93 protein-coding genes and 2 tRNA genes (2 of these 95 only partly in view) are annotated in these 115,343 nt (G+C 36.5%); 53 read left to right on the top strand and 42 right to left on the bottom strand.

Annotated elements, in window-relative coordinates; all coding sequences use genetic code 11:
• From ACP6L2_RS06430 to ACP6L2_RS06415, 4 genes are all read right to left on the bottom strand, one after another.
• Positions 1-1,849, bottom strand: partial view of a SusC/RagA family TonB-linked outer membrane protein gene (locus ACP6L2_RS06430; protein ID WP_440508440.1) — the 5' portion only. 1,823 nt of this gene lie to the left of the window's left edge; the window shows 1,849 of its 3,672 coding nt (coding positions 1-1,849); its start codon is at positions 1,847-1,849; its stop codon lies beyond the left edge, outside the window.
• 125 nt (positions 1,850-1,974) lie between these two features.
• Complete coding sequence (locus ACP6L2_RS06425; RefSeq protein WP_440508439.1) at positions 1,975-3,213, bottom strand: FecR family protein; 1,239 nt, start codon at positions 3,211-3,213, stop codon at positions 1,975-1,977.
• 77 nt (positions 3,214-3,290) lie between these two features.
• On the bottom strand, positions 3,291-3,884 hold the full coding sequence (locus tag ACP6L2_RS06420; RefSeq protein ID WP_440508438.1) for an RNA polymerase sigma factor: 594 nt from the start codon (positions 3,882-3,884) through the stop codon (positions 3,291-3,293).
• A gap of 147 nt (positions 3,885-4,031) precedes the next feature.
• Complete coding sequence (locus tag ACP6L2_RS06415; RefSeq protein ID WP_440508437.1) at positions 4,032-4,856, bottom strand: glutaminyl-peptide cyclotransferase; 825 nt, start codon at positions 4,854-4,856, stop codon at positions 4,032-4,034.
• 1,480 nt (positions 4,857-6,336) lie between these two features.
• Here ACP6L2_RS06415 and rpe point away from each other — a divergent pair.
• Together rpe and ACP6L2_RS06405 are read left to right on the top strand one after the other, a co-directional pair.
• On the top strand, positions 6,337-7,017 hold the full coding sequence (gene rpe / locus ACP6L2_RS06410) for a ribulose-phosphate 3-epimerase (protein WP_344674025.1): 681 nt from the start codon (positions 6,337-6,339) through the stop codon (positions 7,015-7,017).
• 143 nt (positions 7,018-7,160) lie between these two features.
• On the top strand, positions 7,161-9,425 hold the full coding sequence (locus ACP6L2_RS06405; protein ID WP_440508436.1) for an aconitate hydratase: 2,265 nt from the start codon (positions 7,161-7,163) through the stop codon (positions 9,423-9,425).
• A gap of 95 nt (positions 9,426-9,520) precedes the next feature.
• Here the strand turns inward: ACP6L2_RS06405 and ACP6L2_RS06400 are convergent, their stop codons facing one another.
• Both ACP6L2_RS06400 and ACP6L2_RS06395 read right to left on the bottom strand, forming a co-directional pair.
• Complete coding sequence (locus ACP6L2_RS06400) at positions 9,521-9,757, bottom strand: hypothetical protein (protein WP_440508435.1); 237 nt, start codon at positions 9,755-9,757, stop codon at positions 9,521-9,523.
• A 1-nt stretch (position 9,758) separates the two neighbouring features.
• Complete coding sequence (locus tag ACP6L2_RS06395) at positions 9,759-10,607, bottom strand: universal stress protein (RefSeq protein ID WP_344674028.1); 849 nt, start codon at positions 10,605-10,607, stop codon at positions 9,759-9,761.
• 284 nt (positions 10,608-10,891) lie between these two features.
• On the opposite strand from ACP6L2_RS06395, the gene ACP6L2_RS06390 reads away from it, so the two are divergent.
• Entirely contained in the window at positions 10,892-11,428 is a 537-nt protein-coding gene (locus ACP6L2_RS06390; RefSeq protein WP_344674029.1) for an RNA polymerase sigma factor, read from the top strand.
• 11 nt (positions 11,429-11,439) lie between these two features.
• Positions 11,440-12,813, top strand: a complete 1,374-nt coding sequence (locus tag ACP6L2_RS06385; protein WP_440508434.1) for a hypothetical protein — start codon at positions 11,440-11,442, stop codon at positions 12,811-12,813.
• Here the strand turns inward: ACP6L2_RS06385 and ACP6L2_RS06380 are convergent, their stop codons facing one another.
• Positions 12,814-13,425, bottom strand: a complete 612-nt coding sequence (locus ACP6L2_RS06380) for an HAD family hydrolase (protein ID WP_440508433.1) — start codon at positions 13,423-13,425, stop codon at positions 12,814-12,816.
• A 49-nt stretch (positions 13,426-13,474) separates the two neighbouring features.
• Complete coding sequence (locus ACP6L2_RS06375) at positions 13,475-14,668, bottom strand: proline dehydrogenase family protein (protein WP_440508432.1); 1,194 nt, start codon at positions 14,666-14,668, stop codon at positions 13,475-13,477.
• A gap of 94 nt (positions 14,669-14,762) precedes the next feature.
• On the opposite strand from ACP6L2_RS06375, the gene ACP6L2_RS06370 reads away from it, so the two are divergent.
• The 12 genes from ACP6L2_RS06370 to ruvB all read left to right on the top strand — a co-directional run bounded on the left by ACP6L2_RS06370 (position 14,763) and on the right by ruvB (position 28,551).
• Entirely contained in the window at positions 14,763-14,969 is a 207-nt protein-coding gene (locus ACP6L2_RS06370) for an RNA-binding S4 domain-containing protein (RefSeq protein WP_344674033.1), read from the top strand.
• A gap of 117 nt (positions 14,970-15,086) precedes the next feature.
• A complete protein-coding gene (gene aroB, locus ACP6L2_RS06365) occupies positions 15,087-16,151 on the top strand; it encodes a 3-dehydroquinate synthase (protein ID WP_440508431.1) in 1,065 nt (354 codons plus the stop codon).
• Between the two features lie 14 nt (positions 16,152-16,165).
• The gene (locus ACP6L2_RS06360; RefSeq protein ID WP_440508430.1) at positions 16,166-16,891 is read left to right on the top strand and encodes a ThuA domain-containing protein; all 726 of its coding nucleotides are present in this window, start codon (positions 16,166-16,168) and stop codon (positions 16,889-16,891) included.
• A 175-nt stretch (positions 16,892-17,066) separates the two neighbouring features.
• Positions 17,067-18,362: a D-alanyl-D-alanine carboxypeptidase/D-alanyl-D-alanine-endopeptidase gene (locus tag ACP6L2_RS06355; protein ID WP_440508429.1), complete on the top strand. Its 1,296-nt coding sequence runs from the start codon at positions 17,067-17,069 to the stop codon at positions 18,360-18,362.
• A gap of 41 nt (positions 18,363-18,403) precedes the next feature.
• Positions 18,404-19,723 carry an MFS transporter gene (locus ACP6L2_RS06350; protein ID WP_440508428.1) on the top strand — a complete coding sequence of 440 codons (1,320 nt, stop codon included), beginning with the start codon at positions 18,404-18,406 and terminating at the stop codon, positions 19,721-19,723.
• Complete coding sequence (locus ACP6L2_RS06345; protein WP_344674038.1) at positions 19,723-20,454, top strand: (Fe-S)-binding protein; 732 nt, start codon at positions 19,723-19,725, stop codon at positions 20,452-20,454. Before ACP6L2_RS06350 ends, ACP6L2_RS06345 begins: the two co-directional genes overlap by 1 nt.
• A 20-nt stretch (positions 20,455-20,474) precedes the next feature.
• Positions 20,475-21,353 (top strand): sugar phosphate isomerase/epimerase family protein, encoded by an 879-nt coding sequence (locus tag ACP6L2_RS06340; protein WP_440508427.1) that lies wholly within the window; start codon positions 20,475-20,477, stop codon positions 21,351-21,353.
• Positions 21,354-21,644: 291 nt separating this feature from the next.
• On the top strand, positions 21,645-23,222 hold the full coding sequence (locus ACP6L2_RS06335; protein ID WP_440508426.1) for a peptide MFS transporter: 1,578 nt from the start codon (positions 21,645-21,647) through the stop codon (positions 23,220-23,222).
• Between the two features lie 125 nt (positions 23,223-23,347).
• The gene (locus ACP6L2_RS06330; RefSeq protein WP_440508425.1) at positions 23,348-25,138 is read left to right on the top strand and encodes a peptide MFS transporter; all 1,791 of its coding nucleotides are present in this window, start codon (positions 23,348-23,350) and stop codon (positions 25,136-25,138) included.
• A gap of 22 nt (positions 25,139-25,160) precedes the next feature.
• The gene (locus ACP6L2_RS06325; RefSeq protein ID WP_440508424.1) at positions 25,161-26,693 is read left to right on the top strand and encodes a peptide MFS transporter; all 1,533 of its coding nucleotides are present in this window, start codon (positions 25,161-25,163) and stop codon (positions 26,691-26,693) included.
• A gap of 65 nt (positions 26,694-26,758) precedes the next feature.
• Positions 26,759-27,493 carry a polyprenol monophosphomannose synthase gene (locus ACP6L2_RS06320; protein ID WP_344674043.1) on the top strand — a complete coding sequence of 245 codons (735 nt, stop codon included), beginning with the start codon at positions 26,759-26,761 and terminating at the stop codon, positions 27,491-27,493.
• Between the two features lie 35 nt (positions 27,494-27,528).
• A complete protein-coding gene (ruvB, locus tag ACP6L2_RS06315) occupies positions 27,529-28,551 on the top strand; it encodes a Holliday junction branch migration DNA helicase RuvB (protein WP_344674044.1) in 1,023 nt (340 codons plus the stop codon).
• Here ruvB and ACP6L2_RS06310 read toward each other — a convergent pair.
• From ACP6L2_RS06310 to ACP6L2_RS06300, 3 genes are all read right to left on the bottom strand, one after another.
• Positions 28,548-29,108 carry a hypothetical protein gene (locus ACP6L2_RS06310; RefSeq protein ID WP_440508423.1) on the bottom strand — a complete coding sequence of 187 codons (561 nt, stop codon included), beginning with the start codon at positions 29,106-29,108 and terminating at the stop codon, positions 28,548-28,550. The genes ruvB and ACP6L2_RS06310 overlap by 4 nt on opposite strands.
• Position 29,109: 1 nt before the next feature.
• Positions 29,110-31,599 carry a prolyl oligopeptidase family serine peptidase gene (locus ACP6L2_RS06305; RefSeq protein ID WP_440508422.1) on the bottom strand — a complete coding sequence of 830 codons (2,490 nt, stop codon included), beginning with the start codon at positions 31,597-31,599 and terminating at the stop codon, positions 29,110-29,112.
• 87 nt (positions 31,600-31,686) lie between these two features.
• Positions 31,687-33,111, bottom strand: a complete 1,425-nt coding sequence (locus ACP6L2_RS06300) for an ATP-dependent DNA helicase (RefSeq protein WP_440508421.1) — start codon at positions 33,109-33,111, stop codon at positions 31,687-31,689.
• Between the two features lie 73 nt (positions 33,112-33,184).
• Between ACP6L2_RS06300 and ACP6L2_RS06295 the strand changes: the two genes are divergently transcribed.
• Genes ACP6L2_RS06295 through coaD form a run of 3 tightly spaced genes read left to right on the top strand, consistent with a single transcriptional unit; the run spans position 33,185 to position 34,970 of the window.
• Positions 33,185-33,973: a DUF3822 family protein gene (locus ACP6L2_RS06295; protein ID WP_440508420.1), complete on the top strand. Its 789-nt coding sequence runs from the start codon at positions 33,185-33,187 to the stop codon at positions 33,971-33,973.
• Positions 33,961-34,500: a 16S rRNA (guanine(966)-N(2))-methyltransferase RsmD gene (gene rsmD, locus ACP6L2_RS06290; RefSeq protein ID WP_440508419.1), complete on the top strand. Its 540-nt coding sequence runs from the start codon at positions 33,961-33,963 to the stop codon at positions 34,498-34,500. Before ACP6L2_RS06295 ends, rsmD begins: the two co-directional genes overlap by 13 nt.
• Complete coding sequence (gene coaD, locus ACP6L2_RS06285) at positions 34,497-34,970, top strand: pantetheine-phosphate adenylyltransferase (protein ID WP_440508418.1); 474 nt, start codon at positions 34,497-34,499, stop codon at positions 34,968-34,970. Before rsmD ends, coaD begins: the two co-directional genes overlap by 4 nt.
• 484 nt (positions 34,971-35,454) lie before the next feature.
• Here the strand turns inward: coaD and ACP6L2_RS06280 are convergent, their stop codons facing one another.
• Positions 35,455-36,765 (bottom strand): DEAD/DEAH box helicase, encoded by a 1,311-nt coding sequence (locus tag ACP6L2_RS06280; RefSeq protein WP_440508417.1) that lies wholly within the window; start codon positions 36,763-36,765, stop codon positions 35,455-35,457.
• A 414-nt stretch (positions 36,766-37,179) separates the two neighbouring features.
• On the opposite strand from ACP6L2_RS06280, the gene ACP6L2_RS06275 reads away from it, so the two are divergent.
• From ACP6L2_RS06275 to ACP6L2_RS06225, 11 genes are all read left to right on the top strand, one after another.
• Positions 37,180-38,061: an OmpA family protein gene (locus ACP6L2_RS06275; RefSeq protein ID WP_440508416.1), complete on the top strand. Its 882-nt coding sequence runs from the start codon at positions 37,180-37,182 to the stop codon at positions 38,059-38,061.
• A 162-nt stretch (positions 38,062-38,223) separates the two neighbouring features.
• Positions 38,224-39,573, top strand: coding sequence for a sigma-54-dependent transcriptional regulator (locus ACP6L2_RS06270; RefSeq protein WP_440508415.1), 1,350 nt, complete (start codon positions 38,224-38,226; stop codon positions 39,571-39,573).
• A gap of 136 nt (positions 39,574-39,709) precedes the next feature.
• On the top strand, positions 39,710-40,126 hold the full coding sequence (locus ACP6L2_RS06265) for a DUF7674 family protein (RefSeq protein ID WP_440508414.1): 417 nt from the start codon (positions 39,710-39,712) through the stop codon (positions 40,124-40,126).
• A gap of 88 nt (positions 40,127-40,214) precedes the next feature.
• Positions 40,215-40,550, top strand: coding sequence for a DUF7674 family protein (locus tag ACP6L2_RS06260; protein ID WP_440508413.1), 336 nt, complete (start codon positions 40,215-40,217; stop codon positions 40,548-40,550).
• A gap of 2 nt (positions 40,551-40,552) precedes the next feature.
• A complete protein-coding gene (locus ACP6L2_RS06255) occupies positions 40,553-40,633 on the top strand; it encodes a potassium-transporting ATPase subunit F (RefSeq protein WP_440508681.1) in 81 nt (26 codons plus the stop codon).
• A 15-nt stretch (positions 40,634-40,648) separates the two neighbouring features.
• Positions 40,649-42,337, top strand: coding sequence for a potassium-transporting ATPase subunit KdpA (gene kdpA, locus ACP6L2_RS06250; RefSeq protein WP_440508680.1), 1,689 nt, complete (start codon positions 40,649-40,651; stop codon positions 42,335-42,337).
• A gap of 15 nt (positions 42,338-42,352) precedes the next feature.
• Positions 42,353-44,362, top strand: a complete 2,010-nt coding sequence (gene kdpB, locus ACP6L2_RS06245; protein ID WP_440508412.1) for a potassium-transporting ATPase subunit KdpB — start codon at positions 42,353-42,355, stop codon at positions 44,360-44,362.
• 9 nt (positions 44,363-44,371) lie between these two features.
• Complete coding sequence (kdpC, locus tag ACP6L2_RS06240; protein ID WP_440508411.1) at positions 44,372-44,956, top strand: potassium-transporting ATPase subunit KdpC; 585 nt, start codon at positions 44,372-44,374, stop codon at positions 44,954-44,956.
• Positions 44,949-46,025 carry a porin gene (locus ACP6L2_RS06235; protein WP_440508410.1) on the top strand — a complete coding sequence of 359 codons (1,077 nt, stop codon included), beginning with the start codon at positions 44,949-44,951 and terminating at the stop codon, positions 46,023-46,025. Before kdpC ends, ACP6L2_RS06235 begins: the two co-directional genes overlap by 8 nt.
• Positions 46,026-46,035: 10 nt before the next feature.
• Positions 46,036-47,160 (top strand): sensor protein KdpD, encoded by a 1,125-nt coding sequence (locus ACP6L2_RS06230; RefSeq protein ID WP_440508409.1) that lies wholly within the window; start codon positions 46,036-46,038, stop codon positions 47,158-47,160.
• Entirely contained in the window at positions 47,157-48,893 is a 1,737-nt protein-coding gene (locus ACP6L2_RS06225; protein WP_440508408.1) for an ATP-binding protein, read from the top strand. The genes ACP6L2_RS06230 and ACP6L2_RS06225 overlap by 4 nt, the downstream gene beginning before the upstream one ends.
• Positions 48,894-48,958: 65 nt before the next feature.
• On the opposite strand, the gene ACP6L2_RS06220 is transcribed toward ACP6L2_RS06225, so the two are convergent.
• From ACP6L2_RS06220 to ACP6L2_RS06195, 6 genes are all read right to left on the bottom strand, one after another.
• Positions 48,959-49,552, bottom strand: coding sequence for a hypothetical protein (locus tag ACP6L2_RS06220; RefSeq protein WP_440508407.1), 594 nt, complete (start codon positions 49,550-49,552; stop codon positions 48,959-48,961).
• Complete coding sequence (locus tag ACP6L2_RS06215) at positions 49,542-50,012, bottom strand: RNA polymerase sigma factor (protein ID WP_440508406.1); 471 nt, start codon at positions 50,010-50,012, stop codon at positions 49,542-49,544. Before ACP6L2_RS06215 ends, ACP6L2_RS06220 begins: the two co-directional genes overlap by 11 nt.
• Entirely contained in the window at positions 50,012-50,857 is an 846-nt protein-coding gene (locus ACP6L2_RS06210; protein ID WP_440508405.1) for an alpha/beta fold hydrolase, read from the bottom strand. The genes ACP6L2_RS06215 and ACP6L2_RS06210 overlap by 1 nt, the downstream gene beginning before the upstream one ends.
• A gap of 504 nt (positions 50,858-51,361) precedes the next feature.
• Positions 51,362-51,805 carry a PepSY-like domain-containing protein gene (locus ACP6L2_RS06205; protein ID WP_440508404.1) on the bottom strand — a complete coding sequence of 148 codons (444 nt, stop codon included), beginning with the start codon at positions 51,803-51,805 and terminating at the stop codon, positions 51,362-51,364.
• A gap of 77 nt (positions 51,806-51,882) precedes the next feature.
• Positions 51,883-53,166: a type IX secretion system histidine kinase PorY gene (locus ACP6L2_RS06200; protein ID WP_440508403.1), complete on the bottom strand. Its 1,284-nt coding sequence runs from the start codon at positions 53,164-53,166 to the stop codon at positions 51,883-51,885.
• Complete coding sequence (locus ACP6L2_RS06195) at positions 53,166-53,837, bottom strand: response regulator transcription factor (RefSeq protein ID WP_440508402.1); 672 nt, start codon at positions 53,835-53,837, stop codon at positions 53,166-53,168. The genes ACP6L2_RS06200 and ACP6L2_RS06195 overlap by 1 nt, the downstream gene beginning before the upstream one ends.
• A 142-nt stretch (positions 53,838-53,979) precedes the next feature.
• Here ACP6L2_RS06195 and ACP6L2_RS06190 point away from each other — a divergent pair, with 142 nt between their 5' ends.
• Both ACP6L2_RS06190 and ACP6L2_RS06185 read left to right on the top strand, forming a co-directional pair.
• Positions 53,980-54,501: an O-acetyl-ADP-ribose deacetylase gene (locus ACP6L2_RS06190; protein WP_440508401.1), complete on the top strand. Its 522-nt coding sequence runs from the start codon at positions 53,980-53,982 to the stop codon at positions 54,499-54,501.
• A 216-nt stretch (positions 54,502-54,717) separates the two neighbouring features.
• Positions 54,718-55,236 (top strand): hypothetical protein, encoded by a 519-nt coding sequence (locus tag ACP6L2_RS06185; protein WP_440508400.1) that lies wholly within the window; start codon positions 54,718-54,720, stop codon positions 55,234-55,236.
• A gap of 555 nt (positions 55,237-55,791) precedes the next feature.
• On the opposite strand, the gene ACP6L2_RS06180 is transcribed toward ACP6L2_RS06185, so the two are convergent.
• A complete protein-coding gene (locus ACP6L2_RS06180) occupies positions 55,792-56,412 on the bottom strand; it encodes a hypothetical protein (protein WP_440508399.1) in 621 nt (206 codons plus the stop codon).
• Between the two features lie 113 nt (positions 56,413-56,525).
• Positions 56,526-57,485 carry a hypothetical protein gene (locus ACP6L2_RS06175; RefSeq protein WP_440508398.1) on the bottom strand — a complete coding sequence of 320 codons (960 nt, stop codon included), beginning with the start codon at positions 57,483-57,485 and terminating at the stop codon, positions 56,526-56,528.
• A 180-nt stretch (positions 57,486-57,665) separates the two neighbouring features.
• Between ACP6L2_RS06175 and ACP6L2_RS06170 the strand changes: the two genes are divergently transcribed.
• The 3 genes from ACP6L2_RS06170 (at position 57,666) to ACP6L2_RS06160 (ending at position 60,754) form a co-directional block, all read left to right on the top strand.
• On the top strand, positions 57,666-58,310 hold the full coding sequence (locus ACP6L2_RS06170; RefSeq protein WP_440508397.1) for a hypothetical protein: 645 nt from the start codon (positions 57,666-57,668) through the stop codon (positions 58,308-58,310).
• Positions 58,311-58,643: 333 nt separating this feature from the next.
• Positions 58,644-59,528 (top strand): DUF3078 domain-containing protein, encoded by an 885-nt coding sequence (locus ACP6L2_RS06165; RefSeq protein ID WP_440508396.1) that lies wholly within the window; start codon positions 58,644-58,646, stop codon positions 59,526-59,528.
• Between the two features lie 143 nt (positions 59,529-59,671).
• A complete protein-coding gene (locus tag ACP6L2_RS06160; protein ID WP_440508395.1) occupies positions 59,672-60,754 on the top strand; it encodes a hypothetical protein in 1,083 nt (360 codons plus the stop codon).
• Positions 60,755-60,808: 54 nt separating this feature from the next.
• Here ACP6L2_RS06160 and ACP6L2_RS06155 read toward each other — a convergent pair whose 3' ends face one another.
• The 4 genes from ACP6L2_RS06155 to ACP6L2_RS06140 all read right to left on the bottom strand — a co-directional run bounded on the left by ACP6L2_RS06155 (position 60,809) and on the right by ACP6L2_RS06140 (position 65,434).
• Positions 60,809-61,054, bottom strand: a complete 246-nt coding sequence (locus tag ACP6L2_RS06155; protein ID WP_440508394.1) for a hypothetical protein — start codon at positions 61,052-61,054, stop codon at positions 60,809-60,811.
• 167 nt (positions 61,055-61,221) lie between these two features.
• Entirely contained in the window at positions 61,222-62,721 is a 1,500-nt protein-coding gene (locus ACP6L2_RS06150; protein WP_440508393.1) for a sulfatase-like hydrolase/transferase, read from the bottom strand.
• A gap of 11 nt (positions 62,722-62,732) precedes the next feature.
• Complete coding sequence (locus ACP6L2_RS06145) at positions 62,733-64,127, bottom strand: alpha-L-fucosidase (RefSeq protein ID WP_440508392.1); 1,395 nt, start codon at positions 64,125-64,127, stop codon at positions 62,733-62,735.
• 632 nt (positions 64,128-64,759) lie between these two features.
• On the bottom strand, positions 64,760-65,434 hold the full coding sequence (locus ACP6L2_RS06140) for an agenet domain-containing protein (RefSeq protein ID WP_440508391.1): 675 nt from the start codon (positions 65,432-65,434) through the stop codon (positions 64,760-64,762).
• Between the two features lie 353 nt (positions 65,435-65,787).
• Between ACP6L2_RS06140 and ACP6L2_RS06135 the strand changes: the two genes are divergently transcribed.
• On the top strand, positions 65,788-66,219 hold the full coding sequence (locus ACP6L2_RS06135; protein WP_344674083.1) for a cold-shock protein: 432 nt from the start codon (positions 65,788-65,790) through the stop codon (positions 66,217-66,219).
• A gap of 292 nt (positions 66,220-66,511) precedes the next feature.
• On the opposite strand, the gene ACP6L2_RS06130 is transcribed toward ACP6L2_RS06135, so the two are convergent.
• The gene (locus ACP6L2_RS06130; RefSeq protein WP_440508390.1) at positions 66,512-66,895 is read right to left on the bottom strand and encodes a hypothetical protein; all 384 of its coding nucleotides are present in this window, start codon (positions 66,893-66,895) and stop codon (positions 66,512-66,514) included.
• Positions 66,896-67,252: 357 nt separating this feature from the next.
• Here ACP6L2_RS06130 and ACP6L2_RS06125 point away from each other — a divergent pair, with 357 nt between their 5' ends.
• Entirely contained in the window at positions 67,253-68,773 is a 1,521-nt protein-coding gene (locus ACP6L2_RS06125) for an NAD(P)H-dependent oxidoreductase (RefSeq protein WP_440508389.1), read from the top strand.
• 73 nt (positions 68,774-68,846) lie between these two features.
• Here ACP6L2_RS06125 and ACP6L2_RS06120 read toward each other — a convergent pair whose 3' ends face one another.
• Genes ACP6L2_RS06120 through ACP6L2_RS06100 form a run of 5 tightly spaced genes read right to left on the bottom strand, consistent with a single transcriptional unit; the run spans position 68,847 to position 77,112 of the window.
• Positions 68,847-70,769 carry a TlpA family protein disulfide reductase gene (locus ACP6L2_RS06120; protein WP_440508388.1) on the bottom strand — a complete coding sequence of 641 codons (1,923 nt, stop codon included), beginning with the start codon at positions 70,767-70,769 and terminating at the stop codon, positions 68,847-68,849.
• Entirely contained in the window at positions 70,759-72,138 is a 1,380-nt protein-coding gene (locus tag ACP6L2_RS06115; protein WP_440508387.1) for a RagB/SusD family nutrient uptake outer membrane protein, read from the bottom strand. Before ACP6L2_RS06115 ends, ACP6L2_RS06120 begins: the two co-directional genes overlap by 11 nt.
• Before the next feature lie 28 nt (positions 72,139-72,166).
• Positions 72,167-75,409 carry a TonB-dependent receptor gene (locus ACP6L2_RS06110; RefSeq protein WP_440508386.1) on the bottom strand — a complete coding sequence of 1,081 codons (3,243 nt, stop codon included), beginning with the start codon at positions 75,407-75,409 and terminating at the stop codon, positions 72,167-72,169.
• A gap of 28 nt (positions 75,410-75,437) precedes the next feature.
• Positions 75,438-76,538 carry a FecR family protein gene (locus ACP6L2_RS06105; RefSeq protein WP_440508385.1) on the bottom strand — a complete coding sequence of 367 codons (1,101 nt, stop codon included), beginning with the start codon at positions 76,536-76,538 and terminating at the stop codon, positions 75,438-75,440.
• A 43-nt stretch (positions 76,539-76,581) separates the two neighbouring features.
• The gene (locus tag ACP6L2_RS06100; protein WP_440508384.1) at positions 76,582-77,112 is read right to left on the bottom strand and encodes an RNA polymerase sigma-70 factor; all 531 of its coding nucleotides are present in this window, start codon (positions 77,110-77,112) and stop codon (positions 76,582-76,584) included.
• A 207-nt stretch (positions 77,113-77,319) separates the two neighbouring features.
• Between ACP6L2_RS06100 and ACP6L2_RS06095 the strand changes: the two genes are divergently transcribed.
• Positions 77,320-78,645 (top strand): MutS-related protein, encoded by a 1,326-nt coding sequence (locus tag ACP6L2_RS06095; RefSeq protein ID WP_440508383.1) that lies wholly within the window; start codon positions 77,320-77,322, stop codon positions 78,643-78,645.
• On the opposite strand, the gene ACP6L2_RS06090 is transcribed toward ACP6L2_RS06095, so the two are convergent.
• Together ACP6L2_RS06090 and ACP6L2_RS06085 are read right to left on the bottom strand one after the other, a co-directional pair.
• Positions 78,642-79,904 carry a sensor histidine kinase gene (locus ACP6L2_RS06090; RefSeq protein ID WP_440508382.1) on the bottom strand — a complete coding sequence of 421 codons (1,263 nt, stop codon included), beginning with the start codon at positions 79,902-79,904 and terminating at the stop codon, positions 78,642-78,644. The genes ACP6L2_RS06095 and ACP6L2_RS06090 overlap by 4 nt on opposite strands.
• A gap of 288 nt (positions 79,905-80,192) precedes the next feature.
• Positions 80,193-82,367, bottom strand: coding sequence for a DPP IV N-terminal domain-containing protein (locus ACP6L2_RS06085; RefSeq protein ID WP_440508381.1), 2,175 nt, complete (start codon positions 82,365-82,367; stop codon positions 80,193-80,195).
• Between the two features lie 326 nt (positions 82,368-82,693).
• Here ACP6L2_RS06085 and ACP6L2_RS06080 point away from each other — a divergent pair, with 326 nt between their 5' ends.
• The 7 genes from ACP6L2_RS06080 (at position 82,694) to ACP6L2_RS06050 (ending at position 93,389) form a co-directional block, all read left to right on the top strand.
• Positions 82,694-83,293, top strand: coding sequence for an RNA polymerase sigma factor (locus tag ACP6L2_RS06080; protein WP_440508380.1), 600 nt, complete (start codon positions 82,694-82,696; stop codon positions 83,291-83,293).
• An 82-nt stretch (positions 83,294-83,375) separates the two neighbouring features.
• Entirely contained in the window at positions 83,376-84,572 is a 1,197-nt protein-coding gene (locus ACP6L2_RS06075) for a FecR family protein (RefSeq protein WP_440508379.1), read from the top strand.
• 96 nt (positions 84,573-84,668) lie between these two features.
• The gene (locus tag ACP6L2_RS06070) at positions 84,669-88,103 is read left to right on the top strand and encodes a TonB-dependent receptor (protein WP_440508378.1); all 3,435 of its coding nucleotides are present in this window, start codon (positions 84,669-84,671) and stop codon (positions 88,101-88,103) included.
• A gap of 19 nt (positions 88,104-88,122) precedes the next feature.
• Positions 88,123-89,628: a RagB/SusD family nutrient uptake outer membrane protein gene (locus ACP6L2_RS06065; RefSeq protein WP_440508377.1), complete on the top strand. Its 1,506-nt coding sequence runs from the start codon at positions 88,123-88,125 to the stop codon at positions 89,626-89,628.
• 36 nt (positions 89,629-89,664) lie between these two features.
• The gene (locus tag ACP6L2_RS06060) at positions 89,665-91,668 is read left to right on the top strand and encodes a DUF5689 domain-containing protein (protein WP_440508376.1); all 2,004 of its coding nucleotides are present in this window, start codon (positions 89,665-89,667) and stop codon (positions 91,666-91,668) included.
• Between the two features lie 26 nt (positions 91,669-91,694).
• Positions 91,695-92,558: an endonuclease/exonuclease/phosphatase family protein gene (locus tag ACP6L2_RS06055; protein WP_440508375.1), complete on the top strand. Its 864-nt coding sequence runs from the start codon at positions 91,695-91,697 to the stop codon at positions 92,556-92,558.
• Positions 92,559-92,576: 18 nt separating this feature from the next.
• On the top strand, positions 92,577-93,389 hold the full coding sequence (locus ACP6L2_RS06050) for an endonuclease/exonuclease/phosphatase family protein (RefSeq protein WP_440508374.1): 813 nt from the start codon (positions 92,577-92,579) through the stop codon (positions 93,387-93,389).
• Between the two features lie 171 nt (positions 93,390-93,560).
• Here the strand turns inward: ACP6L2_RS06050 and ACP6L2_RS06045 are convergent, their stop codons facing one another.
• Both ACP6L2_RS06045 and ACP6L2_RS06040 read right to left on the bottom strand, forming a co-directional pair.
• The gene (locus ACP6L2_RS06045) at positions 93,561-95,060 is read right to left on the bottom strand and encodes a SusD/RagB family nutrient-binding outer membrane lipoprotein (RefSeq protein ID WP_440508373.1); all 1,500 of its coding nucleotides are present in this window, start codon (positions 95,058-95,060) and stop codon (positions 93,561-93,563) included.
• Positions 95,061-95,076: 16 nt separating this feature from the next.
• The gene (locus ACP6L2_RS06040; protein ID WP_440508372.1) at positions 95,077-98,211 is read right to left on the bottom strand and encodes a SusC/RagA family TonB-linked outer membrane protein; all 3,135 of its coding nucleotides are present in this window, start codon (positions 98,209-98,211) and stop codon (positions 95,077-95,079) included.
• Between the two features lie 535 nt (positions 98,212-98,746).
• On the opposite strand from ACP6L2_RS06040, the gene ACP6L2_RS06035 reads away from it, so the two are divergent.
• Complete coding sequence (locus ACP6L2_RS06035) at positions 98,747-99,289, top strand: biliverdin-producing heme oxygenase (protein ID WP_440508371.1); 543 nt, start codon at positions 98,747-98,749, stop codon at positions 99,287-99,289.
• 62 nt (positions 99,290-99,351) lie between these two features.
• On the opposite strand, the gene ACP6L2_RS06030 is transcribed toward ACP6L2_RS06035, so the two are convergent.
• The 4 genes from ACP6L2_RS06030 to ACP6L2_RS06015 form a co-directional block, all read right to left on the bottom strand.
• Positions 99,352-101,568: an ATP-binding protein gene (locus ACP6L2_RS06030; protein ID WP_440508370.1), complete on the bottom strand. Its 2,217-nt coding sequence runs from the start codon at positions 101,566-101,568 to the stop codon at positions 99,352-99,354.
• Between the two features lie 153 nt (positions 101,569-101,721).
• Positions 101,722-102,228, bottom strand: a complete 507-nt coding sequence (locus ACP6L2_RS06025) for a pyridoxamine 5'-phosphate oxidase family protein (protein ID WP_440508369.1) — start codon at positions 102,226-102,228, stop codon at positions 101,722-101,724.
• 109 nt (positions 102,229-102,337) lie between these two features.
• Positions 102,338-103,921, bottom strand: coding sequence for an ATP-dependent DNA ligase (locus tag ACP6L2_RS06020; RefSeq protein WP_440508368.1), 1,584 nt, complete (start codon positions 103,919-103,921; stop codon positions 102,338-102,340).
• A gap of 1 nt (position 103,922) precedes the next feature.
• Positions 103,923-104,924, bottom strand: a complete 1,002-nt coding sequence (locus ACP6L2_RS06015; protein ID WP_440508367.1) for a ligase-associated DNA damage response exonuclease — start codon at positions 104,922-104,924, stop codon at positions 103,923-103,925.
• Positions 104,925-105,218: 294 nt separating this feature from the next.
• On the opposite strand from ACP6L2_RS06015, the gene ACP6L2_RS06010 reads away from it, so the two are divergent.
• Positions 105,219-107,756, top strand: coding sequence for a tetratricopeptide repeat protein (locus tag ACP6L2_RS06010; RefSeq protein WP_440508366.1), 2,538 nt, complete (start codon positions 105,219-105,221; stop codon positions 107,754-107,756).
• Between the two features lie 271 nt (positions 107,757-108,027).
• On the opposite strand, the gene ACP6L2_RS06005 is transcribed toward ACP6L2_RS06010, so the two are convergent.
• Positions 108,028-108,177 carry a hypothetical protein gene (locus ACP6L2_RS06005; protein ID WP_440508365.1) on the bottom strand — a complete coding sequence of 50 codons (150 nt, stop codon included), beginning with the start codon at positions 108,175-108,177 and terminating at the stop codon, positions 108,028-108,030.
• A 34-nt stretch (positions 108,178-108,211) separates the two neighbouring features.
• Here ACP6L2_RS06005 and ACP6L2_RS06000 point away from each other — a divergent pair, with 34 nt between their 5' ends.
• The 3 genes from ACP6L2_RS06000 (at position 108,212) to ACP6L2_RS05990 (ending at position 112,637) form a co-directional block, all read left to right on the top strand.
• Positions 108,212-108,973 carry a GLPGLI family protein gene (locus ACP6L2_RS06000; RefSeq protein WP_440508364.1) on the top strand — a complete coding sequence of 254 codons (762 nt, stop codon included), beginning with the start codon at positions 108,212-108,214 and terminating at the stop codon, positions 108,971-108,973.
• A 6-nt stretch (positions 108,974-108,979) separates the two neighbouring features.
• Positions 108,980-111,604 (top strand): carboxypeptidase-like regulatory domain-containing protein, encoded by a 2,625-nt coding sequence (locus tag ACP6L2_RS05995; protein ID WP_440508363.1) that lies wholly within the window; start codon positions 108,980-108,982, stop codon positions 111,602-111,604.
• 259 nt (positions 111,605-111,863) lie between these two features.
• Positions 111,864-112,637: a hypothetical protein gene (locus tag ACP6L2_RS05990; RefSeq protein WP_440508362.1), complete on the top strand. Its 774-nt coding sequence runs from the start codon at positions 111,864-111,866 to the stop codon at positions 112,635-112,637.
• 356 nt (positions 112,638-112,993) lie between these two features.
• On the opposite strand, the gene ACP6L2_RS05985 is transcribed toward ACP6L2_RS05990, so the two are convergent.
• A complete protein-coding gene (locus tag ACP6L2_RS05985) occupies positions 112,994-113,527 on the bottom strand; it encodes a DUF4304 domain-containing protein (RefSeq protein WP_440508361.1) in 534 nt (177 codons plus the stop codon).
• Positions 113,528-113,749: 222 nt separating this feature from the next.
• A tRNA-Ile gene (locus ACP6L2_RS05980) sits at positions 113,750-113,823 on the bottom strand.
• Positions 113,824-113,912: 89 nt separating this feature from the next.
• On the opposite strand from ACP6L2_RS05980, the gene ACP6L2_RS05975 reads away from it, so the two are divergent.
• From ACP6L2_RS05975 to ACP6L2_RS05965, 3 genes are all read left to right on the top strand, one after another.
• Positions 113,913-114,548: an HAD family hydrolase gene (locus tag ACP6L2_RS05975; RefSeq protein WP_440508360.1), complete on the top strand. Its 636-nt coding sequence runs from the start codon at positions 113,913-113,915 to the stop codon at positions 114,546-114,548.
• Between the two features lie 76 nt (positions 114,549-114,624).
• The gene (gene rpsU, locus ACP6L2_RS05970; RefSeq protein ID WP_344674104.1) at positions 114,625-114,816 is read left to right on the top strand and encodes a 30S ribosomal protein S21; all 192 of its coding nucleotides are present in this window, start codon (positions 114,625-114,627) and stop codon (positions 114,814-114,816) included.
• Positions 114,817-115,066: 250 nt separating this feature from the next.
• A tRNA-Arg gene (locus ACP6L2_RS05965) sits at positions 115,067-115,138 on the top strand.
• Positions 115,139-115,216: 78 nt separating this feature from the next.
• Here ACP6L2_RS05965 and ACP6L2_RS05960 read toward each other — a convergent pair.
• On the bottom strand, positions 115,217-115,343 hold the 3' end of the coding sequence (locus tag ACP6L2_RS05960) for a hypothetical protein (RefSeq protein ID WP_344674105.1). 512 nt of this gene lie beyond the right edge of the window; 127 of the gene's 639 nt are visible here — the last part of the coding sequence; its start codon lies beyond the right edge, outside the window; the stop codon is at positions 115,217-115,219.

Raw genomic sequence — 115,343 nt, 5'->3', positions numbered from 1 at the left:
TCTTATACCTCAACTCACCCTGCAACTTGAAATCTGTTCCTTTGATATCCAAATAATTGTTTTCCAATTCCTCTTGGATATTGAATTTGGCGTAGTTATTTCGAACGTAAAAGAGACTTCCGTCTTCATTGTACAATGGAACCGTTCTGGCGGTATTTAAGGCGTAATTAAAAGGATTAATATCGAACTCTCGATTAAATCCTCCTTCGTTTTTAGTAGAGCGTTGTAGCGTTCCTGGAGCATTCTGATCACGGATGTAAGCAGTAGCAATAAATCCATAAGTTAATTTATCATTCGGTACAAAGGAAGTACGAATGTTGGCAGTTAACCTTTTAGCTTGGTTTCCTTTAGCCCATCCTTCATCTTGAAGGAAACTGGTAGAAGCGTAGGTTTGATTCTTTTCGCTACCACCACTGATGGAAATTGCATGCTCTTGACGCAAGGAGTTATTGAACAATTGATCAAACCAATTGGTGTTGATTTGCGCAAAACGACTTAAGTACTTTGATTTTGCATCCGGGTCGTTTAATAATGGGAAAGTTCCTGTTTTTTCATCATAACCCAATTCCTTTGCCATCGTACCGTATACACCATAGCGGCTTTGGGTTAAGATCTTAGTATAGGTCAACCAGCCCTTCATTTCCATTTCATTGAAGATTTTCATTTGGTTGTAAGAGTCCAAGATATCGAATGAATTATAACTTGGCTTTAATGATGTTGTAAAGTTCCCTGTGTAGGATGTAATCAATTTTCCAGCCTTACCTTTCTTTGTGGTAATAACTACCACACCATTCATGGCACGAGCACCATATAAAGAGGTGGCAGCGGCATCTTTTAAGATCTCAAAGGTTTCAATATCATCCGGATTTATACCTGCTACTGCCGAACCCAATAAGGTGCTAGGGTCTCCTGTTGACAATTGCTCATTCGAGATGTTTACTACATCTTCCAACACGATACCATCCACTACCCACAAAGGTTTGTTTTCTCCGGTAATGGATGTCGCACCACGAACACGAATTTTAGGTGCAGCTCCAAATGTTCCTGATACGTTTTGAACCGTCACACCAGCAACTTGGCCTTCTAACATCCTACTGACATCGGCAACCCCGTCCCGACGAATATCCTCCGCCTTTAGTGTTGTGGATGCCCCAGTAAAATTACGCTTTCGGATAGTTTGGTAACCTGTAATAACTACCTCCTCAATATTCTGATCGGAGGAGACTAAGGTAATGCTTAAATCGTTTCCACGAAAAGTAATATCCTTGGACTCAAAACCAATTGCCGATATATGTAGTACCGCATTTGAACTTTTAACAGGTATGGAAAACCTACCGTTATTATCGGTTGCAATTTTGTTTGTACCTGCTTTTTCCTGGACAGTTGCGCCGACTATGGCCTTGCCATTTTCATCACGAACAATTCCTGAAGCTTGAATTTGCTGAACGGTTGCTGTTTTTGCTGGTTTAGGAGCTTCTGTAATCGTAATAACGTTTTGACTGAATTGATAGGATAGGGGCTGATCTTTAAAAATCTCATCTAATACCGTTTTTATATCAGCATTTTTAACATTTATAGTGACTAGTTTCGAAATTCTAAAATACTGCTCCTTTGCCAATACATTGCAGGAACTCTGTTTTTGAATGTTCTCCAAAACTGATTTCAGGCTTGCCTGGCGAACATTTAATGTTATTTCTTGGCCTATGGCAAAACCTAGACTTGGTAAATAAAGACACAAAAAGAACAGTATTATCAACTTTGGACGTAAAAGCTTACTTCGCTTTTCTCCACGTTTTTTTACATACCTCTTGCCCTTAAATTGATGGGTATCAATTTTTTTAGTTATCATAATTTGTTTTTGGTTATTAGTAATTGACTGGCCATGTAGACCAGCCAAATCCTACAGGTTATATAAAGTGTGAAAATATATAGTTGTTGTTTATATCAAACTTTGGATAAAGTTTTTCTTCTACATTAAGGATTCACATAGACCCTCCTTTTTACAATAGAAAACTTCGTTTGTGTACCTACTGAAAGTGCATTCAAGATAGCGGATAGGTCCAGATCCCTAGATAGGTTGGCATAATAACCTTGCTTCCCGATCTCCTCATTAGGAAGGACAAACTCGACGCCATACCAACGCTCCAAATCCTTAATCAATAGGTTCAAAGGCTTATTATCAAAGATAAATCTATTGGAAAGCCATGCCATCACTTCCTTACTATCTACCGTTTTCTTAATTAACTCAGCATTTATTAAGGTAATTTGTTCACCTGGACTCAAGTATTGAGCTTGTGGTGAACTTCCTTTGGATATTACTTTGACTTTTCCTTCTACCAAAGTAGTTTGCTTCATCGCCTCATCCGCATAATCTCTTACGTTGAAATGTGTTCCCAATACTTCAATAGTTTGGCTGCTAGTCTGTACCTGAAAAACAGCATTTGGATTTTTTGCAACCTCGAAATATCCTTCTCCATCTAAGTAAACCACACGCTTATCCGAAGCAAACTGTGTCGGAAATCGCAAAGATGATTCACTACTTAACCAGACTTTAGATCCATCAGGCAATTTAAAGGATGTGAATCCGCCTGTGGAAGTCTTTATACTGCTAAAGGCTATTTCCTCAGTTGCCGCGGTCTTATCTTTTAGTTCAAATACAATTTCATTATTGTCTCCCTTGCTTACTATATAGGTCTCATCATGATATAAAAGTCCATTTTTATCATCTTCAATCACGATACTTTTACCATTTGGAAGTGTCAATGTGGATTGGTTCTCCATTGGCTCAACCAAAGCTAGTGTAGGATTCTCCGTGCTTGTAATTTCTTTTTCAGGACGATTGTACCAGGTAATACCAAAAATGATGAGTATAGCTGCAGCAACTGATGCCCATGAAATGTATTTCTTCCAAGGATTGATGTGCTTCACGTTATCAGACTCCTCTTGACTTATAGATAGGCTAGTTTGAGCATGCTCCTCTAATTTATTCCAAATGGAGCCAATTTTCTCGTTTAATCCTTCTACATGTATATGTTCATCCATGGACGTCATGCCCAATTCTGGATTAGATGCTTGAATTTCTTGGAGACATTGGATAATCTCTTCGTCAGTGAAATCTTCTAACAAGACAAAGAGTCGTTTAAACTCAGTCTCTGATATGGAATTCCGTAAGTATTTCTCAAAAAGAGATTTTAATTCAAAGGCTAACGGCATGTTTATTTTTGGTTATATACGCTAATACGAAGGAAGAGCTATAAACACACTAGTCTAAAATGAATATTTTTTCTTTTTTATAGTAAACCTTTGATAATGAATAAAATAAAAAGTAGTGTGTCTTTGTTTTTATCGAGTAATTCTCGAATTGTTTTCACTGCTGCGGTTAGGTGATTAGATACAGTAGAGGGGGAGATTTGTAGGGCTTCTGCCGCTTCGGCATAGGAGTAGCCTTCTAATTTACAAAGTCGAAAAACTTGTTCTTGTTGCTTTGGAAGTTGGGAAATCAATTGATTGACTAATGCTGACTTTTCCTTTAAAATAAATTCTTCTTCAACCGATAGGCCCATTTGTTCACTATAGTGCCATAATTCGGACTGTTTTTGCTGATCCTTTGCAACCTGTCTTAAGTAATCTATGGCTAGATTATTGGAAATATGGTATATAAATGCTTGAAAGGATTTCTCTATGTTAACCGATTCTCGTTTATTCCAGATCTTAATAAAAGTCATCTGAACAATATCCAAGGCTTGTTCTTCGTTTTTGGTCAACTTCAGAATATAGCGAAATAACGGGTCGGCATACCGTCTATAGATACGTTCAAATGAACGAATGTCCCCTTGGATTAACCCTTGGACATCTTGACCTATTTCATTGGTATTCGTTAGCATAATAATCCTATTTCCCTATAAAGTTAGAATGAAGTAAAAATAGAAATTTTATTTTTTTAAGTAAATATCGAATTGGACTCCTGAAAGGGTCTAAATTTTACTAAAATGTTTTAGTGAGTACAATATAACAATAAAAAGCTCAATTTATTATTGATTTAACTTGATTTTAAAAGTTAATGGCCAATTCTTGCCGGTAATAAATAATACTTGCTGTCCTGGATCATAGGCAATGCCATTTAAAACATTGTCTTCATCTGCTATGAAATTCTTGTCATATTGCTGAATAATCCCTTCAAAACTTATTTTGCCAACGATATTTCCAGAATTTGGATCGATCTTGTAGATAAATTCGGTGCCCCATCTGTTGGCGAAAATAAAACCATCAATATATTCCAGCTCATTAATGCGATCAACTTCACCAGTATTATCCTTGACGATCAATTCCTTGCTTACCTGCATGCTTTGAGGATCTACAAAATAGATTTTGGAGCTCCCGTCTCCAAAGATCAATGAGGTGCCATCATTTGTCGCTCCCCAACCTTCTTTTGGCCAATTATGAGTAGCAATTGGTTTTTTTAGGTTAGCTAGATCATACACGTAAATCAAGTTATTTTTATAAGTCAATTGATACAGCTTGTCGTTCAAAATGGTAATTCCTTCTCCAAAGATTTTATCATCGAAAGCATCATTCAATACCTGCGATTTACCACTTGCCGTATCGGTTTTGATGAGCTTAGTCATTTTCTCCAATCCGGTTCCTTCGTACAGGTCTTTGCCATGAATTAGAAAACCTTCTGTGAAGGACTGCGTGTCATGAGGTATAGTTCCTAAAATCTGATAAGTAATTAAGCTTGGCGCAGGAATACTTGCTGTGGTCTCCGTGTTATTGGTTTCGGTGCTTTGTTGCTGCGGATTTTGGCAAGCTGTTAAACAAGTAAAAAGGATTCCCGTGCTAATGATTAATTTTCTCATGACTTATTTTTCTATTTCTCCGGTAAATATAATGCTTGAAACATAAAATCCCTATACTCAGAATGTATAATAATAGGGGCTGATAGTAAATGAAAGAAAATGATGCTTAATAAAAGGAATTGAAATGGTAAGAGGTACAATAGGAGAGACCGCTTCGCTGCTAGATGTGAGATAGGAGATCGCTCCGCTGTTAGATAGGAAATGTGCGAAATAATGTGAGATTTATTTCACAGTAGTTTGTAGGGGCGATGCATGCATCGCCCGCCTCTTTTCACCTACCTTCCCCTTACAACTCAGAGCGAAGCGAAGAGTCTTTGTTTCCTCACTACAAGACCACGTCATCCTACATCGAAGATGTAGGAACTCCGAACTATGCATATCAGTAATAATTAATTAATTCGATGTTTAATGTTGGATTCTGGATTTTGGATACCGGTCGAAGCATGCTTCGACCCTACAGGGAGGGACATTTTAGGCTGAATTTTCCACGTTATCCGTAGGGTCGATGCATGCATCGACCGCTTAACATTAATTCTTTTAAACTTAGCAGGTCTTGGTTGATGTCTTTTTTGTGATATCTGATGTCTCCAATTACATTAAACGGGCGGACATTCCGTTCATTCTCGTCGGGAAATAAATTCCCTTTCCTCAAACTCACTCAGTACCGCCCCTTCCAAACGTGCTACCTAATAATCTTGCTATTTGGCGGTTTATAGCTCGTCACGCGTAAGGGCAGCACTGAGCGCAGCGGAATTTCTGTCCGATTTAAAAAAGTATGTTTAGTAATAAAGTATAATTAGAATTAATGTCTCACATCTAATAGCGAAGCGGTCTTATATCTCACCTCTATCTCCAATCTATTTCTGGCGTCTTTCGTCTGTAGTCTTATCGTCTATCCTTAGGGTTTGCTAGGGGTTTCATTAGAGTTTCATTAGGGTTGGATTCGAGACTCTAACGGATCTCCTTCGGAACTTGTTCGGATCTTGTTCGGATCCAAGGAAAATCCGTAGCATTCTCGAAGCAAACTCCTGTCAAACCCAAGCTTGTATAGAGCCTAATAGCAAGGATAATGGAGGATTTCTTACAAAGTAGGAGAGGTCAAGATGATTTAAGACCTCAATATTTCTATAATGTTAAATTAAGGTAAGGGTTGCAATCTTAGGTATGATCGTATAAGGTCGTATTAATATGACCTGAGAGTGGTTATTGTTAAAATATGTTAATCCGACTTAGGAAATATAACATCGGCATTGCAATTGCGTTTTAGTATTAAAGAAAGCAAAAGAGTAATAAGAGTAAAAAAATTTCATAATTTAGGTTAATAATTGGTTTGGTAAAATCCTGAGGTTCCCCACCTCAGGATTTTTTTGTTTTATAAAAAAGAGTAAGAATTGTAAGGATAGTGTAGCAATCCACGATTAAAAGCCTATTATGTCGAATAAAATGTTTATACTTATTATCTTTGCAAAAAAACATAAACATGTCCTCACAAAAACATTTAATCGCACCTTCCATTCTGGCTGCTGATTTTGCAGATTTAAAGAAAGATATTCAAATGGTCAATGAGAGCGAAGCTGATTGGTTTCACATTGATATTATGGATGGTGTCTTTGTACCGAACATTTCTTTTGGTTTTCCTGTTATGCAAGCGATCGCTAAGCATGCAAAGAAACCTTTGGATGTACATTTGATGATTGTAGATCCAGATCGCTATTTGCAAATCTGTAAAGATAGTGGTGCAGAGATTATAACAGTTCATTATGAGGCGTGTACACACTTACACCGTACTTTGGCAGCTATTAAAGAATTAGGTTGTAAGGCAGGTGTTGCTTTAAATCCACATACACCGGTTAGCTTGTTGAAAGATATCATTCAAGATATTGATTTGGTATGTTTGATGTCAGTGAATCCAGGTTTTGGAGGACAGAAATTCATTGAGCGTACCTATTCTAAAATCAAGGAGTTACGCGCATTAGCAGCGGACCAAAACACCGATTTATTGATTGAGATTGATGGGGGAGTAGGCACCAGCAATGCTGGCAAATTATTGGCTGCAGGAGCAGATGTATTGGTGGCCGGAAGTTTTGTGTTTACATCGGCAAATCCAATGGAAACAGTGAAAGAATTAAAGGCGGTTAATCCTAATTTACAGGCAGTTTAAGCTGTTTGTTTAGAATATTTCCAAATTAGGAGCAGTTGGCAGAAATGCAACATTAGCGATGTTTTTTTTGTATTTTTGCGTAGCACATCCTAAGCTGGATGCCGGATTTGTAATAAAATAGAAATCAAATTAAACAAATAATAATGGCTTTTGATATAGACATGATTAAGAAGGTTTATTCACAGTATGATGAGCGCATTACTGCTGCTCGTCAGATTGTAAACAAACCTTTGACATTATCAGAGAAAATTTTGTATGCTCACCTTTGGGACGGAAATGCGACTGAGGCGTATGAGCGTGGTAAATCGTATGTAGATTTTGCACCGGACCGTGTTGCGATGCAGGATGCTACAGCGCAAATGGCTTTATTGCAATTTATGCAGGCGGGACGTCCAAAGGTAGCTGTACCTTCGACGGTTCACTGTGATCACTTGATTCAAGCACGTGATGGTGCTGAGCAAGATTTAAATCGTGCAAAACAAGAGAGTTCAGAAGTATTCAACTTCTTAAGTTCTGTTTCAAATAAATATGGTATCGGATTCTGGAAGCCAGGTGCTGGTATTATTCACCAAGTAGTATTGGAGAATTATGCTTTCCCAGGTGGTATGATGATCGGTACTGACTCCCACACCGTGAATGCGGGTGGATTAGGAATGGTTGCTATTGGTGTAGGTGGTGCGGATGCATGTGATGTCATGGCAGGCTTACCATGGGAGCTTAAATTCCCGAAATTAATCGGTGTTAAATTAACAGGTAAATTATCTGGTTGGGCTGCACCAAAAGACGTTATCTTGAAAGTCGCTGGTATCCTTACTGTAAAAGGTGGTACAGGTGCTATCGTAGAATACTTCGGTGAAGGTGCTGAATCTTTATCATGTACTGGTAAAGGAACAATCTGTAACATGGGTGCTGAGATTGGTGCTACAACATCAACTTTTGGTTATGATGAATCTATGGAGCGTTACTTACGCGCTACAGACCGTGCAGAAGTTGCTGATGCTGCTAACGCAATCAAAGGTCACTTGACTGCTGATGCGGAAGTATATGCTAATCCAGAGCAATATTTCGATCAATTAATTGAGATCAATCTTTCGGAATTAGAACCATCTTTGAATGGTCCTTTCACTCCGGATTTATATACGCCAATTTCTCGTATGCGTGAGGAAGCTGGTAAAAACGGTTGGCCTACTAAAGTAGAGTGGGGATTAATCGGTTCTTGTACGAACTCTTCTTACGAAGATTTATCGCGTGCGGCATCGATTGCTCGTCAAGCTGTTGAAAAAGGGTTAGTTACAAAAGCTGAATTTGGTATCAACCCAGGTTCTGAGCAAGTACGTTTTACTGCTGATCGTGATGGTTTATTGAAAACTTTCGAGGAATTGAACGCTACTATCTTTACCAATGCATGTGGTCCATGTATCGGTATGTGGGATCGTGCTGGAGCGGATAAACAAGAGAAAAACACCATCGTTCACTCGTTCAACCGTAACTTCGCTAAACGTGCTGATGGTAACCCGAATACTTATGCATTCGTAACATCTCCTGAAATGGTTGCTGCAATCGCTATCTCTGGTGATTTAGGTTTCAACCCATTAACAGATACTTTAGTAAACAAAGATGGTGAGCAAGTGAAATTAGATCCTCCTACTGGTGATGAATTACCAGAAAAAGGATTTGCAGTTGATGATCCAGGGTACCAAGCACCAGCGGCTGACGGTTCTAATGTTGTTGTAGAAGTTTCTCCAACATCTGATCGTCTTCAACTTCTTGAGCCATTCTCTCCTTGGGAAGGTACTGATCTTAAAGGATTGAAATTGTTAATCAAAGCAAAAGGTAAATGTACTACTGACCACATTTCGATGGCAGGTCCTTGGTTGAAATACCGTGGTCACTTAGACAATATCTCCAACAATATGTTGATCGGTGCAGTTAACTACTTCAACGATAAAACGGATAGCGTTAAAAACCAATTGACAGGTGAGTATGGTGCAGTACCAGCTACTCAACGTGATTATAAAGCACAAGGAATTGGTTCAATCGTAGTTGGTGATGAAAACTATGGTGAAGGTTCTTCACGTGAGCACGCTGCTATGGAGCCTCGTCACTTAGGTGTTCGTGCAGTTCTTGTAAAATCATTTGCTCGTATCCACGAAACAAACTTGAAAAAACAAGGTATGCTTGGTTTGACTTTTGCAAACAAAGAAGACTACGATAAAATTCAAGAAAACGATATCATCGATATCAACGGTTTAATAGAGTTCGCTCCAAACACACCATTGACTATCGTATTACACCACCAAGATGGAACTTCTGAAGAAATCTTGGCAAACCATACTTACAATAAACAACAAATTGAATGGTTTAAAGCAGGTGGTGCATTGAATATCATTCGTGCAAATCAGAAATAAGATCTTATTTCATATATTTAAAAAGAGCCTTTCCAAACGGAAGGGCTCTTTTTATATGACTTGATAGAAATACTAATTAATCTTTATTATTTCGGTTATCGCAATAACATCGCCTCTTTATGGTTGAGGATCTGCTTAAAAGTTGGAATACCTTTATCCAGTAATTCCCGGTGAAAGGGTGCAGGTATTAAAACCTTTACCTCGTATTTATCCAAAGGAATGAAAAACAATACACCATGAATGGTCAAGTTTTCATCCGTAATTTCGGTGTACTTTTCCACCATTTGATTGATTTTCCCCAGGGATTCCAGTTTTTTGATAACCTGTTGCATACTATTTTTCTTCGTGGAAGACTAAGATAGGTACTTTAGAGTGAAATGCGAGGTTATTACTCACACTGTTGCTAAACATCCGATCAAAGAAATTCCGATTCCGTTTTACAACAGCCAATATGTCTACATTGTTTTCCAAAAGATAGGTGGTGATCGTATTTTCTATGCTTTCCACTTCTTCCAGTAAAACATATTCGATTTGCTCATTGGGGAATTCATGACGCCAATTTTCAGTTTGCAGGAGAACATCTGCTACTTTTTCGTTCTTTAAGATATGCAAGCAGCTGATTTTTGCACCAACGGCATTGGCCATTAATAACATTTCCTTCAATGCAGATTTGTCTTTATCACGGAATAGGGTAGTAAATACCGCTCTTTTGATTCCTTGGTATTTTGCATGTGGAGGAACGGCGAGAACAGGGTTTTGAATGGAACGAATGACATTGACGGTATTGGTTCCAATCACTTTGGATAGGAAACCAGATTCTCCATGAGTTCCCATAACCACTAAATGTATTTTCTCGCGATCGGTAATCTTCTTGACCACAGCTGCGACTGGACCTTCTTCGAATAAGAATACCAGCTCTACATCTGACAAGTTATGTTCTTGTGCAATATCGCGTAAGGCTTGTGTTTTCTTTTTGTAGATTTCAAATTGATTCAGTTCAATGGTTTGATAAACTTCACCAATGAGCTCGGGTTGTCCAGCATGAGTAGCCGACAAAACAGGTTCTAAATAGGTATAAAGCACATAAATTTTAGCGTCAATAGATTTCGCTATATTTAAGGCGTACAGAAAGGCATTACTAGCAATTTCTGAAAAATCGGTTGGAAATAATATTGCTCTCATGGTCATTCATTTAGTGTTTCCTTAAATTTACCAAATAAAGTGCAATTGCTTAATGATAGAAGTCATTATTTTCAATTGAATTGTAGCATATTAAGATGAATAATCGTATAAATCATACAAACAAATAGGAGGAAAGTTCAAATGCGTCAAAACTTTAATCCAGTTAGATGATTTATTAGCTAAAATATATACTGGATAACGTAAGGACATAGGTGGGAATTATACAGAAATACCTTAGTAAAAGTACGCCATTGAGTCTTCGGACTGCTTTGGAACAGTGCGCTATGTCCGGAAGTGAAAAAAGCAAAGCTTTTCTTTATAAGAAGTACTATGGTTATATCATGGCCATTGTGATACGTTATATGAAGCATGAAATGGAGTCGGAAGAGATTGCCAATGAGTGTTTTGTTAAAGTATTTAATAAGATTTCCAGTTTCTCTATTCATGAAGATTCAGAGATATTGGAAAAGACTTTCCGTTCATGGATGGGAAAGATTGCCGTGAATACTGCTATAGACGCATTACGCGTACGAAAGCAAATGCTTATGTTGGATGACCTTAATGGTTCAGACACCTTGCATTATGCGGTGGACAATGGTAGTAAGTTGGAGTATCAAGACATCTTGCTTTTAATCCAACAATTGCCAGAAATCCAACGTACGATCTTCAATCTGTATGAGATTGAAGGATACTCCCATGAGGAGATAGGTAAGAAGTTGGATATTCCGGACAGTACGTCTAGAACCTACCTTACCCGGGCAAAACAAAAGCTGAGAAAGCTTTACGCCCAACAGTTTAATTTGATAAATATACAATCCTGATTCGTAGAAAGATGGAAAAGCGTAATAAACAAGATATCGTTGATCAGATCATTGAGCAGTTGAAAGCTGCTGAGGATCTTCCCTATAAGGAAGGTGCTTGGGAGAAATTTCAAGAAACTCATAACCCTTCGGCTATTAAGAAGAATAGGGCCTACTATTGGGCTGCTTCGGCTGCAGCTGTACTTCTTGTGGGTGCTTTTGCTATTCAGCAATATAGCAAGGATAAACTGCCTACAAATGATCCAAATCAAACAATTGTGATGCAAGATCCTGCAAATTCATCTTCCACTCAACAAAATACGAATGAAGGCATTGAACAGAATTCAATAACAGAAGAGGTACCTACTTCTTTAAATTCTGATGTTATAACTAATGGTAATGAACAGCAGGTAATTGCTCAGGTGAATGCTATGAATCAAGGAATAATTGCAAATCAGTCTTCAACTAGTTCAAATGGAATGTTTGAAGCGCAAACTGGTATGCATGCCATTACATCGAATGTAGCGAATCCAAAATATATTGAATTAAAGAATCCGGTAATATCTACTCAAATCAGTAGCTTAAAAAATGATAATGAATTGAAACCAATAGGGGATTCTCGGATCGTTTCTACCTTGGCTTCTAGCAATCAACAATTAGGTAATTCTGCAATTTCAGGTCAAGAACCGCAGTTCCAAAATAAGCGATTTAATTTTGGTGAGCGTTTTGATTTAGGGGTATTTGTATCTCCGAACTCCACTAACGATAAGTTTAATTTTGGAGGTGGGGTATTGGTAGCCTACAATGTCACGAAGAACATTGCTGTTCGTACTGGTCTTGCTTTTAATCGTTATGAAGCGGGAGCAATGCGTGATCCAATTGCAAATCAAGATATACCAGTAGCAGCAAGTAAAGAAAGTATTCAAAAATACAACCAAAACAGCTTTTTACAGGCTAATGTAAGCAACGCTGTTATCCTACCGAATATTAATGCGATTTCCGGTGCTGTTCAAGCAATTGAGATTCCTGTTGATGTGAAATTGAAAACTAATTCTGGGTTTTATGCTTCTACAGGTTTAACCTATTCGGCTGTGACCAAACAAGAGCGTTTTACGCACTATATTGAGAATAGTAATTCGGAAGTTTTTCCTAACGGGATGCCGGCTGATGATAAGGGTGTAGAGAAAGCTGTAAAACAAGTTTCTAAATCTATTAAGACAGAAGAGCCCAACGTGAGTACCAATGGCTTTGGCGGTTTTATGAACTTATCTATCGGTAAAGAAGTGAAAATGAAAAAGAGTTTCTCGATTTCAGTTGAGCCTTATTTGAAATTGCCTGTAGGTAACTTCAAACGTGCTGATATGAATTACACCAATGGAGGCTTGCGTATTATTACGAATTTCTAATTAAATCTGGTCAATTCTAACCCAAGCCATTCCTGCAGCAATAGCTCCTTGTACACCTGGATCTCCATCTTCAAAGACAAGGCAATCAGCAGGGTCTACATTTAATTGTTCAGCAGCCAATAGGAAAGGCTGGGGAGATGGTTTCCCTTTAGGAGTATCACCAGCACAAACTAAGGTTTCAAATTTACCAGCAACCTCAATTACGTCTAGGGTTATGGTTAGGGTAGAACGCGATCCTCCAGATACAATACCAATCTTATGACTTCCTATCTTGTCCAATAGAACCTGACGTACATAGTCCACAGGTTTGGTTGCTTGGATAAAACGCTCTATAAAGATGGCAGATTTACGTTTGGCGAATACTTCAAAATCCAATTCTACCTGATACCTTTTTGATATTTCATCGGCAACAGCAATGGTTGGCCATCCTGCAGTTTCATCGATTAGATCGGGATTTAAGTTAATACCATATTCCAATGCGGTAGCTACATAGGCAGCTTTATGGGCGTCTATGTTGTCGGCAAGGGTGCCATCGACATCAAATAATAAAGCTTTATAGGAATCAGCAAGCGAACTTAAGGTAAGGTATTTCTGGTATGCAATCTCGTTCATGCTGCAAAAATAAGAAAGTCTCCTTATTTGGGAGACTTTCTATAAGTTATTATTTCTTTGAAGCTTTCCTTCTTTTCAATTCTTTCATGATCAGACTTAATTCGCGTCCTGTTTGACCACCTACAGAGGTGTTCTCTTGAGCACGACGGAATAAGTATGGCATTACTGCTTTCACTGGTCCATAAGGCATGTATTTAGCTACATTGTAACCAGCAGCTCCAAGGTTAAAGGAAAGGTTATCTGACATACCCAATAATTGCGCGAAGAATACATTCGGTAAATTATGTGGGATATTTCTACGTTCCATTTCCTCAGCTAGGATTCGGCAACTTTCTTCATTATGCGTTCCGGCCATTAATCCGATTTGATCAATATTATCCAAGATAAAATAGATAGCATCGTTGTAATCGGTATCTGAAGCTTTTTTGTTAGGTTGGATTGGTGATGGGTAGCCATTTTCTTTAGCTCTTTCACGCTCAATTTCCATATAAGCTCCACGAACGATTTTAGCACCTAAATGGAAGTTCTGTGTTTTTGCATACGCAAAATCAGCTTTTAGAGACGCTAATTTATCAGCACGGTACAATTGATAGGTGTTGTAGACAATAGGTTTTTCCTGATTGTATTTCTCCATCATTTCGCGAGCGATATCGTCAATGGTATCTTGAATCCACGAGTGCTCTGCATCAATTAATACACGGATACCTGCAGCATGGCATGCTTGACAGATTTGATCACATCTGTTCCATAGACGTTGATACTCCGCTTGCTCCTCAGTAGTTAAAGCTTGTTTTGCATCGATTTTAGCCAAAAGATCAAATCTTCCTAATCCGGTAGGTTTAAATACACAGAAAGAAATCAAGGAATTTTGTTTGGCGCTTTCTACCGTACGTAAGATTTCATTACATGTGGCATCAAAGCTTTCTTCCGATTCTTCACCTTCTACGGAATAGTCTAAGATAGTGGTCACATTTCCATGTCCTAATTCAGAAATGGCACGAGAACAATCTTCGATGCTTTCACCACCACAGAATTGTCTATAGATCGTATTTCTGATGATTCCTTGGATTGGTAATCCAATATTAAGGGAGAAGTTGGTGATCGGAGTACCGATTTTAATCAATGCATTGCTGGCTACCATTTTGAATAACCAGTACGCTTTATTGAGGTCTTTGTCACTTTTACCTTTAAAGGCAATTTCCGTATTATTAAAGTCTAGCTTTAAGGGGGAAATAGTATCCATATTCAATTAGTTTTAATCCCACAAACTTACTTATTAATTGCAAATAAAATCAACATTACATTGTAAATCATTAACAATAAATTTACTTTTGGTTATGCAAACGTTTACATTAGAGGGAGAGTACATTCAACTCATCCAATTATTGAAAGTGATGAACTGGGTTGAACACGGCGCTATGGCCCAATGGGTAGTAGAAGAGGGCTTAGTAAAGTACAATGGCGCGGTGGATTACCGCAAGCGACTAAAAGTTCGAGTAGGGGATTTGGTGGAGTTTGACGGTAATAAAGTTAAAGTAATATAAATTGAATATTAATAATCAATTGTGCTTCAAGAGTTAACCTAAAAAAATCTGAATCTGCTAATCACACATAGTGAAAGAGATTCGGAAAAATGCCTATCTTTAAGCTGAATTATTATTATGAAAAGAATCAAGAGTTTAGGATACGATGTCGTATTTGATAATGAACTAGATGAGTTACAATCTTTCCTTATTGATCATGACTATTCCCAGTTGCTAATATTAGTCGATCGAAATACCAATGACCATTGTTTACCCATTTTACAGTCCTTTATTCCGGATATTGTAGACTACGATATTATTGAAGTGGATCCAGGTGAGGAGAACAAGAATATCGATTTCTGTATAGGTGTATGGAAAACAATGTTGGACTTTGGTGCAGATCGTAAGGCTTTAATGCTGAACCTTGGCGGGGGAGTGGTAACGGATATGGGTGGCTTTGCAGCATCAACCTATAAGAGAGGGATTGACTTTATTCATATTCCGACCACCTTATTATCCCAAGTGGATGCTTCGGTAGGTGGCAAAACAGGAATTGATTTGGATAATGTCAAAAACATCATCGGTACATTTACCCAACCTCAAGCGGTTTTTATTTCTACTAAATTTTTAGAGACTTTAGATGATCGTCAGATCCGTTCTGGATTTGCTGAAATTATCAAGCATGGTCTTATTCAAGATAAAGCTCTTTTTGAACGTTGTATGCAAGTAAGCTTGCCAAACATTCCTGAGGAGATGGTATACGATTCTGTACAGATTAAGAACAAAGTTGTCCTAGAAGATCCTACCGAAAAAGGATTGCGTAAGATATTAAACTTTGGACATACTGTAGGACATGCGGTGGAAGGGTATTCTCTTTATCACGATCAAAATCCTTTATTGCACGGTGAAGCGATTGCCATAGGTATGATCTGTGAGGCTTATATTTCACATAAGGAGAACAACCTGTCTGAATCAGCATTGGATACAATTGTCAATTATTTTAAGGGAATTTACCCTGCATATGCTATTCCTTCTGAGATCTTCCCTGATCTTATTGAGCTCATGCGCAACGACAAAAAGAATGAAAGTAATAAATTAGGATTTGCTTTACTGAAAGATATCGGTAATTGTGAATATAATAAGTATGTCGAAGAGGATTTAATCACAGCGAGTTTGGCTTATTATAACGAAGTCATCAAATAAATAATATAATTCGGATGAAATCCCTTGTTTATATATTGCTTATTACCTTGTTCTTGCCATTTGTACCATCAAGTGCAAAGGCTCAACAGAAGAAGGTTTTAATCTTTACTAAAACAACGGGATTTCGACATGATAATATTCCCAAGGGAGTGGCTGTCATGAAGAAATTGTTTGCTGAAGCTAATATTACAGCATCCCATACAGAGGATGCGAATGTATTCTTAGCAGATTCTTTGGCAAATTTCCAAGCCGTTATTTTCTTCAGTACCACCGGTACCATATTGGATGATGCACAAAAAGCCGCCTTTCAGAAATTTATCGAATCTGGTAAAGGCTTTATGGGAATTCATGCTGCAGCGGATACGGAGTATGAATGGCCTTGGTATGCACAGTTAGTAGGCGCTTATTTTGCTAGCCATCCACCCGTACAAGAAGCAAAAATTGATGTGGTAAATAGAAAGCATCCGGCTACGAAGCACTTGCAGAAGATATGGATGCACAAAGATGAATGGTATGATTTTAAAGATGTCAAACCAGGGATCAATGTATTGATGCTATTGGATGAAACATCCTATAAAAATGGCCGAATGGGGAAATTCCACCCAATAGCTTGGTTCCAAGAGTATAAGAACTACCGCATGTTCTATACTGGTTTAGGCCATACCAAGGAGTCTTTTGATGAGGCTAATTTTCAAAAACATATTTTAGGAGGCCTAAAGTATGTGATGAAATTGCAATAATGTCCTTACACAGTAAAGACGATTAGATTTATTTAGTAGATAAGCTCAATTATTTGCTATCTATTTTATCAAGTCGCCTATTCCTCCTCAAAAAACGAAGCGGTCTTCTATCTATCTCCTCTCATCAACAAAATTTTACATTAAATTTCCTTAACAATTCTTAAGTTTACAACTTATGAAAAGCATCCTAACCTTCCTATGTCTCCTAATATGGCAGTTTGCAGCTGCTCAGGACTATACACGATTAGAGCAACTCCTACAACAGTCTACCGTACTTAATAAGCATTATTATGGCGTTTCATTATATGATTTAGATTCTGCTAGGTTTGTTTTGGATCATCAGGCGGATAAGCATTTTACGCCAGCGAGCAATACCAAGGTGTTTACTTTATTTGCTTCTCTAAAACTAATAGGAGATTCTATCCCAGGTTTGGCTTATGTGGAGCGTGGAGATTCCTTAATCTTTTGGGGAACGGGAGATCCTACTTTTTTACATGTCAAATTAGACAATGGCCGTGTTTTTCAATTCTTAAAGAATAGCAACAAGAAGTTATACTATAGTAAGTCTAAACCGCAGGAAACAGTTTATCGTAATGGCTGGAGTATGGAGGATTACGAATTCTATTATCAGCCAGAGATTACGCCTTTTCCGATTTATGGAAATGTGGTACAGTTTAGGGAACGTGGAAAAAAGTTAAGGATGTTCCCAAGTTATTTTGAATCTCAGGCGCAATTATTAGCCGATACAGTTACCAAATACCGCATTCATAGACCCTTGGTTAATAACCATTTTGAGGTGAATACCTTTCCTTTACCTGCAAATTACATCAATGAGAAACCTTTCAAAACAAGTGATACCTTGTTGATCAGATTACTTCAGGATACTTTACAGAAGACAGTTGGATTAATTGACGAGCCGCTTCCAGCAGATGCCAAAGTCTATTTTTCAACCCCAACTCGGGAAGTCTTAAGGGAAATGATGTTGCCAAGTGATAATTTCTTAGCTGAACAATTGAATATGATCGCTTCCTTTATGAAGTATCGCAAGTTCCAAACGGAGGAATTGCGTAATTACATGAAGACAACGTATTATAATCTCTTTCAAGATAAAATTGATTTAATGGATGGGAGTGGATTATCCACTTACAATAAGATTACACCTAGAAGTATGGTGGAACTTCTGTTAATGGTCAGCAACGTGGTTCGAGATGATGCTGCCAAGCACTATTTGTTTCCAGCAGGAGGCTTAGAAGGTACGTTGAAAGGTGTTTATAAAACTCCGGGAGGAGTTCCATTTGTATGGGCAAAGACCGGTACCATCAATAGTGTACACTGTCAAAGTGGTTTTATCAAAACCCGGACCGGTAAAAGATATGCTTTCTCCTTCTTGAATAACAACTACTTAGGAAGTTCAAGTCCAGTAAGAAAAGAGATGGTAAAATTCGTGACTTATATCTATGAAAATTTTTAATCTAGGTTAAAATCTATTGGGTATATTAGCGGTAGCATATTATGAAAATCTTCAAAAAGAACGATAAGCGCCTCATCAGGTCATGGTCCATGTTTGACTGGGCTAATTCAGCTTATAACTTAGTCATTAATTCGACTATTTTTCCAGTTTATTATACGACGATCACAAAAAATGCAGAAACGGGTAGTACAACCGTTTCTTTTTTTGGTTTTGAGTTTGTCAATACCGCACTTTCTAATTTTGCGCTTTCTATCGCTTATTTAATAATGGCTGTTGGATTGCCTTTTATTTCGGCATATTCTGATGCAGCTGGAAAGCGTAAGTTCTTTATGAAAATGTTCACTTACTTGGGAGCCTTCGCCTGTATGGGTTTGTTCTTCTTTAAGTTGGATACCTTAGAATGGGGGATAATATGTTTTGCATTGGCTGCTATGGGCTACATAGGTGGGGTGGCATTCAATAATTCCTATTTGCCTATTATTGCTACACCTGACCAACAGGATCGTGTTAGTGCGCAAGGCTTTGCCTATGGTTATGTAGGCTGTGTTATCTTACAGCTTATCTGTTTCGTGTTTATATTTAAACCAGAATGGTTTGGGATTACTGATCCATCCTTACCGGCCAGACTTTCCTTCTTGTTAGTCGGAATATGGTGGGTATCATTCTCGCAGATTCCTTTTCGATTCTTGCCTAGAAATAGACCTTCCAAAGGAAAAGAAGCTATGCCTTTCTTTCAAAAGGTTAAATCAGAGTTTACTACTGTCCTAGGTCAAATCAAGCAAATTGAAGCTATCAAACGCTTTTTGCCAGCCTATTTCTTTTATGCCATGGGTATTCAAACCCTTGTCATCGTAGCTGCTGCATTTGGTCAGAAGGAGCTTAACCTTGGCGCTGATAAATTAATTGCTTCCATCTTGTTAATTCAGATCGTAGCCATAGGGGGAGCTTATTTAATGTCCTTGTTAGCCAAGCGATTTGGTAATATCAAAGTTTTAATGGTCGTGGTTTTCTTATGGATTATGATCTGTGGAGCATCTTATTTCATGGCTAATGAGTACCATTTTTACATGATGGCCTTTATGGTTGGGCTTTTAATGGGAGGTATTCAGTCCCTATCCAGATCGACTTATTCTAAGCTTATACCTACGCATATTGAAGATACCACATCCTTTTTTAGCTTTTATGACGTTACTGAAAAGTTAGCAATTGTAATAGGATTGTTTAGCTTTGGAATCATTGAACAAGTAACCAATAATATCCGTTATTCGGCATTATCTTTAGGGATATTTTTTCTGATCGGATTTTTATTGTTGTTTCCTGTTTTAAAATTTAATAAATTACAGATTATTCAAAACAATTAATGAATAAGGTAGAGCTTTTTATACCCTGTTTTATAGATCAACTATACCCAGAAACAGCATTTAATACAGTAAAACTTTTAGAGAAGGCGGGCTGTGAGGTTATTTATAATGCTGAGCAAACTTGCTGCGGCCAACCTGCTTATAATGCGGGCTTTTGGGATGATGCCAAAATAATCGGTCAAAAATTCTTAAAAGACTTTCAAGAGGAGTATCCCATTGTATCGCCATCGGCATCTTGTACCGGCATGGTCAGAAATGGATATGATGACTTGTTTACCAATACCATGGAGCATAACCGTTGTCGCTCCATTCAACGCAATATATTTGAGATTTCTGATTTCCTGGTGAATGTATTGAAGAAAGAATACTTTGGTGCAGAACTCATAGGTACTGCGGTATATCACGACTCCTGTTCAGGTCTTCGCGAGTGTCAGATCAAAGAAGAACCTCGTCGACTGTTAAGTCATGTGGGAGGGTTGGAAATCATAGAAATGCGCGATCAAGAAACCTGTTGCGGTTTCGGAGGTACATTCTCCGTTAAGTTTGAGGCCATTTCTACCGCTATGGCTGAACAGAAAGTTCAAAATGCCTTAGCCGTAAAAGCGGAATATATTATTTCAACAGATTCGTCCTGTCTATTACAACTACAAGCCTATATAGAAAAAAATCAACTGCCTATCAAAACCTTACATCTCGTTGATGTGCTCACATCCGGATGGGCTAACATTTAAATTATCATTATTAAAAGACTATGAATTCAAGAAGAGAATTTTTAAAGAATCTAGGATTGGCAACTGCAGGTATTACTCTTGCACCTTCCTTAGATTTATTCGCAGCGAAAAAAGATTGGTTTAAGATTTCCTTAGCCGAATGGTCCTTACACAAGAAATTATTCAAAGGTGATTTGAAAAATATCGATTTCCCAGAATACACAGCCAAGAACTTTGGTATTTATGGAGTTGAATATGTCAATCAGTTCTTTAAGGATAAAGCCAAGGATATGACTTACTTAAAAGATCTAAATAACCGCGCAAAAGATAATGGTGTTACCAATGTTTTGATCATGATTGATGGTGAAGGTAATTTAGGAGACCGTGATGAAGCGAAGCGTTTAGCGGCAGTAGAGAATCATTATAAATGGATTGATGCGGCTAATTTCTTAGGCTGTCATGCCATCCGCGTAAATGCAGCAGGACAAGGAACAAAAGAAGAAGTTAAAGACCAAGTCGTAAAAAGTCTTTCCACTTTAGCTGACTACGGTAAAAAAGGAAAAATTGCGGTGGTGGTTGAAAACCATGGTGGTATTTCTTCTCATGGTGATTGGTTATCTGATGTTTTAAAAACAGTAGGTAAGAAGAACTGCGGAAGTCTTCCGGATTTTGGAAACTTCTATGAGTACGATCGTTATAAAGGAGTTACCGAATTAATGCCATATGCGCATGGCGTAAGTGCAAAATCGCATGATTTTGATGCACAAGGCAATGACACCAAGGTTGACTATCAGAAGATGATGGAAATTGTGAAGAATGCGAAATATAAAGGTTGGGTTGGGATTGAATATGAAGGAAGCAACCTTTCAGAAGATGAAGGAATCAAAAAAACTAAAGCACTTTTAGAGCGCTTTAAATAATACAAAAAAGGCAACTTTTCTCTCAAAAAAGTTGCCTTTTTTCTGAAAACACCATTATAATACTGATAGCTTATTAAGGTTTTTATTATAGGAATTTAAGTTTTTGCAATTGTTTGTTTAAACTTTGGGATTTTTTTATCGTCCTAAGTAAAAATACCATTACATCATGAACTAGTCTTGAACAGTTCAAGACATGAATAGTAGCGAATTTGAATAAAAATTTGTTTATTTGTTACTCGCATGAAATTTAATTCTAATATAAATCTAATAATAACACAAATAATTTAAGAAATGAATCAAGAGAACGATGTAGCATTGGTCAAGCACCTTGCCAAGCAAGGAGTTGATGACAAAATGGTAATGGGTCATCCGGCCAGTCTATTTGTCCTGTTCTTCACTGAGATGTGGGAGCGTTTTAGCTACTACGGTATGCGGGCGTTATTAACGGTATTTTTAATTACCGAGCTTGCTAAAGGTGGTTGGGGCTGGGATAATGAAAAAGCCATGAACCTCTATGCCTGGTACACTGGATTAGTTTATCTAACCCCATTAATCGGTGGTATGATCGCTGATAAATTAACCGGTTATCGGAAAGCAATCTTAATCGGAGCTCTAATTATGACCCTAGGACATGCTTCTATGGCCTTTGAGCACATCTCTGGTAATTTCTTTTATATTGGTTTAGTCCTAATGATTCTTGGTAATGGTATGTTCAAACCGAATATTTCTTCTATGGTTGGACAGCTATACCCGAATAACAGTACTAAGAAAGATGCTGGTTATACTATTTTCTATATGGGTATTAACTCTGGTGCATTTTTAGGTATGTTATTATGTGGTTATATCGGTGAAAAAGTAGGTTGGCATTACGGCTTTGGTCTTGCTGGTGTATTTATGTTCTTCGGTATGATACAGTTTTACTTTGCACAGAAGATTTTTGGTATCATCGGAGAGAAACCAAATACCGTTCATACACCTGCAGAACATGTAGAACCTGAAGAAGATGAAGCACCTAAAAATGTGGTTCGTGACAGATTAGTTGTTGTAGCCGTATTAATGATTGCCAGTATCTTCTTTTTCTTTGCCTTTGAGCAAGCGGGAGGATCGATGACCATCTTTGCGAAGGATTATACACAAAGGGTATTGACCGGTGGAGCAGGTGAGACCTTTAAGTGGGTAGATGCTGCATTGACCATATTCCCGATTATCATTGTCACCTACGTACTCTTTAAATTATCACAACAGATATTTTCGAAATACCCAATGACGGTTATTGCAACGGCCATTTCCTTTGCGATTATCTGGGTATTAGGTATTTGGAAAGTAAACCGTGAATTTAGTTTAGACCAAACTGAAGTTACGGTATCTTGGTTCCAGATCTTAAATTCATTCTTCATCATTACCTTGGCTTCCTCATTCTCCAAATTATGGGAAAAAGTATGGAACCCTTCAGGTCCCGTGAAATTTGCTTTCGGATTAATCTTGGTAGCTGTTGGATTCTTAGCCTTGGCATATGGTTCAATGACTATCCCTCAGGGAGCTAAAACCGCTTCTGTGAGTATGATTTGGTTAATCTTGGCTTATTTCTTCCATACCACCGGTGAATTGTGTTTATCACCAGTAGGGTTATCCTATGTAAGTAAGCTATCTCCTAAGAAATTTGCAGGACTATTGTTCGGCTTGTGGTTTACCGCTTCGGCCATTGCAAACTTCATTGCTGGTAAAACAGGATCATATATCGATAAAATTACAGAAGCCTATTCGATGACTGTGTTTTTCTTGATTATTGCCGCATTACCTATCGCAGTGGCGCTATTGTTACTGTTATTCAATGGAAAATTGAAGAAAATGATGCATGGTATCCACTAATAGATACATAATTTTAACAAAAAAATAATATTTAAATAGTTAATAAATGCCGAATTGTTTTACAGTTCGGCTTTTTGTTTAATTTTACGGTTCGAAAAATTAGCATTAAGCAGAAAAATACATTTATGAGTCAAATTTCAGAAGCTTCGTTTTCAGAAGAATTGGAGAAACAGGGGATAGACGGACACTTAGTCTTGGGCCATCCATCTGGATTATTCGTTTTATTCTTTACGGAAATGTGGGAGCGGTTTTCTTTTTATGGGATGCGCGTTCTCCTAATCAACTTTTTAACCAGTGCCATTCTAGTCGGAAGTCCTTTTTCTGGTTGGGGATGGGATCCAGTTCAGGCAGGAGCATTATATGGTACTTATGCCATGTTGCTTTATATCACACCAATATTTGGAGGTATTCTAGCCGATAAATTCTTAGGTTATCGGTATGCTGTAGTAATAGGTGCTGCCATTATGACCCTTGGTCACTTGTTTATGGCATTTGATACACCATTGTTCTTGTACTTAGGTCTTGGTGCATTGGTCATTGGTACAGGTTTCTTTAAACCCAATATGACCTCTATTCTTTCGGAAATGTACAAGAAGTTCCCACAGAAGAAAGATGGTGCTTATACCATTTTCTATATGGGGGTAAACGCCGGTGCATTCTTCGGAATGATGCTGTGTGGTTATTTAGCTGAAAAAGTAGGTTGGCATTGGGGATTCGGATTAGCCGGTATCTTCATGTTTTTAGGAACATTGCAATTCTGGTTTGCTAAGCCAATCTTTGGTAAAGTAGGCGATCCTCCGACTGCTGAGCAAGCAGAAGAGAAAGCTGCAGCAATGAAAGCAGAGAACCCTGATGATAAACCTAATCCATTTACAAATCTGGATACCTTCTTAATTATTATCATGACCTTATTGGGATTAGCTTATGCTTTTAATGATCCACTTTCTAAGATTGCCAATGTTGATATTTTATCAGGCCTTCAAATAGGCACTATGGCTGGTCAGAACGTGGCGATTATTTCGGCTTTAGTCTTGTTCTTGTTTGTGGTTATTTCCCGTTTATCGCGTTATACCAAAGTCGTTAGACAACGATTAATTGCGGTAATTATCTTCGCATTCTTTGTAATCTTCTTTTGGATGTCCTTTGAACAAGGCGCTTCTTCTTTGGTCATCTTTGCTCGCGATAGTGTAGATCGTTCTTTATCGGGTAATTCCTTAATTATCTTCAATATTGTAAACACACTCTTAACCGTAGTTCCATTAATCTTGATTACCTATGTAGTCGCCAAATTAACCAAACAAACCTTTGGTAAAGCACCATTGTCCAATGTTGTTCAATTTGTCTGTTTTGCCGGCGTTTGGGGAATTGCTATATGGATGTTATATCGTGAGTTTACTGCAGAATCCTCTGAAATTACCGTTTCTTGGTTCTCCATCATGAACTCCTTCTTCATTATTACTTTTGCCAACTTTGTTTCTAAAATCTGGGATTCTAAGTTCAATCCACCAGCTGCAGTAAAATACGGTATGGGATTGATCATTATGGCTATTGGTTTTGGATTATTGGCATTTGGTGCTCATGGACTTCAAGCCGGTATTAAAGTATCCATGGTATGGTTGATTTTAGCTTATTTATTCCACACCTTAGGTGAGCTCTGTTTATCTCCAGTTGGTTTGTCCTATGTATCTAAACTTGTTCCGGCACGTATGATCGGATTTATGTTTGGTATGTGGTACTTAGCCATTGCGATTGGAAATAAGCTTGCTGCTATATTAGGTGGTCAAATTGAAAATATCACCAAGGAATACTCTTTAAGTACGTTCTTCTTGATCTTCACCATTGTTCCAATCGTTGCAGGTCTTATTGTAATGTCATTACATCCAATGTTGAAGAAATTAATGCACGGCGTAAAATAAGCAGACCCTATTTAGATTAACAATGACTACAGAGGAACACAAATCACTCGCCGAAGTACAGAATTTCGAGGGTAAGTATCCTAAACAAATATGGCGTTTATTCTTCTCCGAGATGTGGGAGCGATTCTGCTTCTATGGTATGCGCGGGATGTTGGTTTTCTTTATGATTACCCAACTGAACTTCGGCGAGAAAGAAGCCAATCTACAATATGGGGCAACCCAGGCATTCGTTTATGCATTTACATTTATAGGAGGTCTTTTTGCTGATAAGATCTTAGGTTTCCGTAAGTCCTTATTTTTCGGTGGAATTCTCATGATCGTAGGTTCAGTATTATTATCGATCGATACCCATCAGTTTTTCTTTTTCGGATTAGCTTTTATCATCATCGGAACAGGTTTCTTCAAGCCAAATATCTCCACGATGGTGGGTGAATTGTATAAAGATGGTGATAACCGTCGTGATGCAGGTTTTTCCTTATTCTATGCAGGTATTAACTTAGGTGCTTTCTTAGGTGGTTATATCTGTGTGGCTATTGGAAAAGGCTATATGTTGAGCTCGGTAATTGATGAAGCACATCGTTGGAATGTAGCTTTTGGACTTGCAGCATTAGGTATGTTGATTAGTTTGATCAATTTCCAATTTACCAAACATGAGTTAGGACCAATTGGATTGCAACCTGGCCATCCAGATGCTATCGTTAAAACGAAGCCACTTCCGAAATGGGTGGAATATGCCGTTTATATCGGAACATTGCTTTTAGTGCCATTGATTCAAATCATGGTGTCTAAAACCGAGTATACCGATTATTTCATGTACACTATTGGTCCATTGACTTTAATCTACCTTTTCTATGAAATGTCCAAGGTAGAATCAAAAGAACGTCATAAACTCATTGCCGCATTGATTTTCATATTATTCTCCATTGTATTTTGGGGTATTTATGAGCAAAGTGGTGGATCCCTAAGTATTTTCGCTGCTCATAACCTGAATGATTCAGTTATGGGAGGAGCATTTCGCTTAGACCCTAATGGGGTTAACAATTCAGGTGGAGCATTCTTTATTATTCTTTTAGCACCATTATTTGGCCTTTTATGGCTTTGGTTAGCGAAAAGAAAAATGGAACCCAATACGATTATTAAATTCGGATTAGGATTTATTTTCTTAGGATTAGGGTTTTATGTGCTATATGCTACCCGCTTTTTTGCAGTAGAAGGTATGACCTCTTTGGATATATTCACAACAGCGCTTTTGGTTATTACTATTGGTGAGTTGTGTCTTTCTCCAATCGGGTTATCCATCATGACCAAATTATCTCCGGCTAAATTGCAGGGGATAATGATGGGAATGTGGTTCCTGGCAAGTGCTTATGGGCAATATGTAGCCGGATTGATTGGTGCAGGTATGGCTGAAGCCAGAGAAGGCGATTCCTTAATGGATAAGCTAATCACCTATACGGACGGATATAAACAATTAGGGCTATATGCCCTTATAGCAGGAGTAGTGTTAATACTGCTCTCGCCAATGATAAAGAAATTGATGCACGGTGTCAATTAGCAAAAAAGCCGAATAGTTTATCTATTCGGCTTTTTGTTTAACTTTACGCCATCAAAAATTAGATAGTGTCAGATAGCATAGTAATCATTCCTACCTATAACGAGAAGGAAAACATAGAACGCATTATTCGCAAGGTATTTTCCCTTGAAGTAGACTTCCATATTTTAATTGTAGACGATGGTTCTCCAGACGGAACAGCAGAGATTGTCCGCCAATTGCAACAGCAGGAGTTTGCAGGTCGTCTCTTTATGGAAGAACGCAAAGGAAAGCTGGGATTGGGTACTGCCTATATCCATGGATTCAAATGGTCATTAGCTCATTCTTATGAGTTTATCTTTGAGATGGATGCCGACTTTAGCCATAATCCTGATGATTTAATTCGTCTTCGCGATACCTGTTTGAATGGAGGTGCAGATATGGCTATTGGTTCTCGTTACATCAAAGGGGTGAATGTGGTCAACTGGCCAATGAACCGCGTATTAATGTCCTATTTTGCTTCGGCTTATGTACGGATGATTACACGAATTACCATACAAGATGCTACAGCTGGTTTTGTTTGTTTTCGAAGAAAAGTATTGGAAACCATTCCATTAGATAAAGTCAAGTTTGTGGGCTATGCCTTCCAAATTGAAATGAAGTTTACAGCTATTAAATATGGTTTTAATGTCGTGGAAATTCCTATTATCTTTACAGATCGTACCTTAGGTACCTCAAAAATGAGTACCAAGATATTTAAGGAAGCTTTCTTTGGGGTAATCCAAATGAAAATCAATAGTTTCTTTAAAGACTACAAGAAATAGTATTTTTATAGCAAAGAGTAGGAGCGTACAGCGTCATGAATGAAAATCTAGATCCAAATCCCGATCGTTTAAGTCCAACAGATAAAGATATCGAGCGTGTATTACGCCCGCAGACTTTTGATGATTTTACAGGACAGGCTAAGATCTTGGAAAATCTAAACATCTTTGTGAAGGCGGCGAAACTACGTGGAGAAGCCTTAGATCACGTGTTGTTGCATGGCCCTCCAGGATTGGGTAAAACGACCTTGTCCCATATCATTGCCAACGAAATGGGTGTTGGAATTAAGATTACCTCTGGACCTGTATTAGACAAGCCAGGTGATCTTGCAGGTCTTCTTACTGGCCTTGATGAGGGAGATATCCTTTTCATTGACGAGATACACCGTTTAAGCCCGCTGGTGGAAGAGTATCTGTACTCTGCCATGGAAGACTTCAAAATTGACATCATGCTGGAGACGGGGCCTAATGCACGCTCTGTACAAATTTCCCTTAATCCTTTTACCCTAGTTGGTGCTACTACGCGTTCCGGACTGCTTACAGCCCCATTACGTGCGCGCTTTGGTATCAATTCCAGACTACAATATTACGATTCCAAATTACTGACCGACATCGTTATGCGTTCGGCCTATATCCTAAAAGTACCTATCTCTGAAGAAGGAGCTTTTGAAATAGCACGCCGTAGTCGTGGTACGCCTCGTATTGCCAATGCTCTATTGCGTAGAACACGTGATTTTGCTCAGATCAAAGGTAATGGTTCCATAGATAAGGCGATTGCACAATTCGCATTGAATGCCCTAAATGTCGATGAGCATGGTCTTGATGAGATGGATAACCGAATTTTGAGCACCATTATCGATAAATTTAAAGGTGGGCCAGTAGGTTTAAAAACCATTGCAACTGCCGTAGGGGAAGATGAGGGAACTATTGAGGAAGTGTATGAGCCTTTCTTGATTCAAGAAGGTTATTTAATGCGTACTTCCCGAGGTAGGGAGTGTACTGAATTGGCATTCCGTCATTTGGGAAAAACCAATTACCCAAAAGGCAATACCTTATTTTAGTCTGTAATTTTCACTCGACTTAATTTCTTGAATAATCGTTTTGCTCGGCTAATCAGTGCCGCACTAGCTTCTTTTTCTAAACTGAGTTCCAGCTGCAAGCGCAATTCTTGAGCTACCCAAGGATGATTGGGAACCAAGTACATCAATATATCATAGGCATTGACCAAAACTGCCACAGGGCAATCACTATCCTCTATAATCGCAAAGGTCTTTTCTAATAATTGTTCCTCTTGATCGGTATTGATCTTATAAGTCGTATTCTTTTCGGATAGTATCCACATCCAAAGCTTCGTATAGCTCCTTAGGCTGCTCCAATTATCGGTGAAGGTGTAATTGCTCAACAAAGTAGGAATAATGCCCTTAAAGAGCTCCGTATGCTTTAGAAGGATATGTTCTAATGCCCAAGATGCCCGGAAAGCAACACGAGCTTGTTTTGGATCTACACTTAATTCCAATAAATCCTGAAGGCTACAATGCTTCAAGATGTCTATAGACAAATCAGAGGCACCATATGTCAATAGTGCCTCTGAAATGTTTTGCTGTTTATTTTCAGCCATATTATCTGCTAAGCGGTTTATCTCTGTTCATTTCAACCATATCTACCTGGTCAAATTTGGATTCCCCTAGCAAGTGCTCGCTAAAGTAATCGGCCATCTTCCAGAAGAAATATTCTGTCATATCGCCAAAACCATGACGCTGACCTGGTAATAACAAGAAATCGAAACGCTTATTTGCTTTGATTAAAGCATCTACCATACGGATGGAGTTAGCTGGGTGCACATTATTGTCAATATCACCTGTTACGATTAATAATTTACCTTTTAGGTTTTTAGCTAAATCAGAGTTTTTCTCAATTTGGTAATTGAAAGAAGTATCACCTTTGCTGCTTACTTTCTCGGTAATACCGTGGTGACGCTCGCTCCACCAACGGTTGTAAATGTTGTTTTCATGGTTACCAGCACCTGAAACAGCTACTTTGAAGAAATCCGGGTAAACCAACATCGCTGCAGTAGACATAAATCCACCACCCGAGTGACCGGTAATACCCACGCGATTAATGTCAATGAAGGAATATTTGTTGGCCAATTGTTCCGCTACAACTTTCTTATCTTCCAATCCATAATCCCTAAGGTTTCCATATCCATAAGTATGGTACCATTTAGAACGGGATGGGTGACCACCACGATTACCCACAGAAACTACGATAAAGCCCATTTGCGCTAAACGATCAATGCGATCCATGCTGCGACCAAAGCTTTTATTTACAGCCTCTGTTTGTGGTCCTGGATAAACGTATTCAATGATCGGATATGTTTTAGTGGAATCAAAATCAAAAGGCTTATACATTACACCATAAAGATCAGTGATGCCATCACCAGCTTTAACCTTAAATGGCTCAGGGAATTTATAACCAGCTGCAAAAAGTTGAGAAAGGTCAGCTTCCTCTAATTTCATGATCAATTGACCATTTGCATTGTATAAATTACTTACAGGAGCGGTATTAACACGAGAGAAGTTATCGACAAAGTAGTTTCCACTCTCAGGTGTAAGTACCACGTGATCGAAGTTGCCTGGTGTTAATAACTTAATAGCACCTCCATTTTTATTTACCGAGTAATATTGGGTATAGTAAGGATCTAATTTTTTATCAACGCCGTTAGCCTTGAAATAAAGGTTTCCAGTGCCTTCATTGTAGTTACTCAACTCATCACAATGGTATTCACCTTTAGTAATCTGGTGCAATAATTTACCTTGTTTGTCATATAGGTAAAAATGTCCCCAGCCATCACGTTGTGACCAGTGAATGAATTGATTTCCATTATTTACGAAATAAGGTTTTTTGATGTCCATGTAAACATTTGAACGCTCTTCTACCAAAGTACGGGTATTGCCATTCACATTTACAGCTACTACATCAATGCGTTTTAGGTCACGACTAGAACGAGCAATGTAAAACTCTTCGTTGTTTCCTAACCAATAACTGATATAATGCTTGCCTTTGTAATTTTCTTTGCTGCGGTCTTTTCCCCAAATACTCAAGGTTTGATTTTTAAATGCTGCAACATTAATTTGTCTTGGTTTTAGACTGGAGGCATCAAAAATGTATAGATGTTGCTCGGTAGAATCTACTTCGCCTGGCATCAAATACTTGTAAGTTTCTAATGTAGGGCGCTTTCCACCTACATTATTGATAACCCAAAGGGCATTTAAGTTGCGGTTATCCTTACGAGATAAAATGAAATGACGGCCATCAGGTGACCAATTTAACCAAACTGGCTTGCGCTTTTTCTTTTCCTCATCCTCTGACTTCTTATCGCCATTGGTTACACTGTATTCATCACCACCCCAAGCATAGTATTGAACCCCATCTGTAGTAAACTGATGTTCTACAATGGTGCTGTCCTTTTCATCTTTTAAGGCTTTTTTATAATTGGCATAGTCCATCCAATATAGGTTGTAGTCCTTGGCGTAGAATACCTTACTGGTGTCTGGATTGAAATTAGCCCAGAATAACCTGTTCTTTTCCTTGGTTGTATCACTAAGTTCTCTCAGGTTTTTACTGTTGATATCATACTCAAAATAAAAAAGCTTTTTCTTGATGGTATCGCTCTTATTGGTCAGCTTTTTAATCTCTTCTTTGGATTTCACGGTATCCTTTGTGCTCTGTACTTCGAAACGGATTAAGTTCTCGTTCTTTTCCATAAAGCGCAGGTTGCGAATATCTAAATGTTGTGCATCGAAAGGATTTCTTACGATAGAAGTAATCTTTGCTGCCATTTCTGCAGGATCAAAAAGTTCTTGCTTGCGTTTTGCAGCAGGGTCTACTAAGTAGTAGCGCTTACCGGCAGAACTACGGTATTCATACCAAAATTTATCACCAAAATTAATCCAGTTGGGGTTGACCTCTGTGGAATAAATCATCGTACTTAGACGAGATGGGGAAAATTTTGCCGCTAAAGCATAGTTTGGCTTTGCGAGGGTGCTTTTTTCTTGTCCTATTGCCCAGAGCGAGCAAAACATAAACAAGCCAAGTAATGTTTGTTTCATTATGTAATATTGGAAAATTTGGTTGAAGCGAAAATATTGCTTTCCCAACCAATAAGGAAAGAAAGTCTGTATTATTTTTGATGGATTCTAGCTTTCGTAGAACTTCTCATTGAAATTGACCAAAAACAATTCCTTGGTTGCTCGAGTAAGTGCAGTATAGAGCCAACGCATAAACTCGGTCGTTAACATTTCATCTGTCATGTAACCTTGATCAACAAAGACCAATGGCCACTGACCGCCCTGTGCCTTATGGCAGGTTATGGCGTAAGCAAATTTGATTTGTAGGGCATTATAATAAGGGTCCTTCTTAATGGCCTCCATTCGATACTTCTTGACTGGAATATCTTCATAATCTTTGGAAATGCTTTCGTAAAGTTGCTTCTGCTGTTCATACGGAAGACTAGGAGCATCGGCATACAAGGAGTCCAATAAAACCCGGCATCGAATGGCATCGCCTTCATTATTGTCCATAAACTCTAAGTAGAGGTCAGCAAACCTAAAGCCGTGCATTTCATGCACATTACTTACCTTTTTGATGACTGCCATGTCACCATTGGCAATAAAACCCTGACTCTTTTCATCGTTGTCCTGTAGCCAAAAATAATTGTTGCGAACCACCATAATCTGGTCTCCACCGGTTATTTCTTCGTCTCGAAATAGAATCTGGTTGCGGATATGCTGATTATATAAATTGGCTGATTTATTGGAGCGACAAATCACCATACATTGGTCGATCCCAAATTTGTCGTAAGCATAATGTAAGCCTTCGATTAATCGATCGCCGTTCATTCGAAAAATATCCTTGAAGGATTTGGTGACAAACTGCGGGTAGTTGTATTCTACAAATTCTTCATCCAGACGGATGTCATTCCTGATTTTGGTGGCATTGAATAAAATTCCGGAATTTTTGTCCTGACGTACCACATCCGTCAGTTCATAGGTAAAGATACCCAAGCCGAATTCTCCATTCATATAGGCAGGGTTCAATGCAGGGCTTTCTTCCAGTCCAACTGGTGGCAATTGAGCGGTATCACCAACGAGCATCAAGCAACAGTTTTCGCCCGATTGCACATATTGGATCAGATCATGAAGCAGGCCTGATGAAAACATACTTATTCCTTCGTTACTAATCATAGATGCTTCATCCACAATGAATAAGGTGTTTTCATGTGGATTATCACCTAATCCAAAATTCATCTCTATACTTGCCGCATTTTTCTTGCGGTAAATCTTTTTGTGGATGGTTAAAGCATTTCTACCTGAGTAACTACTCATCACTTTTGCTGCTCGCCCAGTAGGAGCTAACAAGACCGATCGTTTCAGCAATTTGGGCAAAGTGCGTACAAGAGCTGAAATAATGGAAGTCTTTCCCGTACCAGCATATCCCTTCAGTATAAAACAACTGTCAGTAGAAAAAGTATGCAAGAATTCAGCTAATAAGCCAAAGACTTCTTCCTGTTGTTGGGTAGCTTGGTGATGGAATTGTTGAAGGAGTATATTTTTGACTTGCACGTTTCAAAGTTATTTAAAAGGTTGGTCAATCCAATTTTTAAAACTATTTTTGTGATTAAAGCATCTGCAAAGCATGATTTATACGGCATCACAATTTCACTTACAATACATCGCTAAATATCAACTTATCGTCAAGGCAAATTACATTCATGATGTAATATATGTTGTTGATGCCGAGGGTAATTTGTTGGTGTATATGAAGTATGAAAGCAATAGCCCTACTGAGGAGGCATTAAAACTATTAAGCCTTCCATTCCAACACGTGTATGTTAGCATTCCGCATTCCAACCTGACTTTTATCCCTAATGATCTATACGATATGGAGGATACGGAGAATTATCAGGAATTCATGGACAACCCTATGAGACCTGCGGAAAATGTTTCATTAACATATTTACAAACACAAGCCTATTTCCAATACGATGTATTGTTGGAACAACGCTGGAAGTCCATTTTCCCGGACGCTAAATTCGTTCCTGAATTCAAATTGAATCTGGAGCAGGCAAGACCGCATATTCCTTTGCAAGGAGAGGTCTTAGGGCTAGTTTTCAATGAAACAGCAGTAGATTTATTCTTGTTCATCAATGGACATTTTAAATTCTATAATACCTTTGAAGTTAAAACCGAGGAGGATTTGAATTACTATGTGTTGAACCTTTTCCAGGTTTTTGGCTTGCAAGCAAAGATTTCTAAAGCTGTTTATAGCAGTTTGAATAACGAGAATCCACTAATCGCTAGACTTTCTAATTTTGCAAAGCATATCGTCGAATTGAAAGCTACTCAACCTTTATTGGTATCCGATGAAGAGGTAGCAAGATTAGCGAAGGATTACATTACAGAACTACCAACATGCGCATTATAGGAGGAAAGGCTGCCGGATTAAGATTAAGTCCACCTCAGAACCTTCCGGTAAGACCAACAACAGATTTAGCAAAAGAAGCTTTATTCAATATTTTGAACAACAAATTGGATTTTGATGATTTGACCTGTTTGGACTTGTTTGCTGGAACCGGTAATATCTCATTTGAATTGGCATCCAGAGGTGTAAAATCCGTTGATTCCATCGACTTACATGGCAAATGTGTGCTTTACATTACGGAAACAGCCAAAAAATTAAAACTTGATCAAATTAAAGCGCGTAAAGCGGATGTCTTTAAGTTTATCAAGTCGGCAAAGTCCACTTATGACCTTATTTTTGCTGATCCACCATACGATATTGGTCAATTGCCTATGCTTCCAAGCTATGTTTTTGAAAACAATTTGTTAAATTCAAATGGTTTATTGATTGTTGAGCATCCAACAAGTCGTAAGATGGCAGACCATCCGAATTTTGTTGAGCAAAGACAATATGGCAATTCATCATTTAGTTTCTATTCCAACAGCATATGAAAATAGCGGTTTTTCCAGGTTCCTTTGATCCTTATACCATTGCTCACCATGACCTCATAGAGCGTGCTCTAGGGCTTTTTGACAAGATTTATGTGGCTATTGGTATCAATAGTTCAAAAGTCGGTATGATGGACGTAGAGAGCCGCAAAACAGCTATTAATAACTTGTATGCCAATAACCCTAAAATCGAGGTGACCTTTTATCAAGGATTAACCATAGACTTTTGCCATCAAGTAGGGGCAACAGTCATTCTCCGTGGATTAAGAAATGGTACTGATCTGGATTATGAAAATATCATTGCTCAAAATAACCTTATCCTAGCTCCTGAAATCGAAAGTTATTTTTTGGTTAGCCGATCCGGAAAAGCACATATCTCCTCAACCATAGTGCGGGACATCTGGAAGAATAATGGTGATATCGAAGGATTAGTTCCCGATGAAGTTCTTGAGGTGATCAAGAAATTGAAGTAAAATCTCCATTCATATTCTTAACTTATTTATATCAAGTGAATTCCATCAAATTGTCTTGAAACAATCCTGTCGAATTACAATAGTCCTTTTTACTGTTTATAATTTGCCCCTTCGTGTTTTTCTTGGTTGTGAAGTGAAAGACTTCTTTCCTGCAATATCTGTTGTCTTTTGTCTAGTGTCTAATCGTCTCTCACAGGGGTTGGATTTGATACTCTAACGGATCTCCTTCGGAACTTGTTCGGATCTCCTTCGGATCTCGTTCGGTTCCTACCGAACGAGATCCGAAGGAGATCCATATCAGATCCACAGAAATTCCTTTCCAATATCAAAGAAAACTGGAGCTAGATAGCTCTTAAATACATTGGAAAATTATCGAATTTAGGGTGCGATTAACGGCAGATGAGTTGTCGAACATTAAAAAAAGAGGCATGATTTCAGTTTTAAGTTGAAATCATGCCTCATTTCAGCATTTATGTGTTTTGTCTTAAATTAAGTTCAATCGAACCTTTTGGTTTTTGATTCTTCCTTGATTACCCAATTTGATAACTTCTCTAGCAATGCTACGATCAACTGCTACATAAGATTCATTTGGTTTTACATCGATTAATCCAATATCTTCTTTCTTAAAGTCGCCTAGATTTAGGATAAATCCGACAATATCAATTTTATTTACTTTTTGGCGTTTACCTGCGGTAATACGTATGGTTTGATATTTCGGTTGATCTGGAATTGGATAGAATTCATCAAGTTCCATCGTTGGAACTTCGGCAAAATAAGTTGGAATTCTTTCATCAACTGTAAGTACACCATAAATATGTCCTTCTTGCTTATTTCTTCCTGCACGACCATTTCTATGGATGAAATCTTCCTCCTTAGGAGGGAATTGATAATGGATAACATGGTTCATGTCAGGGATATCCAATCCTCGGGAGGCAAGGTCTGTAGTTACTAAGATTAACTGGCTGCCATTCTTTATTTTAAGGATAGCGAGTTCACGGAAAAATTGATCTAATCCACCATGGTAAGGAATGCTGTCTATGCCTTTGTTTTCTAATAATTCAGAGATATGTTCTGCTGCTTCACGGTGGTTACAGAACACCAAAATACGTTCTGTTCCAATCTTACAGATTAACTTAAAAAGACCTTCCAATTTCATTTTACTAGAAACTTCGACACGGTGGTAATCCAAGTTTGGCAATAATGCTTCCTTGTTTAGGAAGTCTAATTTGATAGGATCATTCAGTTGGATGGTATTGGGGCTTTCAGTCACATCAGTTGCCGAAGTCATAACTTGATGTTTGATATTGCGGCAGCTATTGATAATGTAGGAGATTTGGTCAGCAAAGCCTAATTCCAATGATTTATCAAATTCATCAAGAATTAAGGTATGGCAGTTTTCCAATAAAGCTGGCATACGTTCGAGGTGATAAATCAAACGACCAGGAGTTGCTACGATTAGTGTAGGGCCCTCTTTCAACTTATTGCGTTCAAGGCGATTGTCATTACCGCCATAAAGGCAGACCAATGACAAGGTATTGTCCATTTTTCGAATCACTGACTCGATTTGGAGTGCCAATTCACGCGTAGGAACGACGATCAATGCTGAAGAAGCTTGGATTTTGTAGCTTTTTAGCAATTGCATGAGGATTAAGGAAAAGGCCAATGTTTTGCCTGAACCAGTTGGTGAAAGGAGAATAAAATCCCTTGACTTGTCAAATTGGCTGATAACAGCTTCTTGCATGGGGTTTAATTTCTCAATTCCCAGTCTTTCTATGTACGATTGTTCCTGTTGCATGGCGCAAAAATATTCATAATTTATGGACTGCACACATTTGAATGTTAAATAATGTTAAGGCATGGCACTAAGGCAAATTTTTGGTATGCGATTTGAAATAGTATTAGCATTCATAATTTAGGTTAATAATTGGTTAGTTAAAACTCCTGTAGTTCCCCGCTTCAGGAGTTTTTTTTGTTTTTTCTTATTCCATAACTTGCGGTACCCTTAATCAGAATCATCAATATTTGAAGTATTAAATTTTGCGGGCTTTAATAAACCTATTTTGTCAAATCAAGATTTATATATCATACGATTTATCCACTTTATAAAAGGGGAAAAGTAGGTTTTACACCCTGATTTACTATAAAATAGGCATTGCTTTTGCTAAAGGTAGGTGAACTATGGTAAGTAAATAAATATAAAACACGTATTATGATTAAAAAAATAGGTTTTCCCTTGTTGTTAATTTCCACGGTGCTTATTAGTTCCTGTGGGGTAAGCAAGAAGACGTATCAAGCATTAGATGCCCAGTACAAGGATCTTAGTACCCAATATCAACAAAGCCAAGTAGAGCTTGCTGAAAGTAAAGCACGCAGCAAGAGCTTAGAGGAACAGTTGGAAAATGAGCGTAAAACAAATGCCGGATTACGTGAAGCACTAGCAAGATTACAAGGTACTCTTGACAACAGTATTAATCAGAACACACAAGGAAACGTGAATATTTCCAAATTAGTGGACGAGATTAATGCTTCTAACCGCTATATCCAACATTTAGTGAATACCAAAAATAAGAGTGACTCTTTGAATATGGTATTAACCAACAACTTAACTCGCTCTTTGAGTCGTGAAGAGATGCGCGATGTGGATGTGCAAGTGTTAAAAGGTGTTGTTTATATCTCCCTATCGGATAATATGTTGTATAAATCAGGTAGTTATGAGATTTCTGATCGAGCAGGAGAGACCTTGTCTAAAATTGCGAAGATCATTCAGGACTATAAAGAATACGATGTGTTAATCGAAGGTAACACGGATAATGTGCCGATCTCGAAAACAAATATTCGTAACAATTGGGATTTAAGTACATTACGTGCTTCATCGGTTGTTCAAGCATTGCAGAATACCTATGGAGTAGATCCTAAACGATTAACTGCAGGTGGACGTGGTGAATACAACCCGGTTGCGAATAATGGTACAGAAGATGGTAAAGCTAAAAACCGTAGAACGCAGATTATCATTACACCTAAGTTAGATCAGTTTATGGAATTAATTGATCAAGCCCCTGAAACTTCAGAAGCAGATACAACTGCTAACTAAGCTTAGAAATAAAAATACTATTATAATAGCCCTTGAGTATTTGCTCAAGGGCTTTTTTGGTTCTTATTCGACAGGACTGGTCGAATTTATTCTATTTAATAATTGGCTTGAATGTTTAACTTAGTTGCCATAAATACCTAGTAATAGAAGAAAAGGATAGACATGACTAAAAAGTTATTGCTAATAGATGATGAGGAAAAGCTACGTCAGCTTTTGGCCCGAATAATACAATTGGAATGGGATGATATTGAGATATCACAAGCTTCTAATTTGAAGGCCGGATTGCAGATATTAAAGCAAAAGGAGATTGATGTTATTATTTGCGATGTAAAACTACCGGATGGAAATGGGGTAGAATTTGTTTTGGAAGCAAAGAAACAGCAACCTCTAGCCGAAATATTATTGATGACCGCCTATGGGCAAATAGCTGATGGGGTTCAAGCGATTAAAAATGGGGCCTTTGATTACATGACCAAAGGAGATGATAACAATAAGATTATCCCGTTGCTTTACAAGGCCATGGAAAAGGTGGATTTAGCAAAAAAGGTACATCGTTTAGAACAACAAGTAGGTAAGAAATATGCCTTTGAACAAGTAATTGGTGAGTCAAAGGAATTAAAAGAGGCGATAAGTTTAGGAAAGAAGGTGGCACATACCGACTCTACCGTTCTTTTATTAGGTGAAACCGGTACTGGTAAGGAAGTCTTCGCGCAGGCGATTCACTATGAGAGTGATCGAAAGGGAAAAGCTTTTGTGGCAGTCAACTGTTCGGCAATTAGTAAGGAAATTTTAGAATCCGAATTGTTTGGACATTTGGCAGGATCATTTACTGGTGCTCTTAAGGATAAAAAAGGATTGTTTGAAGAAGCCAATGGAGGGACCATCTTTTTGGATGAGATGGGCGAGATGCCATTGGAATTGCAGGCAAAAATGCTTCGAGTATTGGAAACAGGTGAGTTTTTAAAGGTCGGCGACAGTAAGGTTACCCGCGTGAATGTTCGTGTAATTGCAGCAACCAATAGGGAGCTGGAGAAAGAAGCAGAGGAAGGACATTTTCGTTCTGACTTGTTCTATCGTTTGTCCGTGTTCTCGATTAAACTTCCTTCTCTAAAGGAACGAACAGGCGATATTCCTTTGTTAGTGAGGCATTTTGTTGGAATTCAAGCGGCGAAGATGAATAGAAAAGTACCAAAAATTTCGGAAGATTATATTTCGGCATTGGATGGACGGTTATGGAAAGGAAATGTGCGGGAACTTAAAAACATCATTGAACGAAGTTTGATATTAATGGAAGGGGATACATTGGAACTGGACTCTTTACCATATGATATTCAACAAGGTGCGCAATTGGACCAGCCCAATAGCGGATTGTCCCTTAGTGAGGTGGAAAAAAGACATATTCAAAAGGTTTTGGTTCATAGCAAAGGGAATAAAGCAGAAGCCGCCAGACTTCTTGAAATTGGCATCGCCACCCTATATCGCAAACTCGACGAATATAAATTGAATAATTAGATCCACTTGACTTTTGGTACGAGTGGTAGTATAGACCCTATCAAAACGATAAAGACCCTATCATTTTGATAGGGTTTTCTGTTTTAAAATCATCTCAAAAATTTTATAAGTAGCTGTTTTATTGACTGTTGCGCTGTTGTGGTCTTACTTGGAATATATTTTGGCATTAGGGGATCAAACAAAATATATAACAATGGAAAACATAGCATCTCAAGAGATGATCAGTTTTGTAAGCAGGCGCATACGCAAGCTTTCAACAACGCTAAAGGCACTGCAGCCGACAAGCCAAGTGGCATCGGTACTGCAAGTGATGGTTAGCTATCTGAGGGAATTATGCCAGAAACGGAGATTTAAAAACGTGCAACATGTGTTGGACGTAGTTGGACAACTTTATGAAAAGGGTGACCGTGAGATTCGACAGGGCATCGAATACCTTTTCTTGCACTGTTTATCGCGGATGGACCATCTGTGTGATCAGAAGCAATGGCACTTGGTTATTAATCACCTTCCGCTGAAGTTAAGGGAGGTTTACATCTTACAACATATCAAATAGCATGTTAACATTGATTTTAGCATTAGCAGGGCTAATCTGCTTTATCATCTTCTTTAGATCTATTGATTTTTTTGATAAAATCTAAGTCATGGAAAATAAAATTATTACAACGGTAAAAGCTTGGATTCCTCAATGTTTGGAATCTGCGGATGAAGTTTCAGAATACATGGTGCTTAAACAAGTGGCCAATTATTGTTTAAAGAACTTCGAAGGCTCTGATGAGGAGCAGCTTATGGCTAAAGAAGCCATGAATGTGATTGGTTTATTGTACTACAATGGGTCATTGCATGTTAAAAATGCCATTGAAAATGAATTTTTAGAACGAATGGCTGTTTGCGAGTCTCCTGCGAGTTTGAGGAAGCACATCGCTTACCTGCCAAAGGATTTAAGACCTATTTATTTAAAAACAATTTTAGAGAATTAGTTATGATGATTGTATTGTTGGTGGTAGCCATAATCGTGTTTTTATACAGCTTTTATGTGCTTTTATTCCCAGAGAAATTTTAAAAAACTATAAAAATGATGAATACTGAATTTTGGGGTGTTGTCTTTATGTTCGTGCTTACGGTACTCGTGGCAATCCCTTTAGGTAAATATATTGCTCGGGTCTATGCCGGTGAACGAACCTTTTTAGATGGGATCATGGGCCCTCTGGAACGCGGGATGTTTAAATTGTCAGGCATTGACGGCAACAGGGAAATGACTTGGAAGGAGCACATGGTAGCACTTTTAACCATAAATGCGGTCTGGTTTTTCCTAGGGATGCTGCTATTAATGAATCAAGGTATACTCCCACTAAATCCGGATGGCAACCCGAGCATGTCTGCAGATTTGGCTTTTAATACCACCATTTCCTTTTTAGTGAACTGTAATTTACAACACTATTCAGGAGAATCTGGATTAAGTTATTTAGGACAATTCTATTTGATGTTCTTACAGTTTGTTTCTGCTGCAGTAGGATTGGCAGCTGCAGTGGTGTTATTTCGTGCTTTCCGCGACAAAACAACGGATCAATTAGGAAACTTCTATACCTATTTTTTAAAATCCTGTACCCGCATATTGATGCCTATCTGTTTGGTTATTGCGTCTATTTTGATTTTTCAAGGTACACCGATGACATTCGAAGGCAAGGATACGATGATTAATATGCAAGGCGATACGGTTGAGGTTAGTCGTGGACCTGCAGCAGCATTTATTGCGATCAAGCATTTGGGAACCAATGGTGGTGGTTTCTATGGTGTAAACTCCATTCACCCCCTTGAGAATCCAACATATTTGACCAATGTAACGGAGATGTTTGCACAAATGGTCATTCCATTAGCAATGGTATTTGCTATGGGTATTTTTATCCGTCGCCGGAAACTGTCGCTGGTGATATTCTCGGTCATGACTGTTGGATTTTTAGCATTAGCAATCCCCAATGTATTGATGGAGAGTGCCGGAAGCCCTACGATTGCTCAATTGGGTGTCAATCAGGATTTAGGTGCCATGGAGGGTAAAGAAGTTCGCTTAGGTGCGGCGGCCTCAGGTTACTGGTCTATCGTGACTACAGTTATTTCGACCGGTTCAATTAATGCCATGCAGGATAGCTCAATGCCACTTTCTGGAATGAATGAATTGCTGGCCATGATGATCAACTGTTTCTACGGTGGTTGTGGTGTAGGGATATTGAACTTTTTCATCTTTATCGTACTGACCGTGTTTATTTCGGGGCTGATGGTAGGAAGAACACCGGAGTTTTTGGGTAAGAAAGTGGAGGCAAGGGAAATGAAAATTGCTATGATCGTTGCCTTAATCCATCCATTCCTCATTCTAGTAGGAACGGCTTTGGCATCTGCATTTCCAACTATTGGTGCTGCAACAACGAATGATCCTGGTTTCCATGGATTCTCTGAAATGTTGTATGAGTACACCTCAGCAGCGGCAAATAATGGTTCTGGATTTGAAGGTTTAGGCGATAATACACTTTGGTGGAATATCAGTACCGGCTTTGTATTGTTATTCGGTAGGTTTATTCCAATCATTGGTCCGGTAGCTATTGCAGGTATCATGGGTTCTAAACGTTTTATCCCAGAGAGTGCCGGAACATTAAAAACAGACACATTTACTTTTGGATTTATGGTATTGGCAGTGATTCTAATTGTTGCTGCGCTATCATTTTTCCCTGCATTGACATTGGGTCCAATTGCAGAATATTTTTCAATTCGATAATAAAGGACTATAAACATGAATGCTAGAAATTCATTTTTTGATAAAGAATTAATGAAGGTTGCTTTAAGTCAATCCTTCGTGAAATTGAACCCGAAGAGCATGGTCCGTAATCCGGTGATGTTCTTGGTAGAAGTTACGACAGCAATTATGGCTGTGGTATGTATAGCGGTATTGATGGGCGATAATTCCCAAGGATCATTCGCTTATAATTTTATTGTTTTCTTGGTTTTACTGTTGACATTGTTGTTTGCCAATTTTGCAGAGTCCATTGCTGAGGCAAGGGGTAAGGCACAGGCGGACAGCCTACGGAAAACAAGGGAAGAAACACCTGCCACCTTAGTGGATGGCAGGGTAGTTTCCTCCTCACAACTTAAGAAAGAAGACGTATTTGTGTGTAAAGCTGGTGACATCATCCCTACTGATGGCGAGATCATTAAAGGTCTGGCAACCATTGATGAAAGCGCCATCACGGGTGAGTCAGCACCAGTAATTCGTGAAGCTGGGGGTGACCGTAGTTCCGTTACTGGGGGTACCAAAGTATTGTCTGATGAGATTACAGTCGTGGTTACAGCCACTCCAGGCGAAAGTTTCTTAGACAAGATGATTGCGCTTGTAGAAGGTGCTAAACGTCAGAAAACTCCTAACGAGATAGCATTGACAATCCTTTTAGCTGGTTTTACCTTAGTTTTCACTTTAGTAGTAGTCTGCTTAAAACCATTTTCGGATTATGCTGGAGTAAATGTTAGTATAGCAGCATTTGTTTCCCTATTTGTATGTTTAATTCCAACAACTATTGGTGGTTTACTATCGGCAATAGGTATTGCAGGGATGGATCGAGCATTGCGCGCCAATGTGATGACCAAATCTGGTAAAGCGGTTGAGACTGCTGGGGATATTGATGTATTGCTATTGGACAAAACAGGTACAATTACCATCGGTAACCGTAAAGCGACACAATTTCATGCAGCTGAAGGTGTACAACAGGAACATTTAGTTCGTGCAGCTGCCTTGAGTTCCTTGTACGATGAAACACCGGAAGGTAAGTCCATTGTGGAGTTGGCTGGCTTAGATTTGAATCAAGGTAACCAGGAGCAAGGTAAGTTTATAAAATTCACTGCAGAAACACGTTGTTCAGGAATTGATATAGCGAATGCACGTATTCGTAAAGGAGCAACTGATTCCATCAAGAATTTGGTGGAACAGGCCGGACATAAATTCCCTAACTCGGTGATGGATACAGTTAAGCAGATATCGCAGAATGGAGGAACGCCATTGGTAGTTTCAGAAAATGAGGAAGTATTAGGTGTTGTGGAACTTCAGGATATTATCAAACCGGGTATTAAAGAGCGTTTCGATCGTCTTCGCAAGATGGGTATCAAAACAGTTATGGTGACAGGTGATAACCCATTGACAGCTGCATTTATTGCAGGTAAAGCAGGGGTAGATGATTTCATTGCTGAAGCTAAGCCTGAGGATAAAATGAACTACATCCGCAAGGAGCAACAGGATGGGAAATTAGTTGCCATGATGGGAGATGGTACAAATGATGCTCCTGCGTTAGCACAGGCAGATGTGGGTGTAGCGATGAACAGTGGTACCCAAGCTGCTAAAGAGGCTGGTAATATGGTGGATTTGGATAATGATCCAACCAAGCTGATCGAGATCGTGGAAATTGGTAAGCAACTGTTAATGACACGTGGTACTTTGACCACCTTCAGTATTGCCAATGACGTAGCAAAGTATTTTGCCATTATTCCTGCCTTGTTTATTGTGGCCATACCAGCATTGGCACCTTTAAATATCATGCGTTTGCATAGCCCTGAATCGGCCATTCTATCTGCGGTAATATTCAACGCCGTATTGATTCCGATGTTGATTCCTTTGGCTTTGAAAGGTGTAGCCTATAAACCATTAGGTGCAACCGCATTGTTGAGACAAAATGTATTAATCTATGGATTAGGTGGCTTGATAGCTCCATTTATAGGTATTAAAATTATTGATATGGTTTTATCCATATTCTTCTAAGTGAAAATCATGAAAAAGCACATTCTTCCAGCATTAAAGCTGACATTTTTTAGTCTTTTGGTATTGACCGTTTTATACCCGCTTATGTTATGGGCCGTCGCACAGATGTCCCCAAATAAAGGGAAAGGCGTATTGATTGGTGAAGGCAATCAAAAATACTATAAGCAAATCGGCCAGGCATTCAGCACGGATGACTATTTCTGGTCTCGGCCTTCTGTAGTTGATTATGATGCAGCAGGCTCTGGAGCAAGTAATTTATCGACTACCAATCCGGAGTATTTAAAGACTGTACAGGAGCGTATAGATCACTTTATGGCGCACAATCCTGGTATTAATAAAGCAGATATACCAGCTGATTTGGTAACAGCAAGTGGTAGTGGTTTGGATCCACACTTATCCGTTAAAGCGGCAGAAATCCAAGTGAAACGAGTGGCAAATGAGCGTCAATTGCCTGAAACAGAAGTAGCAGAATTAGTAAGTAAACATGTTGAGCAACCATTGTGGGGAATGTTTGGTCCTAAAAAAATCAATGTATTGGAGCTTAATATGGCATTAGATAAATTGAGTAAAGAGAAAGGATTGAACAATGAATAAAAATTGGTGCTTGGCAATAAGTATGTTATTTGCAGGACAGTTAGTGATGGGACAAGAGCAAGATGCCGACAAAGGTGGTCTTAAGTTAACCGGATATATTGAGAGTTATTATCAATTCAATCCGGATAAACCAAAGGATCATATCAAAGCACCTTTTTTCTATAGCCATGGACAGGTTAATGAAATTGCGGTTAACTTGGCTATGCTGAAAGTGAACTATGAAAAGGATATCGTACGTAGTACCATAGCTTTAGGCGTAGGGTCCTATATGAACTCCAACTATGCAGGTGAAAAGGGGATGTGGCAGCATGTAGTAGAAGCAAATGTTGGGGTTAAATTGGCGAAATCAGCTAATCTATGGTTAGATGCTGGTGTATTGCCATCACATATAGGTCCGGAGAGTGCCATTGGATCAGATAATATCAGTCTGACAAGAAGTTTAGCTGCTGAGAATTCACCTTATTTTGAAACAGGGGCAAGACTTTCTTATACAACAGATGATGAAAAATGGTATTTAGCGGCAGTAGCCTTGAATGGTTGGCAGCGAATTCAGTTAACAGAGGATCAGCAGGGTCTTTCTGTTGGTCATCAGATAACTTATAAGCCTGTTTCAAACCTAATACTGAACAGCAGTTCCTATTTAGGTGAGGAAGGTAAAGATAGATTAAGATTCTTTCATGATTTCTATGTGCAATGGCAATCCAATATTGGGCTTGAGCTATTGGGAAGTTTTGATTATGGACAACAGCATAGACCAGAGGAGGATGATTTGGGGAAATGGTGGAACACTGGTCTACAGGCCCGTTATTGGCTTAGCCCTACTATAAGTGTGCAAGCCCGGGGGGAATATTTCCACGATAAGGATGGGATGATCTTTGGATCCGATGAGCCAAGTGCACAGGAGATTTGGGGTAGTTCGGCTGGCTTAGATATTTCCCCCATATCGGGTCTTGTATGGCGTTTAGAATATCGCTATTTGGATTCCAAAGGCGATGTTTTCAAAACGCATAATGGAAGTTTTAAACCGACTAATCATGGTATTACAACCAGTTTAGCTTGGAAATTTTAGTTGAATAGACATGGAAGAGCAACGAAAATCGGCAGAACATTTCTTAGAACTGATTAAGCAATCAAGACGTGGTAAGTTTAAGATTTACTTAGGAATGAGTGCAGGGGTAGGAAAAACTTACCGCATGTTGCAGGAAGCTCACAATTTATTGAGAAATGGCATTGACGTTCAGGTGGCATATATAGAAACTCATGGAAGAGAAGAAACAGATGCTATGCTGGTCGGTCTGCCGGTGTTGCCAAGGAAACAACTATACTACAAAGGGAACGAGTTGGAGGATCTAGATGTTGACCTGGTCCTTCAACTGCATCCTGAGGTTGTGCTAGTGGATGAATTAGCGCATACCAATGTCCCTGGGAGTAAGAATAATAAACGATGGCAAGATGTGATGGAGATATTGGATGCAGGGATCAATGTGATCTCTGCAGTCAATATCCAACATGTTGAAGGATTACAGGCTGAGATTGGTGATCTTTTATCTGTAGATGTCCATGAACGAATTCCTGACCGGGTGTTGCAATCCGCTGATGAATTGTTGTTTGTGGATATTTCCGTTGAGGACTTATTGACCAGGTTGAAAGAAGGGAAGATTTATAAACAGGATAAGATTGAGCGTGCCTTAAAGAACTTCTTTAGATCGGACCAGTTGCTGTTATTGCGCGAATTGGCACTGAAGGAATTGGCTGGACATGCCATTATGAAGCATGAACGGGAGCATAGTCAAGAGAAGAAACGCAGGATGGAACGCTTTATGGTCTGTATAGGTACAGATGAAAAGAAGGCTAAGAATTTGATAAGGCGAACTTCTAGATTAGCAAGTTATTATCAGGCAGATTGGTATGTTCTGTATGTACAAACTCCGAAGGAAGGTCCAAATAAGATTCCTCTAGATAAGCAGAGATTCTTGATTAATAATTTTAAATTGGCAACAGAATTAGGTGGTCAGGTTTTACAAGTGTTAGGCAGAGATGTTCCCGCTTGTATACTGGAACAAGTACTTAAAATGGAAATCACCACCTTGTGTATAGGGACACCAAGATGGCCTTTTTTTAGGATATTATGGACGATGGGGATCTTCAGAAGTTTAATGAAGAAATTAGAGAAGGTTAAGGTAGATTTAATAATACTATCATGAAAATCAAGACTAAATTGTATAGCGGCATAGGATTATTATTTTTTATGATCCTGTTGTTAGCGACTATTAGTACGCTTTATGTAAGCGCATTAAAGAAGGACACAGAAAATGTATTATCAGCAAATTACAATTCCGTGGAATATTGTCGGAATATCTTATCAGCGGCTGATAAACTGCAGACTGATCCAAATGCTTTTGCTGAGATAGAGGAAAATCTGAAATACCAGTCCAATAATGTTACGGAGAAAGGTGAAGGTGCTTTGACACAGGAACTATTAGATAACATTACGAAGCTTAAACAAGATCCTTTGAATCAAAGTTTGGCTAAGGAAATGCGTACGGATTTATTGCAACTAATGACAGTAAACATGGATGCAATCGAGGCCAAGAGTGATCATGCTCAACAAATGGCAAAAGAAGCTTTCATTTGGATATCTGTTGTTGGCTCCTTATGTTTCCTAGTTGGTTTTGTGTTGTTGGTGAATATGCCAAGCAATATTGCTAACCCAATCAAGCAACTAACAAAAAGTATTCGTGAGATTGCTCAACAGAATTATGGTCAGCGTCTCCATTTTGAAGGTAATTCTGAGTTCTCGGAATTGGCAAGTTCTTTTAACAGTATGGCTGAAAAGCTTACGGAATACTCCAATAGTAAATTAGATAAGATTCTAGAAGAAAAGAAACGAATAGAAACACTAATAAATAGTATGCATGATCCTGTTATTGGATTGGATGAAAACAGGAGGATAATATTTATTAATGATGAAGCATTGCAAGTTGCTGGTATAAGACGTGCTGATTTACTGCATAAGCCTATTGATGAGCTTGCTAAACAAAATGACTTGATTAGAAATGTTTTGGATGATTCCAGGAAGTCAAATCCTACCTTAAAAATCTTTACGAACGATAAGGAAAGCTATTTCGAAAAAGAAGCGATTCCAATTGATATCATTCCAACTGGTGAGCAATATAGTCAACGAGTAGGAGAGGTGATTGTGTTGAAGAACATCACCAGCTTCAAGGAATTAGATGTTGCGAAGACGAACTTTATAGCCACCGTATCTCATGAATTGAGAACGCCTATTGCTTCAATTCAAATGAGTACAGAAGTGTTAAAACACCCGAGAACAGGTTCTCTTACGGAAGAACAACAACAGTTGTTATTGGGTATTGAAGAAGACAGCATTCGTCTATTAAAGATAACCAGCGAATTGCTGAATGTATCGCAAGTAGAAACTGGCAATATCAAGTTGTTCAGTCAGTTTGTAGATCCATTGCCTATTGTTAATTATGCGATCAATGCTACCCGTATGCAAGCCGAACAAAAGCATATTCAAATTAATACGGATATCGCTGTAGAATTGCCTAGGATCTTTGTGGATGAAGAAAAAACAGCTTGGGTTTTAACGAACTTCATCACCAACGCCATTCGGTATTCGCCGATAAATTCGGAAATATGGATACGTGTTAAACAGGAGGGTAGATATCTGCAGTTTTCTGTTCAAGATCATGGTAAGGGTATTGATAGCTCTTATAAAAACAGAGTCTTTGATCGATATTTTCAAGTGCCAGGAAGTGGAAGGACAGGTACCGGACTAGGACTGTCTATCAGTAAGGATTTTATCGAGAACCAAGGAGGTAAGATCGGTGTAGAAAGCGAATTGGGTGTAGGAAGTAAATTCTTCTTTTCTATTCCCATTGAAAATAAAACAATTGATTTATATACAACGTGAGAATTGATTTGAGCTAATGACGGAAAGGCTGGGGATTAAATACCCCGGCTTTTCTTTTTATGGGGCTATATTTCAACTTGGTTGATTTGAGATTGAACTTGTTCAATTAACGCGTTGAGTTTAGCCTCTTGTTTTTTAGTTATCCTTGGTCGAAGATAGAACCATACAAATCCAATCCAAAGAAAGGTTGCTAAATAAATGAGAACCCCATTCCAAGTTCCCAATAGAACAGCGAATTGCCATAAGTAAATAGCTAATCCTATTCCGAGGATAATAAAATAGGTGTTAATAAACTTATGCTGTAAGTTTTTTTGCTCAACTTCAATCTGCAGCAGTTTTTGTAAATAGGTGTTACTATCAGTTCCTTCATCTAATTTGTTGAATTTTCTATAGAATTTATTGAACTTAAATAGAGAAATACAAATAGCCAGAATGATTAAGGAAAGGCCTAACTTACTTGACCACTTCAATTGATCTAAATTCACCCAAATAAGAACTAATACTGTAAGCGTAATGATTAAGTTTATATTGGCAAATATTTGCTTGCGAACATTCTCCTTCTTGTATTTGGCAATTTTGAGTTGAAGGTCTTTAATATCAGGCTTAGTGGTTTGCTGTGCATGCCACAGTTTTGCAAAATCAAGTTCCTTATTTTCCATGGCTTTTAAATTTTTGGGTTAACTTCTCTTTGATGCGGTGAATTTTCACCCTTACATTTCCTTCTTTGATACCAACTACTTGAGCAATGTCGGCTTGTTTTATCCCTTCTAATTCGAGGGAAATGATAATTCTGTCGAGTTCAGGTAATTCAGATATAAAGCGATAGAGTAGTTGAATTTCTTGTTCAATGCTTTGTACTTCAGGTTCGGGAATTTGAACTGGAAAGTCTACTTTGGGCATTCGATTGTCTATCTGTATTTGACGAAGGCAAGTATTACTGGCAATACGATATAACCAAGTTCCTATACTTGCCTCATGCCGAAAATTATCCAGTTGTTTCCAAGCTGCAATAAACGTTTCCTGGGCTAAATCTTTCGCTTGGTCCGGGTTATTTAGATATCCCAAACACAAGCGATAGATTTTATCCCAATAGTTAGCATATAAATCCTCAAATTGCATTACTTAATAAAGTTACGTAATTGCGTTAAATACCAATCTTTAGCATCATACATGAGGAAATGGGTTGGAGTAGGAGCATATTGAATGTCTTTATTTGCATAAGCAGCATATTGACTGTTGATGCCTTCTTTCATTTGTCCAAATCTGCTGTTTAGCAGGATTAATGCAGGCACTTTGGCTTTAGCCAATTGAGCTCGAAGATCGGTATTATTAAACTCACAAAAGATCTTGGCTGAGGCTTTACGGTCAGACTTTAAAGACCAGTCCACAATTTCCTTCTGTTTTTCTGGGATGGCACTCATGGAACTTGCAGTTTGTTCCTGCATGGCTTTGAATTGTTCATCAGTTAATCCAGTGAACTGATTAATAATGCCGGTACAGTCTAAATTCTCTTGGACTTTAAAGTTTGGATTAAATGCTGCGGATAGACTTGGTAATGCATCAACAACAACAATAGATTGCATAAGATCCGGATAGGTACTAGCGAGATCTAAAGCCATGACACCACCTAAACTATGACCGATGATAATCGGGTTTTTTATTTTCTCTTTTTGAATGTAGTTGGCTAAACTAGCCTTCCAATTACTAAGACTAGGCTCTCCTTGAGCAGGTTGACCTGCAAATCCATCAAACTGAATAGCATAGCATTTGTAGTTAGAAGACAATTCACTAATTGTTTCATTCCATACATCTATTGATGACATAAAGCCTGGAATAAAAATTAGGTTTTTAGCTCCATTCCCTGAGATCTTAACTTTAAATGGATAGTTGTTGCTTTGAGCCGAGCAAACTCCAAAAGCTAATAATATCATCAATAAACTCCATACCAAATTTTTCGTTTTCATAGCACTTGATTTTAAATGTGCTATTTAGACAATGGTATTGGTAAAATGTTACAGGATATTTAAAAAATCTGTATTGAGTATATTGAAAGACATCAGAATCAATTAATTAGCTGAAAAAAGTTTTGTATGTTCATTTCCTTTTGGAATGAATGAAAAACCACTAAAAGTAAAAGAAATAGCAAAAAGGCTGTCCATAAAATACAAAGACTACGACCATATGTCAGGTCGTCTGAAAGGTACCATTGAAATACTAGCGCAGCAGAAATAGGAAGTAGAATAATTATAGAGAAGATAATGAAACCAAATGTAACCATGAGTATTGTTTAATAATATTTGTTTGTAAATGAATTTCTACAAATTTAATAAATATATATTATTTTAACTATTAATTACCTATTAAGATAAAGTAGGATGCTTTAAAAATTTCTATAGCTTGAAACAAAAAAAAGAGACTTATTGTTGAATAAGCCTCTTTGTGTTATTAGATGATTGTTGTCTATTTGATTAATCATCAATTTTTAAAAATTTACCTTTAGAATCAAATTTAAGGTCAATTCCACTTGTCAATTCGACCTCATAACCTTTTTTCTTTTTCTTTATTTCGACAATTTCATTGTTAGGAAAGCTTTTGTTTACATGGGCTTTAATAGCAGCCGGTACGATAGCAGCTGGCACAGCATTTCTTTTTCCATCAATCTCTGTCCAATTTCCCTGCTCATCAAATTCGATTTCTGTTCCATCTTGCAATACAACTTTGTATTCCATAGGTGATAATGTTTCTTTTTCCGATTTAACTAGTGAAACAGGGCTTTTAGCATAGTGTGAGCTAATGAAAGATTGTGCAGTTTTAGGTAATTGATTTACCGTGATTACTTTTTCTTGTGCAGTTGCTGCGAAGGCTGTTCCTAAGAATGCAATTAGCATCCATGTTTGAATTTGCTTTTTCATATCTTCTTGTTTTTATTTACATCTAAGGTCGTACTCAATTTGGGAAAGAATTAGGAATAGTATGGAATAGTTTGAATTTATTTCACTTTTCTTAAAATAAATTGATGATTCCCCTGCTCAAAGGCATATGCAATTGTTAAATCATTTGTTTTCTCAACAATAGATTTAACGATGGATAAACCTAATCCATTGGAATGACTATCCTGACTGCCTTTATGAAATCTTTCAAATATATAATTTGGATTTAGTGCCTCATTTAATCCGGTATTGGAAATAATTAATCTTTCTGAATAAGTAAGGATTGTTATCTCGCCATCTCCCTTATTGTATTTAATCGCATTTCTAAGCAGATTGGAAATTAATATAGTCGCTAAATCTGGGTTCATAGAAAGTAGAAATGTCCCTTCTTCCAGCATATTGACTTTTAGATTTTTATAAGTGTATAGCTCTTTAAACTCTTCCAACAGCATTTTCAAGAGCTCATTGAAATTCACTTCTTCCTCTTTATTGTATTGATTATTGTCAATTCTTGAAAGCATTAATAAGGACTTATTTAAAGCTACCATTCGATGTAAGGATTGCTTAGCTTCAGATAATTTGATTAATTGTGCTTCTGATAAGTCAGCGTCCTGCAGTAACAATTCCATCTTCCCAATACTGATAGCTAAAGGAGTTTGAAGTTCATGAGAGGCATTTTCCAAGAATCGTTTCTGGTCATTAAAGACTTGCTCATTTCGATCTATCATTCGATTAATTTGAAGATTTAACTCTTCAAATTCTTTTACTTGACTTTTAATCGGATTGAAACTCTTATCGTCAGCAAATCGATACTGATTTAAATTAACTAAAGTATCTTTAAATGGTCGCCAAGCTTTTCGTAATACAAAATGATTAATCAATAGGATACTGATAACAATGACCAGATATAAAACAGATAAAGAAATCGCTAAGTTGATTAAAAAGTCATCTTCTTCAACTGTCGAGGTTCTGATCTCCAGTAAATAAGCCTGTCCATCCTTGCCATAAAATCCAGTAGTCAGGATACGATAAGGTTCTTCTTCCTCATCATAAGGCATGTAGATCAACTTTCTTGAGAATTTGTTTTTATCTAAATCTTCACTAGGAGTTGTGTTACTTATTCTAAATTGATTAATGCCGAACTCTTTGCTATTATTAATTAATGCAGGATCATTGAATGCCTCCCGGATAATTTCTATTTTCTGATTTTTAAGACCATCATCGATATTATCATAGACTTCATCCATAAGAAGAGCATAGAATAGGAGCGCCCAGACTGCCATGATGATTAAGATGGCAAACGCTAAGTATCGGTTAGTATAGTTTCTTACGGAAATAGCCATTATACGAGTTTATAGCCAACACCATAAACAGCTTGAATGTCTGCTCTGGCAGAAGCATCTTTCAGTTTACGACGTATGTTTTTAATTTGTGAGTAAATGAAGTCTAAATTATCAGCTTGGTCGACATGATCACCCCAGACTGCTTCTGCTAGGGTTGTCTTCTCTAATAGCCGCTCAGGACGCAATAAGAAATAATAAAGTAAATCAAACTCTTTGCGGTTTAAGTTAAGCGGAGTGGAATCTACTAAAACAACTCGATTATCTGGATCTAATTGTATGTTTTGATAGGAAATCTGTCGTGAACCTTCTTGCGAATTACGACGGATAATGGATTTAATACGAGCTAATAACTCAGTGAAATGAAAAGGTTTAGCTAGATAATCATCTGCACCAATCTCTAACCCCAATACTTTATCTTCAACAGAATCCTTGGCAGAGAGAATCAATACGGCATGCTTTTTACCAGTTTTTTGAAGTTCCCGCAGGATATCCAAACCATTTCCTCCAGGTAGCATAATATCGAGTAGAATACAATCATAACTGTAGTTCATAGCCTTATCCAATGCAGTTGGAAAATCAACCGCAGTTTCTACCAGGTATTGCTCAGATTCCAAGAATTCCTTAATATTCTCTAACAGAGCTAATTCATCTTCGATAATAAGAATCTTCATGTTGTTTAAAATTACGATAATAAGCTATAAATCTGGAAAGATTTGGGAATTAAGCTGTTTTAGGTAAGGTTCTTGCATAAGAATAGTTGAGAAGAACATATTGTAAACCAAATATAAATCAATTTAGAAAGGGGAGTGCCGAATGGGAACCAAGATTAAAGTGCTATTAGGGGATATTACCAAGGTGCATGTAGATGCTATTGTGAATGCGGCTAATACTTCGCTTCTGGGCGGAGGAGGAGTAGATGGAGCCATTCATCGACTTGGAGGAGAGCTAATATTGGAAGATTGTCGTAAAATTATCGCCAAACAAGGAGGCTGTCGAGTAGGAGAGGCTGTTTATACTACTGCGGGAAATTTACCTGCAAAGTATGTAATTCATACCGTAGGACCTTTCTGGAAAAATGGGGAGATGCAGGAATGCTATTTCTTAACGAAATGTTATCAAAATTCCCTTAAACTAGCAGACGAATTGGGATGCAAGACCATTGCTTTTCCTAGTATTAGCACTGGTGTTTATAGGTTTCCTAAAGAATTGGCTGCTCAAATAGCCATTAAGGCAATCACCGACTATGTGGCTTCTCATTCTGCAATCGAAGAGGTTATCTTAGTTGCCTTTGAGAAAGAGGATCAGGAGATTCTAAACAATGCTTTTATAACATAATTGATCTAAGTACTCAATCCATATACATTCTACTTTGCTAAGTCCGAATGTTAAATTATTGATGTTTAGCCATTTATTGGCTGTTTTATGTTTTGTTAATTAAATTTGTTGTTTTTCACGTAATATTAAGGAGTAATGTGTTAAATTTGCATAACTTTATTGTGAATTTTTAATAAAGCAAAGACATTCTGACCGAATCTTAACAGAAATAATAACATGCAACGGAATCGTTTTATTCCAAAACTTGAAATACTTCTTCAAAAATTATTGATACCAGCAATGATCATTACGCTTTTGAATTTTCTTCTTTACGAGATAACGATCATTCCTTTGTACATTATTATCCTGTTATATGTGTTTGCCATGCTTAGTTATTTTCTATTAAATAGAAGTACTCGGCAGCGATTAGGGAGTTCACTGGAGGTATGGACCTCCATGACTGTCATTATAGGAGCTTTCTTAACTTTTACATTATTAGGATTCAATTATCTGTTTTCTAACACAGAGACACATGCACAATCCTGTAAAATAAAACAACAATTCCCACTTCGATTAATGAACCAGGAGGAGTCTGAAATGACTGCTATTGCTTATGCAGAGATTACCAAAGGTCAACATAAGCGATTATTAATTCTGAATGAAAGACTAAATAGTAAGAAGGAGGTAGACTCTGTCAAGTTTAGATTATCTCATGGATTCTTGAATTTTCCGATTATCCGGAAAATCACCCTTTAATCAATAGAAATCACAACATTTACTTATTTTCCATTATGAACCTAATAAAGGTTTGAGGTATGGTTATAAAAAAAACTCCTAAAGCGGGGAGCTCTAGGAGTTTTAACTAACCAATTATTAACCTAAATTATGAAATTTGATAAGTAATGTTCAATGTTTATGCCGAAAATAAGTTGCATTTTCTTTTTAACGAATTTTTAACATATTATTATCGATTCTCAATATATAAATAGAAATTGGGCTTAAATGTCTTCTTTAAAGGCAACAGCAATTTTTGTCAAAGTGTACTTTCTGTCACCTGACATCTGTATATTTTGAAAAATTCTGTAACCAACTTGATTCTTATCTTTGAAATTATTTCCATAAAAAAAACTCCTAAAGCGGGGAGCTCTAGGAGTTTTTAACTAACCAATTATTAACCTAAATTATGAAATTTAGAAAGTAATATTCAATTAGTATGCCAAAAATGGTCTTGTTATAACAATTCTTAAAAATCCATATTATCTGGGTTGATTTTGTAGCAATTAAGCCACAATACTTAGCAGATAATCTACTCTATACGATCAGATTACCTTTACCAAAACTGTAATCTTCTATTTTTATTGGACATTTCTGATATAATTGTTGACTATCAATTGTGGAATAATTGTCCTTATCTAAGGTGCATTTCAATTGAAAATTGTCGTTATTCTCTGTACACGCATAAACATAATTTCCTGGTCCTTCTTCCTTAGGGATATAGACCATGATTTTTTGATCAATAAGGTGTTCATTGAGCCAATATTCACAATCAGGGTTAGATAACCAACCCGTAGTGATCCCTTTATTTGAAAGTTTATTTACAAATCTTAAATAGTTAATCAAATAACAGTAATGTTTAAACGTAATATCGTAGGGGAAGGTCAGAAGGTTCGTTTCAGGGTTTATACGAATAAGATTAATTATTACTTGAAATTTATGTTTATTAAATTCCTGACAAAATTCTTCACAAGCCTTTCTTACATCATTATTTATTGGTCCATTTATTAGAATTACCTTATCGTTATTTTTAGTTTTAAAGTCTTCTTCATCGAATCTGAGGCCGGTTTTTTTAGAATTTATTGGTTTTAAAGTTCTTACAATAGTAAAAACTACGATTAGTACTATAAGGATGGTAACAGCGCTAAATAAGGACATAAAAATGGTAAATGATTAGATTTTTCGAATACAATATTCTTGCTTTTCGGTCGTAAATCTATATATTTTATTCCTTTTTTTTAGTTCTTTTTCTTAAAATTTCATTTATTTATTTAATTGATTAATTCCATGATTATCAAGTCATTAGTTTTGTTAGTTTCTTCTGCTGAGGTAGATTCTATTATTCGATTAAATTCAATTCTTTTGAAATTTCCAGATTGATAATCAAAATTCATAATAGACTTATCCAGTAAACTAAATCCAATCGAATCTTTATCCATGGTTTCACCATCCATAACTTTAGCAAGTTCTTGGATAGATGTTATAAATTCATTTAATGATTCTTGATCAAACATAGCCTCTTGTTTAATAAGGATCGATTGCTTGCTTGTGTCTATGCTGTCTATCCAAGTTTTGGTATTGATGACTATTCTATTGTCTGGTAAAGAATTAAAGTTCTTTTTTTCAGACCTGCTTTGAGGAATGCCAACCTGATAAGATGAGCCATATAAGGAATGAAATAGTCCAACCTCTTGAAAAGCAAGGGCTTCTATCATTTCCTTACTCTTGAAAAATTGTATGATACCTTTGAACATTTCATCATTTATCTCAATAGAATTTGGGTTTTCCTTGTCTGCTATTTGGAGAATTTTTTGAATTTGTTTCTCAATCGTATTCCCCACTTCCTGCCAATTCTCAATAGCTTTAAATCCTCCATAAGAGTCCGTCAAATAGATTAAGTCAAGGCTATCCATTTCTTGCATTGGATCTTTAAAACTTTCCAATATACCTAAGCTTTTAAAGTTGAATTTATAGGACCATTTTAAACGATAGCCATCATTTAAGCTGTCCAAAACAGAAAGTGTCACGGTATAATCGCTTTTTATCTCGTTTTCTAGACTATCATTCAAATAGTTTGATCGGGATTTTTTGATTTTATATTTCACCACATCTCCAACCTTCCATTTTGGAAAGATATCGTATTCCTGACCTTCTTGTGCAAAGCCAAATATTGGAATGAGCGCTATCAAAAGAATACTGCAGGAGGCGTGAAGGAGGATTTTTTTTAACATATAGTTCTGATAAATGCTTTCCACAATGATAGAAACAATTTTCAATTTAAGGATTATAAAACGCCAAATTTCATAAAATTACTCGAAAAGAAATTTGAAAAATACCCTATTTGCGGTATTTACATGAAAGGTATTGCTTTATAACTTTGGATTACATTATTAACTTAATTAGTTTGTTTTATGAAAAATTATTTATTGCCCTTGCTGTTGTGTTTTTTTACGGTGCTGGCAAATGGTCAAACAAGACCTGGAAAGAAGTACTTAAATGTTGGATATTCTTCTCAAACCCTAAGGTTGGAGGAAGATACAGAAGGTTTATTTGAATTGAAAAGTAAAATTGGAGCCACCTTTAATGCTGGTCGTACCTATTTTCTTACCAAAGCCCCTGTTGCTAAGTTGCTTAACTTTGGCATTGATTGGACTTTTATGGATCTAAATTATACCCAATTCAAACCATTCAATGATGATTTTGATGAAGAGGAATCTTCTAAAGTACAAAAGGCAGAGGTAGGTATGCAGGTAGGGCCTTCTGTCCATCTTTCTATTCAAGGCGGTTTTTCAGTTTCTGCTTATTTACGTTATGCGCCAAGTTATTCTTTAATGTATGCTGATGAAGAGTTTTCAAGTGGATATGCCGGTTTAATGGTTGCAGGATTATCCGCAAATTATACCGCATTTGGTTTTGGGATTGAAAAACGTTGGGGATCTGCTAGTCATAATTTTAAACTAAATGAAGAAACTATCACTGGTGAAGGTGAAGAGGAAACAGTTGCACAGAAATATAAATTAAATGGACCACGTGTGTTCCTATCATTTAGATTTTAGTCAATCATAAAATACCTTGTGAATTAAATACGCCCTCTATTAGTAGTAATAGGGGGCTTCTTTTATAAAGATTCCTAATTTTGAATTTTAATAATTTCAAGTTTATTAGTGAATTGTTACATTAAGTTTCTGTTAATAATTCAGGGTTTAAAGATTTTCTTGATCCATAAATAGATATTATACAGTTGTTTAAACAATGATTTGTCCGAAAGTTTTATGCTAAAATATCTAAGTGAGAAGTATTGAGGTACGTAGTATTTACTATTACATCTTGTTTTTTAATAGTTTTGAAGAATTTATTTCACAACAATTAATAGTAAATTTTCAAAACGTATGAAAGCTTTAAAAGTAATTTTATTATCTGCTACCACATTATTCAGTGGTTCTTTGTTCGCCCAAGAACAAGAGACTGCTGATACTACAAAAACTTGGACGATAAAGGGTGAGAACAGTTTTCTAATCAATCAGAGCTCCTTTTCCAATTGGGCAGCAGGTGGTGTAAACTCCTTAGCAGGCAATTTAATCTTCAATTATGATTTCAACTACAAAAAAGATAAATGGAGTTGGGATAATAAACTTTTGGCTGCTTATGGACAAACACATCAAAAGGAAACAGGATGGAGAAAGAATGATGACCGATTTGCCTTGAACAGTTTAGTTGGTTTAGAAGCAAGCAAAAAATGGTTATATACTTTTTTCTTAAATTTTAATACGCAGTTCACCGATGGTTTTGAGTACAAAGACAATGCTCGTGGAAATAAAATATCGGGTGCTTTTGCACCTGCATTCCTTAGCTTCGGTCCGGGTATCGCTTATAAAGAGTCTGATAATTTTAAAGTTAATCTTTCGCCTATTTCTGCCAGATTTATTATGGTAGGTGATGAAAGTTTAAGAAGCCGCTATTCTGTTGATCTTGATAAATTCTCAAGAAATGAATTGGGAGCTTCCTTAGATGCTTACTACAAAGTAAACGTTATGGAGAATATCTCTTTAGAGAATATCTTGAAATTATATTCTAACTATTTGCAGGATCCGCAAAATGTAGACGTGGATTACCTGGCAAATTTAGTGATGCAAGTCAATAAATTCATCAGTGTAAATGCTGCTGCTCAATTAATTTATGACGATAACATCGATGTGCCTAAGAGCAATGGTACACAAGGTCCAGGTCTTCAAGTACGTCAAGTATTAGGTGCCGGAGTTACCTATAAATTTTAACCCTATATCACTGAATTATAAGCCATGTTAATCTTTAACATGGCTTTTTTTATTTGTTTTATATAATTCAAGCATAGCATAATTAGTATAGATCATTAGATAGACTGATATTTGAGTATATCATCAAAACCTCGCTTTATACTATGAAAAGGATATTATTAGGATTTTTAGCATTATCGTTAATACTTTCAATTACCTCTTGTAAGAAGGATAAAGATCCCGAAGTAGAACCTGAATATGATGCGGCATATGATGGATTGGAGGTATACCTAAGTGGTTACATTCAACCAGAAAATGCAAGTATGCGTGCAACGATTTGGAAAAATGGAAAACCTTCATTCCCTGCTGACCCAAACCATCCAAGTTGGGCCTATGATGTCCATGTACAAGGATCTGACGTATATGCTGTTGGATATGTATGGCGTGAAAATGAAACCAATAACCAGCAAAAAGGAAGGGTTCCAATCTTATGGAAGAATGGGAAGAGACAGGATATTGAAAAATCAGGCGATGTAGAACCAAGAAAGCTTTATACCAGTCCTAGAGGAAACATCTATATGATCGGTTATGACTTTGATAAGGACAATGAACAAACCATCTGGAAAAATAGCCAACGCATCAATATGGAGAATAGGGGGAGTGATATGGGTTTTCGAGAGATGATAGAAATCAACAGTAGTCTTTATGTAACTGGAAGTACCCGAATTGGAGCATATGTTTATGCGACTACCTGGAAGGATGGTAAAGTTCAACAAATTAGTTCCATGAAATCAACAGGAGATTTTATAGGTTTTCATGGATCAGATATTTATACTTTCATAAATAACACCCATGATAATGATTCTAAAGACCGAGCATTTCGAGTTTTGAAAAACAACAGCTTACTATATAAACTTCCATTATCGGCTGAAGATATCGAAAATATTGAACATACCATTGGTTATATGGAAGGTGAAAACACCTATGTGGCTGCACAGTTTAGCTATTATCCACAGAAAGAGCCAAAAACGATTAAAATATGGAAGAATGGCAAGGTTCTTAGAGAATTAAAGGGAGGAGACTATACTTTAAATAGTTTTGTGGTGAAGGACGATGCTGATTATATCGTTTGTCTAGACTATAAAGACAACAATTATATACCTAAATTATTCCGTGCTGGTCAAGAATTACCTATTGATTTTGATGCGGGCAAGACGAACAGAATCGAGGGGATTTATGTAAAATAATATACTATAAATGTGTTCATAAGCTAATACCCTAATCCTAGTGTTAGGGTATTTTTATTGATCAAACATAACATATTTTATAAATATGCCATGCTCATTAAAAACATCCATATCTTCTTCATCTAGATCAGTTAGGTCAGAATAATTGATTGCAGAATATTCAATGATATCAATGATTTCCCATTCACTATCTTGAATGAAAAATTCTGCCAATTTATATGCACCCGTTAAATTTTTGAAATCTATATAAGTGGCAGCATAAGCTCCTAATATCTCACCGAAATAAGTGTTGCTCGTCATTGGCTTACATTTAATCTGAAAATAAAACATGTTAATAATTTGGTTATTGGTTATTTGTTGAAAATCTCCTTCCAAATTAAGCGAATGCCTTGAAAAAGAAAAATACCTCGGAGGAGGCATTTTATAGAAATAAACTTCGTAAATATTACCCTAATTTTAGGGTTGTTCTATTTTCTCTTTGGTATTGGTGCATTTCGTTCTTCCAATGTATGATGAAGTTCTGTTTTCATCACCGAAATAATTGTTAGTAACTTTTCATCCTGAATCAGGTTATTCTGCTCACCTAAATCTTGACTTAAATCATAAAACTCATAGCTTTCATCCCGCATATTCCATATTAGTTTATATTTTCCTAAGCGAATTCCTGAACGATAGTTAAAGCCATCCACATCATTCGTAGTCCATTTATTAGGAATATGGAATATCAATGGTCTATCCATTGCTGACTTGTCTATTTTGGCACTTTTTAAATGACATAATTGATTTTGTCCATCCACATGTTGAGGTAACTCTTTTGCAGTAATTTTGGCCATCGCTAAAATAGTTGGAAATAGATCCTCGATGATAACCGGAGTATGATCTCTCTTACCTATTAAATCGCCCTTAACACCTTTCATGATAAAAGGAATGCGAATTCCTCCTTCATATATAGATCCTTTACCCGAACGCAGTGGTTTATTGTGCGTATGGGGAGTTCCAACGCGCGGTGGAGTATGGCTTAAACCACCATTATCACTGATGAATAAAATATATGTTTGATCTTTAATCTTTTTCTTCTCCAGGTAATCCATGACATCACCTAAACTTTTATCCATACTTTCAATCATAGAAGCATACTTTGCCTCATTGGCAGGCAGTCCTTGATCTAAATATTTTTGATAAAAGCGTTTGTCTTCCATCAGTGGGTCATGCAAGGCATAATGTCCTAAGTTTAAAAAGAACGGGATCTTATTGTTGATTGGGAAATCTAATGTTTTAAGTGCCTCTCTTGTAAGTGCTTCAGTCAGGTTAATATCCTGTTTAAAATACTCTTGAAGATTCTCAATACCATGATAATCATTTGTGTTTCGACCAAAGTTTTGTTCGCCCCAATAGTGTGCTGGTCGACCTGTTGAAGTTCCTGCGATATTGACTACAAAACCTAAAGAGTAGGGGTTGGAACCAGGGGTTCCTGCCGATGCCCAATGTGCTTTTCCTGCATGTATGGTAAAATAACCATTATCTTTTAACAACTGTGGGAGGGCTTTTGCAAATACAGTATGTGGAATCCCTTCAACAGGACTCATACCATTATGATTCCATACAGGCTCTTCAAACTTTTGGTCATCTCGGCCTGTAGGCTGATCTTTCATTGGAGCAGTCCAATTGGTCACATGGTGCCTGCTAGCATTCATTCCCGTAATTAAACTGACACGAGATGGTGTACAAACCGGTGTACTATACGCATTGGTAAAAGCAACGCCTTCCTTTGCCAATCTTTCCATATTTGGCGTATGGTATCGCTTATTAAAATCACTTTTAACGGTGTCAAAAGGGTAGGAGGTATCTTGCCATCCCATATCATCAACCATAAAGACAATGATATTCGCCTTTTTCTGAGCTTGAACTATATTTGAATGCACCAGGAGGCATAAAATGAACAGGAAATAGCTTGTATTGATTCGCATGTTTTAATAAATTAATAGGTAGAGAAATTGATTATTTTAGGTTGGGCGACTGAATTTAAAACTCGAAGACGGATCTGCGAAGATTGATTAGGTGTTTCTAATTTATGGATAAATTTATTGCCCACTGAAGTTCCTTCCACTATGGTCTTCCAAGTATTCCCCATTTTAACTTCTACTTTAAATTCCATAATACGATGTCCCTGACTGATATCCTCTTGAATCATAATGTAGCTAATAGGTTGATTTTTCTTTAGCTTTAATTCCGCAGAAAGACCTTCTGTAGCAGTTTTTGCTATTGGTTTTGAAAATAGCGCATTGATTGCTTGGCCAAATTCTTCCATTCGTTTAAAATCGCCTTCAGGAACGAGACCTTTATCATCAGGTGTTATTCCCATAATAAGGGTTGCATTTCTCCCAACTGATTTTAGATACATGTCTATTAATTCTTCCAGGGGATATACTGCATTTTCATCACCCGGTTCCCAGAACCATTCATGTCTACCTTGTGCACCTCGAAGCGGAGCATCGGCCATTGCAGGGACAAAATACTGACCTTTAGGATCCCCATGTTTTAGCAATTTATAGCCATTTTCATAGATAGGCTTAGGAGCTGACTCTCCAGACCCCGTAAAATTATATGGAAAGGTAGACCAATTTGGATAACCTACTGTCCCTGATTCAGAACCCGCCCAACGAGCTTCTGCCAACTGATCGTTATGATAAAAAAGGCAATTCGGCTGATATTTCTGCACAATGGGCAATACATTCGGTGCACCTTTATCGGGATGGCTTGCTCCACCATCAAACCAAATTTCAAAAAGTTCCCCATAGTTTCTGCATATTTCCTCGACCATACCTTCTACCATCGCATTATAATATTTTTGTCGGTTCTTCTGCATTTCACCCGCACCATCTACCACAAAGTCATGTACTCCAAAGAAACTATTCCAGCGAATGCCTATGTAGAAGCCCGGTTTGATGTCATGTTTCCGACAAGCATCCACAAAATCTCGTAATAAATCGGCTTTACCATCCTTAAATTTTAACTGACTAACATTATATGGATTATACTTTGAAGGGTACAGTGCAAAGCCTGTCTCATGGGTCACGGTTAATATAGCAAACTTTGCACCCATGGCTTTTGCGGATAAAACCCATTGCTCAACATTTAATTGACTAGGATTGAAAATTTGAATGTCAGGAACTGGCACAAGCCTGTTTCTCGTCTGATTGTACTTTTTGCCGTCAAATACATGAAGGTCATAATGAAATACAACCCCCAATTCTGCCTGTTGCCAATTGACTTGCCTTGAATTTGGTAATACGATGTCTTGTCCATATCCCACAACTGGTGTCAAAATGCTACAAAGAACACATGTTAAGAATATGAAAATGTGATTTTTCATGGTTTAGATGATTTACTTTTTGTTGAATAAGTTTGATGGTTGAAATCGATCTGGTTTTTTAGGAAAAACCATCTACATAACAAGGATAGAAAAAATAAGCTTAACCCTAAAGTTTTAATCAAAATAAATTATAAATAAGCCTGTTCAGTATTCGGAATTCAAACTGAATTCTTCTAAAATCATCGCTAAGAAATAGCACTAATAGGATTTTTTGTTTGGAGTGGCTTTCTTTGAAGTGGTTTACTTATTAAAATAGGGATTTTAACAAGTAAAGTTTGTTCGATTATTCATTGTTTATCAATAAGCATTCAATGCCTCTTTACTTAACTTTCTGTAGGTTTTTCTTTAAGTATAATTCGTGTCAAATAGGGGTTTGCTTAGGGTTAGCTAGGGGTTGGATTCGAGAACCCTTCGGATCTCCTTCGGAACTTGTTCGGATCTCCTTCGGATCTCGTTCGGTTCCGACCGAACGAGATCCGAAGGAGATCCATATCAGATCCCTAGAAATTCCTTGAGAGTCTCGAAGCAAACTCAAGCCAATATGGTTCTCAATACGGAGCAATCCTAAAGGGAAATAGATTCTATTCGAACGAATACCATTTTTTTGCTTGAAAGGATACGGAAGTTCTATTTTATGTTTTTTTTCTTCTTATGCGATCTGGATATACCCATTCATCATATAGCTTTCCCCAACCGTCGTAACGAATCAGGTATTTTCCATCTTTGACTTCCAATACCGTGGCTTGGTACCATGTAGAAGACCAAATGACCTCTACCTTATCATTCACTTGATAAGTGTTGCTGTTTTGGCTTTCCTTTTCTTTGGGTTTGGAATTTACCTTTTGGTCGTTAATTAGAGGCTTTGGATTTTCTTTAGGTTTAGCATCTTCTATTTTTCTTTTACCAATTCGTGTTCCTGTTGCAGCATGGCCACCAACTTCTCCAAAAAGTAAAATCAATTCATCGGTACTTTCTTTATACCAGAGGTCATAGGTGTTCTTCGATAAATCCTGAATTCTGAAATATCGTTTACTATCCTCAGCATACCATGGACGGACCTCTTGTAAGGATCCTTTGGAATTTCCCCATTCAAATGAGCCTTTGTTATTAATTTTCAGAGTTCGCATGGCTACACTAGGTTCGTACCGTTGATATGTCGCATCGCTTTTCTGATGATAGGTTACTGCTCCTGGAATCCAGACATCCCAAGAGCCTGTTATGGTAGTTGGTAGGTTTTTGATTTGAGCATTACTTAGCAGGTAGCAAAGTGGGATTAGTAAGATACTAATCATCATTCTTGTCTTCATAATTGGCTAATGTTTTGGTTTGTAGTGGTATACACTAAACCCGAAGTTATCCAATTATTTTATTTTAAAATATGATTGTGATTAGCTTTAACTCCATTTAAAAGGAGATTTGATTAGAAAGGGGGATAAATGATGCTAAATTTGATGGCATTGGTTTTATCTAATATGGATAGCATCGTATGGAGATGCGGTAAAAATATAGTAAGATGTAGCGCTAATTACATTCGTTTTTGTCCTTAAAAAATCGTATATTTGTATACTTTCACAGAGAATCTCATTCTTATCTTCAAGCCAGGCAAGCTTTCCTAAGAACTCACTCTCTTTAAAACATTCGATAACTTTAATTCTAATTAATGGCAAAAACTCAGCTTACATTCAAGAAAAAAGAAACAGCAAAAAGAAAACAATTAAAAAAACAAGAAAAGGTTGAACGTCGCGAACAAAACAAGACGAACAACAACAAAGGCAAATCCTTAGAGGAGATGTTTGCATATGTGGATGAATTCGGAAATATTTCGGATACTCCACCAGCACAACCTTATAAATTTAAGGAAGAGGATTTATTAAGACCTCAGGATATGGAGGAGGAATTTTTACATGGTAAAGTTTCATATTACAATGAAACAGGTAACTATGGATTTATTCGTGATAATTTATCGAGAGAAACCGTTTATTTCAATGATAAATTAGCAGGAATGCAACTTTCCTTAAATCAACAAGTACGTTATAAATACACCCGCACCAAACAGGGCAACCAAATTACAGAGGTTGAACTAGTCAAATAGGTTAAGGTATCGATATAATAAAGGGTTACAATTTGAATTGTAACCTTTTTTGATTCACATATAAATAAGGCTTCAAAATTTTTATTATAGATGTTGTTATTAAATGGAATGTTACCTCTGGAATCAACATATCAGTATGACCATAATTAATATAACTCCCTGATTAGATATGAAAGGCAACTTACTTCGCAATTGCTTGTAAATTGAGCTAAAAAAAGGACTGAATTATTGTTCAATCCATTGACTTTTCATTTCCTCTCCTTTAAAACACGGATTTTTTAATTAATGTCTTTTAAAAATCCTGCCACATATTCTCCGGGTCGTATGGAACTCGATTTAATACTATATCGTCCCAGGATTTATACTTATAATCCCTGCTAATAGAAATATAGTAAGACCATCTCCAAAAACATAAGGGATTGATTTTATAAAGACGAAAGACTTGTTTGTCTTCATCGGAAGGATTTGTTTCTTCTATGAAACGATTTATTGACGAGTTAGTCAAATAAGGATCCTTAAATCCAAATGACTCCTCTCGCGTAAAGGATGCATTCGAATTAGAATATCTAAAAGGATCATTTCCATCTATTATCAATAAAGTGTTCTTGTTGATTATTGGCAAGTTTACAATGATGACAACGATTGCTAGGGTTACAAAAATAAATTTCCATTTCATAGTTTGTTCTATTTACATTTTGTGTTACCTGGGGGGGTACTGGCAACAATTGACACACTTGTATTTCCACTTTTTAGACAGGTTAAAAAACATGACTCACAAACACAATAATTTCCCCTAAAATACAATAATTGTTTTACAACAAACTGAGTTTATATTTTCTCATTTATATTTTATGTCCTCTATTTATCCCTAGATTTTGTGCCTTTTCAAATTTCTCACCCAAAGCGTTCTCAACTTGTCCTCTTTTACCACCATAATAGGGTGGATTGCTTTCTTCATTTCGTGCAGGTGTAATAAATCTAAAATAAAGGATTTTTAAATCCTTTTTTAACCCATGTTGTTTATATGAATAAGATGGGATTACATATACTTTTAATTTTTGGACATCCTCGTAAAGATAGTTATTGTGCTGCCTTAGCAGATCAATACATACGAGGTGCTCAGGACGCTCAGGTGCAAATCCGTCGGTTGGATTTAATTGACTTAGATTTTGAACCCCAGGTTCTTGTTCCATCTCCTCAAAAACAATTTGTTGAACCTGATCTTGCTCAAGCTAAAGAGCTCATTTTGTGGGCAGATCATTTGGTATTTGTATTTCCTACTTGGTGGGGAAATGTACCAGCTTTAGTTAAAGGGTTCTTAGACCGATGTTTTGTGCCGGGTTTCGCGTTTAGGGAAATACAGTTCGATCATTACGAAAAGATGTTGAGCCCAAGAACTGCCCAAATTATTACCACCATGGATACTCCTGTGTTGGTAGACCAGCTCTTCAATGGCTCTCCATTAAAAAAATCACTGATCAATGCTACACTCAAATTCTGTGGGATTTCTCCAGTACGAATTTTCAAAGCAAGCCCAATTAAACATTCCAGTCCGGAACAAAAAGAAGCGTGGTTAAAGGAAGCTTATGCCCTAGGCATATCTTTAAACAAGGGTGTTTTAAGTCCATGGGATAAATTCAAAAAGCAAATAAACCCTTGGGTAAAAGCTATACGGTTACAGTTTTATCCCATGACTTTTTTCGCTTATGCCATTGGAGCCTTTGCATTTATAGGTACTACCGGAAATATAAACATCCCATTCTTCCTATTGGCTTACCTACTTTTGTTTTTATTGGAAGTTATTGTCGTTTTCCATAATGATTTTGAGGACTTTGAAACAGATAAACGCAATCAATCTTTTAGTATGTTTTCAGGCGGATCTAGAGTTTTAGTCAGTGGAGTACTTCAAAAAGAACAATTGCAAAAGGCCATTAAGATTTTACTTGTTTTTTGCGCCATATTAACAGCTTTAGTCTCGTGGTTATCAGTAAATTCATTTGTCCTAAACATAGGATTGATTCTAGTTTTTTTTCTATTGGCCATATCCTATACGGCAAAGCCATTAAAGTTATCTTACCGAGGTTTCGGTGAAATAACAGTTGGTTTCACACATAGCTTTGCAACCATATTATATGCATATGTACTGTATGGTGGTTCCTTAACCGATACATTTCCTTGGCTGTTGGGGATTCCGCTTTTTTTGGCCATTGTTCCAGCAATTATGATGGCTGGTATTCCCGATTATGAGGCTGATATGGCTGTAGGGAAAAGAACCTTGGCTGTTCAGTGGGGTAAGACCATATTGGCAAGGGTTGCAGCAGTATTGGTCATAGCTGCTGTAGGTTCTGTTTTTCTTTTAGAAAATCTAAATGATTTCAGGATCGAATATGGCTGGCCAGTCTATTTAGTCCTTTTACATGGCATTTATCTTGCCTATATGTTATTTCGATTTGCGAACAAGAAAGAAAAACCCAATCGGATTGATGGTATTATAGCAGTTGCATTATCCTATATTATGTGGTTTGTTTTACTGCCTTTTTTTAAGTTGATGTGATGATTTTAACCATTTAAAATAAAAAGGCGAACCTAGTAGAATTGGTTCGCCATATTTTTAAAAATGCTTGATCTTAATGCTGTAAAACAAAGTCGATCATGGCATCTAAGTCTTGCAATATTTTCTCGCCTTCAGAGCCTACTTTTTTAAAGACAATATTTTGATTTGGCCCTAGTATAAAGGTTGTAGGTATAGTATTGACATCCAGTTTACCATTAAACGTTTTGTCGCTGTTATAGTACACAGGAAAAGTGTAATTCGGATTTTTGTCCACCCAGTTTTTCGCATCCTCAAATGTATTTCCACTTCCAGTATTTAAAATAACAAACTTAACTTTTGGGTTATCCTTATATTTCAAATAGACTTGATGAACATAGGGGAAGGAAGCTAAACATGGAACGCACCAAGTGGCCCATAAATCTATTACCACTACCTTACCTTGTAGGTCTTGACTGGTTAAGGCTTTTCCACTCATATCTTTAATAGAAAGTTCAGATGGAAAGATTTCTCCTTTAATGACCTTTTTTTCCAAACTTTTAAAATATGCTCCTTTCCATTCTAGATCTAAGCCATTGACATAGGACCTTATTTCTTCATCTGATTTATTCTGTTTAAGAAGTGTCTTGCTTAAAGAAGTACGGATTGTGCTGTCATAAGGCGTTAATTTATACGCCTGACTCCAAACCTGAAGTTCTTGATCAATATCTTTGTTATCAGCAAAAACTTGAGCTGTTTTTTTCAATAAATCCTTACTTTCAACCAATGGATAATTCTTGGCTAACAAGGCGTAGGCTTCTTGCTTGTGACCTGTTTTTTGCTGAATTAAGCCCTGCCTTAATAAGACTTCGGATTTTACTTTATTAATCTTTTCTTGTCTGGCATCGTCATGACCCACTAAGTATCCTGTTTCTGGAAAATATCGAACTAAGGTTACTGGATAATCGGCAATATTATTTAAGACTAAATTGTTTAATTCTTGCGCTTTATCTAATAGGATATTATTGTCAATCAATAAGTCCACATAATAAGTATAAGTTCGCCAGGTGTAAGGATTTGGTTCTTTATCCAAAATAAATGGATAATAACTCAATGCCTTATCTGCATCTTTTTTACCAACATAATATTCAAATAAATAACTGTATGCAGATTGAAATGCTTCTTCATTATCCTTTGTCTTTTTGGGTAATAGCTTATTAATCTCTGTGATTACGACAGCTGTATCTGGGATATCCAAAAGTCTGCCTAATGTATAGCTCATGCCTAAATTTGAATTTGGAAATTCTTTGATAACTACATTTCGAATGGAATCTACTTTTTGTTTTTCCCCTATGATAAGGAATCCCATGGTTACCTTATTTAGGTTACCATCCACTGTGGGGTTAGATCGAAACTTGTCTTCAATAACTTGGAGGGCTTGTTGCCTATACTTTTCCTTGGAGACCTCATCCTTTGCCGTTTTCATCCGGTACTGTAAAATCTTGAGGTTATTCTCATAATTCGTTGGAAACAGTTGTTGTTCTTTCAGAAAGTAGGCTAATTGTTGCTGCTCCATGCTTTTGGAGTTGCGGTTCTGATATGCCGTACTATAGCCTTTTGCTAAATAATTACCTTCCTTTAGTTTATTTCCTTCATAAACAAATATTTCATAATGTGTGGTGTCCGTTGGACGAATTACAAATTTCTGGTCTGCACTTGTAATAAAGAATGAACTGTAATTGGCATAGAAGGGAAGTTTGAAGTTAACTTCCCAATCTTGATTTACTTTTTTCATTTCCAATCGTTGTGGCATTTCATAAAAATTGGAATAGGAAAACTGTAAAAACAATTGCTTAATGGAGTCTGGAATTTGAACCTTATTAGCTAATAACTTGATATTTACTTCATCCTTAGGACTTGCCTTAGTTGGATGAATAACCACAGCATTTTCCTGCGCATGTACTGCAAGGATATTGGCAAAGAGCAAGGTTGCAGCTATAAGGATAAATTTATTGATCATTTTGTTTCAGATTTGTATTACTTAATAGGATAGACTGAGCAATTGGTATACGAGTATCTTCTTGTGTAAAATTACCTTTTGTTTGTGAAAGTACAGCAACAGCGCGATTTGTTCTATTTAAATCGAACCAACGATGTCCCCATTCGCCCAATAACTCCAAGTGTTTCTCTTTCTCTAAGGCTATGGCTAAATCATTTGCTGCGATTGTTTCAGGCAAAAGGGTTAATCCAGCACGCTTGCGAATGGCATTCACATCATCCACTGCAAGTTTGATTTTGTTGAGTTTTAGCCTAGCTTCTGCGCGGATTAAATACTGCTCTGCTAGACGTAGTACCATGTTGTACTCCATTACTGGACTACCAATATTCGTTCTGATTTTATATTTGTATGGAGTATAAAATGTTCCGGAAGTAATGGTATATGGTTTTAACCAATCGGTTTTTCTCTTATCGCCAGCCTCAAAACTGTCCATTGTTTTTTGGAAAACATTATAGTATCCTCGAGCTGTTGCATTGACAGGAACCATTGAAAATCCTTCCCAAGTATTTACACCAGCGGTGGATGTATTAACCGTTTGAATTTGCCATAATGCTTCCTTACTAGTTTTCAAAAATACATCATTTAAGTTGTTCATCAGTTGATATCGGGTATCTTCGATGACCTTTGAAGCAGAAATTTCTGCGTTTTCATAGTCACCTTTATATAGATAGACCCGAGCTAATAAAGCAGAAACAGCTTTTTTATTTGGTCTCACGCGCTCTGTTCCTTGATAATCATCATCGATATCCGCTTCCGCTTGTTTTAGATCTTGAACCAAGAAGTTATAGACTTCCTCTGGGTCAACTTGCCCTTGGGTATTCGAAGAACTCACATCTGAATTGGTTACTAAAGGGATTTTTTTAAATAAGTTGACTAAATAGAAATAATGAAAGCAACGGGTGAATCTGGCTTCAGCACTTATTTGTTTTTTGATTTCAGCACTCAAGCTAGAATTTTCGACACCTTCAATTACTTTATTGCAATGGCCAATAGTGGAATAAGGTTGGCTCCATAAGCGATCCAGATAATCTGTGTTTGGCGTTATATTATTGAGTTTATAGGCATCATAGCTGGTAAATGCCGAATAATAATCATCTGCTGTTATGGACATGAGCATAGCCAATAATCCAGAACCAAATTGATTATTATAATTATTCATATTGCTGTAAACACCAAGGATAGTTGCCTCGGCAGATTTTGCGTCTTGAAAGGCATTTTCTGCTGATACCTGATCTTTTGGTGGGTCAATATCTAAAAAGCTTTCACAGGATGATAAAAGAAGCGAAAGGCTGATGATACTGCTGTATATGGTCGATTTAATAAGTTTCATGATCTATGTGTAAGATTAATAATGTTCATTAAAAGGTTAGTTGTAAACCGAATGTATAGGTCCTAGGGCTTGGTGTTGCCGTTGTTTTAACAGAACCAAACGGGTTCACTTCTGATACATAAGTTCTATCAAAGCCTTGCATCTCTGGGTCCATACCTCTAAAATTTGTCCATGTAAATAAGTTCTGTGCAGCAAAACTGATCTGTAACTGCGGGATGTTAATCTGCTTTGACCATTTTGACAGGTTATAACTTAATGCAAGCGTCTTTAATCGAATGTAAGATGCATCATCCCATACGGCAGAAGAGTAGCGGTAGTAATCGCGATAGTTGGTATAGGCATCATTTGAAGCGGTTGTGGTAGCTCTAGGGATATCGGTGACATCGCCTGGTTTTTGCCATCTATCTAAAACGGTTACATCCATATTGGAGAGTCCGCCAATATGACTAGCCATAGGACCATAGGCAATACTTGGACCTTCTTGCTTAACAAATTGGAAGAGGAAGCTCAAGGACAGATCTTTAAAGGATAAATTATTGTTTAAGCCACCATAGAACTTAGGCATAAGGTTGCCTAAAACGACGAAATCATTAGCTTCATCTAGTTCATCATCGCCATTGACATCTGTATATTGACCTAAGCCAGTTTCAGGATCTACGCCTATAAAATCATAACCTTTCACCACACGAACAGATTCACCGATAACATAACTGTAAGCTGAAGCCGAGTTTTCTAAATCGGGATAAGCCAATAATTTGTTTTTAGGAAAGGTGAGGTTTAATTGGGTATTCCAAGTGAAATTTGGGTTACGGAAATTGGTGCTATTCAATTCAAATTCCCATCCGCTGTTTTCTACTAATGCAGGTTGGTTGCCAAAGAAATATTCAAAGCCAGTTTGCGGGGCTAATTGAATTTCTATTAACTGATTGCCTGAGCGATTATTGTAATAGTTCGTCGTTAAGAAAAGACGATCGTTGAAAAAACCTAAATCCAGGGCAATTTCTCGTTTTTTATTTTCTTCCCATTTGAAATTTGGATTGAACACACGGACAGGGGATAGGCCAGCAATGCCTTGGTATGCAAAACCAGGTTCCCAAGTATCTAAGAACTGGTAATTCCCGATTTGGTCATTTCCGGTAATACCTAAACTTCCTCTTAATTTACCAAAACTTAGGATAGATTGGTCTTTCAAGAATCCTTCCTTGGAAAAGATCCAAGCAAAGCCAATGGAACCAAAATTACCGTATCGATTGTTCGGGCCAAAACGAGAAGAACCATCTCTACGACCAGATAAATTCACTAAATATTTCTCTTGGTATCCATAGCTAATTCTTGAGAAAACAGATTGATAGCGGTAATCTCCGTATTGATAATCACCCACACTCAAATCACCAGCGGCATGTATGTTGTCTAATTGACTATCGGATGGATAATTGGTGCCATTGAAGAATTTGCCTTCATTTAATGATTTCTGCCAAGTTCCACCAAGTAAGAAGCCAATTTCATGATCTCCAAATTGCTTATTATAATTTAGTTGGGGCTCTATGATAAATGAGCTGAAATCAGAGTTGCCGTATCTTGCAGAGGCGGCAGTACCCACTAATGGATTAAAACCAGTACTTGGTAAGGTCTGCAATTGATCCATTTTCTGCAATTGATAACCCATGTTCAATTTAGCTTCCAATCCATCAAGTATTAAATAGCTTAGGCTAGTATTGGCTAATAAGGATTTTGACTTATTGGTATTGCCACGAACCAAATAGGCCATCGGGTTTTGTAAGCTTGTTCCGAACCAATAGAAACTTTGATCGTCATTATATAGCGGGTAATTTGGAGCTAGGTTGTAAAACTGTGCTATATCAGTTGCTAAGGTATTATTATTGTCTGCATTGAAGTTTGCGGATCCGTTGATTCTGAATTTACCATTTTTAGATTGGTTAGAGATACTAAGCATTCCTCCTCCGCGTTGGTAACTTCGATCTCCTGGTAAAACATCGCCTTGTTTGCTATAACTACCACTGAGTAAGTATTGTAAAGTAGAGCTTCCACCGTTGAAGGACAATTGCATGGAATTAAAGGCTGCGCTGTTTCCAAACAGCTCTTTTTGCCAATCCTGACTTATTCCAGCATCCCATAATTTAAGATCTGGAGCATTCGTTTCATCAGGTGTAGTTCCATCATTGGAGAAAGCCTCATTTCTGATTTCCAAATATTGCTCCGTATTCATCATTTCTAAATTTTGAATAGCATGAGAATTACCTACCAACAAGCTGGCGTTAATTTTTAATTCTTGTGCACTTCCTTTTTTAGTGGTAATTAAGATGACACCATTAGCTCCACGAGAACCATAAATGGCGGTTGCATCAGCATCTTTTAGAACATCAATTCGTTCAATGTCTTTTGGGTTGATGAGTGAAAGAGGATTTTGGTTTCCTGATGCACTGATGAACTGATTCATGGCATTGTCGGAGAAAGGAACCCCATCCACAATGTATAATGGACTATTGCCATTATTGATAGAATTGGCACCTCTTAATTGCACATTATAGGAGCCACCAGGAAGTCCACTATTGGAGGAGATGCTAAGACCTGAAATGCGCCCTTGCATGGCTGCTAATGGATCTAAAACTGGTTGTTTTTCTAAATCTTGTGCAGAAACACTGGAAACAGACCCTACATTTTTGCGAACACTGGAAGTTCCATAACCGATGACAACGACTTCATCTAGATTGCCAAGGTCGGGTACCATACTAATGTTTAATTGACTGGAACCAGAATAAGCTACCTCTTGTGTTTTATAACCCATAAAAGTGAAAACTAAGGTACCTGAACTTGGACCATCGAAACTAAAATCTCCATTGGCATCCGTTTGAAAAGTTTGGTTGCTTTGCTTTATTCGAATGCTAACATTAGACATCGCTTGTTGATTTTCATCACTTACTCTTCCTTGGATTCTTTGTTGTTGTTTGTTTCGAGTGGACTTTCCTTTAACCACAATTGTTTCGCCAATGACTTGATAGTCCAAATTGTGGTTTTTAAATGCCTGATCTAAGATGGCCTTGATTTGTTGGTCATCGCTTTGAATACTGAATTTTGCCTGATTGGTTATTTCTTTCGGGTCAAAGACAAATTTATAAGGGGTTTGCCTTTCAATTTCTTGGACAAGTTTTTCAAAACTTACCCTTTCCAATTTAAGGCTAATCTTTTGGCTGTATGCAAAGCTACTCCAAGAGAGGAGCATCAGGAACAAAAGTGAAAAATAATACTTCATAAATTATTTGATTAAGGTTGTGGTATTGTTATGTATTTGGTTGTAGTATTAAAGTTTGTTGGTTTTGAATGACATCAATTCCAGAGAATTTTAGGATTCGGATAACATCTGAAAATGGTTGATTTCGCTTGAACTTTCCACTCAATGTTTTATTTTGGTATGCATCATCGATCTCAAATGAAAAGTTATACCATCTGGCCAATTCTCGGAGTATTTCGGGTAAGCTGGAATCATTGAACTCGAAATATCCATCCTTCCATGCCAACTGATTTACTTTTAAGTTGCGTTGAATCTGATTAGCACCTGATTGATTGTTATGTTCAAATAATTCACCTGGTTTAAGAATGAATTGTTCTTCTTGTTGTTGGATTTGTATGGATCCTTCCTCCAAAAAAGTTTTGATGATCGGGTTCTCAGAAGGGTAGTACTTTACATTAAATGCTGTGCCCAAGGCTTGTATCTTGGTGCCAGCTACATGGACGATAAAAGGTCTGTTGGGATCTTTTGCTACATGAAAATACGCCTCACCTTCTAAAAAGACATCACGATACTCTTGATTAAAAGCTTTGGTAATACGTAAAGAAGAACCCGCATTCATACGAACGCGAGTTCCATCAGGTAAGGTTGACTCAAATTCTTCTCCACTTGCAGTTAACAACTGCACTTGGTCATTTATACTTGTTGTCTCAAGATTTAATGGTGTCTGATTAATCTTTGCAGCTTCATCTTTGTGGTCATGTATAATCGTTCCTTGAAAAGTACCTGGTGAAAAAGATGTTTTGCTAATTTGCTGTTGAAAGATTTCTGAATTTCCTGTTTCGGTTCTTTGCCAATATAATAAACTGATAACTTTAAATACCAAAATCAAGGCAGCTGCTGACCAATAGACGGAAGGTTTAAAACTTCTTAAGGGCTTTGGTTTGCTGTCTTGTTTTTGGATAATCTTATCCTGAAAGGCGTTACGAAGATAATGGTCGATGGAATCCAGGTCTAGATCCTCCACTTTAGCACTGATTCTTTGTTTACTAATGTGATTATACCAACTTTCTACCGCAATTTTTTCTTGGTCGGAACATTGATTATCCACATATTTCCTTAAAATTTCTTCCGTTATTTTAGGCTTAGTCATACATTGATTGGTTAGTTCAGAAGTATGACAAAGAAGAAGGTACTTAGTGGTACATTAAAATGAAAATAAATTTTAATTTTTGTTTTAGGATCAGCAAGGCTTTATAAATCTGTTTTTTAACGGTGCCTTCTGCTATCCCTAAATCTGCTGCAATTTCCTTATAGCTCATGTTTTCATAACGGCTTTTCTTGAAAATACTTCGCATCTTAGATGGCAAGAGTTCTATTTCCTGATTGATAATATCTTGAAAATCCTTTTCTCGTAAGGTTTCTTCAGGATTATAAACATAGCTTTGAAAGGAGGGTGCATCTAAGAATTTGAGGTAAGTTTGACCTAGTTTATTTCTAGCTAACTTATTAATAACGACATTTCGAATGGAGCGGTATAAATAGGCATTGTATGATTGTTGTATGGTTAGGCTGTCTAGACTTTCCCAAAGATTGCTGAATACTTCTTGGACAATATCCTTTGCCTCATCTTGATCATCCAACATCTGATAGGCGTGCAAGAAGAGTCTTTTCCAATGTGCTTCATATAACACCGTGAATATTTTCCTTTTTTCTTCCAAATCCATTATTCTTCAATACTACAAAATTTATTTTATTTTAATAATGGTCAGATTTATAAGGTATTGAGTACTATGAAATAGGTTATTAACTTAAAAGTTCAAAAATATGATTGTATAGCTTATGCAATTTGAAGTATATTTTCATCATTACTTAAAGAATTTGCGATATTTATAATATATCCGTAGGAACCTTAATTTGCCTTTATGATAAATATGCCGAAGTTTATTATTGATGAGCAGACTATTAAAGACATTCAGTTGAAAGAATTGAATGGTCGTTCTGTTTTTGATTTTTTCGATGAAACGATAACTGAAGGAGCACATTACTTTTTGAAGGAATGGTTTTATGATCCAATTATTGATAAACAAGCTATTGAAGATCGACAAATTAAAATTAGACGACTTGAACCTCTTGCGCAGGAAGATTTTCCTTTTCACAGGGTCATACTAAAAGATATTGAGAAGTTTGTCAAGGCATCTCATTCTGGTGCAACAGCCTCCTTGAGCCTACTGGACTTTTTAGGAATTCAATCACCGATTTACTATTACAAGAAGCGTAATATACTAGAAACAACTGAGTTTTTACTGCAATCACATAAGTTTTATAAGAAAATAAATGCGGTACAACATTACGACGATGTACAAGTAATGATTGATAAAATTCAATCCTATTTATCCAAGGTTTTCAAAAATGAGGATTATGATGTTGAGAAATTAAAAGTTAACATATTTAACATTGAGACTTATGAGCGTATGATTCGCTATGAGTTTTCTAAGGTGATTAAGGAAGCTATTAAGTTTTTTTATGAGATCGATGCCTTACGCTCCGTTGCGAAAGTTTCTCGAAGGAATGGTTTTTCCTATCCTGTTTTACATGAGAAAAATAGTACTGGTAAAATTAAGATGACGGGTTTATACCATATCTTTCATAAAAATCCTGTCAGGAACGATGTAGAATTGTCTCAAGAAAAAAGGTTGTGGTTTTTAACAGGTGCAAATATGGCTGGTAAATCTTCCATTATTAAGTCCATTTCCGCAGCAGTTTATTTGACACATATTGGTTTTCCGGTTCCAGCAGATACCCTTGAAACAGATATTATAGATGGCTTATTTACCAGCGTAAATTTACAGGATAATTTAGAGTTAGGATATAGTCATTTTTATGTGGAAGCTATTCGATTAAAGGATATTATGGATCAAATAGAACCTGGATCTAATGCCTTGGTTATATTAGATGAATTATTCAAAGGAACGAATCATAGTGATGCCTCCCAAGCGATCCTAGAGGTCATGCGTTATTTAGATGAAATAAAGGGGCCATTTGTGATTGTATCTTCACACATTACCGAATTAAGTGAGCAATTGAAAAGCTTTCCATCTATAGCATTTATGAAAATGAAAATAGATGGGGACGAGGAAGGTTTACCCGTATTTACCTATAAAATTACGCAAGGTATTGCAGAGGAACGTTTAGGAATGTGGTTGTTGAAAAGGAGTGGAGTATTTGAGTCTTTAAATAAATTGGTTCCTAAGAATTAACGATTAGGAAGATCGATTAAAATAGTCGTTCCTTGTTCCGGTTTACTCTTGATTTTGACTGTGCCGTGGTTTGCTTGGATTAATTTGTCGACTAGAACCAATCCGAGTCCAGTACCTCGTTCACCTGAAGTCCCAAAAGAAGGATCTTTGATGGTGTGGAATAAGGAGTCTATAAATTGTTGGTCGATACCTACACCATGATCTTCAATACTTATTGTTGTATTTTCTTTTTCTTCAGATGCTTTAATGGCAATTAAACCATTTGGGTTGCTAAATTTAAGGGCATTGTCCAGTAGATTGCGGAGAATGACCGTAAATTGAATAGGATCAGCATAAACTTGTATGTCATGATCAATTTGAATGTCGATTTGAATCTCTTTTTCCAAGAATCGCTCCTCCATGGATTTGAGGGTTTCATTTACAATTTTTGCCAACATAATTCCTTCAGGCATGGTTTGTAAACCTTGCATATTATGTCTGCTCCATTCTAACAAATTATTCAGGTTAATTTGTAAAGTAGCCAATTGTTTATGGACTAGTTTTATAGCAGTTTCCTTCCATTCATTCGACATTTGCGTGCCAGAAAGATCTTTGAGCATTGTGGTTGAAGACTGCAATGGTGAATGAATATCGTGGGCTATAATGGCAAAAAGGTGTTTTAAATCTCGGTTTAGATCATTAATCTGTGCGCTCTTTTCTTCAATCTCTTCTTGATATTTCTTTTGGATACTTCTTAGGTAATAACTTAAGACGATTAAAATTACCAATCCCCAAATAGAGTTAAAAATTAATCTATGTTTAGCTACATGCTCTAGGAATGGAAAGGAATAATCTAGGTACTTGGGGATAATAATAGCGGCAGACACAAAAATAGATAAGATTATTTTGCTGATGTTGTCGCGTAAGACCAATAAACTGAGGGCTATGAGACTAATTAAGAAATATTCAGTAGTATTGGGGGATATGAAATTAACAAAGGCTAAAAGGAGCCCCATGGAAGTTAAAAACCAAATTTGGCCAGTCCTCAGTTTTCTTTTTGCATGAAAGCCTAACGTAAGGATCATCAGACTAGCGCCAATAAAATTGGCAATGCCAATAATGGGGAATTTCCAAATATTGATAAATCCGTAAATGAAGATGATAATGCTGCAGCTAACAGTAATGATGTTTGCTAGGCGAATTTCCTTTTTTACTAAAAAACTATCTTCATCTAAAATCCCTAAATTTAGAATACGGTCAATGTTTTCCGGTATTTTCAAGCTATTAATATTTGGTTTTGTAGTATCCTTATTTCATATAATAAACTACTTTATGCCTTCAATTTTATGAAAGATAGATGCAAATGGAATGTAGTTTCTTCGCTACAAATATAACCTTATATTTTAATTATTATGATGTGAGATAATGTTTGAGTATAAAATTTTACCAAAAATCAATAAATATATATAAAAAATGATGTTTAAACAGGTAATTGCATATGTAACAAAAATGGTTGCAGACCTGCAACCATTTATTGTTATTTCAAATGTGATAAAAATTGAATTTGATTACTTTTTAAGATAAAGATCAAAATATTTAGCAATCTTATCATACATATGGATTCTGTCTTTACCTGAAACATTATGTTCGTGGGTAGGGTATAGGAAATAATCTACTTGTTTTCCAGCTTCAATACATTTTTCTACGAAATCCATGCTATGTTGCTGAACAACCACTGGATCTTGAGCTCCATGGATAATCAATAGATGACCATTCAAACGATCAGCCTTATTTAACATGGATGACTTTTCATATCCTTCAGGATTTTCTTGTGGAGTATCCATATAACGCTCTCCGTACATGATCTCGTAATATTTCCAATCCATTACAGGACCACCGGCAACAGCAGCTTTAAAAATATCGTTTTGTTTGGTCATAAATGAGCTGGTCATGAATCCACCAAAGCTCCAACCGAACATACCCATATTATCCTTGTCAACATAAGGTTGCGATTTTAGGTAATCAATACCCACCATTTGGTCTGCCATCTCTGCTTCACCAAGGTTTCTATGCGTTACACGAGTGAAATCAAATCCACGTGCATCTGAACCACGATTGTCTAGTGTGAAAACGATATAACCGTTTTGAGCCATGTACATATCGAAATAACCCACTCCACCTAACCATCTGTCAGTTACCATCTGTGCATGCGAACCACCGTATAAATAAACCATAACCGGGTATTTTTTCGTTGGGTCAAAGTTTACAGGATAGGTAATACGCGCGTTTAACTGTGTTTTACCATCTGGAGAAGTGAAGTTCTTAAACTCTATTTTCGGTAAATTAATCTTACCTGTGAAAGGATTTGGAGCAGTTAATACCGAGTTTACTTTTTTGTTTTTAGCATCAATAACCTGTAGGTTATTTGGTGTAGTCAGATTACTGTATTGGTCTAAGATGTACTTTCCTGAATTACTGATGGAGGCATTGTGAACACCATTTACCTGTGTTAATTGATTTGTCTTTCCATTTTTTAAATCAACTTCAAATAAATGACGTTCCATTCCTTTATTAGTAGCACCGATATAGTAGGCTTTCGTACCTTTGGCATCAAATCCTTTGAAATCGGTTACTAAGACATCCTGATAGCCTAAGCGACGAATAAGCTTACCTTGTGTGTCATAAAGGAATAATTGATTGTAACCATCTTTATCGGTTTGATATAAGAATTGCTTATTGTTATTTGGAAGAAAAATTAATGGATGCTGTGGTTCTACCCAAGTTGTATTTTGTTCCTCAAATAAAGTCTTCACCAATGCACCAGATTTAGCATCGTATTGATTTACCTTTAAATGATCTTGACCACGATTTAAAACACCAACATAAACGTAGTCTCCAGTTGGATCCCAAGTAACCATGGTTAAGTATTGTTCTTTAGGCTCTCCGGTTTGCAGTTGAACGAATTGTTTACTGTCCGTATTGTAGATATTCAAGGTTACTTCCTCACTTTTCATTCCCGCCATAGGATATCGGATATCCTTTATTGTAGCAACTCGAGTGTCCCACTGAGGAAGGGGATATTTTGATACCATACTTTCATCTTTACGGTAATAAAGCAATTGCTTGTTATCAGGTGACCACCACATGCCTTTATCAATACCAAATTCATTACGGTGGGTAGCGGGATTACCATTAACAATTCCGTCTATCGTATCTCTAGTCACTTGGATTACATCACCAGCAGCATTAATGATTTCGATATTGTTTCCTTTAAGGTAAGCAGTTTGTATAAGTTTATCACTTAACTCTTCAGATTCAGCATCAAGAGGTAGTGAATAAGCAATTTTAGATTGTTTAGTTCCAAAATTATATTTGATGCCGTAGATTTTCTTTTGGCCATTAACTCTAAAGCTTATGTTGTCTGAATCTATCCATTGATAATCCATTGGGAAAGTACGAAGGTTAAACTTTTCACCTGGAATTAAAGCGCTTAAAGCTTGTTTGATATCGTTACTGGAGGCTAACTGTTTTGTCTGCCAATTATTTTTAGCATCACGCGCAATCAGGTTTTGAAATGTACTATCTAAACTTGAAAATGCATCCATGTTACTAACCCATTTTGCGCCATAGATAGACTTTGGAGCAAATTTGCCAGGCCCCATAACGGTTTCATCAATTGTGAAATTCCGTTGACCATAGGCAACTGATGAGCTCAATAAAAATATTACTAAAAGTTTTTTCATTAGTTATTGAATTTATGCTGACGAAATTAGGTATTTGTTGTAAGAAATGGAAGTAACATAAAATTGACAAGATTAGAACTAACTGCTGAATATTCATAAATTTTTCCTGAAATACTGGTACTTCTCGATGAATGTTCTGTGAAACGCTATTTCAGCTGTTTTTTGTTTAAAATACTATGATTTTTATTGAAAAAGAATGATATGTTTAAGTATTAGATATTAATTTATTGTTAATAAATAACTGATCAATAAAAACTAATGGCATAAAAGGTTTATATTAGTACTGTTTTTTGCATGATAAATTTGCAGAAATTCTATAAATATTCATGGTACCTTCCAATATCATACCTGAACTTAATCAAGGCAATCAAAAAGCGCTAAGAACCATTTATAAATTATATGGAAGGCAATTGTTATTCCTTGCTAATCAACTTATCAAAAATAAACAGGCATCAGAAGAAATAGTAAATGATGTGTATTTGAAGGTATGGGACCTAAGAGATAAATTTGAAACGACAAATAAGCTGAAGGCCTTTTTATATATTGCTACTAAGAATTCTTGTTATAATTTTATAAAAAAGGCGAATAACAAAGTATCCTTTGAGGACGTAGAGGATCAATTTAATTTGATCTGTAAAGATCATGGTGTCCTGGAAAAGATTATTCGTGCAGAGTTATTCGGAAGAATATTAGAGGAAGTTGCTAAGCTTCCTGAAAAACAAAAGGAAGTTTTTTGCTTAACCTATCTAGAAGAAAATTCAGTAGAAGAGATTTGCCATAAATTAGGAATTAATGCTAATTCTGTTTATGTCATAAAATCCAGAGCATTATCCAGTCTAAGAAAGGCTTTGAAAATGTATGATTCTGACTATATATTCCCAACTATTATTACAATTCAATATTTCCTGAATTCCCTAAATAAATAAAAATCAAATATTTTTTATTCCATCTGTAAGATTCTATTCAAATTATTGTTTCTATTCAACAAAGCACTATCAGAAACTTAAAATGAATGAAATAGAAGAAATTATTGATGTTTTAAAAACGCATCTAGGAAAAGAATTAACGGAAATTAATGATCCTAAATTTCATTTTCTAATGCAAAAATATCCATTCTTGAGCTCTTTGCTTCTCGAGGTCAAGAATGAAGATTCTTTAAAAGAATCCTTGTCACAATATATCTTACATAGTGATGAGGAGTTTCTACTTCTTGAAGATAAGCTGATAAATCAACTCCATTCGGACACTAAAACAGTCATCCCTTTGAAACCAAAAGTTTCAAGAAGAATGTGGGTTAATTGGATATCCATTGCTTCTTCTATAATAATTTTTGTTTTTGCCGGGCTTTACTTATTTAAAAACGATAGAAATTCTACACAACATGCTGAAACATTAAATGACAGTATAATTCCTGGTAGTAATCAAGCTGTCTTAACATTTGAAAATGGTAATGCCATTGAGTTAGTTGACGAAAGTTCAGGAATTAAGGTTGGAAAAGAAATAGTCTATGAGGATGGGACAGAATTGGCTTTAGGAAATTCCAAAGATATGATAAATCAGCGTATGCGATTATCTATACCAAAGGGAGGCCAATACAGTATTGTCTTATCAGATGGAAGTAAGGTTTGGTTGAATGCAGAAAGCTCCTTATCCTATCCATCAAATTTTAGTGGAAAAACCCGAGAAGTTGAACTTATTGGGGAAGGGTATTTCGAGGTTACAGCGAATAAAGATAGACCTTTTATAGTTCATACCTCAAATGAAAAGGTTCAAGTATTAGGAACAGAATTCAATGTGGAGTCTTATGTGGATAACCTTTCGTCATCAATTACCTTAAATAATGGTTCGGTTGAGGTCTCTACTAATCATGCTGGGTCCAAAACCATGCTATTAAAACCTAATCAACAAGCTAAAATTTCTGGAAATAACATAAAGTTATTGCAGGTAAATGCAGAGGAATTTTCTTCATGGAAAAACGGAGAGTTTATGTTCAATAACGAGAATTTAGATTTGGTTATGAAAAAATTATCACGTTGGTATAATTTCAATTATTCCATTTCTAATTCGCTAAAAGGAATCAAAGTTTGGGGAAGTATTTCAAGAAATGAAGCTTTTGAAAAGGTATTGGATATAATAAAAACCACCGATAAAAGAATACTTATAAAGATAGAAGGGAGGGAAGTAATACTTAAAGAAAATAAATAGAAAAGTCTAAAGCCGAGGAAGTTGGCGCTTCCTCGACAAAGAAAGGCTTGCTTTAAAAATGTGTACAAATTCTAAAAACTAACCTATTCAAATTTAATGAAAAAATATATCATTTTATTTGGAGATATTCCTGTATTTCCAATTTATAAAAGTTTGGTAATTATGAAAATAGCCATCATTCTCCTGCTTATAGCTAGTTTACATGTTACAGCAAAAACCAATGCACAAAATATTACGCTGGTGAAGAATAATATTTCACTTGCAGATGTGTTTAGGGAATTTAAAAAACAATCCAATTATAATATTATTAGCAATGCTGAATTACTGAAAAGAGGTGCTAATATACGTGTTGAGATAAAAAACAAACCATTAAAGGATGCCTTAAATACCATTTTAGGACCTTTGAACTTAGATTATACATTTAAGGGGAAAACGATTGTAGTCTTTGAGGCCAATAATTCAGATTCTAATGTAAACCTCTTAGAAAATAGCTCATCAACAGTTATTCAACAAATAACCTTAACCGGTGTAGTTAGAGATGATATAGGACAGCTCTTAGCTGGTGTTTCGGTTCAAAACACTCGAAGTAAAATTCAGGTTAAAACAAATGAACAAGGAGAATTTAGTCTGTCGGTATTAAAGGGAGATCAGATCTCCTTTAGCTATTTAGGGTATCGGAAAGTGGATCTTGTCGTAGGAGACAATTTAAATGTCAGTGTTGTGATGATTCAGGCAGAAACAGATATCGATGAAATTGTTGTGGTTGGGTATGGAACAGTTCAAAAGCGTGATCTAACGGGTGCAGTTTCACAGGTGAAAATGAAAGATATCAATGAGGTTCCGGTTATCCGTGTGGATCAGATGCTTCAAGGAAGGATTGCTGGGGCAGAGGTAGTTTCTACAACGGGTGAACCTGGAGCAAATACTTCCATTAGAATTCGAGGAACAAGATCTATTTCAGCCAATAATGAACCATTATATGTAGTGGATGGTGTGATTGATGCCATAACGGATTTAAATGATATATCTCCGAATGATGTCACTTTAATAGAAGTATTAAAGGACGTTTCTTCTACCGCAATTTACGGCTCTAGAGGTAGCAACGGGGTTATCATTATTACTACAAAGTCAGGAGCAGAAGGGTCGAAACCCATATTTAATTTTAGGTCAGAATTAGGGACAGCTGCTTTACCAAAGAACCTGGATATTATGAATGCCCAAGAGTTTGTGCAATTGCAAAATGATTGGTTTTACATTTCGAACGTTAATAACCAAACTAAACCAATGGAAGAGTATCCATATCCAGATCCGTTGTCCTTAGGTGAGGGCACAAACTGGACAGATGTGATCACTCGAAATGCACCATATACTAACTTGGTATTGTCAGGTTCAGGAGGTAATAAGAACACGAAATATTACTTCTCCGGGAATTATAATAATACGCAAGGGATTATTATAAACAGTGGCATAAAACGTTATCAAACACGTGTAAATTTAGATAAGACCTTTAGCAAATATGTAAAGACAGGGTTTAAATTGAATTATGCTTTCCTGGATCAAGATTTAAATAATGCTGAAGTTGGAAATGTCAATTACTGGTATAGAAATACGCTGTTTCTTACACCATTAATGGAGCCCTACAAGGAAGATGGTTCATTCAATGATTGGAACCCACTTCAATATGAGGGGCAAATATTTGACTCTCCTTTGGCTATGGCTGAATTGATGAAGAGGAATATGCAAAGGAAAACGTTGAATCTGATTAGTTATATTGAGATTGAACCAATAAAATCATTAAAGCTTCGTTCTCAAGTATCGTATTACGATTATAATAGATTCTCCAATAATTTTACTCCTGGATCCTTGCCAACTCGGGCAAACAAAGGGTCTGGAGCGTATGCCTACAAGGGGGCTTATAAAAACAACAATATTCTAAGTGAGAATACAATCACATATGCTAAATCTTGGGAAAATAAACATTTTGTGGATGGTCTATATGGATTTTCTTACCAACAGTTTTGGAATTCTAATATGACGATGAGTGGAGAAGGATATTTCATAGATGACTTGGAGGAGAATAATATGGGGGCAATTCCTTCAAAAGAAACAATAAGTCTAGGATCAAATCTTCAAAAACAAATTAAGCTTTCCAACTTTGTTCGTTTTAATTATAATTACAATAGGAAATATTATTTAACACTTACTACACGCGCTGATGCATCTTCTAATTTTTCAGCAAACAATAAATGGGGGTATTTCCCATCTGGAGCAATAAAGTGGAGTGCTTCAAATGAAGAGTTTCTAAAACCATTAAAGCCTGTTTTGAATGATCTTGCATTCCGTTTCAGTGCTGGTATTGCAGGGAATGACGCTATCCCAATTTATCAGTCTCTTTCAGCACTTTCCAGTTCCACTTCAGGATATATTTTCGATAATGCCATTCCGGTGGCTTATTATCCGTCGAGGATTGAAAATAATCGATTGACTTGGGAAAAAACTGGTTCCATTAATTTAGGGGTGGATTTTGGTTTCTTCAAAAACAGACTTACCGGAAGTTTTGAATACTATAATACAAAAACTACAGATTTATTATTGACCCTACAATACCCAACTCACACAGGTTACCCAAGCCGTTTAGCCAATATTGGTGGAACTTCCAATAACGGGATGGAATTAACTATGGATTTTAAAAACATTCAAAAGAAGAATTTTACTTGGTCCACCACATTAACCATCGCTAGAAATAAGCAAATGGTGGATGATATAGGAGGATTTGAACGGGTAACGGCTTATTCTACCACACACGGTTCATTTTATCCAATGTATGCTTATGAACAAGGAAGACCACTGAATGCATTGTGGGGAATGCAATATGCTGGAACTTGGAAATCGCAACAAGAAATCTTGGATAATCAGAATACCAAAGAATTTGCCTCAGCATCACCAGCCTACTATGTTCCTGGTAGACAGCGCTACATTGATCAGAATAAAGATGGTGTCTTAGATTATGATGACTTGGTTTACTTAGGAAATGCAGACCCGGAAGTTTATGGTGGCTTGCAGAATAGCTTCAATATTTATGGATTAAACGTGTCATTTTATTTTAATTATTCCATTGGAGGTAAATTATATAATCCAATTGAACTATTCATGGGTACAGGTTCTCGATTCACCAATCAATTTAAATATATGGTAGATGCCTGGCATCCGGTAAGGAATCCAGATTCTGATATCCCATATGCTAATTCAAAAGATCAGATTCCAAACGACCGTTTTGTACATAGTGCTTCATTTTTAAGATTGAAAAATGCATCACTATCTTATCGATTTGACTTGAATAAACTAACCAAAAACAGATTGAATTCTATCACCTTGTTTGGAAGTGGTAATAACCTGTTTTTATGGAAGAAATATAATGGATTTGATCCAGAAGTTTCTTCGGTCAGTGAAGGTTCTACGATTAGGAGGATGGATAATGGAGCTTATCCAAATAGCAGAACAATAATTTTTGGTGCACAAGTCAATTTTTAATTTTTCAATTCTATTCATCATGAAAAATCATTTTAAAATCTATATATCATTCCTAATTCTTTTTGGCTTGACTTCCTGTTCGAAGCTTTTGGAGGAGGTTCCTAAAAGCCAGGTAAACAAAGATCAATTCTATCAAAATGAGGCACAATGTATCGCAGGGCTAAATGGATGTTATGATAATCTCACGGATATTTTTACACATAATTTATTTAAGATTAACGAGGGGAGCAGTGATTTGGCTTTTTGGGCCTTGGACGATGCTGATGCAAGTTTTGCTATTTCACCAGCAAATCCAGGGGTAGGTGATATTATTTGGACTGCAGCTTATCATGGGGTGATGGTTTGTAATGCGACCATTGTTGGCATCAATAAATCACCTGTAGCAGAGGGTAGAAAGAAATCATTAGTAGCAGAGGCAGTTACCCTGAGAGCATTATATTATTATGTATTGACTTCCATGTTTGGAGATGTGCCATTTTACACCAAAGAGGTTGCAAATTTTGATGATTTGGAAGAAATTACAAAGCTAGGGAGGATGCCTGCATCTGATACAAGAAATTATTTAATAAAAGATCTAGCTGAGTATGCGCCAGCATTGCCACAAATAAAAACCAGCTTAATAGTAGGGAATCGAGTGTCGGCTTCATTAGCTTATATCCTAATTGCCAAAATGGCCATGTGGGAGAAAAAGTATGATGTTGCTTTGCCGGCTTTGCAAAAAATAATGGGAATTTATGGAAGTCTCCAAAGCTATAAATTAGTGGATATCCTCTTTAGAAATAAAAATATAGAAGAATCCATTTTAGAAGTTCAGTTTGCCTGGTCTGCTACTGGTATTCGAAAGACTACCTTGGTTGCGGCTATTACCACACCACCACGTACAGCAAATACTTCGATATATGATGGGGTGGAAATATTGGAACTAGGCGATAAAGCTAACCCTTCTACTTCGATTACACCTTCAGATCACCTGATAGATATATTCAATAAATATCCTAATGATATCCGTGAGAAAATTGTGATGGCCAGGGATTATAATGATAAATGGTTCAATAGGCCTTCAAGAGATAACTTTGAGGGGAAACCATGGATGGGTCCAAAATTTTGGGCAATTCAAATGGACAATAAGCTGGATGGTAATAACCAAAAGGTATTTCGGTATGCTGATGCCTTGTTAATGGCAGCAGAATGCTATAACGAGATAGGGAATGAAGCTGAAGCTCTTCGGTATATCAACATGACTAAAATTCGTGCTAATATTCCAATTCTAGAGGTTTACCCAGGTAAACAATCCTTTTTTGAAGAGTTAATGGATGAAAGAGGAAGAGAATTAATGGGTGAGTATGGGCGCAAGTGGGATCTGGTGCGTTGGGGGATTTTTTATGATAGCATAAACAACACCATTGCAACAGAAAATGAAAAAATTAAAGCGAATCTAAGGCCTTATCATGAATTTTATCCAATTCCTGATGAAGAGGTGTTTAGGTCGAAAGGTGTTCTCACCAACGATGCCTATAAACAATAATAATGTTTTATATCATTCTATTTTAATTAAGAAATTATGAATCCATTAATAAATAACACTTCAATTTTTAGACTTTGCATTGCATTGTTCTGGACTATATTGATAATCAGTGGATGCCAAAAGGAAAGTTATTTCATATATGATACTGGTGTGGCGATTAATCATGAGATCATTCGAGTAGCTGACACAGCAGGGAATACTCGGGTTTTGGTTAATGCCGAGGCCGGTTGGAATGCTGAGATGGTTGATTCCTCACAAAAATGGGCAAAGATTACAAGCGGATCAGGTAATGGCTCTGGACAGTTTTTTATTGAATTCGATTCGAATGTTGGGAATTTACCAAGACAAACAAAAATTGTAGTTCAAGGAGGCGATAAAAAGGATACTATTCTATTCCAACAGCGGGGAATACCTACAACCATTGCTATAAAGGATACCTTGCTTACAGGAATTGCAGCAGGAGGAAAGATGAAGTCAGGGATTGTAGCAAATATTCCATTTGAACTGATGAAGGTGGAAATTAAGTATCTAAATCCCGGATCAATAGACTGGATATCTGATGTAAATATTGAAAATGGTAATAGTTTGGTGTTTTCAGTGGCAAAGACAAATGAAACTGTAGATCGTATTGCTATCTTAAAACTTTCTTATTTGGATGCTCTTGGAACTTTGAATCAAGATTCCATTAAGATAAAGCAAAAACCTAAGGCTGGTAATGATAGTGATTTTGCAGAAGGAAAAGACATGACTTATGTGAAGTCCATGTTGCCAACCGGAATAATAACTGAAAACATCTTCCTTGAAGGGATAATCATAAGTGAAAAAGGAAATGCCAACTTAGCAACAAATCTGAATACTGCACCAGGTACAGTAAGTCCGCATGAAAATGAAGTTACATTTTATCTTCAGGATGTTAATAATCAAGCTGGTGGGATTTTATTTAAAACGAAGACAAGTGCTGACAATATTTTCGATCAAAATGAGCGTGTTAAAATCTGGTTGAAAGGAACCAAAATCACGAAATATTCCAATCCTACGCGATATGTTATAGAGGATGTGGCAAATGAACATATTTTGGAAAAGAATGAAGGCGATCCGGTTCAACCAAAAGAAGTATATATGAAGGATTTAACCGACCAGGATATTTACACTTGGGTTAAGTTGAAGGATGTGGAGATGTCAATACCAAATGGTTATTTTTCCAATATGCATGAAGGATATGCTAGTCGTGTTTCCGTTTATGCAAGTTCTATTCGAGATATTAACCGCAATAACATGTATATGTTGATTAATACGGCAGTTCCTTATCGCACTTCTGCTAAGCTGCCTCAAGGAAGTGGTACAATTACAGGTATTCTTGTCCATGACGATATTCCAAGGTTTGGTGGGGATATTGGTAAATATTCATTAAGACCATTAAATCGTGAGGATATTAATTTGGCTGAAAACAGAGAAAATGGATTTACGAGGGTTATTGCGGAATGGTCTGGTTATAAAACAGGTGATGCTAATCCTATGCTGCCTGATATTGGCTTAGAGTATGGAGCTAAGATGTCTCATTCTTCGAAATCCATCCTAAGTGGTCCAGATTTTAATGGACCTAGCGTAACTACTGGCGGAGGTTATAGTGTAAGCGGATGGTGGAATGCTGGCAAAGGGGAAAGTTGGATTTTTGAATTATCTACAACTGGTCTTACTAAACCAATGTCTATGCAGTTGGAAGGAGGTGTTATCGTTGGGGGACCAAGGAATTATGTGCTTGAATGGTCTGAAGACCAGAATGCAGGTTCATGGAATCTTATTGATGAGTATACCTTGCAAGACTATGTTCGTGCAGGAAGTGGTACTTTATATACTCAGGTCGCCGGTTATAAGGTAGTTGACTTTGCGTTGCCAATGGAACTGTTGAACAAACCTAAAGTTTTTATAAGAGCTCGGGTTAAGAATAATCAGGCAGGAACAAATACCTCTGATACTGGGGGAACTATAACAAGTGTTGCCAGTAGATTAGGACATGTTTCAATCAAGGAGAATAAATAAGATTTAATAGTATATAAAATAAGGTGATGATGCGATATGTTAAGTTGATCGGTCTGTTTATTTGCTACTTCTTTATTGTTTTGGTTGATGTTCAAGCCCAAAAACCTGTTAAGTTAAAGGTCATGTCTTTTAATATCCGGATGAATTACCAAGATGATGGTGTAAATAACTGGGGTTTTAGAAAAAGCTACCTGACTGATGTGATCAAAAAACATAGGCCTGCTCTTTTAGGGATTCAGGAAGCTTATTTCCCACAATACTTGGATTTGAAAAATCTTATGGTTGAATACGGGGCATTTGGCCCAATTGAAGCAAGGCAAGGGGCGGAATCTGTTGGTATTCTCTATTTGAAAACTAAAATGTGCCTGATTGATTCAGGTACATTTTGGTTATCTCAAACACCGGATGTTCAAAGTCTGGGTTGGGATGCTAACTTACGGAGGACTGTTACTTGGGGTAAGTTTGAGCTAAAGGATTCTGGCAAACAGGTTTATTTCTTTGTGACTCATTTTGATTTTAAAGGCAAACAAGCTCCTGGAGAAAGTACTAAGCTGATATTGAAGAAAGTTAAAGAGATAGCAGGTCAGGAGGTTGCTGTAATTACAGGAGATTTCAATTTTAGAGAAACCAGTAAACACTATAAAATGCTGACAGAAGGATTAGGAGATGGATATCGATTTTATGATTCCTATTATCTAGCAAATGAAAAAACTGGACCTACTTGGTCTTTAAATAGTTTTGGAAAGACTCCAGAAATAAAGCGCGGGAAAATTGATTTTATATTTTCAAATCATAAATATCGTGTTAGCAAATACGAAAATATAGCTGAGCATAAGGGTGATTTTTATCCTTCCGATCATAATCCGCAGGTAGCAACTTATTACTTTTAAACAGTTAGAATTAATAGAATGAACTATAAATTTTGTAATACTTTGTTATTTAGCCTTTCTCTTGGGGTAATAGCAATGATGTCTTCGTGTGATTCTTATAAAAAAGCAGTGGATTCAAATCCTAAAGAACTTGCTGTTCTGAGTTATAATATCCATCATGCAAATCCTCCTTCAAAGACTAATTTTATTGACTTAGATGCTGTTTGCAAGGTGATCAAGGATGCTGATGTGGATATCGTAGCTTTACAAGAGGTTGATGTAAATACATTTAGAAGTGCTGGTTTTAATCAAGCAAAGGAAATCGCAAAGCAATTGAACATGTCTTATCATTTTTATAAAGCTATTGATTTTGAAGAAGGAAGCTATGGTGTTGCAATATTGAGCAGACTTCCGATTCGTAATGCCAAAACCATAAAGTTGCCACAGGTTGAAAAGGCTGAGGAGCGAATTTTAGCACTGTTAGAGGTGAAAATAAATGGGCAATGGGTGTCTGTGGTCAATACACACTTAGACTCTTCTAAAGGTCATGCAAATAGAAATATGCAGATGGCTTATTTAGTGGACTTGGCGGAGAAGAATATAAATCCTATGATACTATGTGGAGATTTGAATAGCTGGCCTAACTCCGAAGCTATTAAGATATTGGATAAGTCTTTTGAAAGAACTTGTTTGAAAGATTGCGAGCCTACTGTTCCGCAGGTTAATCCTAGGAATGTGATTGATTATATTGCAACGAAAAATTTCCCTTGGCATCAAAAGTCTATTACTGTAATTCAAGATGAATATGCATCGGATCATAGACCAGTAAAAGTGGTGTTTGATCTAAATTAAGAATAGATGAATACATCTAAATATGGTAATCAACTCGTTTGCCTAAATTTAAAGGGGCTGTTTTAGGACAGTCCCTTTTTTAGTATGATGAATTTAAGTTTTATTGAGTTGTAAAAAAAAGAGACTGCCCCTCGCGGGCAGCCTCTCCGATTAAATAATAAAAAACATAGATTAATTTACATCCCAGAAGATTTTGCTAGTCTGTGGGTCAATATCACCCTGAGCCTGAACATTATCTTGATTGTAGCTGTATTCATTTTGAGGATACACTAAGCGCAAAGGTATCTTGCGTCCCTGAGCACTTTGGTTTTGGGTAAGTGGTATATCGGAAGGATAACCCAATCGTCTATAATCTACCCAAGCTTCGAAGTTATTGATACTTGGCAATGCCAAATATTTTTGATTGATGATAAGTTCAAGTTTGTTGCTCGCATTATCCCAACTGGCAGAATTAGCTAGTAAATTGTCCGCTTCAGTGTCAGCTGTAGGGATCCCTAACCAATTGAAAGAGTCTTTTACTGCACTTTCATATACGGACTTAGCATTTCCAGGTAGCCATCCACGTTGTATCGCTTCGGCTTGAAGAAATAGGCTTTCCATGGATGTAAAGAACCATAAAGGTTGGGTCCCATCTGATAGTATACCAGTCCCTACAACGATAGATTGATTTCCAGATTGTAATCCGGCAATAGTAGGAGATCCAAAGTATGAACCTATCCATCTGTCAGAAGGGTTTTTGGGATTCTGAGCAGGTAAGAACAAATATTGATAACGAATATCGTCATTATCCTTATATCGGTTCATCAGGTAATGACTTACTCTATTAAAACCATCCATAAGAATACCACTTTGATCAGCTACGTAAGTGTTATAAACAGGGTTTACTTGGTTAATGTTGTTGGAGAATAGCAAGCTTAGCATTGCAGTTTCGCCAGCTTCGATAAATCCACTTCCATCTGCAGTAATTTTAGCTATCTCATCACTTGGATTAGTCACAAATTCAGATTGGTGAATTAACAACTTTAGCGATTGTGTATTGGCTAATTTTCTCCATTGGGTTAGATCACCTGCAAATAAAACATCGGATTTTGCAGTTGCTTCAGAGATTTCAGGGTTAGCCTTAAAGATAACACGTGCTTCCTCTAATTCTGCAAGTAGACCTTTGTAAATGTCTTCACCTTTGTCATAGGCAGGGGCAACTGAACCTTCACCTTTCAATGCATCTGAGTAGGGTACATTGTTGTACATGTCTACCAAATACATAAATCCAATAGCGCGGATGATTTTACCAGCACCAATAAAGAAGGGTTGACCAGATTCCTCACCTTTTTTAATCATCAATTCTGCATCATTCAGAACATCATACCAACTTGTTGTACTGTTCGCCCATTGGCCTTGTTGAAATGTTGCGGTGATGTTGTAGTTTTCCAATGGAATACTTTGCCCGTAGTCTGCTCCCCGACCATAGTAACCACACCATGATGCTGTCCATGAATATTGAGTACCCATTCTGGTGGCTGTTTGTTTCAATACCATAGGCAACAAATGCTGTGGAGTTACTAATGGATTGGTTGGGGCGTTCTGGTTGATGTTGATATCGAAAAAGCTGTCCTTACAGCCAGACAATGTTAGAGTTGTCGCTAATATTGCCAATAATATTTTTTGTTTCATTGCTGTCGAATTTAAATTAGAACCTTGCATTAATTGTAAATCCGAAATTCCTAACTGGAGGATTGGATGTAGAATTGATGTTACCAAAGGCATTAGGGTTTGAACCTGAGAAACTGTCGAAATCAGGATCCATAAAAGTGTTTTCTTTTGGTAGCCATAGTGCTAAATTTCTTCCCACAAGAGAAATTGACACACTTTTTAATGCTTTTTGTCTGGCTGCTAACCAAGTAGTTGGAATATCATAACTTAAGGCCATTTCACGTAATCTCCATTGATTGGCACTGACAACGAAATTAGAAGCTGTGTTTCCAAATTCTCCAGTGTAATAGTTATACATTTCTTCGTTCTCTCCAATCTTGGCAGTTGTGTTTTCGATGTATTGTCCAGGGTTATTTGGATCTTCGATCACTGAGTTAGGAAGGATAAATGGCTGGCGGTCATTGTATGCTGTTGCAATAGATACCCCAGTCCAAGACATGTCAGATCCTAAACCAAAGAAAGATGCAACGTGACCTCCTTTATATTCGAATAAAGCAGATAAGTTGAAGTTCTTATAATTTACTGATGGATTTAATCCTATGATCCATTTTGGCAATGTTCTACCAAAGTTAACTGGTGTAGTAGCTGTATATGGACGACCATCAGCCGCTGATACGATAATTCTACCTTGATCATCTCGTTCGTAGTCTGTACCACGCATAACAAAAGCAGGTTGTCCTACAATTGCATAATTTGTAGCTGCAACATATCCTCCACCAACTTGAAGTTGATTAAGTTTCTGTGCTTCATAAATACTGGTCACTTCAGAGTCGTTCCAAAGGAAATTACCTCTAAAGTTGACTCCACCATCAGTAAATTTGATTAATGGAGATAAATTAAAATCGAAATCTACACCTTCACTTATAAAGGATGCGGCATTGGTATAGCTACGAGCAAATCCCGACGATTCGGAGATACTTACATCAATAATCTGATCCGAGTTGATTGAACGGAAATAAGTAGCTTCTAAAGTCAATCTATTGTTCCATAGACCGGCCTCAAAACCAGCTTCAGTAGTGTTAATACGTTCTGGTTTTAGGTTATAATTATACGTAGTGTTGTTAGCTGTTAATCCAGTGATACCGCCTAAAGGAAATCCATTTGCTTGAGCATAGGTAGCTTCAAGTGAATAAGGGCTAATATCAGAGTTTGCCGTTTTAGTCCATGCACCACGAAGTTTTAAATAGTTAAAGAACTCGGATTGCATGTCTAGTGCATCTGAAAGTACGACTGCAGCATTGACTCCAGGGTAGAAATAAGAGTTGTTTCCAGGGGCTAGGGTAGAGGTTTTATCCCATCGGCCTGTTACTTCTACATTCGCCCAGTTTTTATAATTTAAGCCAGCGCTTCCATAAACAGAGAAAAGACGTGATTTATAACCATTGGATCCACCAGTCAGATTTCCTGAACGGATGGCAATGTTTTGTAATTCTGGAATAATTAGATTATCAGTTCCTACGGAAGTCGTTCTGTATTCTTTTTGTCTAACAAACGTTCCTAAAATACCGTTGAACTTGAAGTCATCATCAATTTGCTTGGTGACATTGGCAAATAAGTCTGAAGTTAAGAATGTTTGGTTCAAGGTGTATTCTTGAAGAGCCGCTGTGATGTTGTCCTTTCCACGGCTTAGACCAAAAGCAGAAGAGGTAACACCTTCAGTAATGTATCGTTCAGCAATACCTCGGGATGTTAGACTAGCTCTATAGGTGAATTCTAACCATTCAAATGGTTTAAGTCCAAGATCAATGTTACTGATTAGGTCTTGTTTTTTTCCTAAGTTACGCCAGTTACCAATAGAGAAGTATGGGTTTAGACCATAATTGGTAAACCAATTATCATACTTCGCCCATTTGTCATTTTTATAATCTTTATAAGAGGTTACTAAAATGTGTGCAGGAGTATTGATTAATTGGCTGAATAAACCATCATTACCACCTGTACCTTGATTCGTAAAATATGTTTCTTGACCTACTTGATCGAAGATATTGTAATTCTGTTGAGTGTAATTGAAGTTAGCACCTGCTCTAAAAATCCCGTATTCGCGTTGAGCATTCATCCGGATTCCATTTCTTCTGTTTTTATCTCCAGGAACAATACCTTTGATATCGGAGTTTTCTAAACTAAGGAAGAAGTCCTTGCTGTTGATTGAAACATTTGTTTGGTTGGTGACACCCGTATCGTAAAATTTCTGGCGTTCATCTGTTCCTTCATATTTGGTAGTTTGTTGGCTGCCATCAGGTAGGGGAAGACCAATATTTGCAATGCTGCCATCAAAAGCAGGACCCCAAGACCAGTTTTCTTCGGGAATGATCATTCCGTCAGCACCATTACCAAATTGTTTCTGTAGTTCTGGGAAGAAAGATATGTTCTGCCATTGTGCAGAGTGACTGATGTTAATGGAAGTTGTCTCTGAGCCTTTTTTCGTTGTCACCAAAATAGCACCATTACGGGCATCAGGACCATAAATTGCAGCTGCAGCAGCTCCTTTAAGAACAGAAACATTATCTACATCATTCGGGTTGATAGATGATAAGTAATTTAGCTCCATCGGAACACCATCCATTACTAACAAAGGATTGTTATTTCCGGTTAATGAGCGAATACCGCGAAGGTTGATTTTAACATCCTCAAATACACCAGAGCTGGTCGTCGTCACATTTAATCCGGATACTTTACCTTGTAGTCCATTTGCAATGTTTACTGCACTGGCTTTGTTAACTGTTTTATTGTCCACCTGCTCTGCGGAATAACCTAATTCCCGCTTTTCTCTTTTAACCCCTAGGGCAGTAACAATAACTTCTTCTAATTCATTTTCCGTTAGTGAAAGAGTTACATTAAGGTTTGTTTGTGTTCCTACAGCAACACGTTTTGATCCATATCCTATTGATGTGAATACTAAAGTTGCATTGTTTCCTTGTACGGCAATGGAATAATCACCTTGATTATTTGTCTGCGTAGCGGTATTAGTACCATTTACATGAACAGATACACCCGCTAAGGCTGCACCAGTCGATGCTGATGTTACTTTACCTCTTACTTGCCGTTCTTGTGCTGTGGCTGTCCCAACGAATAGCAAGCACATCAGAATGAAGCTGAGTAATTTTTGATTCATAATTTTGTGTTTCGTGAAAAGATGTTTAGTTTATCTGTTAAATTTTTTCAATAAGTAGTAGGCTTATTGGTTTTTCATTTAATAAAGTATGGGGTCAAATATATAAAGTTTTAATAATTAATAATATTTTCAATTAGTAGGAAATAAAAAGCGAAATAGATTTTATTTATAATGATTTCCATAATAAAAGGCTTGATTTGTGAAATAATTTGCTGAAATACTAAATAGTATTTAACTACTTGTGTAATTAATAATGTTGGATAAATAGCTGTTTAAGCTAATATTTAAGAAAGGATCTAGGAGATTTATAAGGGAATCCTAAAGTTGGTCAATCAATAAATCTTTTCTATTGATTTACGGATATTTAGGTCCTTTAATTTTTTTGTAACAAGTTTGTGTGTTGTACTTGGAGTACTTTCACTATACGAGAAAATGAAATAAAACAGACAGGCATTTGAAGATATTAGTCTATCTTCGGCATTGTCAAATGACAAGATAAATCACGCTATTTATTCTATTTTGTAAAATACATACTATGCAAACTTCCTTATTTTTGAAATCAGATACATTAAAGGCTCATCAAGCTACAGAGAAATTGGTTATTAAACATATTAAAGAGATTGATACGGATAATAAGTATGGTGAGTTTTTAAAAAAGTTTTATGTTTTCCATACCAAAGTAGAAGAAGCTACTGCAGAATATTTAAATACATTGATACCACAATATCAATTCGACGCATCTTCTGTAGACATCAAAGCGGACTTGGATATTCTTGGGATTCCTACTCCAGAACAAATGGAATTCAATTTTCCTTCTATAGATAATTACGCAGATGCCCTTATAGCACAATATGTTTTAATGGGTTCCAGTTTAGGGAGACCATATATTGCGAAAATGATACAGGACAGAGGAATTGAGGGTCCCTTTAATTTTTTGAAATCAAATACAGAAGAGTCTTCGAATAGATGGACCAAATTTAAAGAGTTATTAGACGAAGAATTAGGAGAAAAAGACAAGGAACAGCTCAAAAATAAAGCAAATGAAGTTTTCAATGCAATGGGAAATCTATTTGCCTGAGATAAATTGACCCAAATTTATCATTTAAACATTGCAGGGTTAATAAATCCTCTCATTAAATCCTATTGAAAGGGGAACATGAGTTTTACAGTTGTGCCTTGATTTATTTTACTGCTAATGCTGATATCAATATCCAATTTATCAGCAATCCTTTTAACTATGGACATACCTATACCGGATCCTTCAAATCCAGTTGAATTGGACATTCTTTTAAACATTTGATAAATAGTTTCTAATTCTTTTTCGTCAATTCCAATTCCATTATCTGAAATGGTATATATAACTCCATTGTCTGTTTCTACAGAACCTATAATTACTTTTGCAGATTCGGATTTTGAAGAATATTTAATAGCATTACCAATTAGATTTAAAAATAACTGATACAACAAGGTCTTTTCTCCTTGCACGGGTAACAAGTTTTGAACTTCAATTTCTACATTATTTGAACCATATCGGTATTTACTGTTATCTATAATTTCATTTATAAAGCTTTCCGGTTCAATAGTTTCCTTTTCCATGTAGAAAGCATTGGCTTTGGAAAATTGATGTATCTTATCTAACATATTTAAAGTTATCTGAACTGACTCTAATATATTGGAACTCATTTTTTGTAATAGATTGGGACTGATTTCCTTTTTATATTGTAAGAATTCTGCCGATATTTTAATCGCAGACAAGGGGTTTTTCAGATCATGACTTATGGTATAAGCATACGTGTCCAAGGCATTGTTCATCTCAATTAATTGTGAATTCAACATCTCGATTTCCGCGGCCTTATTTAATAAGGAATCTCGAATTAACTCTCTTATCCTTGCTAAGAAGTGTAGATGTTTCAGGCTCCATTTTTTTGAAGATCCATTGACCTGTTCCTTCCATACTTCAAATGATGTTCTTGGCGAAGGAAATAATTGACCTGTCTTGTTATTTTCTTGATAATGTTTTTCTGGTTTTCCTGCCCACTCTCGATCGATTATTATTTCTTTCCTAAACCAACATATATAAAAATTCTTTAAATGATCAATTTCTATAAATGCCAAACCGGCTATATCTTTTTCAAAGGTTTCATTTATTTCAGGTACTTTAAAAAGCTCATGTGTTGTAAAAACATGATTATTTGCTAATTGATTTAGACGGTTGAATTGTGATCTAAGTATTTCTTTATTTGGGAATAAACCTTCCTGATAAATGGAATCATCATAACTGATCGCTATTCCATCAGCATTTAATTTTTTCATTAATTCCGTAGAGAAGGTTTTCAATTCAAGGAAAATATTTGATTTCAATAATAACTTTTCCTTTAATTGTAATTCGAGCGTTTGAACTTCATTCAAATAGGACATTTCTTCTCTATCCTCTAACTGCTGATGCTTGTTTGCAGCGAAGTTACAGGTCATCAAAGCAAAGTTTCGAATTGCCAAATCGATATGTTTGGGCGATTCATGTTGACAGCACAGCAATCCCCAGAGTTCTCCTCTAATGATGATGGAAAAACTAATGCTTGACCTAAATCCTGCATTCTTCAAATATTGTAGATGGATTGGTGATAACCTTCTAATAGAAACCTCTTGAAGATTGATGTTTTCATTCGACTCTGAAATTATCTTTGAACCTGATTCATCGGTGTCAACTATAAATCTACAATGTTTTGTTTTATATAATTCTCTGGCCTGCTTTGGAATATCAAATTCTGGATAGTTTAAACCTAAATAAGAATCTAATTTCGCACTCATTAAAGTCTCAGCAATAACGACGCCACTACTGTCCTCATTAAACTGGTAAACCATCACTCGGTCAACTTCTAAGTTTTTAGAAATTATTTCTGTTAATATCTTCCAGACGTCTTGTTCTTCATTTTGAAGATTGATTAGCTTATTGTTAATGATATTAGTTTTACTAAAATCAGTGCTAATGCAGTATTCAAATTCTAAATAGACTTTTTCTTTTTCATTTGATATGCTGAGATAGTATGTTTTTCCATTTAATGTGATAAGTTGAGTTGACCGTTTATACTCTTGACTAGCACTAATCTCATTGAAAAGGTTATGGAGTACCTTTTCGTCATTGGTTAAAGGGAAGATGACCTGAGCGACATTCTTATTTAGAATTGAGGAATAGCTAATCGTTGAAATGTATTCACTTATATTATCACTGACAGCCTCAATTTGACCATCCTTATTGGAGATGATTAGAAAACCTACGTTTTGTATAGTTCCGAGAAATTGAATTTGCTCGTCTTCACAGTTAATTTTATCCATTTTTGGTTTGTCAGTGTGTTTCATAGGAAAGTAATTTAAGGCGTTCTTAAAGCTTTCCGATGTGCTGCAAAATAGATAGAATAATTTGAATAATTCCGATAAATAGAAATTAATATAAAATATAAAAGGCTATTCTTAATTATTGGAATAGCCTTAATCTATAATCTGTTTTAAGAATTATAGTTCCAAATCTCCCTCGTTTCCTACATCTTCCTTACTGCCGGTTACTATTTTTTTAATCATGCCAAACAACATGGTAATTTTATTTGAACCACTATCCCAATAATGCGCCTCCTCAGGATTTACTTTTAGAATGCGAATATTCGGGTCTGTTTTTCCCTTTTCAAACCAACCTTCCATCATTTTGTTCCAATATTTATCAATACGTTCTTGATCCCGGGATAGGCTAGCAGTGCCATTGACGCTCAAGAATGTATAATTCTTAGGGTCAGCGTAGAAAACCGAAATCTTATTATCTTTTTCTAAATTTTTAAAGGTTTCACTTTCTGCAGATAAAATGTACCATACATTGCTGTCTTCTTCCACCTCTTGACGACTCATAGGAACTCCATGGGGATAAGGAGAATCTGCATTAAAGCTACAAATTGTTCCAATGTCAATTTGATCTATAATAGCTTTAAATTTTTCTTGTGCTTCTTTGTTTTTGATATTTTTCTCTGCCATAGTTATGTCTTTTATAGGGAACAATCAAATAATATGGAATGTTTAGAATAATGTAATTCGTTCAATAAATGCGATTTCCTCAGCTATTAATATCGTTTTATGTAAAGCGTTATTGAATAATTAGTTTTTTTATTTCTTGAATGTCATCAATTTCTGAAGGACTTTTATCCCGACGCCATCGCACTATCCTTGGAAACCTGAGAGCTACTCCAGATTTATGTCTATTACTAAGTGCTATTCCTTCAAATGCGATTTCAAATACAAGTTCTGGTTTAACCGTTCTTACGGGCCCGAATTTCTCTAAAGAGTTTTCACGGACAAATTTACTTACCTCAGCTATCTCGCTATTGTTAAGACCAGAATAAGCCTTAGCAATAGTTACTAGTTTATCCCCATCTTTCACCGCAAAAGTATAATCGGTATAATGTCCACTTCTCCGTCCACTACCGCGTTGAGCATATATTAAAACAGCATCTATGGTCATTGGGTCTATTTTCCATTTCCACCAATAACCTTTTTTACGTCCAACCTGATAAGCAGAATCTTTAGCCTTTAACATTAATCCTTCCGCATTTATTTCTGCAGATTTTTCTCGAATTTCTTTTAGCGTTTCCCAATCTCCAACAATAATTTCTTGAGAAGGAATGAATTTCTCTGAATTAATTTCTTTCAAAAGCTGAAGCAATTTTTCTCTTCTTTCTCTGAGGGGTAAGGTTCTGAGATCTTCCCGATTATCCTCCAAGATATCAAATGCAATAAACCGAATTGGCACTTCTTCCAAAAGTGTTTTACTGATGTTTTTTCGGTTTAACCTTCGCTGCAATTGATTGAAATTCATAACCCCAGATAGGTTGTAAGGAACAATTTCACCATCAATAACAAATTCCCTCTCCAATTCTTCGAATTCATTTAAAAGCTCAGGAAATTGTTCATTTACCATTTCTTCTCCTCTTGACCAGATAAACAATTCCCCAGATCGAAAAATAATCTGCCCACGGATGCCATCCCATTTGTATTCTATTTGCCAATTTTCAGGTTTTCCTAAACTTTCCAATTCATCATTAAGCGGATTTGCTAGGCAAAAGGGATAAGGAGCTGATAAATTATGATTAATATGCACTCCTTTTATAAAATCCTCAAAGCTGATTTCATTTGGATCCCATTCCGACATTAAACTATGGGCTACTAAATTTGAATCCACTTGATAATAATTAGCAAAAGCATTGATCAAAGTTTTGGAGGAAATGCCAATGCGGAAACTACTGCCTAATAATTTATTGAATACAAAACGTTCCACTTGACCTAACTGTGCCCAAGATTCTTTGATATAAGCCTGAACCTCCGTATCATTTTTATGTTGCAAGGAGATGATTTCTTGCATCCAAGTATTTAGTGGTTTATCAATCGTACGAGTGGCAGGAGGAATAATAAGTGAAATCGTCTCAGCTAGATCTCCAACGGCCGTATAACTTTCTTGGAACAGCCATTCGGGTATTTGGCTAATTTGTGCTGCCCATTCTCGCATAGCTGAGGTCTTAACAGATCGCCTAGGACGTTTTCCAGTAAATAACAGCATAAACCAATACTTGTCCAATTCAGACGATTCATTCAAAAAAGTTTCAATTGCAGTTATTTTGCTGTTGGTCTTATTTGTGCTGTCAAGCGCATTAATCAATTTTGCTAATACCTTCATTTTATTGAATTAAGGTTTCATCAATTTCCTCTTCTACACCAAATTCTGTTTTAATCTCCTCAGCTTGAATGCCAAGCTCTCGGAGGTACCTAGAAAACTCGGCTTTAAAACCATGCGTAACATAGACTTTTTCAGCCTGGGATTCTCGAACTGCTGTAAGTAATCCTTGCCAATCTGCATGATCACTAATTGCAAATCCAGCATCGGCAGAACGCCATCGCCTAGCACCACGCACTTGCATCCAGCCTGAGCAAATGGCTGTATAAGATTTGGGGATACTCTTGAGCATATTCGAACCAAAAAGGGAAGGAGGGACAATGATAATCCCCGAATTAAAGTTCTTGGGTTTATTGTTGAAATCAATGTCTTTATAAGCTGGTAATTCGATGCCTGAAGTAGTGAAGGCTTGGTTTATACGCGATATAGCATAATGTACATATAGATCACCAAGGCCATCCAACGCTTTCATAATCCTTTGTGCTTTTCCAAGAGCATAACCAATGAGAATGGAAGTAATTCCTTCTCTCTGATTGTTTTGAACCCAATCTCGTAAATTTTGATTAATCTGTTCAACCGTAAGCCAATTGTAAATGGGAAGTCCAAAGGTACTTTCTGAAATTAGTTCATGGCATTTTATAGGTTCAAATGCCGTGGATAGTCCATCGTTTTGTAATTTATAATCTCCAGTTACCACTGTGACTTTTCCTTTGTATTCCATCCTAATCTGGGCCGAACCAATAATATGTCCAGCTGGGTGTAAAGAAACCTTAACACCATTTATTGTCAATTCTTGATTGTAATCAACTGCCTGCACTTTGATGTCTATGCCCAATCGTAATCTCAAGATCGGTTCTGTAAGCTTATGGCACAAGTAGTTTTTCATCCCGACACGTGCATGATCTGCATGTGCATGGGTGATAATGGCAAAGTCAACAGGTAACCAAGGATCTATATAAAATTTCCCAGGTTCACAGTAAATACCCTCTTTTCTGAATGTTAACATCGTTTTTCTATAGTCTTCTCTGTTAGAACATGAAGAAGGTCAAATTGTTCCTGTGTAAAGAGGAAGATTTACGAAATGTTGGGTTTGATCAAATATATATACCCATTTCGATTAAAACCATGGTAATTGTTAATTTTCGGATAGGAGGCATTGGCTTTTCCATTTATTGCAAAATTCAGTAATTATGGCTAGGATTTTGTTAGTATTGATATTGCTTGTTAAAGGGTCTTACACTACTTATTATGCTTCCTTTAGCATGATTATCTATAGAAAAGCTTTGAAATAGAGAAAGAAATGAAACAACAACATAGATTCAACTATAATCATCTAAAACATATACTAACCGGAGGTTTATCACTTTTATTAGTTACGGGATATGCTCAGGAAGTGAAAAAACAGCCTGTGGAGAAGGCTAAGCCTACGCAACCAACAGCTGAATCACAATCTGGCGTTATGGATTCTATTGAAATTGTTCGAGAGTATCGCCCTGTTTTAGCAGATGCGGTAAAGGTTCGACGTAGCCCAGATATGAAGATTGATAGAAAGGCTTTAGAATTAGAACTTCGCCAGATAGCGGCAAGTATGTATTATTCAAAAAACGTCTTTAAAGAGCCTTATCATAGTCCATTACCTCAACGCTATCCCAATTCATTGGCCAGTAATATCGATAACAACAGAATCGGTATTTTGGCTTATTTAGCTGGTGAAAACCCAAGGGCAACCTCTATTTTGCAACAAGTAAAACCATTAGATGCTTTCTATCAAAGCGCTTTGATCGCATTAGGACGTATTGCTATTAAAAATGGCGATAAACCAGCTGCAAGAAATTTATTTTTTAAAGCTTCTTCTCTCAATTACGATGAGGAATTGAAATCAGATGCTCTATATAACTATGCCAAAACCTTATTTGAACTTGATTCCCTACAAGCTTCGTTGAAGCCACTTCAGGAGTTCATCATCATGAAAAATAAGGACCTGGTTGATGATGCTAATAATGCAGAGACTACAGAGTCCAGAATGGCTAAAGTTTTAGCTGGTTCGAGTAATTTTCAAGTAGGGGTGTATTTATTAGAATCCTTCAATAATAAAGATCAAAAGGCTGAACAGGTATATCAAAGGATTACCTATTACCGTGGCTTGGAGTTCTATAATGAACGAGCATTTGAAAATAGTATTTCCATGTTCATGCGATCGGAGAAATATCAGTATGATCCGGAGATGGCCGCTTTAGCGACTTATTGGAAAGCGGAGGCCATGTATGAAGTTCGTAAGTATGGTGAAGCAGTAGATAACTTTACCCGATTCCTTCAGATGCCTGCAGCGAAAAACACCTCAGTTTACAATTATGCGAATTATGCCTTGGCATATGCAGCATTCCGTATTAATAAGTATAGCCTAGCAGCAAATTATTTTGAACGTTTTTTAGCATCGGAGGAAGGTTCTTCCGATAAAAATATTCGATATGATGTGTTAGCTCGTTTAGGAGATTCCTATCTATCTATGCGCGATTACGGAAGAGCAAATGATTATTATGATCAGCTGATTAGTGCAAAAGCACCTAATCAAGATTACGCCTTATTTCAGCACGGAATTATACAGGGACTACAAGGTGACAATGAGGCTAAGCGCAATACCTTGAAGTCAGTTGTACAGAAATTTCCAAAGTCAAACTATGCGGATGATGTAGCCTTTGAGATCCCTTATATCTCTTTTGTAAAAGGAGATTACGATGAAGCCATAGATGGATTGCAAAAGATGATTAAGCAATATCCGCGCAGTAGTTATGTGCCTAGAGCATTAATGACGATTGGACTTGTGCAGTACAATAAAAATGACACCGAAGCCGCCAAAGCTACCTTTGAAAGGGTGATTAAAGAGTATCCTACCACAGGAGAGGCTTCTCAAGCATTACATTCCATCGAGAGTATCTACCTGGATCAAGGAGACGCTACAAGCTACATTCAGTTTGCTACCAGTAGCAACATTAAAGACTTAAGTGAGGCGGAGCAGGATAACCTAGCTTTTCAGGCAGGCTTTACCTTGTTTTCAAGAGGTAGATATGGTCCTGCAGCAGAGGCTATCGATGCTTATTTTGATAAATTCCCAAAACCTAGAAAAGAAAAACACGCTCGATTTATCCGTGGGGTGAGTTTATACCATACTGGAAGACCAGAGGAAGCCTTGCATGACCTGAATATCATCTTGAACGATTGGACAAGTCCATACACAGAGCAAACCCTGGTTACTGTAGCGGCCTTGTATCTTAGCTTAAAAGAATACAATGAGGCAATTGTCCACCTCAAAAAGTTAGAGCTTAATACAGACTTCAAAAATAACTATGGTTATGCTGTTACTAATTTGATGATTTGTTATTATGAAATTGGTGATTTTGAGCAGATGGATAAGTATGTGAAATTAGTTAAGGAATACAAAGGAGCCACTGATCAAGAAATAGCTACAGCACATTTATACAGTGCGAAGGCCTTGCAACAGAAAAAGAGTGTCACGGCTGCAACAAAAGAACTCAATCTGGCGGCCCTGAAAAGCAAGTCTGCCGCTAGTGCAGAAGCAAGGTACTTATTGGGGCTAATGCAATATAACAGTAAACAATACGATAAAGCTCAGGAATCTGCCTTTGATGTGGTAAATAATATGGAGGAACAAGATTATTGGGTAGCGAAGAGTTTTCTGTTGCTGGCAGATACTTATGCTCGAAAAGGGGATAAGGCTCAAGCGAAAAGTACATTAGAAAGTATCCTTGAAAATTATGAAGGAGATGATGATATTATCCCTGGTGCTAAAGATCGTTTGCAAAAACTGAAAGGTAAGTAATAAAGGGGGGGGAGATTGAAACGCACTTTCTGATTTTTGTGGCTAGCTTATACTAAATAAGACTATATGGAAGTCTGTGAGTTCTACGGAGCTATGAAGACTTTTTATAAAAAGGGGGTCATATCAGAAATTCTTATTAACCTTAATTTCAAAAATTATTTTATTATAGGTTTATTTACAATATTATTTCATATTTTTATCTTATAATTATAAATAAGTAATAATTTATTTAATTATAACATTGTAATTGTTTTCTCGAATATTTCTGATCTTAAAATGTTTCGGCTATCTTTTGATGGGAACTATTGGGGTTAATAGCATGATTTTCCAATAAAAACCTTAAAAATATGAAATCATTTTTTGCTGTACTTTTTACTGTATTTTTTTGTCCAACGTCAATACCACCTATAGATTTTAACATAAAGGAGGAGGTTTTGTATAGAGCTTATTATAACTTGGAGCATATCCGAGATAAATCAAAGCCAAAGGAAGTCTACAAAGAAACCATGATGCTGTTAGTTGGTGAAGGTCACTCCAAATTTGTAAGTTATGATAAGATTAAAACCCATAATACAAATCATGAAATGATAATTGCGCAGTTGAATAGTGGAATCACGAATTTTACAGGGTTAACTGGAAGAACTGTCACCATAGAAGAGTTTATCATATCCTATAATGCGGACGATATTCTTATCGATGATTACCTTGGAAGGCACTATATGTATCAAGATGAATTAGAACCCATTACTTGGGATTTGCTGGATAGTGTGAAGAACATCTCTGGAAAAAGATGTCATTTAGCCAGTACATCATATCAAGGACGAAAATGGTTCGCTTGGTACAATTCAGAAATAGCCATACCTGCAGGACCATGGTTGCTTCGGGGTTTGCCTGGATTAATCATGGAAGCTTACGATCAGAATAAGGAAGTCAAATTTTCATTTCAAGGAATGGAAATTGGAAATGCGATAAATGAAGTATTGCAAAAAAGGAAAGGTTATCAATTTATTGAGATTGATAACTTTTGGGAACCCATTAAAATATCAAAGGACGAATTTCAAAAACGAAAATCCTTAGCATTAAGTGATTTGAAGGCCTATAGGATTCAATACGATAATCCTTTGGTGCAGAGTCACGGGGGAGGATATGATTATGGCGTTGGTCATCCAAATTCGTGGACTAAGCAGATCTCTAATCCCATTTCCTTAAAAAAATAGGGATTTATGAAGAAGTTCTTTTATTTGATCTTCTTTATAATTCTTTCAATTCCAGTTTTTGGTCAGCTTAAGGTGGAAGGTCAGATTTGGAATGAAAAAAATGAACCGGTAATTGGAGCAAGTATATCGGTGAAAAGAGAAAACAAAATTCTCGGGTTTACTAGAACTGATCAAGCGGGGAAGTATAAAATAAGTTTAAATCAAGCGGAGGATGTTGATCAATTAATTTTGGAGTTTAACCACATTTCATATCAAAAAAAATCCATCCCAATAAATGCAAACCAGCAGGTTTATAATTTCACAGTTTCTGAAAAAACACAACAGATTCAGGAAGTTATAGGGAAAATCCCTCCAGTTTATGAAAAGTCTGATACCTTGGTTTACCGAGTTCAACAATTTGCAGATTCAATCGATCGAAGTATAGGAGATGTCCTTTCTCGCATGCCTGGGTTTGAAGTTTCATCTTCGGGAAAAATAACCTACAATGGCCAAGATATTTCGCAATTTTTAATTGATGGAGAAGATGTACTTGGTAGTCGCTATGGAGTCGGGACTAAGCAAATCCCGAAAGAGATCATAACAGCAATTGAAGTTTATCGAAATCACCAGCCTATTCGCGCTTTAAAAAACAAGTTACATTCCACAGATGTAGCACTCAATTTGAAAGTGAAAGAAGGTATGAAATCACATTGGATGGGTGAAGTAAAGGCAGGTTTAGGAATTCCTAAGCAATTTTTAGTAGAAACGAACACCATACAGTTCAACGATAAATTCAAAACGCTAAATTCTTTACTAGTCGATAACAGCGGAAGAGATTTGTCCTATGGTTATGCTGATCATGCAAACCAATGGGGAATGCTGGATGAAAGATTTAATTTGCAAACAGGTTTGATATCGCCAATTTTTCTACCGAAAAGTAATTTTTATAAGAATTTCAATACGACCTTGTTAAGTAATTACTTTAGGCAATTGAAGGATGATTGGTCAATTAGGCTTAACCTAGGGGTATTTTATGAAAAAAACCATTCCTCTAATTTTATAAGGCAGGAATATACGCTTACTGATCAGCAGTTGATAAATCAAGAATTTAGCGATTTGATCTATAAACCTTTAAAGATTGATTGGCAGGCAAACCTCTTAAAGAATACGGATGTTCGGTTTTTTAAAAATGAACTAAAATTAAGCTGGAGAATACACCAGATAACCGACCTCATTCAATCACCTAATCTGCAATTAAAAGATAGTTTAAGACAGGGGGGAATTCACTTTTCAAATGAGTTCACTTATATTCCAAACAATAATAAGAACTTTTGGAAAGTTACCATGCTTACGAAAGCTAGTCAACTTCCGGAACGATCTATGATTTGGCCAGACCAACCTTTAACCGTATTACCGATGGTCTCGCATGTTTTAGGTATAAGGCAGGATTTTAAAAAGAATCATGTTGAGAACCAATTAATGGTAGATTACCAATTAAAAGATTGGAAAAATCTGAAGCAATCTTACGGTATATCTTCTAGGATAACATACAATACGCTGAATTCTAATACTAATTTCGATAAAGAGCTTACTGAACCATCACCATTGGAGTTTAAAAATGAACTAGCCTGGAGTCAATATGCTATTGCCGTACAGCCCAGTTATTTCTGGGATAAACCGAATTGGAAAATAACTTTAAAAATACCATTTGGTTTGCAATCCATATCTTATAAGGACGATGGTTTTGCATTAAAAAAGCTAAAGCAAAACTTGTTGTTTAATCCTAAAATGGATTTTCAAGTGAATATCGCGTCAACACAAAAGATTAATGGGCAGATTTGGTTGAATGAAACTTTTGGAGAAATAACAGATATTTACCAGGGCTATATACTTTCTGATTTCAGGACCATTAGACGATCAAATGGTATTTTGCCAAATTCTAAATTGCAGAATTATTATATCAGCTATCAGATCGAAATGCCAGGTCCGATGTTGTTTCTGAATATGAGGTATAATTTCACAAGAGAAAGAAGAAACCTCATGATCCAGGTGAATATTGAGCAGGATAATACTCAAATTAATTATATAGACCGGGCTAATTATGCTTTAAGACACGAGTTAAATGCTAAGCTTAGTAAGTTTATTCATCTGATCAAAGCATCTTCATCCCTAGAAGTTAATTATTCAGAAGCTATGAACCAACAATTGTTCAATGAAGATGAAAAGGAATTTTTAAATAAGAATTGGCGAACTAAAATTAATTTTAATGGCATAATTAGTAAGGTTCAGTGGTCTGCTTCTAGTTCTTTCGATTATATCCGAACAGAAGATGGTTTAAGAAACTTCTCAAAGCAAGCTAAAGTTGTTACGAACAGTTTGTCCTTAAGCCATTCCTATAAATCCAGGCTTTTTACCACTGTCAATGGATTTAGTAACCATTTAATAGATTTGCAAAATAAACTAGATTATTACAATTTAAACTTCAATTTAAGATATAAAGGTGCCAAGAAATTTGAATATGAATTCACGGTTTCTAATATCGTAAATCAAAATAATTATGAAATTCCATATAGTATTCCAGGAATATTAATTCATCAAGGTTATCGAATTCGAGGTAGAAACGCCATGTTTCAAGTCTCGTATAAGTTTTAAAGTGGGAAGGTTAAATGCTGAGGGAATAATAAGTATTAAAATTGATGGATAATTATTATGAAATTGTGATTATTGCTAAAAATTTAGTTTCATTTTATTAGACAATATTTTAGGTTAAAAAGAAAGGTTGCTAACGTTTCATTTTTATAGATGTAAATTGTAATATTGATCCGTTATTAGATTTTGGGCCATTCTCAGTATATTGGATGAGTGTTTTATGAAATCGGCATACAATTCCATAGATAAAAAGATAAAAATTATGAATTTTAACCTAATTATAAATAAACTACAAGAGAAAAGAGGTGTATTTCATTCTGAAGATGATTTGAAATTAGAGATGGCATTAGTTATTAAGGAATTGTACCCTGGTTTCAATGTTAGATTGGAGCGACCAATTATAATTCAAATGCATTCTGTTGATGGAAAAATTATAGATGTTAGAGCGCCAATTGATATCGTTGTTTTGGATAATGAACTTAAGAAAGTTTTTCCAATTGAAATTAAATACAAAACAAAGAGGGCCTTGATTACTGATAATTTAGAAAACTTTGATTTAGCCAACCACGGAGCTAACGACGTAGGTAGATATAGTTTTAGAAAGGATATTTATCGAATTGAAAATGTGAAAATAGAAAGTCTAAATATAGAAAATCTAAAAATCGAAAAGTATGCAATTGAGAAAGGTTTTGTATTTATTCTAACAAATGATAAGGCATACTATCAAAATGATATAAGTACAAAGGGTTCATTAGACTCGAATTTCTCCTTTCACCATGGTTCAATAATAAATGCTAATTATGCTGGTTGGAATATTGAAAGCTTACCTAAAAACAAATATTTTTTTGATATAAATCTGCAAAATGATCCTTTGTTGAAAAAACACTGGACGGTAAGCAAAGAGTATTATTATAATTTGGAGTTGAAAAATGATTATTTAGTGCAATGGACAAATTATTCTGAATTTCCTTGTATTAGAGGATCCAAGCAAATTCAAGAAGTATTTAAATATTGTATCATTGAAGTAAATCGATAAACTCTATTTGAGGTTAAAAATGGTAAAATAATTGAAAGTTACAAAGACAAGAACTTAAAAATTTTAAAAGCATATTAAAAATAGTTGAATCTGATAATAAAAGTATATCTATAAATAGATGTTTTTCGAAAAACACCAAGGATGACCAAGCCTAAAAGTTGGAGATTTTGTAACAGAAATAAGGTATATCACTCATCAGAATTAATTAATCATATTGGTATAGCTGTGAAAAATAGCCATGCTTAAATCGATGTAAATGAAAGAAAGAGAATTCTTAATTTATCTTATCAGATTACTTTCCAAGTACTCCATTTGAGAATCTGGTATATAGGGTTATCATTTCTCATCATTTTGGATTATAAAGGTTTAATAATAATCTTACAAGCATCATTTAACTGACCTAATTCAGTTAGAATATAGAACTTTGTAATGTCACTAACAATTATATTATTGCTATTTGTGACAAGATCGATCCAATTGTTAAATTGATCATACTGTATTAAGAACGGAATTAAATAAGAAATGACATCATTGTTAATTTCATTAGCTATAGCTTTAAAAGCTGTATTTGTGTTTAATTCATACCAATGATCACCTTTGATTTTTAGATGCGACAATCTAGTACTGACAAGACAATCATATTCTTTTGGAAATTTTGGAATTTCTTTGTTTAGGTGTGTCTTTAAAATTCCTTTATGAAGGAGACCGACATTTATTGTAAACTCTTTTGATTCTACAGAATTCCAACGGCTTTGTTGTACATTAACACATTGTCCTATTTCTCCAATTTCTCTATAAAAATTGTTTCCATTCTTTTTAAAACCCATTGATTTTAATAGTGGGGCAATGGTATCATTAATTAAATTTTTAAGAGTTAAGTTTAAATCCATACTGATGTTATAATTATCACATTCAATAAATATATTATTATATAATGTGATAATTCAATAATTATAACAATTTAATGAGTGGAATTTTGAGGGGATAAATAGAGCTTTCAAGAGTATTTAATAACATTGAAACTCAGATTACCATGCCCTAATCATTCCCCCCAACATCCCCCCTTAAAAAAAACCAAAAGCCTGTAAGTTTTCACTTACAGGCTTTTTTAGTGCTCCCAACTGGGCTCGAACCAGTGACCAAAAGATTATGAGTCTTCTACTCTAACCAACTGAGCTATAGGAGCTACTTATTTAACATCAAAATAAAACAACCTTCTGCCTTATTTGACGATGCAATTATCGATATTTGGGACGAGAAAACAAAATTTTTTATATGCAAAATATCAAAAATGTTATTCTAGATTATGGGAATGTCATCTATATGATTGACTTTGCGCGAGTTCGACAAGCATTCCTGGATTTAGGAATTTCACAAGTAGACGAGTTTTTTGGTCACCGGGGACAAGACTCCTTATTCGATGCCTTCGACCGAGGTGAAATTACAGCTGCACAATTCCGTGATGGGGTTAGGGAAAAGGCCAACCGACCAGACCTTACCGACCAACAGATTGATGATGCCTGGAATTCCCTACTAGTGGGTGTGCCTGCCGGAAAACACGAATTATTAGAACAATTACATGCTCGATACCGTATGTTTCTCTTGAGTAACAACAATGAGATTCATTATGCCTATTGCATGAACCACATCAAAGAAGTCTATCAGGTAGAAAGTAACGATCAATTCTTTGAGAAAACCTATTATTCGCATTTGGCAGGGTTAAGAAAACCCGATCTTAAAATCTTCGAGTTGGTGCTTCAGGAAAACGATCTAGATCCTTCAGAAACCCTATTTATAGACGATAGCCCACAACATTTAGAAGGAGCGAAGCAATTAGGTATCCATACCGCATTGTGTACGAGAGAGCATCCTTTAGAAGCAATTGTGAACGAATTCGGTTTATTAAAATAACACTTGTGTAATTCATTGTCTTTCGCTACCTTTGCAGTCCAAGAATATTACGACGAAAGGAGGTATATAAAAAGCTATGATTATTGTAAATGTAAAAGAAGGAGAATCTCTAGATAGAGCATTAAAGCGTTTCAAGAAGAAATTCGAGAAAACTGGTGTATTAAGAGAACTACGCTCCCGTCAAGCTTTCGAGAAGAAATCGATCACTCGTCGTACCCAAATTAAGAAGGCGATCTACAAACAAGGATTAAACCAAGATAACGGTTAATTCCATGTTGTATAACATACAGAAAAGCCATCCCTTATCGGATGGCTTTTCTTATTTAGCAATATGCTGATATAAGCCACAGCATCCCAATAATCAATAGCAATAGGGGGATAGCTTCACCCAGAAATAGCCTGAAATTCATGCTCTTGTTTTAGGGGTTAGGAATTATGCTGGTCGAAATGAGTGGATTGATAAAAATCATGATAGCAGCTATTGAAAGCCATCAAAAAAATAGTATTTTTGGCCTGCCGCCTGCGTAGTTCAATGGATAGAATATCAGATTCCGGTTCTGCCGATGTGGGTTCGACTCCCGCCGCGGGCACTAAATACAAAAACAAGAAAGGCTAATCGATTCCGATTAGCCTTTTATTTTACACCTTACCCACTAAGGTTTTACAAATTAATGTGCGTGATCATGCTCATCTTCACCTACTAAATGCAATTCGAATTTTAAATCCAAATCATTAGCTCCACCAAATTTAGTGTAATCTTTATTGAAGATGTCTGTTTTTGTATCAAGGCTTGCT

Origin of the sequence: Sphingobacterium lactis, assembly GCF_051951495.1 — a bacterium.
GTDB classification, from domain to species: Bacteria; Bacteroidota; Bacteroidia; order Sphingobacteriales; family Sphingobacteriaceae; genus Sphingobacterium; species Sphingobacterium lactis_A.
This window is presented reverse-complemented; position numbering and strand designations above follow the sequence as displayed.

Bases quoted from the DNA above. Each gene is read 5' to 3' on its own strand.
- ACP6L2_RS06425 (WP_440508439.1), bottom strand. From the start codon at position 3,213: ATGCCGTTAGCCTTTGAATTAAAATCTCTTTTTGAGAAATACTTACGG.
- ACP6L2_RS06420 (WP_440508438.1), bottom strand. From the start codon at position 3,884: ATGCTAACGAATACCAATGAAATAGGTCAAGATGTCCAAGGGTTAATC.
- ACP6L2_RS06415 (WP_440508437.1), bottom strand. From the start codon at position 4,856: ATGAGAAAATTAATCATTAGCACGGGAATCCTTTTTACTTGTTTAACA.
- rpe (WP_344674025.1), top strand. From the start codon at position 6,337: ATGTCCTCACAAAAACATTTAATCGCACCTTCCATTCTGGCTGCTGAT.
- ACP6L2_RS06405 (WP_440508436.1), top strand. From the start codon at position 7,161: ATGGCTTTTGATATAGACATGATTAAGAAGGTTTATTCACAGTATGAT.
- ACP6L2_RS06400 (WP_440508435.1), bottom strand. From the start codon at position 9,757: ATGCAACAGGTTATCAAAAAACTGGAATCCCTGGGGAAAATCAATCAA.
- ACP6L2_RS06395 (WP_344674028.1), bottom strand. From the start codon at position 10,607: ATGAGAGCAATATTATTTCCAACCGATTTTTCAGAAATTGCTAGTAAT.
- ACP6L2_RS06390 (WP_344674029.1), top strand. From the start codon at position 10,892: ATGTCCGGAAGTGAAAAAAGCAAAGCTTTTCTTTATAAGAAGTACTAT.
- ACP6L2_RS06385 (WP_440508434.1), top strand. From the start codon at position 11,440: ATGGAAAAGCGTAATAAACAAGATATCGTTGATCAGATCATTGAGCAG.
- ACP6L2_RS06380 (WP_440508433.1), bottom strand. From the start codon at position 13,425: ATGAACGAGATTGCATACCAGAAATACCTTACCTTAAGTTCGCTTGCT.
- ACP6L2_RS06375 (WP_440508432.1), bottom strand. From the start codon at position 14,668: ATGGATACTATTTCCCCCTTAAAGCTAGACTTTAATAATACGGAAATT.
- ACP6L2_RS06370 (WP_344674033.1), top strand. From the start codon at position 14,763: ATGCAAACGTTTACATTAGAGGGAGAGTACATTCAACTCATCCAATTA.
- aroB (WP_440508431.1), top strand. From the start codon at position 15,087: ATGAAAAGAATCAAGAGTTTAGGATACGATGTCGTATTTGATAATGAA.
- ACP6L2_RS06360 (WP_440508430.1), top strand. From the start codon at position 16,166: ATGAAATCCCTTGTTTATATATTGCTTATTACCTTGTTCTTGCCATTT.
- ACP6L2_RS06355 (WP_440508429.1), top strand. From the start codon at position 17,067: ATGAAAAGCATCCTAACCTTCCTATGTCTCCTAATATGGCAGTTTGCA.
- ACP6L2_RS06350 (WP_440508428.1), top strand. From the start codon at position 18,404: ATGAAAATCTTCAAAAAGAACGATAAGCGCCTCATCAGGTCATGGTCC.
- ACP6L2_RS06345 (WP_344674038.1), top strand. From the start codon at position 19,723: ATGAATAAGGTAGAGCTTTTTATACCCTGTTTTATAGATCAACTATAC.
- ACP6L2_RS06340 (WP_440508427.1), top strand. From the start codon at position 20,475: ATGAATTCAAGAAGAGAATTTTTAAAGAATCTAGGATTGGCAACTGCA.
- ACP6L2_RS06335 (WP_440508426.1), top strand. From the start codon at position 21,645: ATGAATCAAGAGAACGATGTAGCATTGGTCAAGCACCTTGCCAAGCAA.
- ACP6L2_RS06330 (WP_440508425.1), top strand. From the start codon at position 23,348: ATGAGTCAAATTTCAGAAGCTTCGTTTTCAGAAGAATTGGAGAAACAG.
- ACP6L2_RS06325 (WP_440508424.1), top strand. From the start codon at position 25,161: ATGACTACAGAGGAACACAAATCACTCGCCGAAGTACAGAATTTCGAG.
- ruvB (WP_344674044.1), top strand. From the start codon at position 27,529: ATGAATGAAAATCTAGATCCAAATCCCGATCGTTTAAGTCCAACAGAT.
- ACP6L2_RS06310 (WP_440508423.1), bottom strand. From the start codon at position 29,108: ATGGCTGAAAATAAACAGCAAAACATTTCAGAGGCACTATTGACATAT.
- ACP6L2_RS06305 (WP_440508422.1), bottom strand. From the start codon at position 31,599: ATGAAACAAACATTACTTGGCTTGTTTATGTTTTGCTCGCTCTGGGCA.
- ACP6L2_RS06295 (WP_440508420.1), top strand. From the start codon at position 33,185: ATGATTTATACGGCATCACAATTTCACTTACAATACATCGCTAAATAT.
- rsmD (WP_440508419.1), top strand. From the start codon at position 33,961: ATGCGCATTATAGGAGGAAAGGCTGCCGGATTAAGATTAAGTCCACCT.
- coaD (WP_440508418.1), top strand. From the start codon at position 34,497: ATGAAAATAGCGGTTTTTCCAGGTTCCTTTGATCCTTATACCATTGCT.
- ACP6L2_RS06280 (WP_440508417.1), bottom strand. From the start codon at position 36,765: ATGCAACAGGAACAATCGTACATAGAAAGACTGGGAATTGAGAAATTA.
- ACP6L2_RS06275 (WP_440508416.1), top strand. From the start codon at position 37,180: ATGATTAAAAAAATAGGTTTTCCCTTGTTGTTAATTTCCACGGTGCTT.
- ACP6L2_RS06270 (WP_440508415.1), top strand. From the start codon at position 38,224: ATGACTAAAAAGTTATTGCTAATAGATGATGAGGAAAAGCTACGTCAG.
- ACP6L2_RS06260 (WP_440508413.1), top strand. From the start codon at position 40,215: ATGGAAAATAAAATTATTACAACGGTAAAAGCTTGGATTCCTCAATGT.
- ACP6L2_RS06255 (WP_440508681.1), top strand. From the start codon at position 40,553: ATGATGATTGTATTGTTGGTGGTAGCCATAATCGTGTTTTTATACAGC.
- kdpA (WP_440508680.1), top strand. From the start codon at position 40,649: ATGAATACTGAATTTTGGGGTGTTGTCTTTATGTTCGTGCTTACGGTA.
- kdpB (WP_440508412.1), top strand. From the start codon at position 42,353: ATGAATGCTAGAAATTCATTTTTTGATAAAGAATTAATGAAGGTTGCT.
- kdpC (WP_440508411.1), top strand. From the start codon at position 44,372: ATGAAAAAGCACATTCTTCCAGCATTAAAGCTGACATTTTTTAGTCTT.
- ACP6L2_RS06235 (WP_440508410.1), top strand. From the start codon at position 44,949: ATGAATAAAAATTGGTGCTTGGCAATAAGTATGTTATTTGCAGGACAG.
- ACP6L2_RS06230 (WP_440508409.1), top strand. From the start codon at position 46,036: ATGGAAGAGCAACGAAAATCGGCAGAACATTTCTTAGAACTGATTAAG.
- ACP6L2_RS06225 (WP_440508408.1), top strand. From the start codon at position 47,157: ATGAAAATCAAGACTAAATTGTATAGCGGCATAGGATTATTATTTTTT.
- ACP6L2_RS06220 (WP_440508407.1), bottom strand. From the start codon at position 49,552: ATGGAAAATAAGGAACTTGATTTTGCAAAACTGTGGCATGCACAGCAA.
- ACP6L2_RS06215 (WP_440508406.1), bottom strand. From the start codon at position 50,012: ATGCAATTTGAGGATTTATATGCTAACTATTGGGATAAAATCTATCGC.
- ACP6L2_RS06210 (WP_440508405.1), bottom strand. From the start codon at position 50,857: ATGAAAACGAAAAATTTGGTATGGAGTTTATTGATGATATTATTAGCT.
- ACP6L2_RS06205 (WP_440508404.1), bottom strand. From the start codon at position 51,805: ATGAAAAAGCAAATTCAAACATGGATGCTAATTGCATTCTTAGGAACA.
- ACP6L2_RS06200 (WP_440508403.1), bottom strand. From the start codon at position 53,166: ATGGCTATTTCCGTAAGAAACTATACTAACCGATACTTAGCGTTTGCC.
- ACP6L2_RS06195 (WP_440508402.1), bottom strand. From the start codon at position 53,837: ATGAAGATTCTTATTATCGAAGATGAATTAGCTCTGTTAGAGAATATT.
- ACP6L2_RS06190 (WP_440508401.1), top strand. From the start codon at position 53,980: ATGGGAACCAAGATTAAAGTGCTATTAGGGGATATTACCAAGGTGCAT.
- ACP6L2_RS06185 (WP_440508400.1), top strand. From the start codon at position 54,718: ATGCAACGGAATCGTTTTATTCCAAAACTTGAAATACTTCTTCAAAAA.
- ACP6L2_RS06180 (WP_440508399.1), bottom strand. From the start codon at position 56,412: ATGTCCTTATTTAGCGCTGTTACCATCCTTATAGTACTAATCGTAGTT.
- ACP6L2_RS06175 (WP_440508398.1), bottom strand. From the start codon at position 57,485: ATGTTAAAAAAAATCCTCCTTCACGCCTCCTGCAGTATTCTTTTGATA.
- ACP6L2_RS06170 (WP_440508397.1), top strand. From the start codon at position 57,666: ATGAAAAATTATTTATTGCCCTTGCTGTTGTGTTTTTTTACGGTGCTG.
- ACP6L2_RS06165 (WP_440508396.1), top strand. From the start codon at position 58,644: ATGAAAGCTTTAAAAGTAATTTTATTATCTGCTACCACATTATTCAGT.
- ACP6L2_RS06160 (WP_440508395.1), top strand. From the start codon at position 59,672: ATGAAAAGGATATTATTAGGATTTTTAGCATTATCGTTAATACTTTCA.
- ACP6L2_RS06155 (WP_440508394.1), bottom strand. From the start codon at position 61,054: ATGACGAGCAACACTTATTTCGGTGAGATATTAGGAGCTTATGCTGCC.
- ACP6L2_RS06150 (WP_440508393.1), bottom strand. From the start codon at position 62,721: ATGCGAATCAATACAAGCTATTTCCTGTTCATTTTATGCCTCCTGGTG.
- ACP6L2_RS06145 (WP_440508392.1), bottom strand. From the start codon at position 64,127: ATGAAAAATCACATTTTCATATTCTTAACATGTGTTCTTTGTAGCATT.
- ACP6L2_RS06140 (WP_440508391.1), bottom strand. From the start codon at position 65,434: ATGAAGACAAGAATGATGATTAGTATCTTACTAATCCCACTTTGCTAC.
- ACP6L2_RS06135 (WP_344674083.1), top strand. From the start codon at position 65,788: ATGGCAAAAACTCAGCTTACATTCAAGAAAAAAGAAACAGCAAAAAGA.
- ACP6L2_RS06130 (WP_440508390.1), bottom strand. From the start codon at position 66,895: ATGAAATGGAAATTTATTTTTGTAACCCTAGCAATCGTTGTCATCATT.
- ACP6L2_RS06125 (WP_440508389.1), top strand. From the start codon at position 67,253: ATGGGATTACATATACTTTTAATTTTTGGACATCCTCGTAAAGATAGT.
- ACP6L2_RS06120 (WP_440508388.1), bottom strand. From the start codon at position 70,769: ATGATCAATAAATTTATCCTTATAGCTGCAACCTTGCTCTTTGCCAAT.
- ACP6L2_RS06115 (WP_440508387.1), bottom strand. From the start codon at position 72,138: ATGAAACTTATTAAATCGACCATATACAGCAGTATCATCAGCCTTTCG.
- ACP6L2_RS06110 (WP_440508386.1), bottom strand. From the start codon at position 75,409: ATGAAGTATTATTTTTCACTTTTGTTCCTGATGCTCCTCTCTTGGAGT.
- ACP6L2_RS06105 (WP_440508385.1), bottom strand. From the start codon at position 76,538: ATGACTAAGCCTAAAATAACGGAAGAAATTTTAAGGAAATATGTGGAT.
- ACP6L2_RS06100 (WP_440508384.1), bottom strand. From the start codon at position 77,112: ATGGATTTGGAAGAAAAAAGGAAAATATTCACGGTGTTATATGAAGCA.
- ACP6L2_RS06095 (WP_440508383.1), top strand. From the start codon at position 77,320: ATGCCGAAGTTTATTATTGATGAGCAGACTATTAAAGACATTCAGTTG.
- ACP6L2_RS06085 (WP_440508381.1), bottom strand. From the start codon at position 82,367: ATGAAAAAACTTTTAGTAATATTTTTATTGAGCTCATCAGTTGCCTAT.
- ACP6L2_RS06080 (WP_440508380.1), top strand. From the start codon at position 82,694: ATGGTACCTTCCAATATCATACCTGAACTTAATCAAGGCAATCAAAAA.
- ACP6L2_RS06075 (WP_440508379.1), top strand. From the start codon at position 83,376: ATGAATGAAATAGAAGAAATTATTGATGTTTTAAAAACGCATCTAGGA.
- ACP6L2_RS06070 (WP_440508378.1), top strand. From the start codon at position 84,669: ATGAAAAAATATATCATTTTATTTGGAGATATTCCTGTATTTCCAATT.
- ACP6L2_RS06065 (WP_440508377.1), top strand. From the start codon at position 88,123: ATGAAAAATCATTTTAAAATCTATATATCATTCCTAATTCTTTTTGGC.
- ACP6L2_RS06060 (WP_440508376.1), top strand. From the start codon at position 89,665: ATGAATCCATTAATAAATAACACTTCAATTTTTAGACTTTGCATTGCA.
- ACP6L2_RS06055 (WP_440508375.1), top strand. From the start codon at position 91,695: ATGATGCGATATGTTAAGTTGATCGGTCTGTTTATTTGCTACTTCTTT.
- ACP6L2_RS06050 (WP_440508374.1), top strand. From the start codon at position 92,577: ATGAACTATAAATTTTGTAATACTTTGTTATTTAGCCTTTCTCTTGGG.
- ACP6L2_RS06045 (WP_440508373.1), bottom strand. From the start codon at position 95,060: ATGAAACAAAAAATATTATTGGCAATATTAGCGACAACTCTAACATTG.
- ACP6L2_RS06040 (WP_440508372.1), bottom strand. From the start codon at position 98,211: ATGAATCAAAAATTACTCAGCTTCATTCTGATGTGCTTGCTATTCGTT.
- ACP6L2_RS06035 (WP_440508371.1), top strand. From the start codon at position 98,747: ATGCAAACTTCCTTATTTTTGAAATCAGATACATTAAAGGCTCATCAA.
- ACP6L2_RS06030 (WP_440508370.1), bottom strand. From the start codon at position 101,568: ATGAAACACACTGACAAACCAAAAATGGATAAAATTAACTGTGAAGAC.
- ACP6L2_RS06025 (WP_440508369.1), bottom strand. From the start codon at position 102,228: ATGGCAGAGAAAAATATCAAAAACAAAGAAGCACAAGAAAAATTTAAA.
- ACP6L2_RS06020 (WP_440508368.1), bottom strand. From the start codon at position 103,921: ATGAAGGTATTAGCAAAATTGATTAATGCGCTTGACAGCACAAATAAG.
- ACP6L2_RS06015 (WP_440508367.1), bottom strand. From the start codon at position 104,924: ATGTTAACATTCAGAAAAGAGGGTATTTACTGTGAACCTGGGAAATTT.
- ACP6L2_RS06010 (WP_440508366.1), top strand. From the start codon at position 105,219: ATGAAACAACAACATAGATTCAACTATAATCATCTAAAACATATACTA.
- ACP6L2_RS06005 (WP_440508365.1), bottom strand. From the start codon at position 108,177: ATGTTAAAATCTATAGGTGGTATTGACGTTGGACAAAAAAATACAGTA.
- ACP6L2_RS05995 (WP_440508363.1), top strand. From the start codon at position 108,980: ATGAAGAAGTTCTTTTATTTGATCTTCTTTATAATTCTTTCAATTCCA.
- ACP6L2_RS05990 (WP_440508362.1), top strand. From the start codon at position 111,864: ATGAATTTTAACCTAATTATAAATAAACTACAAGAGAAAAGAGGTGTA.
- ACP6L2_RS05985 (WP_440508361.1), bottom strand. From the start codon at position 113,527: ATGGATTTAAACTTAACTCTTAAAAATTTAATTAATGATACCATTGCC.
- ACP6L2_RS05975 (WP_440508360.1), top strand. From the start codon at position 113,913: ATGCAAAATATCAAAAATGTTATTCTAGATTATGGGAATGTCATCTAT.
- rpsU (WP_344674104.1), top strand. From the start codon at position 114,625: ATGATTATTGTAAATGTAAAAGAAGGAGAATCTCTAGATAGAGCATTA.